Genomic DNA, 86,934 nt, shown 5'->3' with positions numbered 1-86,934 from the left:
GTTCAATCCACGGTCAAAATCAACTAACTAGCTAATTTATTTCCCGTTTTTACTTGTTGTTTGGTTCGTATACAATTACTTGTATTCGTTCTGAATTTCTCATTCAAAGTCATCAAACATGACTTTTTATTAGAATTTTCAGGGTTTTACATACTGTTCAATCTTCTGTTTTCAAAGTGCTTTTTTTACTTTGTTGCTTCAGCAGCAACTCTCATATATTACCAAATTCAGTCTTTTTTGTCAACTGTTTTTTTTGTCTTTTTCAAAACTTTTTCATCGTATCCCAATGTGTTTTTTCGAAAGATGTTTGTTGCCGTTTTCAGCAACGTGTTATATCATACCAAAGCATATTGCAATTGTCAACACTTTTTTTGCTATTTTTTTCGTTTTTTATTTTGTTGCTATCATAGTGATAATTCCCTTATAAAATGGAACTTATGTATTATATTATGACTGTAGTTTGTCGATATAACGTTGTGGTACATTATTAATATAGAAGGGGGTGTGCTTCTTATGTATGGTTTGAACGCTTCAACACCTTCTGGAAACACAACACTCAGTCCATTCACCATGATGAATAACGTCATAAACTTTAGGAGAGCTTATCAATTGCAGCCAATCATTCCTATCACATTTCCTGTATTCATTAAGAAGACATCATAGCAGCTATATAAATCAATCCATTACCTGTAATAAGCAGGGGAGTCAGTTAATCCATAATGTTAGGGGAGAATACCATGAAAGAGAAAAACAGAAAAGGGTTCTTAGGACTTTTTCAAAATGTTAAACATTTCAAAGATTCATTAAAAAATGTGCCATCAGCAGATGATACCAATGAATTGACAGAAAATCAGAAACCAGAAGCAAAAGTGAATACCCCTCCATCAAAACCGGAAGACACAGAGTCGCTTAAACCAGACACAAATCATGAACAGGCAACCCCTCCACCTTCTCTTATATGGGAATCCTGCAACAATGATCCACTTCTTGTAAGAGTGGACGAAGAATTATTAGAAATTGAGTACAAACAGTTTGGAAGTAAAATGAAATCTCTTTCAAACGCAATGAAATCCACAGCAGCATCAACCAAGGCAGGAGAAACTGAACCAGATCAAGGGGAACTAGATCAAGAAGAACCACATCAAGAGCAAGAGCCCGATCCTATAGCAGCACAACCACATCTTTACCTGTCGAATGATCAGATGGCGGCCTGGATTTACGTAATTCCTCCCATTAATAATGGTGCGGATATTAAAGAGGAAGATTTGAAAGCATTATTAGCTCAAGAGCACATAACAGTCGGTATCATGGAAGATGAGCTAAAATCAATTGTTGAAAACAAAACGTATGAAAAGGTAGTCCTGATCGCCAAAGGGATTCTGGCACGGAACGGAATTGATGGAACAATCAAAGATAATTTCAAACGAATTGTCAATCTTGAATTCGAAGAAGACGAAAATGGTTCTGTGGATTATAAACATCTAAATAACATCCAATCCGTTAAAGAGGGCGAAGTAATCAGCGAAATCAGCACTTCCATACCTGGAGAAGACGGTAAAACTGTAACTGGGAAATCCTATCCCTGTGATATTAAGGGAACGAATGTCCCAGTCCCCTCTGGTCGAAACACTACGCTTACTGAGGACAGAACTCTTCTTCTTTCACAGAAAACTGGTCACGTCACCTTTGCAAACGGTAAGTTTCAGGTAGATCCAATTCTAAAAATCAATGGAAATGTAGATAATAATACGGGTAATCTAGACTATGACGGAGATATTTTAATTGCAGGTGATGTTAGAAATGGTTTCTCTGTAAAAGCAACCGGAAGCATTGATATTCGTGGTTCCGTAGAAGGAGCTGAAATTTCAGCACAAGGACCTATTGTTATCGCCAGTGGAGTCTCTGGAAATGGGAAGGGATCGCTTTATTCCGATGCCTATATAAAATGTAGGTATTTAGAGCACTGCAGTGTAACTGCAAAAGGTAATGTATACGCGGAAAGTATCATTAACTCAAAGGTAAAAAGCAGTGAAGATATCATTGTCACAGCTGGAATTGGAGTGATTATAGGCGGTTCCCTTCTTGCAACCAACAATATAAGTGCTAAAATGATTGGTTCTAAAGTACGCCGGCTGGTGACTGAACTTATTATAGCTAATATACCAAAAGACGTAGAGGAGTCCACACGACTTACTCGTGAACTCGAACAACTTCAACACAATTTAGAAGAAATACGAAAGAATATTACTTATCTGGAGACAGTACAACGGCAAGACAAGCAGCAATTACTGGAAAATTTAAAACAGGCTTCCGATATCCTAGCAATCCGGGAGAATGAAATCAATGACCGTCTCACCGTAATCAATGAAAAAGACATGGAACAGACTGGAATAATCCAGAGCCAGCAATTGTTGCCTGTCGTTCGAATTCGTATCGGTTCATCCAGCCTCATGATCCAAGAGGAGCATTCCAGCTGCACTATATACAAAAATAGTGAAGGCGATATAATAATTGGTAGTAAGTAGTTTTAATGGGAGGGATATTATTATGAAAAAGAAGATTATGATTGTTGATGATTCCATATTAATCAGAAAAGAAATAGAACAATTACTAGAAGGAACTGAATACCAGGTAATCTGTCAGTGCAAAAAAGGTGAGGAGGCGCTGGTAAGCTATGAAATTGAAAAGCCTGATCTTGTAACTATGGATATTATAATGCCAGGTATCAATGGTATTGAAACATCCAAACAATTGCTGAATCGTCACCCAGAGGCTGGCATCATTATCATCAGCTCTCTTGCCTACGACAAAACATTGCAGATGGTGGCGGACTTGAATCCTTCTATCCCAGTTGTTTTTAAACCAATTGAAACATCACATTTTATAGAAGCTTTGTCAAAGGTAAGCAAAACACTTCAAACAAACAAGAATTGATTTTATAAACATAAAAAGCCTTATGACAGCTGTTATGCTTGTCATAAGGCTTTTATGATCAAATGATTTTATTCTTGTCGCTAAAATCCATAGGATTTGAAAGCTGGTGGGAAGCAGTCTGCATACGCAGCTTCATCAGCTCAACTAGATAGAGATAGTCTTCTTTTTTTGTACCGATTTCAGAAGACTCACCACTCCCACTCGTGCCCGTCAGATTGTATATGGCATGAATGGCATTTTGTATATCATAACTACCATATGTGTTCTGATATGTGTTCTGATATGTATTCAGCATACCGTACATATTACCAGTCATGCCGTCATCATAAGTACCCTCTTCACTCCCCATATCTTTCATAATCTTTTTTACATATTCCTGGGTCTCTTTAAAAGGTGGAACCCCTCCATACTTTCGTACGTTATTGCTTCCAGCATTATAGGCCGCCAATGTCAGTTTTACATCTCCGTTATAACGCTCCAGATTTTCTTTTAGATATTTTGCACCGCCCATAATATTGCTCCGTGCATCGTAGGGATCCGAAACCCCTAACGCTCTCGCCGTTGCAGGCATTAGCTGCATTATGCCTGCAGCTCCCTTTGGTGATGTAGCTGAAGCATTAAAATTAGACTCTGCTTTTGCTACCGCTTTCAGCAATTTTGTAGAAACCCCATATTTTTTAGAAGCTTCTTGAAACATTGACTCCATATTAGACGGAACATTCAGAGCCGATTGAAATGTTCGTTTAAAACTACCTTTTACTTCATTCGCAGCTTTGTATCCCTTCTCCACTATGCCTGATTTAGCAAGTGCAGATAGTCGTAACTGGTCTATCGTCACCACTTTTTGCTCCTCCTAGTACTTATTTTAAGTTAAGTGCTACTTCGTAAACCATCTTCCAGTTTCATCCACCCAAAATCCGTCTATATTGGTATTACTAGCCATACTTCCATCTTTATAAAAGTAATACCAAACGTTTGGTTGTACCTGTACCCACCCGGTCAGCATCTCCCCACCAGCAGGATTTAAATAATACCATTTTTCATTTATAAACCGCCATCCGGTAAGCAATCTACCATCGGCTGGATTTAAATAATACCATCTTTGGCCAGATAACAACCAGCCAGTTTGACAAATCCCGCTGCCATCAAAATAATACCAATCATTTAATATCTGTTTCCAACTATTTCTCGGTAATCCCCCATCTTCCTGAAGGTAGGTATTGCCCTTCCACTTCCCGGCCGTGTCTCCTTCATATTCCATAAATATATCTTCAGAAGTAACATATTCCCCTTCTTTCAAATATTTTCTGTCACTAGAAGTATTTCCCACCGCACGGACTTCGTAATAATAAATCGCATCTTTCTTCATATACTCGGAAAGATCTACTACGTTAGTTCCCACACGAATTCTCTTTATTAATTTATCATCCGCATAAAGTGCCACTTGATAACCGGTTGCGAATTCTACCTTGTCCCAAACTGCCTTTGTTTTTCTGCTGTCACTCCACCCCGCTCGTGCAGTGGTACCCAACCGTACAACTGGAGTATAATCTACCTTAATCTCCAACGTATGATTATCCGTCGCTTTCGCTGATACAAAATTACCACCCGTGATTTTACACTTAGAACGATTATATGCATCCGCAAAAATCATAGTATCAGAGGTTAAATATACACTCACACGTTCTGGCTTAGCTGCTTTCCATTTACTAACATCATGCTTCCAAAGTGTGTCCTGTACCGTAACTCCTGAAACGGAGGTAGAAACTTCAGGTATAAGAATTTCCTGATCCCCATACTTACTATCGAATTTTAAATTCACACTTCGAATAACAATCGATTCGTCCGCTAATGTTTTAACAGGAAGTACGAATGTAAATCCCATTATGAGTGCAGCTAAGAACAAACCCATCTTCTTCGTCTTTTCCGTCCTCATCATTATTCCCATACTCCATCCTGATTTATTATATATCCATCAATGGCTGCATTCACAACCATGGTTCCATCCTGATTAAAATATCTCCAATATCCATCAAATTTTTGCCAGCCAGTCATCATAATCCCCTCCTGGTTGGTGTAATAGGTCTGTCCATCTCTGGTGATCAAACCTTTTAGCATAACACCTTCCACACCATTGGTTACGGTATTTAAATAATACCATCTCCCTGCCTGATTCAACCAGCCCGTTTGCATAGCACCTTTGTTGTTAAAAAAGAAAGAATGCCCATCAATCACCTGCCAACCAGTGGCTGCTGCCCCATACGGGGCTTCATGTCCCTGATCGGGATAAAAATAGTACCAGGTATTATCTATCTTATTCCAGCCAGTTACCATCGCACCATTTGCTGCCATATAATAAATGTCCCTGTCAGTAAGAAACCAGCCAGTTACCATCTTACCCGTCTGATCAAATCTGTAATAGACATCATCAAGAACCAGCCATGAATTTGCCTGAACCGTTCCGTCTGCATACTGATATTGCCATAAACCTGACTGTTCCAACCAACCTGTTTTCGTACTGTTTGCCACCCCGTCTACAGTATCAGAACTTTTCCCCGTTCCATCAGAAACATCTCTTGCACGAATAACAAGTTCATCGGATTCTACCCAGCCACTCTTTTTCCCATTCTTTAATTCATCTTGTTTAAACGGCACAGATCGGATTTTAAAGGAATAGGTCCCTTCCTCTGTCATATAAGGGTAAAAATTGAAGGTGGTTGCCTTTACTTGCTCTTTTTTTACTATCGCTTTCTTCCCCCGATAAAGCCAAACATCATATGCTCCGGATGTGTTATCTCCTTTTGACCATACAGCGTGGCCTAGTCTGGTATCCTTCCAGCCCACATCCTCTGGCTCCGCATACAGTCCTTTCATCGGTTTGGTTCTAAGCGTCACCACAAGATCACTCCCACTTCTCTTGGCACTGACATAAGAGCCCCCGTTTATTTTTATCTTAGTCGCTTCGTAAGAAGATTTAAAATAAGCATCATATTCATCGGAGGGGGAAAGAGTGACACTCATCCTTGGTTCTTCCCCTATGGTCATATCTTTTGAAGCGGATGTAATCCACTTGGCTTCCCTTACGGTATACCTTTTGTCTCCAGAAGATATGTAACAGTCTCCATCCTTTTGATCAATCTTGATATCTGGTAGCCGATCACCTGCTTCAATCTTCATTCCAACTTTTATGCTGATTGAACTTATTGTTTCGGTTGCCAGCACTCTTTCTGGAGTCAGATATAGGCAAAGCACTGACAAAATACACAAGATCAAAGCTTTCTTTTGTTGTTTCATGCTATCGCTCCTTTTCTTTAAACTAAATAAACCAAACAGCCTATTAATAGGTTGTCGACATTCCCGGAGCGGAAAATAAGGATTTATTGTACTTTTCTGTTTTTCAACTGTTCCTGAAATGTAAACTTCCTCACAAGAGATTCCTGAAAAGAGGTCTGATCGAAAAAGCGACCGCCGTAACGGTAACTTTCCCCCCATAGAATAGACACTTTTAACATGGAACTGCCCGTGGATGTCTTAAATAGAAAGGAGTAGACATCACCTTGTGTTAATTCTGCTTCCGATTCAAAACCAATTCCACCTGCACTGATGTCTTTGATTTTCGCTGGAACGTGAATCGAATTCCCCTCATGGTCCACTCCTTCCAGCTCTACCAGAAGGGATACTCTAACTTTTAAATCTTTGCGCCTTTGTTCCACACAAATGTGTTCCACGATTCTACAAGGGACCTTATAAATCGCCCTGCCTAATTCGCCAACTTCATCTCCCGTCACTTTAAGCCTTCCAGACAGACTGCACTTGCAGGTAACAAGCCCTTGGATTGCATCATAAAAAACAACAATAGACTCGGTATTTACCTTATCCATATCCTCTTCTTGGTCAAAAATCAGTCCCATTTCTTCTTGTTCCCCATCGAGTACTCTTACTTCTGCCAAAAAAACATTATCCAAAGAATAAATACAAGCTTTTTCGCACTCTTTAAACATAGACTTACTCCACCGCTTCCTATTTTAATATTTCCTCTTCTTCTGTTTCTATCAGTTCTTCTTCTACCGTCATAATTTTTTCTTTTTCCGTTCCAGGTGCAAAATCCAGGAAATAAAGATAAATATCTACAATTGCCTGATACAGTTCTTCCGGTACCTGGCTTCCCAGTTCTAATTGCGTCAAAATGGTGGCCAAAGAATTATCTTCATAAACAGGTACCCCATTTTCATTGGCTGCTTCCACAATCTTTTCTGCCATATACCCCATTCCTGACGCAACAATAACTGGAGAGCGGTTTTTCGCATCATCGTATTTTAATGCAACCGCTTTTTTATTTAACGTATTTTTAAATTGTGACATCGACTGAATTTCTCCTTTCCTGGATTTTCGGAAAAACTGTGAGTGGAGAAGTTGGACCTTCTCCCGCATACAAAAATATATTATCACTGCGAAAATGATATTTTTCCATAATACTTTTGATGCCTTTTTGTATATTTGACTCAGATTTTGTAATCTTTTCTGGATAATAAATTTGGAGAACTGAGTTGCTTTCCCCATAAAGCATCAAAAGTTTAAACTGTCCCAAATCTTTGATATCAAACTTGGCGAATATCCGGACTCTCCGCTCCACACCTGCCTGAGTGCTGCTACCCTCTTCATCTGGATCAATCCACATTTCAGAAAATAATTTCTTTCCTCCGATATGAATTGGGAACGCAAGATGGAGCAAAGGCATGTAGACACTCTCGTTGAGAACCATGTTGTGAAGTAAGTTTAAAAACATCTGCTTATTTTCAAGTCCCGTATCACCATTGGCCCCCATACTTACAAAATCTATAAATTTGTCTGCCCATTCATTCTTTCCAGCAGCCTGCTCCATATCCACTTGTTCAAGCAGTTCTCCAAATTCTTCCATGGAGGTGTTCCCAAAATGCTTCCGAAATCCTTGATATCCCGTTAATTTTGAGAAAGCTTGTAACACATCCTCCCGGTTCCCATTCTCATATCTTGAAATCAAGACAGTTAAAAGGGATATCTTATCCCGAAACGTTCCCATTTCGTGATTCTGAGCTACATACTTACCAAGCATTGGCAGAAGTTTCTCCTTTAACAAAACTGCATTGGAAGAAGTATCCCCAGCACTGGCAGACAGATTCAAAGCATTCAGCAGATTCTCAATCTGGTCTGCAGTCTGTTTAAACACATATGCCTTCATACCATCCACATTATTAAATATATCATGAAGTATATGCTTGCCGGAAGACATATCATTAAATTTTCGAATAAAATTCAAAACATCAGTTTTTAAGTCAACAGAATTTGTATCTGACATCACGTGACGGAGCTGTTCGAAAATCCCTCCATTGAATCGAACAGATGACTCTGCCTGATCTTTGATGAAGCCAAGAATTTCTTCATCCTTCATCTGAGCTGCCTGAAAAAAAGAAGCGATCTGTTTTGCAGCTTCTTCTCCCATCACACCTCCTGTAAGCACATCCTCTCCCTGAAAAAATATATCTGTGAAAATCTTGGAAAGATCTGGCATGTTTTTAATTGAATTTAAAAATGTTCCAAAATTAGAACCGTACTGGAATGCCAACTGCTGTTCTTTGCTTCCACCTGAGTCAGTCCGGTTATCCCCTCTTGTGACTTTGCTTGGATCCACAGGGTTTTGTATCTGTACTCCCTGCCCTGCCTGGGGGTTATTTTTGATGCTTGAGTTGTCATAACCGGACATCGGTGTCGTTACTTTTAAAATATCTGCCATATTATGCCTCCATGTATATGGTGTTTCCTTTTATTTTTTCAAAAGGTTCTGTGATTTGCTATTATTTTTTGACCAGCCATACCGATATTTAAATATATACTAAACTAGACAAGGCGGTGTAAATATTATGGATAACGGCATGGATAATATGCTTGATATGTATCTTTTTGAAACCAATTCTCTTCTGGAGCAGTTGGATGAGCTCCTGATAGAAGCCGAAAAAGCAGGAGATTTTACGGTGGACGATGTGAACGAAATTTTTCGTATTATGCACACCATTAAGGGATCCTCTGCCATGATGGAGTTTTCTTCATTGATGCAAATCGCTCACCACATAGAAGATTTATTCTTTTTTATTCGTGAACATGGGCTGGATTCCTTTGACACTTCTCACAAGAGCACTCTTTTTGACTTGATGTTCCGTTCTACGGATCTGCTTCGTGCTGAGGTGGCAAAGGTAGAAAACAACGAGCCGCTTAGTGATAATGTCGACAATCTCACGGAGGAAATTAATACCTTTCTTAAAAAAATAAGCACAGATGGCGTAAAAACAACAAAAGATGAAGGCATCAGCAGCAAACCAGAATCAAAAAAAACGGTACAGCCAGAAGAGACTGTTAATGCAACTTCCAGTCTGGATGAGATCCGGATGGATCTGGCAGGATGTCCAGATGATAACTCTGCATTTTTCTTAAGAATCTTTTTTGACGAGGGATGTGGAATGGAGCACCTTCGTGCATTCATGCTTGTAACCTCATTAAAAGAGTCTGGTCTGGAATTTGGTTTTTATCCCAAAGATGTGGAAACAAACAGTAAAACCATGGGCTCTATCATTGAAAAAGGATTTTTCCTCACCTTTAATTCTAGAGACGATGTAGACTCCGCAATTTCACAAATTAATAATTTAAATAATATAAGATCTTATGAACTCATAGAAAACATTCGATCAAAAGATTCTGTTGAGAAAAAACAAGTAAAATCTGTTTCCCCCTCCTCAGCTGCGCCCGCAGTACGTGAAAAGGCGGCACCCGCTAACGCTCCGGCTGCAAGCTCCGGTCATCAAATGCCAAGTAAGCAGAACTTAATCAACGTTAATCTTGCAAAACTGGACAACTTAGTTGCCATTGTCGGCGAGATTGTTATAACAGAATCCATGGTAACTTCTTCTCCTGAAATCCAGAATTTAAAAAACTTAGACAGTTTTTTAAAGGCAACCAGACAGCTTCGCAAATTGACGGATGATCTTCAGGATATTGTAATGTCTCTGCGCATGGTTCCTATTTCCGGTGTTTTCCAGAAGATGAACCGAATTGTAAGAGACATGAAGCAGAAACTTAAAAAAGACGTTCGCCTGACCATCATAGGTGAGCATACGGAAGTAGATAAATCCATTGTTGATAGCATTGGAGACCCTATCATGCATATTGTTCGAAATTCTATGGACCATGGAATTGAAGAAACAGAAGAAGACCGTATTGCAGCTGGCAAGGATCCACAGGGTGAGATTATTCTTTCCGCCACGCATACAACCAATGAAGTCGTTATTTCCATCAGTGATGACGGAAAAGGGGCAGATCCCGCTGGAATTTTGGCAAAGGCAAAGAGAAACGGTATTTTAACAAAACCGGAGAATGAATACACACAAAAAGAAATTCTTTCTCTTTTACTGGCTCCTGGATTTTCTACCAATGAAGTCGTAACGGAATTTTCTGGCCGGGGTGTTGGCATGGATGTTGTAAAGAAAAACGTGGAAACCATAGGTGGTACCGTAACCGTATCAAGTGAGCTTGGAAAGGGTATGTGTACTACGTTAAAGATTCCTCTTACTATGGCTATTGTTGACGGTATGGAGATTTCAGTTGGAAAATCCGTATTTACGATTCCAATTGCCAATATTCGTCAGTCCTTTAAAGTTAAAAAGGAAGAGGTAATCTATGATACAGAAGGCAATGAAATTATTAAATGCATGAATCAGTTCTATCCGATCGTGAGAATACACAGACTATATAATATTGATACAGACGTTGCCAATATTGAAGACGGAATTCTGGTATGGGTAGAATCTGGGGATAAATCCTATTGTCTCTTTGTTGATGATCTGCTTGGAGAACAGCAAGTGGTTGTAAAACCTCTTCCGGTCTATTTAAACAGCTTTAACATCAAGGATTCCGGTATCAGTGGCTGTACGATCCTGGGCGATGGTAATATCAGTATTATTTTAGACGTGCTGAATCTATTTTCGGCTTCACAACATTAATAAAATAGGAATTGGAGGAATACACATGTCAGCAGAGAATACACGAACCGCTATGGCCGATTCGGAGAAAATCACTTACGGCGACCTTACTTCTGATGTTTTAGAGAATATGGAACGCTATTTAACCTTCCGCTCCGATAATTTGATCTTTGGAGTAAGTACCAACTATATCATTGAAATCATCACCAATCACGTAATCACAACGATGCCCATGATGCCTAATTATGTGAAGGGAATTATTAATTTAAGAGGGCAGATCGTACCAATTATTGATATTCGCCTGAGACTGGGAAAACCAGCCATTGAATATACGAGCACGACTTGTGTCATTGTTTTAAATGTAGATTCTGTTTTTATAGGCATTGTGGTTGATGACGTGGAACAGGTTCTTGATATTGATTACTCAAGAATCTCTTCTGTACCAGCCAATAACCGGGAAGAACTGGTTAGTGGCATGATCTCTATGCCGGATAACAAAGTTGTTCTGCTTCTGGATAGCGAAACACTCGTGAATAACTCGTAAAGGACGGCACTCTATGTTAACACTTTCACAACAAGACTTCCTTCGTCTGGTCCAATTTGTCAAAAAGAATTACGGGATCGACCTTTCGAAAAAAATACAGCTAATTATGGGACGATTATCAAATACAATCCTCTCATTGGGGTATACATCCTTTACGGATTATATTGACCATGTTATTTCTTCAAAAAATCCGGCTGACTTAGAAGTCATGTTGAATAAACTAACCACCAACTATACATATTTTATGAGAGAAGAAGCTCATTTTCAGTTTTTCAAAGATACAATTCTTCCTTATTTATTAAGTACAAAAAAAAATAAAGTTTTGAGTATATGGAGTGCAGGCTGTTCTTCCGGAGAAGAACCATATACCATATCAATGCTTATAAAGGAAACCCTAGGGGCGCAAGCCGCCCTCTGGGATACCCGGGTTCTTGCAACCGACATCTCGCAAAATGCCTTACGTGCAGCAAAAGAAGCGGTCTATGACGAAGATTCCCTGAAAAATTTATCTCCTACATGGAAAAATAAATATTTTGTAAAAACAGGTCAGGAAGGTGTTTATTCTGTGGCTCCTTCCATTAAGTCTAATGTTATATTTCAGACCTTTAATCTAATGGAACCAATTCGGTTTCGATTAAAATTTGATGTTATATTCTGTAGGAATGTGATGATTTATTTTGATCAGAATACAAAAGACGGTTTGATCCAGCGTTTCTATGAAGCAACTGCTCCGGGCGGTTATCTTCTGATTGGCCATTCAGAAACAATTAATAAGGAAAAGACTCCTTATAAATATTTGATGCCGGCTACTTACCGAAAAGAATAATCTGCCTAATATAAAATCTATTTACTTTGGTTCTACCTGGTAAATGGATTTTATATTACACAGATTTTTACAAGCTACCGCATTTATACGGCAACTTATCTATCGAATTTCAGTTACACAGAATGGAGTAAATTATGAATGAAAAAATTAGAGTTTTTATTGTAGATGATTCCCTGCTGTTTCGCAAAGTTTTGATTGATAATCTCTCTCAAAATCCCAATATTGAGGTGATTGGCTATGCGATGGATGCATACGATGCGGAACGTAAAATCCCCCTGCTAAAACCTGACGTAGTAACGGTAGATGTTGAAATGCCTCGTCTCAATGGCATTGATTTCGTCAAAAAGCTACTTCCTAACTATCAGGTGCCAGTCATATTGGTTTCTTCCCTTGACTTAAATGTATTCGATGCACTCTCGGCAGGTGTTGTTGACTTTGTTCGCAAACCTGACATGACCACAGGCAATCACACCAATTTGTTTTTAAAAACTCTTATGAGCAAGATATACATTGCTTCCAGAGCCAAAATAAAGGTCTCATCCGTTCCCCGTCCTCCTATTAATCTACCAGTTACAGGGGGGGTAAAACCATTTGGTCCGTTTGCCTATCAGACTATCATTGCCATCGGAGCATCAACTGGTGGAACCGAAGCAACCCTTCAGGTATTAAAGGATCTTCCAGAGGATACTCCCGGTATTGTAGTAACACAGCATATGCCAGAAGGATTTACTAAAATGTATGCAGACCGATTAAACCGCCTCTGCCATATGAAGGTAAAAGAAGCACAAAGCGGCGATGTGATAGAAAGAGGTCAGGTACTCATAGCACCTGGTGACTTTCAGATGAAGGTAGTGCGCATTGGATCCCGTTATAGTGTAAACTGCTATTCTGGTGAAAAGGTCAGTGGGCACCGACCGTCTGTGGATGTCTTATTTCAATCCATTGCGGATACAGCTGGTTCTTCCTCCGTAGGAATTATTATGACCGGTATGGGAAGAGATGGAGCAGATGGACTTCTCAATATGAAAAAAAAGGGAGCCTTTACCATTGGCCAGGATGCGGAAAGCTGTGTTGTCTACGGTATGCCTATGGTTGCTTTCAACATCGGTGCGGTTACTAAGCAGGTATCCTGTTCAAACATCTCCAATGTACTGCTTAAACATTTATATTCACTTTCGTAAAGAAAATCAACGCAACTACGTTAATATTTAATGCAAACTGACGATATTATACATGTAAAGTAAAAACAAATGTATTTTAAACGCTCTTAGAAAGGAGTAATATAATGCGTATTTTAACGAATTATCTTAGTACGCTGCATAATACATCCATGATGCAAAAAAATCAGGATTTATCCGGAACTACTACTTCAGATAACAAGAAAAACAATTATGATGAAATCACCATACGGTCCGTTTCCCAAGATAAAGTAGAGACCAAGTTTATTTCTGCAGTGAAGAACAAACTTATGAATGAGATCATGAGTCCGACACCGGAAGCAAAACTGGATTTGCTGAAAAAACAAATGGAAAAAGGAACTTATCACGTCGATCCAAATAAGATTGCCGACAAGATTCTTTTAAATAAAGGAGCGGAACTCGATGAATGAATTGATAGCAGTGATTGAAGATCTGATTGCGTTATTTAAGGATATGATCCAGATCGAACAAGTCAAATTAGATGCAGCAAAAAAGAATCGAATTACCTATGTGGAAGATTGTATGAACAAAGAGCAGGCTGCTATTTTAAAGCTTAAGGGTCTCGAAAAGAAACGTGCTTTTACACAAGAAAAAATCGGCTTAAAAGACTTTACTTTTCAACAGATTCTTGAAGAAACAAAAGGTGACGATCACGCAAAGCTTCAGGAATTGTTTCACACCCTCTCTCATCAAGTCTATCTTTTTCAGGACACCAATGATAGTGCCCGGACGATGATAGAGATTAATTTACACAACATTAATAAAGCAATTGATCATTCCAAAGATAGAACGGACACAAACAAGAAGAAATGGGAGGGACTCATATGACACGATCCACATTCTCCGGCTTTACCATTGCTCAATTAGCCATGGCTTCCAGCCAGCGTGCTCTAGACGTCACCGGACAGAATATAGCAAATATCAATACCAAGGGTTATACGAGACAACGAGTGGACCTTGTAAGCCTGAACCTAAGAGGTGCAAGCCCGTACAGCACCAATCCCGGCTCAAAGATCGGTTATGGAGTAGAGATAGCAGGTATTTCACAGATACGTGATCCATTTCTTGACGTGCAGTACCGCAATCAGATTGCCAAAGTAGGGACAGCAGACGGGCATCAGGCAACTCTTGATGAACTTGCCGATATTTTCGATGAGACGGATACCGATGCTTTAAAGAAAGCACTCAGCGACTTAAGCAGCAGTTTGGACAAGTTGTCTTCGAATGCAGGTAACAGCGAATTTGATAGCATTGTCCGTTCCAGATGTCAGGTTCTTTTGAATTATATCCATCAAAAAGCTGCCGATCTAAGTAGTGTACGGGAAGGTACCCTCGAAGGGCTTGAAAAAACCGATATCCCTACAGTTAACGGTTTATTGTCTGATATCGGTGAGCTTAATGATACAATCTGGAAAAGTCAGGTTCTTGGAAATCCCTCTCTTGAACTATTAGACCAAAGAAACAATAAGTTAGATGAATTGGCCAGTTATCTTCCAATTAGCGTGACTTACAAAGAAGTAGAGCTTGGAACAGGAAACAAATTCAACTATCCAGTTGTTACATTTAATGGATCCGATGGTATGACTTTTCCTCTCACAGGAGGAGAACATGGTGAAAACTTTGCATCTCTTTCCATGGACCGAAATGTTGATCACAAGGGGAAACCAGATGGTACCGTAAGCATTCACTTAATCCCAGCCAGCGATTTACCTGCTTATGCAGATACTTCTGAGTTAAAGACGGATATCACAAACTATTTAAAAGAAGGCTCTTTACAGGGCACCGTCGATATGTTGAATAAATCTGGAGAACTTGATAGCCCTGCCACCGATTACCGGGGGATTGGCTACTATGAGAAAGCATTTGATTCTTTTGTACAATCCTTTGCTAATACATTGAACGATTTAAACGGTCACATGCATACTTATACTGGAACAAACGGGATGCCAACAACCGGTAATGCAAAAGAACTAACCAGTACAGGAGCTGAACTGGCAGAGTTTAGTATTGGCTTTTCAAAAACATCTGGAAACTTCTTGGAAAATGAAACAATAACAGTGAATGGAACCACCTTAACATTCGGAGACGGAACAAAAGGAACCATAAAGATTGGCAGCACTCTACAGGAAAGTATGGTTAATTTAGCCGATAAACTAAGCAAAGATCCTGCTACCAAAACTTTAGATGTAGCGGGAACTCCTCAATCCGGCACCTGGTCATACGACGGATCATCGAAAAAGATGACTTGGAAAAGCACCAATCCCGTGCCCTCCGGTACCGAGATTAAAAGTGACAGTATCAAAATGAGCAGCTTTCAATATAAGGCTTATGCTGGCAATGTGCGGAATTTCGATCTGTTCCAGACTACCGATGGAAGTAAGGATTTTTCTGCCAGTAACATTAAAATTGCAGATGACTGGATGAATAACAGCATCCATATTGTTTCCTCTCATGATGAAGATGCAGGTTCTACCGCCAATGATAATATCATTAAGATGTTAAAATCTTTGACGGAGGAACGGGAATTCAAATATAAATACACGTATATGGACAATAGTGGAGTTGAGCAGACAAAAGAGATCAGCTACTACAAAGGTAGTTATTCCCAGTGCTATTCCAACTTAGAAAACACACAGGGGATCGACAGCAAAGCAAATAAAGCAATTTTAATCAATCATATATCTGTTCTAAATCAAACTGCCGATAGCAAGGATAGCGTATCTGGTGTGTCATTGGATGAGGAAGGCATTGATTTGATGCATTATCAAAGATCTTATACTGCCGCCGCACGCCTTATGACGACGCTGGATGAAGCTTTGGACGTTTTGATAAATAAAACCGGAATTGTAGGACGATAGGAGGATACGCTATGAGAATTACAACAAGTGCTATCATTAGAAATTACAAGAGTAACCTGTCAACATCTATCTCAAATTTGAATTTATCCAGAACCCATGTAATGACACAACGGAGTTTTAACAGTGTTGCAGAAGATCCTGGATCAGCAGCCAGAGCTTCTCAGCTTCATCGTAGATATTACAAGAATCAGGATAATTTAGATATGTTAAGTGACGTTCAGTCCCGTCAAGATGGACAGGAAGATGCGTTAAGACAGATTTCTGATGTAGTGAAAACAATCGGTAAAGATTACAATATAAAAGTGATGAATAGCACCAACCAAACTCCGGAAATAAGAAAGACTTATGCAACTGCGATCCGACAGTTTCAAAAGTCTATGGTGTTAAGTCTTAATTCAACTTATGAGGATACTTATCTCTTTGCAGGTACTGATGGAAAAAATCCACCATTTGATTTATCCTCAGATGGAACACTCACTTACCGGGGAGTGAATGTAGACTCTAGTGGTGGAAGCGACTTATCTCAACTTAAAAATTTATCAAACGATAACTTATTTGTAGATCTAGGGATGGGACTTACATTGAATGAATACGATCAAGTGGACCCTTCTAGTGCGTTTAATATATCCTTACCTGGCATAAATGCAGTGGGATTTGGTAAAGATGAAGATGGGATGAGCAATAATGTAATTGTATTAGCAGGACAACTGGCAGATACCCTGGAAGCAGACACGTTTGATTCAGAAGCATATGGGAAACTAATGGGGAAATTTGACAATGTAGCAAGCAGTATTATGAATCAGGTAACCGAACTTGGAGTCAAGACAGAATTCTTAACAACTACAAAAGATCGACTCGATAACAATACTATATCCTTACAGGAACAGATGCAAAAAGTAGAGGGTGTCGATATGGCGAAAGCGCTTACCGATTACTCGTGGGATCAATACGCTTATAACGCTGCATTAAAAATTGGCACCAGCATTTTATCCCCATCTTTTATAGACTTTATGAAATAGAATTATTTCACAGGAGGGTTATGAAATGAAACCATTATTGCAAATTAAAACCATTCCATTAAAGTATGAATTGAAGATTCAACGGGCTGAATTAAAGTATAATAGTTCGAAAAGTGATGTACTTGCCAAAAATCAGAAGGGCAGTCTAGAGATACAAAACAGACCTTCAAAGCTAAGCTTAGATACTTTTAACGCACGTAACTCAGTTTGTCCTACTACAATGACAAGCGTACGCCAGGCAGCTGACAGCGGATTAGAGGCTGCTATGGAGGCGACTGCAAATTATGCAAAGGAGGGAGCCATTTTGTTAGATCCCAATATATCAAATCCGCTAGATGTGATTAACCAACAACGTGCTCAGATGCCTACCGGTGAGTTTGGTATGAGATTTCTCCCTACGACTGGTCCTGATATCGAATGGTCAGAACCCGACATGGATATGAAATACCAGACAGATAAGTTAAGCTTTGACATTAAGGTTGCGAAAGGTGATTATGAATTCATTCCAGGCAATGTAGAAGTTTCTATTACGCAGATGCCAGATGTGGAGATTGAATATATTGGTGAGCCACTTTATGTTCCCCCAAGTGCACGAGATTTTTTTGAGCACGCCCCTATTGACATACTCGCATAACAATCACTTTGGAGGTTCAGATGGAAATTAAAACACAATACTTCGGTACCGTCTCTTATTCAGAAAATGAGATGATCTATTTTCCCGAAGGATTATATGGATTTGCGAATCTAAAAAAATATGTTCCTCTAACATTCCAGGAAAACAGTGATGGACTGATTTCACTACAGTCTATAGAGAATGAAAAAATATCTTTTATTATTATGAATCCATTCCATTTATATTCTGATTACAATCCTGTATTGTCAGAGGAAGATAAAGTTCATCTAAATGCCTCAACCTGCGAAGATAATGTCTCCTATTATGTGATCTGTGTGATTCAGGATTCCATGGAAAACAGCACGGTTAATTTAAAGTCACCAATTGCAGTCAATACAGAAAGCCGGGAGGCAAGACAAGTGATACTAGAGAATCCCCTCTATCAATTCCGCCATCCGTTAAGAGACTTTATCAAAAGGGAGAAATAATATGCTTATTCTTCAAAGAAAAAAAGAGCAGGCACTGGTCATCGGCGATAATATCTCGATCAAAGTACTCGACATCGGAAACGATTGGGTTAAGTTAGCAATTGACGCTCCCAGAGATGTTACTATTTTACGATCCGAGTTGATAGAAGCCGCTTCTGCCAATCAAGAAGCTGTTTCTATCTCTGTGAATGCTGGTTCTATATCCAAAATCAATAAGTTATTTTACGATCAAAAAGACAGTGGAGATACCTGATATTACTTCAGTATCTCCACTGTCTTATCTTATTCAAGTTCATTTTTCATCTTCCATTTTTTCATTATCCAACTTATTAAGAGACTCTGAATCTAGGTAGTTTATCTCTGAATTCAAATGGGGTTGATCTTTGTTATTACGTCTCTCTCTCTTAGCCATAAACCACACTCTCAAATCTGAAAACTTAACCTTCGGTATGATTCTTCCCATATAGCGTAACAATCGTATCCCCCAAAAAACAGGTAATAAAAATCCGAATTTCTCTAAAATCGGATAGATTGTTTCCATATATCTCCGATCCGGAAAAAACCATGTAATTAATTTTTTAATGTGTTCCATTCTACGATTCCGGGCATAGCAATCTGCCACCGTTTTGATTAATGGCAAAAACTTTGAACTAATCTCACGGCCTTCGGTTCCCTTGGAAAGAATATAAGACTCCATTGCATCATAGATTTCCATGTTCTCAATTTCTACGCCTGTACCAAACCACCTGAGTATTAAGTATTCCAACCGTTCTGCGAATTCTGCTATCTTTAACTTCTTTAACTTTCCATAAATATAGGACCATTTAAAACTTTCCGCATATTTTTTGTAAAATACCCAAAAATCCAGAATCTGGCTTAGACTAATATTTCCTTTGGCATAGCCGTCCGTCAAACGGCACATAAGAAATAGATATTGGTCATCTGGTGATAATTCCCGGATACAACGACTCTCCTCTTTCAAAGGAAGAGTAAGAAGAAGTTGCTTGAAAAATCTACGCATCGATATGCTAAAAAAAACGGTGTTGCAATAGCTTAAAACTCTTATTCCCGGAATCCGATAATAGCATCGTACGGAATCGTCTGTTTGTTTTTCTTCAAAATCGACTTCGTGCAGCATATGAAATACGGAATACATTCCCTTTCTACTTACACCAATCTCAATGGAATCCCTACAACACATTTCCTCAATGGGATAACATTGTACGAGCTTCGTATAACTGATAGAAAAACATGGGATCTTTCTTTTTTCCATCAGTGTCAATATTTGTCCTTCACTTTTTTGAAGCCGATCCGTCCGATGCACTGCTTCCAGATATTTATGAAAAAAACGCTCTCGAATGGTCTCTGGTATGGCTTCCTCCAATCCCATAATCCCATAATAAACCACATGAGCTACATGATGATAATCAGCTAACCGGTACATTTTCTCCCAGTCCAACGACCGAATTGGTTCTTGGGATTGTTTTTGATTCATCACCGCGGAAAGCAATGTCATTAAATATCGTTCTTCATATCCTTTACTCATTCCAATTCCATCCTTTATTGATTCCATATCGACTCTCCCGTTGATTGAATCCTTATAAATATCTTAATTTTTTTCAGGTTCAGTCGATAGATATGATATACATGTTATTAATATTTTATCGAAAAGGTGAGTTGAGTGAACAAATTATTCCAAATTTCAATAAAAATCCTATTCGTTACTGCTGTTCTTTTGGTTGTGACTGCCTCTTATTCTTCAAAGATTGATGGAGAAGCTGCCGCTCTTTTAGAGATCACCATACCAACACCAGTAAAGGAAGAATTCATAGTTGCTGATATTCCTCAAGAGGGAAAGTACGATGTTATGCTTGACAGCGTGATTGGACCACTTACTTATTACAATCAGTCTGATTCCAGGTGGGGCGATTACCTGTATGGGGGAAAAGATCCTCTCTCTGTCTATGGGTGTGGCCCCACGGTTATGGCTATGGTGGTAACCAGCTTAACTGGTAACCAGGTACTTCCTGCTAATCTTGCTGATTGGGCTGCTTCTAATAAAAGCTGGTGCCCTGGACAAGGATCCTACCACCGTCTGATCGCAGACAGTTCTAGGGCCTATGGCCTACAAGCTGCCTCGATTCGGAATTACTCCTTAGAAGGGATTAAACATGCATTGGATTCCAACCAATTAGTCATTGCATTGATGAAAAAAGGGCACTTCACCAAGCAGGGGCATTTTATCATAATTACCCAATATACCAAAGATGGGAAACTTCGGATCGCTGACTCCAATAACTATGAAAATACCAAAGTGGAATGGGATCCAGAACTAATTCTTCACGAACTAAATCATCATGCTTCCAGCGGCGGGCCACTTTGGTCCGTCGGTATTGCTACACCGTAAAATCAGGAATAAAAAGAATTATTGCCTGCCATTCGTTTATTAATCTGACGATCCATTAAAACGGTACGCTCTAATATAGTAAGAATGCTACTTCCCCTCTCTACAATCTTTTGAGCAAGTGGACCTTCGATCTCCCATTCCGTTAATCCCTTCATCCAGCTCCTTATCTTATCATTCTCCAATGTACTCAGCGCAGAGATAAGACATTCAATGTTTAGGTCACAAAGATCAGCCTGATCCATCTCCTCTTTGCGCATTCCCAAAAGGATTTGGATGGAGGTCCTGTCATTTCTTGATATACTATCTAAAAGATCACGAGTAATTCGCTCAATCTCTGTGATGCACTGATACTTTTTTTGCATTTTTTTTAATATCTCCATTAACATTGAATCTTCCATCGTAACGCTCCTCCTCTCATATAATAGTTTGAAATAGCTGAAGGGTTATATCCCCTCCAGCCTGTTCATTATTAGCCGCTTAAACGCTGAGCTTCACCAAACGCATCTCTTAATTCAATAATCAGTGATCTTAATTCCTGAATCACTTCTATATTTCTTCCTGCATGAATTCGACTTAAATCGTAAAGAAAGAAATCATACATGCGACTTAATTCACTGCTAATTTCATAATTAAAATTAAGTGTATTCTTTAAATATCTAACAATCTCTGTAGAACGTTCTATGGACTGATTAAATAAATCATAATCGTCCTTTTCCAATGCCATCTCTGATCTGGTCAGACGTTTTAACAATTCATCAAAGAGAAGTCCTAACATCTCTCCAGAAGTCATCGTATTAACTGCCTGATCCTTATAATTTTGATATCCTCTTACAGCCATAACCTGCACCGCCTATCTTTATGAACTTACTTGTGAACTTAACCAGCTGCTTTGGGAATTCATCTGTGAAATTACTGTTTCTAACGTAGTAAACTGTTTAATATAACGGTCCGTTTCTGTATCTAATCTACTTTGAAGTTCCTTTACATATTTATCAATGCTATCCATAGATTTCTGCAATGAATTCGACAAGATACTGGTAGGCGCGGAAACCGAACCTGCTTTTTCAATAAGGATTCCTTTTACGGCCCCTGTGGTAGACGCATACTTTTGGGTTATCGTAGACAACCGGCCCATAAAACCACCCTGTTCATTCGAATTCGGATCAGCCACCTTCGTAAATAGATCCTTTACTTCTTCGGGTTTTGATTCCAAGGCTGCTTTGAATTTTGTCTTATCAAATACTAGCTTCCCATTGTCGCTATAATTACTACTTGTACTAATTCCAAAGGACTCCAGCTTTGCTTTTTCCGAAGATCCGCTGTCAAAGATAAAACGCAAACTATCTGCTAAGCCACGTAAATCGCTGTCATTAAATAGCATACCTTCTTTGGCTTTCTTTTCCCATTTTTCTATTTGGTCTTCCTTCATATCTGCTTTTTGCTCATCCGTAAGAGGGGCATACTTCCGGTTCGGTTTCGTTGATGCCTCTTTGTTTACTAACTCCAGCATCTCATTAAAATCATCCACCATGTCAGAAACTGCAGATACGATACTCTCAGAATCCGATTTGGCATCAAACGTTACAGGGGCTCCATTTTCCACCAATTTCCCATCCTGATAATTAAAGGTATCATTTACCGTTATATTTAACCCATCTAAATTAAAAGAATTATTTCCACGTACCAAAGTAACCGGTTCTTCTGAATCTGAATATTTCACACTGATAATTGCATCCTTGCCTTCGGTATAAGTGGAGTTCCCAAATAACAGGTTTGTATCATCTGTCGTGCCTAATTCAATTTTACCAGCTGCCCCCTCTTCTTTTGATACAATCGTAAACTTATCTGCATTGTGCAGATAACTCACGGTCACACCTGCTTCTGAAGAATTAATTTTGTTCATAATATCACTTATCGAACTCCCATAAGTAAGTCCTTCTATGGGTTTCCCATTAATCGAAATTTTTAATTCCTGATCCGCAGTTACCCCAGTGGGAATTCCCTTTAATCCGGATTTAAGCAGTGGGGAGGAAAGATTGAGACGATTGGATTCTCCATATTCTACATTTAATACTCCTGTACTTCCAATGACTCCTTTATCTGCTGACGAAATGGATAAGATTGAAGAAGTGTCTACTGCTCCTGTCCCTGGTATTGTCGTTTGAAAATTCAACTTTCCATCCACGGATGTTACATCAATTCTCCCCGTACCAAAGGCTTTATTAAGTTCACTTTTCATATATGTAGCTAACTGGTCGGAATTCGTAATGTTGGTATTAATCTCTGCTTCCGTTCCAAAGGAGATTGATTTTGTCGTTCCATTATAGGTAAAGCTGACACTCTTCCCTGCCAAACGCTGAGCAAAGGTCTTTTCATCGAAAAACTCTTGCTCTAAGTCTTTTATCTTATCTGAAAAACCAGTTTTTCCAATGGTCCTGTCTTGTTCGCTTAAGCTATCAATATCCGTTATCCCCAATGCCTTTAATGCATTTTTCGTTCCAGTTAACAGTTGTACTGTATTCCCAGCTTCGTCTTTGGAGATAAAATTGAGTTTAGACAACGTATTATCTGCCCCGGTGCCTTCTGTCTCCACACCAATTTCATCAGCCAGTGTTTTTCCATCGCCAATCTTAACATTGGACAACGCTTTGGTTATTGACTCCTTTGCTTTCTCTGCGGTACTATAATCGTAAGTAAATCCATCGTCAGTCGTTCCACTTGGAAGACTAACCCCATACGTTTTATTCCCGACTTTAAAATAAAGTGCCTCCCCTTCTAAATTACTCACAGCTTCTGTTCCAAAATTTATAGCATCTGTAGAAAGCAGACGATCGGAAACGGTGCCATCGGAAGTCATGGAAGCCTTCTTTGCCAGCTGCTTCACTCCCACAATGGACATGCCGTCCACGTTAGAAGAACTTCCCGTTACACTAACATACTTGCTATATTCACCTTTGGCCGTAATATTACTTCTGGACCAGAAACTTGGACTCGAGAGGTTGGTCTCCTGACTGGTATAGGACATATATTTTTTAGAAAATGCCACAAGTTTATCACTAACAGAGCGATATGCTTCCTGTTGCCATGAATAAGTCTGTTTTTTCTGCCCTTGTTTCGCAATTTTTGCCCGAGTCGCCGCCGTCATATTTTCAATTAGGCTATCTCGATCTAAACCACTAGCAAGACCGCCATAACCACGAATGGAGGATGCGCCGCCTATAAGGCTTGATACATTATTTGACATAGTAATACCCCTTTCTTTCTCTCTATCAACTGTTTTTCGTCAAAAATCGGTTTTTTTCGTGTTTTTGCTATACTTATTTATCGACATATTGTATACTAAAGATAATAGTATTATCTTAATTTACGATTGGAGGAATTGAACTTGTCAACTGTAATTGCTATTACAAATCAAAAAGGCGGCGTAGGCAAAACCACCACATCCTGTTCTCTTGCCTGCGGTCTTGCCATGAACAATAAAAGGGTCCTTGCCGTTGATTTGGATCCACAGGGGAATTTAGGCTTTAGCCTTGGCCTAGAGATCGAAACCAGTGCAACCATATATGAAGTATTCAAAGGAACTGCCACTTTGCAGGAAGCAATACGCCCAGCAAAGTACTGCGATGTGATCTCTTCCAATATACTTTTAAGCGGTGCGGAACTGGAGTTTACTGGGAAACAGCGGGAAAGTATGCTAAAACAGATATTATCTACGGTTGCAGGCTATTATGATTACATTATCATTGATACTCCTCCTGCTTTAAATGTATTAACAGTCAATGCCTATGCAGCTGCAGATTATCTGATCATACCCATGGTTCCAGAAATTTTAAGCCTTCTGGGCGTTTCCCAAATTAAAGATACCATTAATACAGTCCGTTCTACCGTTAATCCAAAATTAGTGGTATTGGGCATTCTTCTTAACAAATACAATCCAAGAACCCTTCTCTCAAAAGAGGTGAAGGAGATGGCACAACAGATTGCTTCTCAAATTGACTCCCGTGTGTTTGAGACCCACATCCGTTCCAGTGTCAGCGTAGCAGAAGCTCCTGCCCAGGGAGAAAGTCTTTTAGACTATGCCCCAAGATCAAAGCCTGCACAGGATTATAAGGCTCTGGTTTCAGAAGTCCTTGCTTTAATGAATACTTGAAATTAATTTCCCTTGAGAGGAGAAAGCTATCATGGCTAGAAAAAGTAGTAAAACAGCCCATGTGATGAATCTGTTGTCCGGCGATGACTCTGAAGGTTCAAAATCTGAAGCAGCGCAAGAGAACCTTGCTGCCAGTCAGGCGGGAAACCAAAAAGAGACAGTCAAGGAACTTACCGTTGTCGCTCAACAAGCTTCCATACAAACATCGGAAGGCTCCTTATCTCCATCCCCCATATCAATCATTGATATGACCTCATCTGTCCCAGATCCCGTTGCAGAATTAATCAAAGCACAATTGGAAGAAGAGGAAGAAACAGAAGAATCCGTTCCAATGACTTCAGAAGTTGAACCCATAGCGGAGCCAGAAGCCGTAACAGCAATTGACGTACCAGTGACTCCAATTGATTCAACCGAAAATTTTCCTGACAATCCATCGTATCAATTCTTAAACATTATGGAGCAGGCAGTAAAAACAAAAGCAGAAGACTATATGAACCGTTTGGGCATGTGTACCTGCAAACGATGCATCGCAGATGTAACAGCGCTGACGCTGACCAATCTTCCTTCCAAATATATTGTGGTGGATTACCTATCTTCCACTCCACTCTTAAACTATTATATCAACCGGTATTCACAAATGGTAATTGTGGAGATGACAAAAGCTTGTATAACCGTAAAAGAAAGCCCACACCATTAGGTGTGGGCTTTTTCTGTACCATTCGCATCAGACTCCATCTCTGCACTACTGGTTAGTCCTTTCCAAATTTCATTGACTGTTTCTACACAATCCATATAGGTCTGTGAAAGCTGACCAGAAGGAACTCCCAATTGCTGAGACAAAATTTTCACGTTTTTCCAATCTGCATTCTCGTAACTGGTAACAAGACAGAAGAGTAATCCACAAATCCCTTCTTTTTTAATAAGGGCATCCTTGATCTCTTGAGCGACTGGTATTTCCTCTAGAATCTCTTCTAAGGGAGCATCAATAATGTGTTCAAGAGTGGAAAACATTCCCATCATATAGACTTCAGATCTTATAATTGGAAGATCCTTAATATGATCTGAAATTGCCATCGCAAAGTTGGCTCTTAAGAAAGACATCTTCATCATAGCTTCCAGTGTTTCATTGTTCTCAAAATCACTCTTAAAACTCAGTAGGTAAACCCACTGCTTCAACTGACTGATTCCCATGGTTACCAAAGCCTGACGTATGGAAGAAACTCTTCTCCTTAAAGCAAAATAAGCAGAATTTACGATTTTAAGCAATGCGTAGGTTAGTGCTGCATCATGGCTAATAATCTCTTCAATTCGATCCACATCCGGTTCATCATTGGATACTTCTACAACTAATTGGAAGAAATTTCCTTCCAAAAACTCCATACGATTTACTTTTTTTGCCATGGATTCTGCAACGTAACTTCCTTCGGCATAATCTGCACCGATTAAAAGAGCCAGTTCGTAATCTTCCTTTGTATTGACACCAGTTACAATACATTTTTTATCAAAGCCTTGCATGGTATTAATCAGATTATCTAAGGAAGTCCTAGATTGTCCGTCACGCTTATTTCTAATATCAATCTTTATGTAAGTAACAAAGTCCAGCATAGAAAAATATTTTGGAGAAAACTGAAAATCATTAATTGCAAACACATAACCTTCCGATCGGTATCTTCTAATAATCGTAGGAGAAAGAGGATGGATCATAACATGATCCTCAATCTGTATTACCATCTTTTTTTTATCAAAGATTTTAGGTGTATTCCGAAATAACAAAGAAGGAGTAAACGTAACAAAGGTTAATTTATCATGAAATATGTTTTCCGTATTCTGCATAAGAAACCCTGCAATGGTATCGGCAGCTGCCACATCAGAACTACTGTAAATAGAATCATAATCTTTCTCAAACAATACTTCATAGCCGATAATCCTGTCCTCCTTCAATGCCTTTATAGGCTGTCGGGTGACATACTTATCCATTATTTTTCCTCCTTTGAAGCAGGTGATCTATTACTTCAACCAAATGACGGATTTCCGGCTTGCTTAGCTGTTCATCTGCGCCTAATTTTTTCCCTTTAATCATCAATTCCTGATTAATCATGGATGAAAAAATAATAAGTGGAATATGCTTTAGTTTGTCATTTCCCTTCACCAATTTTGTAAGTCTGTGCCCATCCATAACTGGCATCTCGATATCTGTAATGATCAGGCTGACTTTATCATCCAAATCAGAATCATCTTTTATCTGACTTAGATAGTCCCACGCTTCCTGTCCGTTGTTTTTAAAGGTTAGGTTTTCATACCCTGCTTTAATCAGTGCAGCTTCAATCATCTTTGTTAAAAGAATGGAATCTTCTGCAATAAGAATCGGGCAATTCACACTTGTCCTTTTTCCCATCTTGCTTATTTCATCAATCTGTATCCCCGTTTCCGGTGCTATATCGGCTACAATCTTCTCAAAATCAAGAATAGTTACCAGATCACCTCCACACTGGGCGATTCCAGTTGCTACCCCTTCATCTCCACGGCTGATGGTATCATCTGGTTTCTGAATATCATTCCATGAAATCCGGCTGATCCCCACGACACTGTGCACACGGAAAGCAATGTGTAATTTATTAAAGTTCGTTATAATAAATAAATCTTTGTCCTGCTTATCACTTTTGCTGCCTGTCAGATAATTGGGAAGATCGATCACCGTAAGAAGAAGATCCCTCGGTTTAAATATTCCCTCTACAGATGCATGGGCATGAGGAATTGGTTTTACCTTATCGGACATCATAATCTCACGTACTTTTGCAACATTAATTCCGTATAATTCACCATATATAGTGAATTCCATTATCTCAATTTCATTTGTCCCTGATTCTAACAAAATTTCTGTTTCTGCCATAATTTTTCTCCTTTGTCCCAATATGATCCAGCAAAAACAACTGCCTTATGTTTTTATCGACATTATTTAGCCAGTTCATAATATCTACATTACAATTTCATCTCTTCCATAAGTCCTGATTTTCACCAATCCCGTACTTACATCCACGGACATGGTTCGAGCATAGTTCTCCCCCACGTCAAAACCTGCCAGTCGAATTCCTTCTGATTGAAGAATCTTCTTGACACTTACAATATTACGTGCACCTATATTTCCAAGTGTGCTGTTCCCCTGTAATTCGAACATTTTGGCTCCCCCGGCTATTTTAGCAATCAGCCGTGCTTTCCTTGCTCCCATGATTTCGATTTTACGAAAGGTTTCAGCTAATCCAGTATCTGCATATTTAAAAACATTGCTGCCCCCTGTTCCTGTCCCATATACCTCAGGCAGCATAATATGTACAAGTGCTCCCAGCTTAATCATAGGATCATATAAACTGATTCCTATACAGGATCCAAGGGCATAGGTAATCAGTACCCCCTCCTGTCTGGCAAATTTCATCTCTGCAATCCCTACCGTTACCTGTTTAACCATTTACGATCCCCAATTTTTCCATCAAAAAGTTCAATGACATGATGTCTGGCATCATAAGCAGATCACTGTTAAGGACATTTCCTCCTATTACAAATTGTCCACTGATCATCATCATCTTATCTGTCTGATAACCGAACTCAACCATAGGTACACTTAATATTCCGCCCAACATATTGACTGCTATGTCTGGGACAGAAAGATTGATCGTTACCTCACTCAGTGTAGACATGGCATTTACATAGGAAGAGATAATAATGTTTCCGATTTCTTCCAATGCCGATGTTTCCAACACATTGAGCTGATAATAATCTTCTATTTCCTCCTGCATTACACATGAGAGAACTTCATTAATAAAATCCATTTTTAAGATAAACAGCATCAAACCATTAATTTCACCTGTCATCTTAACCAGTACCGCAGCTACGATTTCCTCCGGATCCCCTAGAAATTTAATCGCCTCATTGTAACCAAGAATCTGCACGTCTGGCAGTGTCATTCGAACTGTCTTACCAAGCATAGACGACAATGCAGTAGCAGAATTCCCGGTTCCAATACTTCCAATTTCTCGTATCAGATCCAGACCTAGTCCATTCATCTCGTCATAACGTGTAATTTTCATGTAATCGCCCTCTTTCCTTTACAACTGCAACCTTATCGCAGTGAATTTATCGTAGTCTCAACCTCGTCGGAAGTTTGTACCATCTTAAGCGCATAGGAATAAGCCCGTTGAGCTTCCATCATTTTAGTCATCTCAAGGGCAAAATCTGTCCCTGACTCTTCCAATGATCCTTTTACCACTTTTGCCTTCTCTAAAAGAACTGGATCTCCATTTTTTGCAGTTGCAGCAAATCCATTATCGCCTACACCTTCAAGTCCGTTGAGTCTTGAAAATGTATAAACTCCTATGGAATGAGGGTCATGTTCCCCTTCCCCATACTCTACCTGTTCCTCTTCCTCTTCTTCCTCTTCCCCATCTTCAGAGGGATAGGAAGCTGGTTTTACATCATAGGAAATCTCCTCTTGATCCATGTTTAATACTCTTTTCCCATCTCCATTAACCAAATAATATTTATCATCGGTTTTTGCCAGTTGGAAGCAGCCATCTCTAGAATAAGTAATCTGCTCCGTTGTTGGATCTTTTAACATAAAAAAGCCCTCTCCTGCAATTGCATGATCACTCTCAACTCCAGTCGTACGGTAGGGCATATTTGTCATATTCATTTTTACTTCACTGATCTTTGTTCCACTTCCTGTCTTACCCCCGTCTTCTCCCTTCGTATTTCTTGTCTGCGCATAAATCAAGTCAGAAAACGCACCATATTGTGATTTATATCCTACGGTGTTTACATTGGCAATATTACCGGATACTATATTGAGTTTTGCCTGTTGATTTAAGGCCCCCAAAGCACCTGTATAAAACGATTGATTCATCTGCTGCCCCTCCTTTATACTCTTCCAATATCTGTAACAATTTTGCTCATAAGCTGATCATACATTTTTAGTACCTGCGCTGCACTCTGTGAGGCTCTTTGACTGCTCATCATGGATGTCATCTCTTCAATTGTATCAATGTTAGATCGTTCAACGGATTTCCACTGAACTCCTCCGTCAATGCCATTCCCTTCCGCCTGAGTGGTGAACGTTCCATTATCTCCTTTTACGAGCTGGGTATAATCATCAAAATTGGTCACTCCGATTTTCCCGATTAAATTAGGTTCCTGGTCTTCACTATCAGCTCCATCTTCTGTTCCAAGACCTTTTAACGGAACTTCATAAATATTACCAGATTTATCCACTGATATATGATCCGATGTAATCTCAATAGGATTACCACTGTCGTCCAGCACTCTCCCCATAGAAGGAAGACATAGATATCCTTCCTGGTCGATATCAAACGATCCGTTTCTGGTGTAGAGACGGTTACCATCGGTATCTTCTAATGCAAAGAAACCTGGTTCGGTCAATGCAAAATCCAAATTACCTCCAGTTTCTTCCACAGTTCCCTGATCGTAACTAGTTTTCGTACCAGCAGCTGTCTTCATCATTGATATAGCACCGATCTGCGTGGAATTGTTATTATTGATGCTTTCCGTTCGGTAAAGCATTGCATCTTTAAAGGTTGTGCTGATTAACCGGTCAGATTTAAACCCTGGTGTACTAGAATTTACCATATTATTACTGATTGTATTTAAGTTCCGGTTTTGATAAAGCATACTGGAAGCTAGATTATAAAAGCCCTGAAACATTCCTTTATCCCCTTTCTTATTTCCCATTGATAAAATTATTTAAATATACTTTCATTTTTTGAATTGCATTCGAATGAATCTGGGAGATTCTAGGTTCACTGACATTCATGACCCTGGCAATCTCCTTCATATTTAATTCGTCCAAATAGTACAAAGAAATAACCTTTTGTTCATTTTCCTTTAAATGATCAATGGCAGAAACCAATACCTGCCGAAATTCCTGCTGGAGGTAATGAGATTCTGGTTGATCCTCGTCATTGATGGACGGAAGCTGAAGTGTTTTTTTGGTATCATTTCCTGTTTCTAACACCATGTCCAGTGACAAAACACTGTAGACATTTGTCTTACCCAAAGCCTCCTGATACTTTTCCAAGCTCACATTCATATGATCAGCAGTTTCTTTTGGGGTAGGAAAACGGCCAAGACGATTGCATAATTCCATGACAGCATGATCCAGTTCTTTTGCATTCTTCCTTACGCTCCTGGGAATCCAATCCTGTTTTCGTGCCATATCAATAATCATGCCACGGATCCGCTTGGATATATATGTTTCAAACTTTACATTCATCTCAGGATCGAACTTTTCAAGCCCGTTCATAATCGTTAAAACACCTTCATTCACGATATCCTCTACTTGTGCAAAGCTTAGATATATATCCCGCATCTGAATAGAAATGCTTTTGACCATATAAAGGTAACGCATAACCAGTTCATGCTTCATCTTGATATCTTTCGTCCGCTTATATTTAATTAATAAATCTTCATTGGTATATTGGCTTAAATCCTGCTCCATTCCGACTAACACTGCCTTTCTGACACAACTCTTTGTCAAATGGTAATATTTCCAACTGCCTGAATCTGAATATTGTTGGCAATCTCATGAAAGGAAAGGACATACACATTGGGATAAAACTGCTCGATCAGACGGTAAAAATACAGTCTAACAACCTGACTTGTAAGAATCACAGGTTTTTGATCCAGATCACTAAATTTCTTAATCTGTTCTCCCAGCTGTCCAATCACAGATTGCATCACATCCGGGCTGAGAGCTAGATAGACTCCCTGCTCTCCTTTTGCCATGCTGCTGATTATTGTTTTCTCCAGATCTGCCTCCAAAGTCATGACTTTCATCTGACCTCCTTCGCAGAACATTCTGGTAATCGTCCTCTTTAATGCAATCCTGATATTCTCAGTAATCACATCTACATCTCTGGTCGTAGGTAACGCATCTACAATGGTTTCTAAAATTGTCTCCATATCTCTAATTGGAACCCCTTCTTTTAAAAGGTTGTTTAAAATCTTTTGGAAGTTTCCATATGTAAACTGTCCAGGGAACAGTTCTTCCACTAATTCAGGAGAATGTTTTTTCACATTATCCAATAACTGCATTACTTCCTGTCGCCCAAGCATTTCATAGGCATGCTGGCGAATGGTTTCCGATAGATGAGTCAGCATGACTGACAGAGGATCAATAACCGTGTAACCATAAATCTCTGCCATCTCTTTGTTTTCAGGACGAATCCATTTACTTGGGATTCCATAGGCCGGTTCCACCGTTTCGATTCCATCCACCTCTCCGGATAGAATAGGCGGTTCGAGAGCCAGATAGTAATCCACTAGAATTTCTCCTTTTGATACCTCTTCTCCCCTGATCTTAATCACATATTGATTGGTGTTTAAGCTGGAACTGTCCCGAAGTCTGACAGAAGGAATCACAAATCCCATATCCTGGGCATACTGCCTCCGGAAAATAACGATTCGATTGATCATTTTCCCTCCGCTGCTTTCATCAATCAGAGGGATCAGACTGTATCCAAATTCCATCTCAATGGGTTCCACATTAATGAGAGAATAGACATTATTCACATCCCGGTAATATGATTCCTCGTCGGTTCCTTGCTCCTGCGATTCCTCCAAGGTCCCGGACTGAGTTGTAACAATCTCTTTGATTGCCGCCTGCTTTACTTTTTCTCCCAAATTGTATCCTGAGGCAATTAAAATGACCGCCATAATTCCAAGCTGTAATTTGGGCATTCCAGGAACCACCATTAGAACAATCATAACGAAACCAGTTAACATAATTGCTTTTGGTTGTGCCAAAAACTGTTCCGATACATCTTCGTTTAACGTTCCTTCTGATACGGCTCTTGTTACAATCATACCAGTAGCCGTTGCAATCAAAAGAGAGGGAATCTGAGAAACCAACCCATCACCGACCGTTGCGATACTATAGATGGATAAAACTTCTGAAAACGGCATATTGGACTGTATCATACCTATAATCGCACCACCGATAAAGTTAATGGCTGTGATGATCATAGAAATAATGGAATCTCCCTTAACAAACTTGGTCGCACCATCCATAGCACCGTAGAAATCTGCTTCTTTTTGTATCTTGTAACGTCTTATTTTGGCTTCCTGCTCATTGATTAGACCTGAACTTAAATCTGCATCAATGGCCATCTGCTTTCCTGGCATAGCATCCAAGGTAAATCGTGCCGCAACCTCTGACACACGCTCGGTTCCTTTTGTAATAACCAAAAAGTTTACCAATACAATAATAAGGAATATAATAAAACCGACTATAACGTTCCCCTGCAATACGAAGTCACCAAACGCTTTGATCACCATACCGGAGGATCCTTGCTTGGATAAGATATTACGTGTTGAGGATACATTCAGCCCAAGTCTTAACAAAGTTGTAATTAAGAGCAGGGATGGGAAAATTGAAAACTCCAGCGGCTCTTTAATATTCATGGTTATCAGTAAGATAATCATGGAAAGGGTAATATTTATGATAATCATTACGTCCATAAAAAATGGAGGCAATGGAATAATCAACAGCAGTACTATCGTTATGACAAATACTACTATGGAATTTTTCATTAATCTCTTCATTCTCTCTACACCATTTCTTTCAAGTATCTATGCCGGATTCATCATTCTATGATTTTATTGTTCATACGGTATACGAACACCAGAATATCAGCAACCATACCATAATATTCCGGCGGAATCTCTGCTCCGACCTTCGTACTGGCAAAAATCCCTCTCGCAAGAGGCTTGTTTTCCAGTACATAGACTCCATTTTCTTCTCCTACGGATACAATCCTTAATGCAAGTTCATCCTGCCCTTTCGCCAGCAAGACGGGAGCATTGTCTTTGTCAAGATCATATCGAAGTGCCACTGCATAATGCGTCGGATTACGTATGATGACGTCTGCAGAGGGAACAGACTGCATCATTCTGCTTTTCGCTCTCTCTCTTTGTAAGTTCCGAATCCGTCCCTTAATCTCCGGATTCCCTTCCGTCTGTTTATACTCTTCTTTGATATCATGCTTCGACATCTTTAATTGGCGTTCATGATCCCACCATTGATAAAAATAGTCAAAGACTGCGATTGCCAGAAACACAATGGATACTTTAAACACCATATCCATAATGGAATCTAAAACATAAACAATGGAATCATTTATGCTCATATTGATGCTCCTTGCAATGGAATTTAAGTCCCCTTTTATGATCTGAAATAAGATAACTGCAAGGATTACGATTTTAATTATATTTTTAATTAACTCCACCAAACTCTTTAATGAAACTATATTCTTGATCCCAGTGATGGGATTGAGTTTGTTGAATTTAGGCTTCATACTTTCTTTTGAAAACAAAAATCCGGTTTGTACCCCTGTACTTAGCACTGCAAGAATTGTGGAAGTTATAAGAATGGGGAATGCCGCTTTTAAAATCGCTTTCAGAGTGTCCCAAAAAGCCCCTACGGTATAATCAGACAGTGTTTCTGCTGTCACTGCAATGCCTATGTACTTTATCATATAATCCCGCATGGTCCGGTACATAAATGGAAATAAAAGTTTTAGCATAATGAATGTGCCAAGCAGGCTGGAAATCATAATTATATCCTTACTAATTGCAACACGTCCTTTTTTTCGTTCATCCCGCCGCTTTTTCGGGGTGGCTTTTTCTGTTTTTGAATCTTCAGCCATTGCAGTTTTTCACATCCTTTGCCATTATAAAATTCCAATTATATTCTGGATTGTTGTAAGCATCTGGTTAATTATTTCCCTCACATATTCTGACATGGGAGAAAAAAAGAAAACAAGCATTAACAAACCAATGAAAACCTTAGCTTGAATATTAACTACAAACACATTAATCTGCGGGATAACTTTCATCAAAATACCAACAGCTATTTCTGTTATAAACTCAATGGCCAAAATAGGAAATGAAAAACGAATCGCCATGTTAAAACACTGTACAAATATATCAGCTATGGCCCATGCCACATTGGTTCCGATCACCACTTGCCCATATGGGACGATCTGAGACGATTGAATCAAAAGTTTCATCAGAACCAGATGTCCATCAACTGCAAAGAATAGTAACATGAAGTAGGCATGATAGATTCCTCCAGTCAGTGCAATCTGTGCATTGCTTTGGGGATCAAAAACCGTTGCCATAGAAAGACCCATCTGAAAATCCATGACCGTTCCGGCGCTGGTGATTACCATGATAAATAAATCCATGACAAAACCAATGATATAACCCATTGCAAATTCCTTTATAAGCAAAACGGAATACTCAATGGAATTTACTGGTTCTACTACTTGAGCGGCTGAAAACGAATAAAGGAGAAGGGTGAATACCATGATCATTGCGCCCTTGACATATCCCGGAATGTTTTTTCTTCCGAATACCGGATTTAGCATGATAAATCCTGACATTCGCATAAAGATCAGAGATAGCAGCATCATCTGTCCTGTATCTGGCATATTACTCTTCCTTTCTCTGTCTTCTTCCGGCTATCCCAGCATGTTGTTAAAAATACGTATGGTAAAGTCGCTAAGTGTTTCCATCATATTACTTCCCATCATCAAAAGCATCAGCCCAATTACTAAAAGTTTAGGAACAAATGTAATTGTCTGCTCATGGATCTGTGTTGCAGCCTGTATAATGGAGATTAAAACACCGATAACCATACTGACTACCAGGATAGGACCAGCTAGTTTAATGGCCGCCCCAAACATTTCATACATGAGGCCGCCGAGTGCAACATCTGTCATCTTGACACCTCCCGTCACTAGTGAAAGCTCTTAACCAAATTTGTAAATAGCAGTTCCCAGCCATTTACTGTAACAAACAAAAGCAGTTTAAAGGGGAGCGATATCATGGCCGGCGGCAACATGACCATACCCATTGACATCAGTGTACTAGACACAATGATATCCACTAACATAAAGGGCAAAAATATCATAAAGCCTGCTGTAAACGCCCGTTTTAATTCTGATGTCATAAATGAGGATATTACGACCGTCATCGGCAGATCTTCAATTTGTTCTGGCATTTTTGTATTCGACAACTCTGCAAACAGATTCAAAGTCTCTTTCTCTGTCTGCTTCAGCATAAATTGCTTCATAGGAACTTGTGCCCGTTTTAGCGCTTCTGTCTGAGTAATCTCTTCTTTTATGTAGGGTTGGTACGCATTGGTATTGATATCATTTATGACCGGGTCCATAATAAACAACGTTAAAAATAACGCAATCCCAACCAAAACCATATTGGGTGGTGTTTGTTGTACCCCCAGTGCATTTCTAGTAAAAGATAAGATAATGACAATCCTGGTAAAGGATGTCATCATCACTAAAATGGAGGGCATCAAAGAAATGATAGTCATTATGAGGAAAAGTTCCAATGTCGGCACTCGGCCGCCATTAATATTAATTAAAGCATCTGCATTCATTCAATCCCTCCTTACTCATCTTTTCTGTGATGACTGGTATATTTCATCCATATATTTTTAAAATTGTCATAGCCTGCCAATGGAACCTGGGGATTATTTTGTATATCTTCTTCAGAAAGTTCTGCAAGTAACGAAATTTGAGAAGAAGCAATTCCAATCAGAAAATAGTGATTCCCTGTACGAACAATTGCAATTGCTTTATCCTGCCCAAGCGGAAGCCTGTCCAGCATCTGCATACTACTGCCCCCCTGCTTCTTCATACCAATCCCTTTGCCTAAACTCTTTGTGAAAACATAGCTTAAATATAAGATCAAGATGGTAATAAGCAGCACCGATGCCAGACTAATCAAACTGTTCAATACAGTCACTTCCTCTCTATTCGATATTCTTTTTAATGATTTCTGTAATACGAATACCAAAATTATCGTCTACTACTACCACATCACCTTTGGCAATGCATTGTCCGTTTACATATAAATCTACCTGTTCTCCAGCCAGCTTATCTAGGATTACGAGGGAACCTTTGGTAAATTCTAAAATCTCTTTTACCAGCTTTCTGGTTCTGCCGATCTCCACAGAAACTTCAAGGGGGACTCCCATAATCAGTTCCCGGTTTTCCTCTTGCTCTTCGTAACTTAACTCACCCTCGTTTAATGTATTTTGAGGAATTGGTTTTACATGAATGGTCTTTGGCTGAGGTGCTTCTTTTTTAGCGGCTCCCTGCTGGGAATTCTGCATCTGCATCTGGCTCATCATCTGCTGCATCTGATTGATCATCTGCTGCTGCATCTGCATCTGACTCATCATCTGCTGCATATTCATGTTTGAAGCATCCAGAACTGGTGGTGCAGACGCAAACGAACCTAGATCTGGCTGATTTATAACCGGCGGTTCTGCCTTTTCCGGTTCTACGGCTGAGCTGCCACCTAAAAGCTTTTCGATTTCCTCTTGTGATAAAACTCCACCTGTAGATTCCTGCATTGGAGTCGTTTGCTCATTTTTTGTCTCAGGCTCTGGTTCTGCACTTCCAGCTAGAAGTTTTTCAATCTCTTCTTGTGAAAGCATACCGCTGCCCGAAGTTGTTTTTTCCGGTTCTTTTTCCGGAGACAATACTGAATCTTGTTCTTTTGTTGATTCCATTTCGTCGCTCTCCTGTGGAAAGAATCCTGCTACCAATTCTTTTGCTAGACTAGGGGGCATCACATTAATAAATTCACTTTCCAACTGATCCGCAATTTTTAATGTGAATCCAATCACAACCATTATATCTTCATCGTAATAATATTTCTCTTTAAAATCTGAACTGTCTCCGATCTCAAAAGAATTCGGTGTTGAAATATTAACTGTTTTGCTCAAAAATTCAGATAAGGCAGTGGCTGACGATCCCATCATCTGGTTCATGACTTCACAAATTGCACTGATGTTTAGTTCATTTAACTCAAACTCCTCTTCTGGAGTTTCCATCCCCATCAGCATATCTACTATCACTTTTACATCATGTTTCTTTAATAGCATAATATTGCTACCACTAAGTCCCGCAATATATGTAATCTCCACTCCGACTGCTGGTTCCAGATTTGCTATATCAAATTCATCCTTTGTTAAAACCCTGACCACCGGTGTGGTTATGTCAACTCTGGCATTGAGCATGGTGGATACTGCAGTGGCCGAGGCACCCAGGCTTATATTTAGTATTTCACCTATGGCATCTATCTCAAATGCGCTAAAATTCTTCGAATCCATACATATTTTCTCCCTTTATACTCATTTAGCCCTCTATGCCTTATTCCCGATTACTTCCCGATTTCCAATGCTTTTCCTGCCATCATTTTAATCGCATTGAATGCGGTTATGTTGGCTTCATAAGACCTGGTTGCAGACATACTGTCTACGGTTTCCTTGATGAGATCTACATTGGGCATCTGTACATACCCATTCTCATCCGCATCTGGATGTTCTGGTTTATATACGGATTTAAATGGGCTGGTATCCTCTGCAATCTGAGATACCCGAACACCACCGCCTCTCTGCTGACGGTTTATTCCAGCTGCATTGATAAACGCTTTGCGAAAACCAGTTTCATTCCTAGCTTCAAGCACTACCATCTTTCTCCGGTATGGCCCACCCGCTTCCGTTCTGGTCGTATCAATATTCGCTATATTCTGCGATGCAATATCTAGCCGAAGACGCTGCGCAGTCATCGCCGACGCACTAATGTTCATAGAACTTAAAAACGACATATGTACCCTCCTAAATGTAAGGTTTAACCAATAATTCCTGTAACGGTCTTTAAAATTCTGTCCGGCTTAAATGGCTTTACGATAAAGTCCTTTGCACCAGATTTAATTGCCTCAATTACCATGCTCTCTTGTCCCATCGCAGAACACATAACAACTGCCGCATTGGGGTTTTTTGCTTTAATTGTTTTTAACGCTTCCAGACCATCCATATTAGGCATCGTGATGTCCATAATAACAAGGTCAGGGTTGATTTCTGAAAACATCTGTACTGCCTGTGCTCCATCCGAAGCTTCGTACAAATCGGTATACCCGTTCTTAGACAACGTATCCTTAATCATCATTCTCATAAATGCAGCATCATCTACCAATAATATTTTTGCCATCTCTTTACATCTCCTTTATTGTCCTATCATACTTTATATAATCCCTGACTCAGTTTTCACCGGCCTGGTAATTTCCTTTATCAACCATATCTTCAATCTTAACTGCCACATTTCTTTTATGAACTCCCAGTTGTCCCTTAAACCATGGCTGTCCTTCTACATACAGCTGAACATCGGAATCTTTTGGCGCATTTAGATTGACTACATCTCCAACATGAAGATTATATACATCATCAAGCGTAATCACGGATTCCCCTACTTTCGCACGAACCATCAAGTCAGATGCCTTAATGCTGTTCATGATTTCAAGTTTATTATCCAGACTATTTGCTTCATCTCCCATTGCACTGTGTTTGCGCTTGTCCATAATTTCAAATATATTCATAAGCAGAGAGCCAGGAATACAGATATTGAGCCTTCCGGTACACTCACTCATCTCTACATCTAGAACTACAATCACAATGGTTTCATCTACTCCAATTTCCTGAAACATACTTGGGTTTTCTTCCAGTCTGCTCAGTTCAAACTCCAGATTGATATAACTAGACCAGGAATCTTTGAGTGCCCCAATGATATATTGAATCACCCTACGATAGAGAGCCATCTCAATCTCTGTATAGGTGTAGGATTCACTAACATTGTTGTCATCTCCCATACCTCCCAGCATACGGTCTATCAGGCTTAACATCAATGTCATACTTGCATTGATTAACAGCGGTGGGTTTTTTGAGTGATTGGGCAAAGTTACATTTACAACGGTTAATATATCATTATCAACCAATGCATTGCCAAACTCATAATATCTTTGTTCCTCTACTGTAATAACGGACAATTCGCTGGAGGTCCGGAATAAACTGCTAATCTGGGAGCCTGCAATTCTGGAATAATTGTCAAATATACTCTTTAATATTTTCAGTTTATCTTTTGTGAATTTTTTAGGACTATAAAAATCATACTTCCGGTATTTCGTTTCATTTTCCTTTTTTTCAATCTCCTCAATTTGCTCTTCTGTTCCCTGTAGGGAATTGAGCAGTGCATCGATTTGACTTTGGGATAATACTTCAGCCATTTGTTTCACTCCCGCTTTTTATTTAATTGCCCGCTTCTTCCTGGCTAATATGATACACCTGGTTATAATACTCTTCCAGTGATTTTTCAACCGTATCGTTCTTTGTTATCAGGATTTCAACGCGGCGGTTTTTGGCGCGCCCATCTTCGGTATCAAACGGTGCGATAGGCCGAAATTGTCCAAAACTCATGCCTACCAGTTTTTCCGGTGAAACAGCACTTTTGCTTTGCAGATAGATAATCACTTCTGCCGAACGCTGTGCAGACAACATACGGTCATTGCGAATATTATTTGGTCTTCTAGGATCTCCCTGAGAAGTGTGTCCCAATACCTGCACTTCCTTTATGCTTTTATTCGCCTGTGACATAACAGCAGCAAATTCCTCTAGAACTTCTTTCCCTTCCTGTCTAAGAACGGAACTGTCCCCGTCAAAAAATACTTTATCACGAAAAGAGATAAATGTGAAGCCGTCGCCGCGACTTATTTCGACGGTATCTTGCATATTTCTGTCTTCAACAATCTTTTTTAACATGAGATACATTTCATCGAAGTCAGTAGAATCTCCAGCTTCTAACGGTGGATTGCCCTTTAAATCTCCATTATCATCTGTAACATTGGCATCGAGCACCACTTGATCTTCTGTTTCCACTGCACTTGGATTAAAACTTTGCACCAATAGCTTCCATTTGCTCTGGTCAACGGAGGACATAGAATACAGAAGGACAAAAAAGCACAGCAGCAACGTAACCATGTCTCCGTATGTATCCATCCAATTTCCAAGTTCTTCTGGCTTTTTATCTTTCTTTACCATACAACCACCTGTTTCCCTTTTTCATTAATCAATATGGAAGTGAATCTTAGGAAACATTCCCGCTTCCATCACCCGAAGATTTCTTTTTCATTAATTTATTCTGCTGTTTCTGAGACAGATAAGACAAAAGTTTTTCTTCCAGATATTTGGGGTTGTCCCCTGCCTGGATGGACAAAACTCCTTCAATGATGATCTGCTTATATAAAACCTCTTCGTCATTACGGATTCTAAGTTTTTTCGCCATAGGTCCGAAAATCAGATTTGATAATACACTTCCGTAAAAGGTTGTAATCAAGGCAACTGACATATCGGCACCAATGTTTGATGCTCCTCCGCTGTCCAGAGTCATGCCTTTTAGCATGTTTACCAACCCAACCAAGGTTCCAATCATTCCAAATGCCGGTGCGATGGAAGTTCCTTTTTCATATAAACTGACATCTTGATCATGCCGTTCTGTCATGGCTGCAACTTCACTTTCTAACATCTCTCTGATTTTTTCTGCATCCATTGCATCGACAATCAGCATAATACTCTGCTTCAGGAAAGGATCTTTTAATCCATTGGCTTGCTCTTCCAGAACCAGAAGGCCTTTTTTTCTAGCTGTCTTTGCCATATCCACCAATGTGTCAATGACCATTTCTGCGTTATATCTCTTAGGATTGAGCATAATTCCAATGTGTTTTGGTACCTGGGATAAAATCTTGAACGGAAAGCTTGCGACCAGCGCTGCCAGTGTACCGCCAATAACAATGACCATACTGTCTATGTCAATAAAATTCCCCAGCTTATTCAAACCAATTCCGTTAATGATCAATGCAAATCCCAGTACCCATCCTATAATCAACGTTATGTCCATGAATAACCTCCAATAGTCCAGGCAACTCCCGGATTAATCTTTCTTTTTCTGCGCACATGCATAAATTCGGGCATTGTATTCAATCACTCGGTTTATAATTTCATCTACGCTTTCTTTCACCACGTAATGCTTCCCACTGACTAATATGATATTTGATTCCGGTATGGACTCAACCCGCTCTATTTGTCTGCAGTTAATTACAAATTTTTCATCATTCAGTCTTGTCAGATGAATCATAGTTTCCTCTCTCCCTGAATCTGGAGGGGCGGACATGGCCCCTCCCATTCATTGAATTACACTATCGCTTCATATTAACCAGTTCTTCCAACATTTGATCCGTTACTGTAATTATTTTTGAGTTTGCCTGGAACCCTCTTTGTGTGGTAATCATATCCGTCATTTCAACTGCCAGATCCACTTTTGCCATCTCTAAGTAGTTTCCTAGAATACGGCCTTCCGAGCCACCAGCTTCAAACACACTTACATTCCCGGCACTGGCACCTACGTTATAGTAGTAACCAGTGTCCTTTTCCAGACCGCCCACATTCTGTACACTTCCTAGCGCAATCTTACCAATCGTCATGGTAACTCCACTACTGGAAGTCCCTACTACCGTACCATCTTGCTGAATCTTGTAATTAGAAAATTCCGCTATTCCATCATCCGCATCTTTATTCTTATCCTCTGTCTTAGAAGCCGAAGATTGAGCTGTGCTTAAGGCAGCCTTCGCTTTCGTAACAGCACCTTCTGCCGCTTTAAACTTGGCATCTTCAGCCTGTGCTTTAAGTTTTGCAGCATCTCGAACCGCTTCCGGAGACGTCTTTTCCAAAACATTTAAATCGGTTTCAATTTTTGTTATATCAGCTTTGGCAGTCTCATAAGCAGTTTTCTTTGTCGCATAGAGTGGATCTGTAGCTTCATCCGAAGTGATAAAATTATCAAAAGCATCACTATATTTTTGGAATTCATTAGCAAAATCCGTACTAGCATCCGTATAAACTTTTTTTGCATCCGGTGCACTCAACTCAGACTTGGCTACGATTAGATCATAATTTGCTTTTTCATACTCCATATTGGCATCATAATAAAGAGTTTTTAAACTAGTGTCAGAGGTATCTGCCTGCCAGGCTTTAAACGCTTCCTCTTTTAGTGTCTTTTTCGATTTCAAATCTGCATCCAGATTCTTTATATCCTTAGCATCATAAATAGTATCATACTTTGACTGTGCCGTGATATAGTCCTGGTTTGCTCCTGCAAGCGCGGCACTTTGATTATTCAGCGCTGCCATGGCTTCATTTAGTTTTTTTGTCGCTGCTTCCACCTGACTACTTGATTGTCTCGTGGCTTGATTTGCCATCTCTGCCTTCGTGGGAAGTTTTAACGGGGAAAGAGTTGCCGTTCCAAACTCTTTTTCATCCTGACTATAAGAGAACCCGTAAACATAATTACCACTGTCATCCGTTAAATAACCATTGGGATCCACTTTAAATTTACCAACCCTTGACAGATATAGGCCACTTTCCTTGACCGCATCCTCTCCATCTAAGGATACACCTTCGCTTTTCATCGGTCCAACGATAAAGAATCCAGTTCCATCTATCATACAGTCCAGACCACTGGCAGACGGTGACATCCCTCCCGTTGCAAAATCGTAGGTAATGGCTCCTGTGGTCACTCCATATCCCACCTGGTTTGCATTCACTGCACCATTCCCTCCTTCACCGGTATTCCCTCCGGATCCGGAAGATGTATTCTGATACATGGTGTCTTTAAAAGACATACTACCTGCTTTAAACCCCCAGGTATTTACATTTGCAATATTATTACCAATAACATCCATCCTTGCCTGATGTGCTCTTAATCCGGCTACACCAGCGAACATTGATTTGACCATATTCTTATTTTCCTTTCTCTACATTCCATTGCCGCTTCCTCTGGTCAATCGGACCAGGGGATATGCCTCCATAAATGGTCCAGCTATATTAATACGGCACTGTCAATATTTGTAAAAATGTTCTCTTTCATCTCGCTGCCTGACATGGTTGTAACGACTGTATTATTCGGTACATTTACAATGAATGCACCCCGATTACTTATAATTACAACGTCTTTTGCTCCTTTTACCCTTGCTTTGTCCACGGCTGACTGTAAATCATTAAGAAACGAATCAGACATCTGTATTCCACGTTGATTTACCCGTTCTGCCGCATGTTTGGAAAATTGGAGTTTCTCTGCATCCCCTATCCGTTCTTGCAAGACGGTAAGAAAACGATTGCCAGGCTCTGTCGCCCCTGCACTCCGCAGCTTTAGCTGCCGAATATCTTCATATTGATTTATCTTTCCTATCATTTTCTATCACCAACCGTTCAACCTATGCGCTTACTCTTATACCACGGTTTTATCCTCTTTACCGGGATCTCCTTTACCGGGATCTGCTTTACCGGGATCTCCTTTACCGGGATCTCCTTTACTGGGATCTGCTTTACTGGGATCATCGCTAGCACCTGGGTCGTCTGGGTCTTCCGATGGTTTATGTCCTTTCTCAAATACAGACATAATGTTGGATACTGGATATCCTTTTTCTGTATCATCATCAAGATATAGTGTAGGTACTCCATTAAAAATATCCACACGAGTCACGGTTCCGCTTTCTTTTTTTAACTGACCGGTTTTATCCATGTCTGCTACCAAAACTTCTTTTCCCATCATAGATGTTCCGTAATTAATGGTGTTTACCTGTGAAAAATCATCCATTGCTGTGGAGAAATTGTCCATTGCCTGCATCATGGCGATCTGCGTCATCTGCGTCATCATCTCCGAATTATCCATGGGATTTGACATATCCTGATTCTGCAACTGAGAAGCCAGAAGTTTAAAAAACGATTCCGTTGACATATCACTATTTTTTTTGCTTATCTCTGTGTTGTCATTGACATTTGTTTTATAAGCAGCATTTGTAGAACTTGTAACAGCATTTGTAGAACTTGACATCCTTTGTCTCCTTATCTGTAAATGGTTTCGTTTCTCTCATCTAAGTCTGCATCAAACAGTCCAAGTCTTAACTTTTGAAAAAAATCATCCCGCTTGTCCTGTGTCTGGCTATGAGATTCTTGCTGGGACTGACCATGACTATTCCCTTGATTCTCTGACTGTTGTTTCAGATAATCATTGGTAGATTCATCTACAATGATATGAACCGGACGTTCCAGATTGTGTTCTAGAATCGCTCCTAACTCACTGGCGGAATGGGTCAGCATCTTTAAAGTTCTGGTTTCAGTACATACCACGGAAACATTCACCTGGTTGTCTTCGTACGTAACCTTGAGTTGTATCTTTCCCAAATTATGAGGCTCTAACTGAAGTTCCAAATTTTTATTACCTTTATGGATCTGTTTTAACATCTGGTCAGTGAGCTTCTCCTTTAAATCTTCTGAATCCTCTACCTGCATAGGAGTAAGAGCGATCACTTCTTTCTCTTTTTGGATATGAGGCATGGACTCCGCAGAGTAAGACTTATTCTCAAGCACATTCATAATTTGATCTTTCTCATCTTCCTTCGAAGAATTGTTTCCCATTTCTTCATGACTCCCGGGGCCTTTGTTTTTTAGAGCCGTTTCATCCGTCTGATCTCCAACCAGTAACGCTTTCATCTGGGAGCTCATTTCCTTGATTCCCACCTGCTTTCCTGGTCCTACAAGTTCTTCCGGATTCTTGGCATTCACTTTCGTTTTTCCTTCCGGCTTCTCCCCTTGTTCCAGTAGTGAAACATGGTTAGGACCCGCCGTTTCTACCATATTAGGTGTGTCCTTTGGACTAACCTTCAATTCCTCACCAGTCTGCTTTATCCCCTGTTCTCCTGCAGTCCAATTCTTTAACCGCATTTCCTTCAGAAATTGAATGGAATCCATGGCATCTGACTGCCCCCAATCGGCTGACTCTTCGTTTAAATTCTTAGCGGAATTGACTGTCTCCAAAGCTAAAACTGCTTTCTTAATAGAAGTATCTTTTGGATCGACCACAGAAGGTTCTTTTCCCTGATTTGCAGCTACTGTAGAGGCGGCCGCCTCCTGAGCAGATAATTCGGGATTTTGCTTTTTGTCCTTTTTCTCAGGGCCATTGTCTTTTTTTATTTCTTTTTGCTTCATCATTTTCTTAAATTCGGAAATGTCATCTCCCGTTTTGTCCTTTTGAGTCTTTGGATCCGGCATCTGCCTCAGGCTGATATCCAATCGATTCATGTTTAACTCCACCTTTTTCCCTCCTTTCTTTTTCTGCCATTGGCATATTATTTATGGCAACTGTCCAAATATCTTTGACAGGATTACCTGTTGTTATGAACTGACATGGTGTTTGATACAAATTCATCAATGAACAATTCATCGTTTCGCATTGATTCTTTGTTGTACTGTAGAAGTTTTTTCTCTTTCAACTTATCGATCGAAGCCTTTTCTTTTCTGGCTTCTACCACTTCTTCTCTCTTTTTTTCTTCCCTGGCTTTCAGTTTTTGCAATATACCTTGTTCTGCCAGTATTTTTTGCTGCATAAAGGTGATATAACTTTCATATTCCCTCATCATATTGATGCCGACCCCATGTTTCATGTCTTCACCAAAACAAAGTACCGTCTGTTTTCTCTTCTCAATCAGATCCTGAATCTTTTTCTCCTGCAGCTCCACTTTTTTTATCATCTGCGCGTGTTCGCTTTTGAGACTGTCTAATACCTGTTCTTTATAATTTAAAACTGTATGGAGAGGAAAGTTAAACTTTTTCATCTTCTGCCTTCTTTCTCTGGCTTACGCTAAGATCGCTTTCATCTTTATTAGTATCTCTTCATAATTGTCATTCTCTTGAATTCCCTGACACAAAAACGCATTGATCTTGTCTATCTTCGATATTGCCACATCAAGTTTGGGATTGGTCCCTGCTTTATAAGCACCGATTGAGATCAAGTCCTCATTCTTTTCGTAAAGACTTAACATGTCCCTGATCCGGGAAACCAAGGAAAGATGCTCTTCTGATACGATGTTATTCATCAGACGAGAAATACTGGCACTGATATCAATGGCGGGGAAATGATTGGCATTGGCAAGCTTTCGGCTTAGAACAATATGACCATCTACAATTCCTCTTACGGTATCTGCAATCGGCTCGTTGGTATCGTCCCCTTCCACCAATACAGTATAAATCCCTGTAATGGAACCTTCGGGAAAATTACCGCTGCGCTCTAGCAGTTTTGGAAACTCCGCATAGATGGATGGTGTATAGCCTCTTGCCACTGGCGGTTCTCCAATGGCAAGTCCAATCTCCCTTTGAGCCATCGCAAAGCGGGTAAGAGAATCCATCATAAGCAGGACATCTTTCCCCTGATTCTTGAAATACTCTGCAATGGTAGTTGCCACAAGGGGACACTTCATGCGAAGCATAGCCGGCTGATCGGAGGTTGCGACCACCAATACCGTACGTTTCATTCCTTCTGGTCCTAAATCCTTCTCTATAAACTCACGAACCTCACGGCCTCGCTCCCCAACTAGTGCAACCACGTTGATATCTGCCTTAACATTTCTAGCAATCATTCCTAGAAGCGTACTTTTTCCCACACCACTTCCAGCAAAGATCCCAATACGCTGCCCTTTTCCAATGGTGTTCACCCCATCAATCGCTTTTACTCCAAATTCCAGCTTCTCGGTAATGGGCGGACGGGTAAGCGGATTGATGTATGGATTTTCCACATAATAGTAGCGTGGTGATTCAAAGGGACCTTTCCCATCTATGGGTTCTCCCTTGGCATCAATAATCCGTCCTCGTAAGAAATCACCCACTGGTATTTTCAGCCTTCTTCTGGTATTTCTCACAAAACTCCCTGCCGCAATCCCATTCATATTTTCATAGGCCATAAGCTGGATCTTGTCATTCTTAAACCCTACGACTTCGACTGGTATCTGTTCTTGCTTATCTTCATTATATATGTAGGCAATATCTCCAATGCTTGCTTTGCCTCCAGATGCCTCCATAGACATCCCTACAATATTCTCAATCTTCCCGATATGGTCGATCGTCTCCGTCTTCATAATAAGATCAGATAACTCTTTAAACATGTGGGTCCTCCCCATTACAGTCTTGCGTTGTTTAGTATTCCCTTGATATTTTCAATCTGAGTATTCACACTAACGTCTATGATTTCTTCTGGAAGTTCGATGATGCAGGTACCATCTTCTGCATTCTCCATGGCTATTATCTTGATATTTCCTGAAATGTGAGACAGTTCTTTTAAAAGCCCCACATCTCCCTGAATCATCAAACCAGCGTCTTTTTGAGAAACATAAATTTTAACCCACTGGGTCTTTTTTAACTTCCCTGCAGCCGTGACAATCATCCGTTTAATAATTTCACCACTGGATCTTAGACTCGTTTGAATTACTTTCTCAGCGATGGTTAATGTGATCTTCTTTAAATCATCTATGTATTGATCTAGTATGTGGTTCTTTTCCTCTGCCACGCTTTCAATGGTTTCTTTTATGGAATTCTGAAACGCTTCTAGCTGCCGATCTAACTCTTGTTTGTGTTCCTCAAACGCTTTTTCTTTTCCTTCTTGAAACCCAGTTTCATATCCCTCTTGATGCCCATCTTCCCTGGCATCGGTTCGAATCCGTTTGGCTTCTTCTTTTGCCTGACTTACGATCTCTTGCGCTTCTTTTAAAGCTTCCTCGTACACCTCGTCTGTCTGTTGATGCCGGCTCTCTTCTGATTCTGTTAACAACTGCTCCCCCGAAAGAGATTCGCAGTCACTTCCAGTCATGATATCCTCTAAATCTTTTAATCCATAATCCAGAACCTCTCCCGTAATCTGGGATCTTTTCATAATATTAGGCAATGATATCATCCTTTCCGCCCTTGCTGATGATCAATTCGCCTTCTTCCTCCAGACGTCTGATAATACCAACAATTCTCTGCTGCGCTTCTTCTACATCTCGTAAGCGGACGTTTACAGTCACTTCCATATCGGACTCAATGCTTTCCTTCATACGGGCTGACATATTAGAGAAGATAATCTCAGTAATCTGCTTATTGGCATTCTTAAGCGCATATACCATATCTTTCATATCGCATTCGCGGATAAAACGCTGAATGGAACGATCGTCCATGGTAATGATATCCTCGAATACAAACATCTTCTTTCGGATGGTATCCGCAAGTTCTGCATCTTTTCTTCCCAATTCGTCGAAGATAAGTTTTTCGTTTCCTCGGTCCATATGGTTCATTACATTTGCTATGTAATCGATACCTCCAACCGTTGTATAATCGGTCGTTAAGATACCGGAGAACTTTTTCTTAATTTCACTTTCAACAATCTTAATTGCCTCAGGAGAAGCGCTTTCCATTCTAGCTATGGATTCCACTACTTGAAGACGTTTTTCTGGCTGCAGTTCTGCTATCAGCTGCGCAGTCATCTCCTCATTCGTATAGGAAAGAACCAGCGCTATGGTCTGAGCGCGCTCGTGCTGTAAAACGGAAAACAGATTTTTGGAATCACTTTTTCTGATAAAGCCAAACGATCTTGATTTCAGGGAATGGGTTACTTTCTGGAGGAGGCTGTTTGCTGTACTTTCACCAAATGCCTTTTCCAGTACTGTTCTGGCATATTCCAGCCCTCCGTCTGTAACTACTTTCTGAGTGAGACATGTCTTATAAAACTCATCCAAGATCGATTCGGTGGTTTCTGCTTCCACATGTCCAAGCTTTGCCACCTCTACGGTTACTTTTTCAATATCTTCCTCACTTAAATACTTATAGATCTTTGAAGCTTTATCCACACCAAGTGAAACAATAACCGTTGCCGCTTTTTGCTCCGGCGTTAAATTATTCGTCATTATTGTTTCCTCCATTCAACCATGTCTTCAACAACTGAGCGGATATCTCAGGGTTCTGCTCTGCAAAATCACGAACATTGTTACGCAGTTCTGCGCCTCTGTCTTCCTCTGGCGACAAGATTTCTGACAGACTATTTTTATCCAAGGGATCAAGAGTTGGAACATCTTCCTGACTCTCTTCCATCTCATCCAGAAGAGCTCTTTTCCTTCTTCTGTTCCTTATCACAAGGATAATGATCAGAATCAGTAACAGTACACCAGCCATGGCACCAATTAAGATCCACTGATTGATCAGGATTCCTTTAACCGCTGTCTCTGCAGGTGTCTCTGGTTCTTTGGGAACATCAATGGTATAAAACGGAGCTGCTACTACCGTAATCTTCTCCGGACGGTCTGCCTGAACGATTCCGGCTGCATTCCCTGCCAAATCACGAATATCATCAATGCTTATCGTCCCGAATCCGGTCCCATTCACCACAACAGAAATGGTCAGATTCTCAAGACTGCCTGGGTTAATCTGACCCTGCTCTTTGATTTGATTTAACAGATATTTTCTGGTTAAGCTGCTGGAACCATATACACTATTTGTCCCGCCTTCCCCTGCATTGTATTGGGGAATGTCTGCGTTTGCCTCGGAACCAGCAACTCCAGAAGCGGTTTTTCCATCTCCTGAATACTCTTTGTTTATGGACTCTTCGGATGTCAATCCGGTTTTATCCTTCTCATCAATCTTCTCCGGTGTATTATAAACGATGCTTTCCCGGATAAGTTTTTCCATATTGACGGTGCCCTTTACAGAAACACGTACATTACCGTTTCCATAAACAGGTCCCAGTACATTCATGACTTTTGCAGAGATCTGATCTTCGATTAATTTAGAGATCTCTTCTCCTGCTTTGCCTGAGTTAATATCTTCATCTTCGGAATCTATCGATACTTCCAGTCCATTCCCATCAAAAACAGATACATTATCAATCACCATACCCGGTATACTTCTGGATATTAAAAGCTGTATAGACTTTGCCTGTTCTTTTGTGGGGGATCCGCCGTCTTCCATCACGACAACAGCCTGGGCACTTGCTTCTTTTGCGTTATCTTCTGACAGCGCATATTTAGAAGTTTCTCCCAGGGCTATCGTAACATATGCTTCCTTTACACCTTCAAATATCTGGATTGTAGAACCGATTCTAGTCTCCAGATCATATAGCTTAAAGGTCTTACGATCAGAATCAGTCGTCATAAGGCTCACGTTGTTTTTAAAAACATCATATGTAAAACCGCTTTTGGGATATCCCGCCGATACAAGCATGGCTTTTGTTGTATCCATCTTTTCTGTGGGTACCATAATATCGCCATCTTTGTATTGATAGTCGATCTCATCTTCCTGCAGTTTTCCTATGATTTGTTTTGCTTCTTCACTCCCTACCCCAGTAAACATAACTTCATACGGTTTTTGTCTCATGGACAATGCCGCTATCACCGCTCCTGTGATAACAAGTACTCCAATAACCCCGGCAATTACTAATTTTTTCGTTCTATCATTTATATTACTTAAAAAATCTTTAATTTTATTCATCGCGTCCGTCCGCCCCGTTATCTGTCTTAAATGCTGATTCGAATCATTTCAGTATAAGCTTCCAGCGCTTTATTCCGAAGTGTTGATAAAAGTTCTACCGATAACTGAGCCTTCGCTGCTGCTGCCGGTACCGTATGTGCATCATCAATCTGTCCCGTAGACAACAAATATTCCTGTTTGGACAAATCTGCCTCTGAGCTTTGTACGTTCTGAACCGCTTCTTTGAAAATGTCCTGAAACATAGCACTGCCGTCCTGACCGGATGCTACTTTCTTATCATTGCCCATATCAGCAATGGTGCTATAAGGATTCATGGGTGTTATAAACATCTGTTCCATCTTTTTTCGTGCCTCCTGTTTTAACCTTTTATCATTGTACGCAATCTGCTTATCTCACTGTTAAATGCATTTAGTTCATATTGATATTGCAGAGTCGTTCTTGCCAGTTCTACATTTTCTACATCCATGTTGACGTTATTCCCATCCACTCTTGCAGATTCCTGATCCGTGCTATGGACAAAATACCTAGACCGGTTGATGATATTCCCAATATCAGACGATGTACTGCCTTTCCCTGACATCAAACGCTTGCGGAACTCATTTTCAAACGTTACATTCTTCGCTTTGTACCCTGGCGTATCTCCATTGGCTATATTGGTAAGCGTTGTTTTCTGCTTTGTCCATAGATAATCCAGAGATTTCTCTGCCATGGAAATGTTGTTTCCAAATATTGCGTTCATCGGATTTTCCTCACTTTCATCTCTTCCGGCAAAATGCCTGTAAAACGGATTCAGGCTGCGTAAGTATGTAAAATTTAGTTAAATTTTTACAGCCTATCCCAAAAACTTTTGTTTTTTGTAATTTTTCTTACTTTATTTTACATTTTATTACAAATAATGTCAAGAATCTTCTCTCTTGTCGAATGAGAATTCTGCATATTAGCCGGGACTACTTTACAGCAGTGTTGATTCTATGGGCATTTATTCAATTTAAATAGTAAAACTTTTCCATTTTTGCCATAAAATTCTGATTTTAATTGGCAAAAGCCTGTCATTAAACTGATTATAACTGAATTATTCCCCCGCTATATACTTCTAAAAAAATTAGCCATTTACTAAAATTTAAAATATTTTTTTATGCGTAATTTTTATTTTCTCATTTATTTTGGTTATATTTTTACTTTTTTTAAACATTCCACTACATATATCGAAACTTTTTTAGAAATATTAAGGGGATAATGTCGATAAAAGTAATATTTATTAATTTTTTATAACAAATAGTTTCGATTTTCTTTCTGCCGCTATGAAATTGCAGGTCAACCACCAAAAGAGAGAGAGACGGCATATAGTATTCCTAACAGGCTTAAAAAGCCTCTTAGATAGAAATATAGAAAAGAAGGTGTTTGAACCATGATTTATACGAACAAAAGCAGAGTCTTTGCTCAATCAAATGACACGCCCCATGAGTCATACCGGGCAGCTCTAAGGTCCCAGGAGTTCCTAATCCATATTGCAGACTCGTTACTCTCCGCTTTATTCAAACAGGAAGCAAACAGCTGCATCGGTCATTTGAAAAACTTTGCCAGGATCCATTCTAACTTAAAACCACTTTGCAGGAATCCAAAGTTTAAATCTCTGCCAATTTCTTATGATGCTATGTATGAAAATATAGCCTGGACCATTGACCGGCTCTTTTACTTACTGGCAGAAAAACAAGTGGAAAAAGCAAAGGATTTAGTTGAATTTCAATTAATTCCATTTTTAAAGGAATGGAAAGAAGATACCTATTTTTGGCTTTTTGTCTATCCGGACAAAGAAAAAATGAATCAATATTACAAAAATGAATTTATCGAGCATCATAAAAACACGTATACAAAGAGAGGGGAGAACTATTTAATTTCAATTTTCATCCCAGTTTATAATAAAGTGGATTATACAAAAAAGTGTTTGGAAAGTCTGTTTCGAACGACAGATTTAGAAAAATATCCATGTGAATTAATTCTATTAAACGATGGTTCCACTGACGGAACGCAGGAATATTTTGATCAATTACCGATTCGTAAAGTGATCACCTTAAAAGAAAACGTCAAGACAATGATTTTTTCTCTTATGTACCGGATCTGCGAGGGAAAATACGTTGCCTTTGTAAACAATGATACCATTCTTACCAGTCACTGGCTTGATAATCTCCTCGCTTGTGTCCGTTCCGACCCCAAGATTATCATGGCTTCGCCAAGCACTCCAAACACCAGTAACCGGCAAAGTATGATTGAAGATTTCACCCCAGAGAATGCAGAAGAGAAAGCCAAACTCCACAATTTACCCTGTCCCTATCTATGGGAAGAGCGTTGCCGTCTTATGCCGGTAATTGCACTTTATGACATGGATCTTGTAGACACCATTGGGTTTGCGGACCGGTATTTCTACACCATGGAATTTTGGGATGATGATTTCAGCCTACGGGCAAGACGGGCTGGGTTTAAACAGGTTCTGTGCAAAGATACCTGGTGTTATCACTTTGGAAGTGTATCGGGAAAGGCAGACCAATTAAAATCCAATACACTTCTAAACGGAAGGGCTTTATTTCTTAAAAAACACGGATTAGATCCATGGGATCATCACTTTGTCTATGACTCCTACCAGTTGACTCATATAGAAGGAACCATTCCCGCACAGCCAAAGGAGCTGTCTGTCCTTGAGATTGACCCCGGTTATGGAGCCGATGCACTGCAGTTGCAGACGCAGGTTCGAAGAGATGGAAAAAAGGCTTTGTTCTCGTTTCTACTTACGGATTCGCAATTTGCTCCTGACTTATGTCCCTTTCAATCTTCCATCGCCCTCTCCCCTTCTGCCATGGAAACCCACAAGTATATTCCCGAAGGAACCTTCCACTTCATTCGCTTTGGGAAGGATCTATCCCTTTATCCAGACTATAAGGAGCTCCTTACCGCCTGTACGGCTCAACTAGCAGATACCGGTTCTCTCACCTTCTACGTGAAAAACCCCTATTCTCTTGACGTAAAAAAAGGGCTAAAGGAAGAAACTCTCTTAAACGCCAATTCTTCCATGACCCTCATTCCGATCTCTGGGCTTTTATTGTTACTAAACCAATTAGGCGTAACCGCAGAAGTAAGAGGCATTCTGGGAAGTAATCTGCCAAAGGAATTAAATAGCAAACAAACAGAGCATCTGGACCGGTACTTTGTTCTCTGTACAAAAAAAGCAAAACCAATTTCATGAAAAGCTTCTCTCTCCATAAGATAAAAGCGCATAAAAAGGGACGGCTGCAATACGCAGCCACCCCTTTTTTATCTTATGTAAGATTTTAATTACTTTAATAACTGAAGAACACCCTGTGGAACCTGATTTGCCTGAGCAAGCATTGCCTGAGATGCCTGTACAAGAATGTTGTTCTTTGTATAATCCATCATCTCTTTTGCCATATCTACGTCACGAATGCGGCTTTCAGCAGCAGTCATGTTCTCAGAAGTTACGCTCAAGTTGTTGATGGTATGCTCTAAACGGTTCTGAAGCGCACCAAGGTCACCACGAGTGGAAGATACGGTATTGATAGCATCTTTAATCGATGCGATGGAAGCCTTTGCACCAGACTGTGTGGAAATATCAAGAGCACCAATTCCAAGAGAAGCTGAGCTCATGTTTCCAACTTTTACATTTAACTGATTGAAGGAATCAGCAGTATCACCAATCTGAAGACTTAAGCCATCTTTTGTTGCTACATCTGTTTTCTTGAAAGTCACTCCAGTAGTTCCCTTTGCAGTACTTTCAATTCCATTGTCCTTCAGCTGTGCAATTACAGCTTCAACCTGCTCAGCTGAATCTACTTTAGCGTCATCTGTATAGATTGCGATGTGGCCATCTGCAATGGTATCGCCCTGTTTTGCGATCTGGAAATTCTTACCATCAACAGTGAATTTTTGACCAACTTTGGCATTATCAAATACTAAATCAACGGTAGCATCAGTACCAGGAGTTAATGCACCACTCATAGCTACAGGAGCTCCAGCAACTTTGAAATCTGTGATTTGGAATCCGTTATCACCAGCCTCTCCAGCCGTGAATGTTAATTCGCCTGAAGCATTAGATGCCGCACTAAAAGCCCCGTTAGATGCCTTATTTAATGCAGCTGCAGCAGCAGCACCGTTGGTAGCGGCAGAACCTGCTGTGGCATCATTTGCAGTCACCGTAAGGGTCTGATTCTTTCCATTCTTATCCAAATAACTTACTGAAACTTCATAATCACCTGTAGCAGTACCAGCTACTGCTGCCGCTACATGTGTTGCAGGTGTACCTGCAATAGTATTCACACTATTACCATCAAGTTTAACTTCACTTACACCTTTGCCACTAGCAAGAGAACCATCTAATAAGTTAATTCCATTAAAGTTTGTGCTTTCAGAAATACGATCTACTTCAGATTTTAAAGAAGTGATTTCCTTCTGAAGATTGTCACGATCCACTTGATCCTGATAGGTACCATTGGCAGACTGATCAGCCAATTCTACCATACGATTTAACATGGAATGAACTTCTGTTAATGCACCTTCAGCGGTCTGTACCAGAGAGATACCATCATTGGCATTCTTCTGAGCAGTCTCAAGACCTGTAATCTGTGCTCTCATCTTCTCGGAAATAGCAAGACCTGCAGCGTCATCACCTGCGCGGTTGATTCTGTAACCAGAAGATAATTTCTCCAAGTTTTTCGCTACGGTGCCGTTGTTGCTTCCTAACTGTCTGTTTGAGTTTATTGCTGCGATATTGTGTTGAATTCTCATATGTTCTTCCTCCTTGAATTTGCATTAGGGAAATCCTTTTCCCTATATGATATGTCGTTTTCTGCTTTGCACAAAACGTTTGTACTTTGGAAATCAGAGCGGGGTACCAGCCGCATGTCTGATTTCATAAAACAGGACACTTGTGTCTATGGAAAGCGAGAAGTGAAACAATTCTCTACTTACCTTTCAATCATATTATCGAACCATCTGGATGGAAAGTTAAGTCCTATTTTCAAATATTTTTTATTTTTCTAAATTGATTTTTTTTCTGATCAGGCTCTTAAATCGACGATCTGTCCCAATCCGTCTGCAGGAACCTGTGCCGGTCTGGCTGTACTGATCATATTCATCAAGCCTGCTGCCGCCACTTCCTGACTATCCATTGCTTTCTTTGTTACCCCGATACTGACGCTTTGTTGCAATCTGGCTGAACTAAGTCCCATACTCAATGCTGCAATATCCATGGCTTTCTCCTTTCTAACTGATCTCATGCGTTGTTTTTATGCTTCTATTCTTTCTATCGACAATTTTCTTTCCCCTCATAAGGTTTCATTCATTCTTTCTGCAGATCCAGAGTAAACCAAAACTCCACGCCGCCCTCTACATTGCGGACGCCGCATTCCTTCCCATGAGAATCCATGATCGCCTTTACAATGGAAAGACCGATCCCACTTCCCCCATATTCTCTGGTGTGTGCCTTGTCCACTTTGAAAAATTTGCTCCAAAGCTTTGGCAAATCCTCTTCTGGAATCTTCTGACCGGTATTAAAGACAGTAACAAGCGCTTCTGTCCCATTGTCTTCCGCTGTGATTACAATCTCTCTATCTCCGGACAGATGATTGAGAGCATTATTTAAATAATTGGTGATCACTTCTTCTATCTTAAACTCATCGGCAGATACAAGGATGGAACCACAATCTTTCAATTTTACGTTGGCATTCTTCTGCTGTATGAGAATCCCCGCCGAGTTGATGACTCCTCGAATCAGCTCGGTCAAATCAAACCGGTCTTGGTTTAAGCGGTCATTGCCAAATTCAAGTTCCGTCAGATTTAGAAGCTGCCGTACCATGGTATTCATCTTACCAGCCTCATCCACAATCACTTCGCAGTAATAATCCCTGCTTTCCGGATCTTCTGCCATCCCCTCCGTCAACCCTTCTGCATACCCTTGTATGAGTGCGATGGGTGTCTTAAGCTCATGGGAGACATTGGCTATAAAATCTTTCCTCATCTCATCAATCTTCACCTTTTCATCGATGTCTTTTTGTAGCTTCTCGTTGGCTGCCCGTAACTGACCGATGGTATCCTTTAACGTGTCTGATAACTGATTCATGCTGTTTCCTAATACCCCGACCTCATCTTCCTCTGTTCCGGTGTATTTGGCATCAAAATCCAGAGCAGACATCTTTTCCGATAGATTGGCAAGCTGCAAGATGGGAGACGTGATTCTCCTGGTGGTCACATATATAAAGAGACTTCCGATCAAAAGTGCGACAAATCCCACATAAGCGAGAAATCGGTTAGCTAGCATTACACTCTCTCTTACGCTGGCTAGGGGAATGGAGATTAAAAATATGGTTTTATTGTCCGAGAAGTATCCCCAACTATCTAGATAATAGGAATCGGATCGGCTGTCGTATGTCTTTTGCACAATGTAATTGTCATGTTTCTTTAAGACATTCGCTTTGGGTGGATTTTTTCCAAAAATATAGGCATCCACTCTGTTTTTCAAAAATTGCTGATCCCCGGTGGTGGATATCAGTGCCTCATCGGTGGTGCTGTCAATGAGTACCATCATTAAGTTGTACTTCTCCCCCATAACCCGAAACATCTTCTGAACCGGACTCTCCTGATTATAATCCGGATCGTAGGAATCCCGATAGTAGTGGATGATGCTTTTCCCCTCTTTATTCGCTTCTGCTACTACCTGATCAATCTGTGCATAAGCATTCTCTAGGATGTAAACTTTATCTCTGGTATAAAAGCCCTCTAAGAACCAGTTGTTTACACACCAGGTAGAAATAAGAACAAACGCCATCAAACCGACAAAGATCATGGCAATGCGTAACTGAATGGAATGTTTCATTGACTCACCTCAAATGGATTCTTTCCTTACACTTCAAACTTATACCCCATTCCCCATATGGTCCGGATGTAATCCCCTTTTTCCCCCATCTTACTCCGTAACTTCTTTACGTGGGTATCTATGGTTCTGGCATCGCCAAAATAATCGTAGTTCCAGACATTATTTAAGATCTTTTCCCTGGACAGTGCGATTCCCTGATTCTCCAGAAAATAAGCCAATAGTTCAAATTCTTTGTAGCTTAACTCAATATCCGTTCCGTCTATGGTCACTTGATGGGCGGCTTTATCCATATAGATCCCGCCTACTTCTACTGCATCGGTCACGCCTCCGCTGCTTCTTCTTACAATGGCTTCTACACGGGCAACCAAAATCTTGGGGCTAAATGGCTTTGAAATGTATTCATCGACTCCCAGATCAAATCCCTGAAGTTCATCCCGTTCTTCCCCTCTTGCCGTCAACATAATAATCGGCACCTTGGAATACTCTCGAATTGTCCGTAACGTTTCCCAGCCATCCATCTTCGGCATCATCACATCTAGGATAACAAGTGCAATGTCTTTTTGGTCAAAGAACACTTCAAGCGCCTCCTCCCCATTGGAAGCCTCCACCACGAAAAATCCTTTCACACTTAAAAAGTCTTTCACCAGTTTTCTCATTCTCGCTTCATCATCTACCATTAATATTTTTAACTGTTCCATAAATGCCTCCAAAAAATCTTGTATGCTTCATACTCTTTCAGATTATTGTAACAAATCGTCAAGATTTTATCTACCTGTTCACAGAGATTTCACACGATCCCATCAGACTCTTAAGCGGCATGGTAATATCCTATGAAACAAAAAACAGGCAGATGCTTCCTTCGAACCATCTGCCTGTCTGATTTCTAAAACTATCTTAATTCTGTAGTAGGAATGGCATCCATATCATCAAATGCCTGATTCTCTCCACCCATTGCCCAAATAAATGTATAATTGCTGGTTCCGGCTCCGGAATGAATGCTCCAAGAAGGACTGATCACTGCCTGCTCATTCTGCATCACGATATGTCTTGTCTCCTTACCTTCTCCCATCATATGGAATACTACATTGTTCTCTGGTACTTCAAAATACATGTAAACTTCCATACGTCTCTCGTGCGTATGGGATGGCATGGTATTCCATATGCTGCCCGGTTCTAAAACTGTCAATCCCATAGACAACTGGCAAGTCTCTAGTACTTCTGGATGAATAAACTGGTTGATCACTCGTTTGTTTGATGTCTCCATCGCCCCAAGTGGTTTTTTCGCTGCTTTTTCAATGGGAATAAAAGTAGTCTTGCATGCTTTATGAGCGGGTGCACTTACCATGTAAAACTTCGCTGGTTTCGCTGCGTCTTCACTGGTAAAGGTAACTTCCTTTGTTCCTTTGGAGATGTAGAGACAGTCCTTATAACCCATCTTAAATTCCTCTCCATCGGCTTTGATGGTTCCAGCTCCGCCGATGTTAAAGATTCCTACCTCACGTCTCTCCAGAAAATAGCTTGTCCCAAAATTTTTCCAGATATCGATGCCTTTATCAATGGAAACCTCTTCCGTGGTTGGCATACATCCCAATGTAACCATACGGTCTACATGGGAATAAACGGCTGTCACTTCATTGGCTGCATATAAATTCTCAATTAAGAATTCATTTCTTGTTTCTTCTGTTGTGTAACGTTTGAAATCCTTCTGATTTGCTGAATAACGAATGTCCATTTATAAAAACCCTCCTTAATTTATAATTGAATAAGTAAATCACTGACCAATCTCATGGTAACACAAGGAAGTTTTTAATTCAACCAGTTCTTGTCTTATTCTATCTTAAATTTGCCTACTTCTTGCCGTAGAAGACCTGCTTGATTGGATAATTCTTCGCTGGACGCCGAACTCTCTTCTGCCGTTGCTGCGTTGCTTTGCACGACTGCTGAAATCTGATTTACCCCATATTCGATTTGGGTCATGGCTCTGGTCTGTTCACCAGAAGCTTTTTCTACTTTTTCCATCAGATCCATTCCCTTTTTTATCTGATCCTTTACATCTATTAGAAGTTCTGCACTTTCTCTTGCCGTCCCCATGCCTTCTTGAACGGCAAGGTGTGAATTCTCAACCAGGATTGCTGTCCTTTTTGCCGCTTGGACTGATTGAGCCGCCAGGCTTCGCACTTCCTCTGCAACAATGGCAAATCCTTTTCCTGCTTCTCCTGCCCTGGCCGCCTCTACCGCTGCATTAAGTGCCAATAAATTCGTTTGAGATGCGATTCCATCCATATCCTTTATAATCTTTCCAATCTCATCTGAGGTTGTCTTAATTTCATCCATGGCGTTCAACATCTGCCCCATCTTCTCATTGCTTTCACCCACGCGCACTACGGTCTGTTCCATAAATCCAGTTGCTTTTTCTATATGAGCGTAGCTATCTTCCACCTGTCCTGAAACTTCTGTAATGGAAGCGGACAAAAGATCAATGGTCCCAGCTTGTTCTGTCGCCCCAGCAGCCAGTGCCTGCGCCGCATCCGCCACTTGATTTGACCCTGCTTCCACTTGATCTGCCGATTCCTTCATTGCTTTTAGGGTATGATTTAACTGCCGGTAGATGAGAGAAAGGGACTCCTCAATGGGAGAAAAGTCACCCACGTATGTGTTTTTTACTGGGAGTGTCATATCTCCCTTTGCCATATGTTTTAGATGATTGGTGATGTCATAAACAACTTCCTTCATCTGCTGAATCAAATCTTCTGTTGCCTGAGACAAAACTTCCATCTCATCCTTCGTTTTAAGGACTGGAACCGGCGGCGTATGTACATCTCCTGCTGCCAATTGGTTCAACCTCTCAGCTATGGGACTAAGAGGTGCCGTAATCTTATGGATCAAAGTTCCCAGAACCACATATCCGGCTGCATAGATGGTAACGGACAAAACCAATACAAGAATAATCTGATTTCTTTTCTGCTTTCGATACCCATCCACCAACTGGTCAATGTCATCAATATAGTTTCCAGTGCTAATATACCAGTCATAAGGTTCAAACTTCATGGTATAAGCCCGTTTGGCAAAGATACCGTCCTGACCGGGTTTTGTAAAATAAAAATCGGTAAAACCACCGTCCGGTTGAGACCCATGAGCAATTATATCGCGGGTGTAATAGTTTCCTACCATATCCTGCTCCTGAAGTCGATCTTTGCCTTCATATTCTGGGTTCCTATGGACTGCGCAGATCCCTTTTGAAGTGTCTGCCCAAAAATATCCCTCTTCCCCACGAAACCTTGCATTTCGAACTATATTTTCTGCATTTTTAAGTGCCTCTTCTTTCGTAATTTCTCCATCTTCGTATCGTTTTTGATTGGCATTTAGAACACTGACCAAACTTTCCACAGCTGTTTTAATATTTGTATCAAAAGCCGTATAACTAATCTGAATGGATTCCTGATAGGCTTTGTCCAAACTGAAATAAAAAATAGTTGTTAATACAAAAATAATGATGAATACCAATGCACTTGCAAATAAAATCAGTTTCCCTTTTACCTGCAATCCATGCTTCTTATGTTTTTTCATGTTAAGCCCCTCTCGTGTCTTTGCATAATAATATTCCTAATCATACCTGTAATTTATCCGTTCTGCAACGCAAGTTTTTCCATTTTTTGTAAAATTTTAATAAACAATTAAAAAATTCCTGGAATTTTTCACAAATTAAGCAAATTGTAACCAGTGAATTTTCCAGGAATCTTTTTCCATTACGACTTTTCAGCCGCAGAAATCAGTTTTAAGTTATTAATAAGTCGAGCATCTTCCGGTTTGTAGGTAAGTGCAGCTTTTCCATGGACCAGTGATTCCTGCAATAATCCCATTCGGTAAGAGGCGATGGCACAAAGATCATCGGGCGTATAATCCCAAGAATACCCCATATTAACAAAGCTTCTTGATTTCTCTTTGATCTTTAGAGCCTCTAAGGTCAAAAAGTATACCATGGACCAGTCTTTTAAATCATAACACATTTTTGCAAATTCGATATAAGGGTCCCGCATGGTTGAGACTTCCGCAATCGCCTTATAATACCAGTTATATGCGTCCTTATTCTTCCCCATCCGGTAATAGGACTTTGCAATCCAGCGCATAGCCGCACAGCGTTCATCGCACCACCGGGCTTGAGGCATGAGAAGGTAGCCGTTTAAGGTTTCAATGCTTTTCTGCCACTGCCCTTTATACATATATTCTCTGCCTAAATAATAGCGCATTCGTTCATTTTTTGAATCTTCTTTCACTGCCAGTTCCAAAAGTGGAAGATATGACCCTCTGGATTTTTTCGGATCTGGATGGTGATTTAGCACCATGCCATCAATATATACAGTTTCCAAAGGAATCTCCCCAACATACTGGAGAAATTCATGCACAGGACATTTCCAGCGGAAATTTTTTCGATCATGCACTTTAAAGTAATAAAACTGGATATCAGGGGTTCCATCTGCTTTTAAACTCCAGTTGTAAAGATAGCGTCCTGTTTTTGCAATGGGTCCCTTGCTACTTTTATGACTCTTCCAAGCCTTCTCAAGACAAGCTCTCCACCCTGGCTCAAATCTCTCATCCAAATCGGTACAGACGCAGATATCCACATCCTCCGGTACATGATCCAGAGAGATGTTTCTTGCCTTATCAAACCTCCAGGGCTTTACAATGTCTACATAGACAATCGCTCCTCGCTCACGCAGCCGTTTTACGGTATCATCCTCTGACCCGGTATCCGTCACGACCACCAGATCGGCTTCCTTCATGGAATCCATCCATTGATCGACAAAGGATTCCTCATTTTTACAGATCGCATAAACACAGATTTTGAGTCCATTCATAAAGATGCACCTCCAGACTCTTTTTTCAATTTTTCTTCAATTAGAGTTAAATTGTTAATTAATCTTTGATTCTCCGGTGCCTTCTCCAATGCTTTTTGTGCATATTCTTTGGCTTTTTCATAGAGTCCAAGCCGGTAAGCACTGATAGCACCTAGATCATAGAGTGCGTAGTTCCAGCATAGCGGATCAACCAGGTAGCTTCCTGTCGTTTCTGTGATTGAAAGTCCTTTTTCTACCATGGCATAGGTTAGGGACCAGTTTGCTTCCATATAGCCAAGTCTTGCCAGTGCATGGTAGGGTTCTCTTACATCCGGGCATTCTGCAAGTGCACGATACAGCCATGCCTTTTCTTCTTTCTGATTCTTCAGTTCCCGATAACAGTGTGCAATAAAACGCATGGAGGCACTTCTTTCCTCCAACCATCTCGCAGTGGGCAAAGAAAGATGTCTTTTTAAGGTTTCTAGTGCCTTTTCATACTGCCCATGATAGACATATTCTCTCCCCAGCCAGAAAACAGCCCTGTCATCTAGAGGATTTTCCTGTACGGATAACTCCAAAAGAGGCAGGTACTGACTTCTTGGTTTTGTTAAATCCGGATAATGATTCAGTAAAAGTCCATTAATCCAAACTGTTTTTTCTGCATCCGATCCGGTATATTCCAAAATTTCATGCACAGGATGAACCCAACGGTAACCATGTCTTTTATGAATCTTCTCCATGGGAAACTGCTTTTTGGGGGTTCCATCTTCATGACTGGAAAAGGCAAACAGATACCGGGCACGGGTTTGATCCGGTCTCCAGGCATTTTCTAGGATTTTTCTCCATCCATGCAAAAAAACCTCATCCAGATCATTGGATACGCAGATATCCGCATCTTCGGGTACATAAGATAGTGCTGCATTGCGTGCAGTGTCAAATCTCCATGGGGAAATTATTTCTTCATAAACAACCGCCCCTCTTGCCCTGAGCTTTTCCACCGTATGATCGGTAGATCCCGTATCCATTACAATTACTTCATCGGCTTCTGAAACTGCATCCATCCATCGATCTACAAACTGTTCTTCATTTTTGCTGATTGCATAAACACATATTTTATATCGGCCCACTTACTCCAACTCCTTTGGGAATATTTTGCTTGCTAGATATAATATATGTACTCCTTTCCTATTTCGTGAAGATATAAATCGCCTTTAATTCCGTATACATTCTCATAAATCTGCTTCTTAAAAGGCCGAAATGTTTCCTCATTTATCGGCTGTTTATAGCTTGCAATCCACAAGGGAATTGGTCTGTCCCCTTGCTTTAAGGGCATCTGCAGATAAGGAAAACGATTGACTATAAATCCCATGTTTTTATAAAAATCTGCACGTTTCTCAGTTATGGGGTCTTTGGGGGTTACTGGTTCGATTTCAAGAAATACCGGCTTATTTAGCCCATCTAATCCTCTTTTCAACAGTTCTTTCCCATATCCTTTCCCTCTGGATTTCTTTGCAGTTGCCAGATGTTCAAAAAAAACACAGTCAGGCAATATCCAGTATCCCAGAAATGCCTGAATCTCTCCTTCCTCCTCGATCGCTAGAAGCCGGTATAAGGGATGGGTCAGTAAGTCTCTCTGCTTTTCTTTGGTTCTGCGTTCAATCTCTGGAAAGGCTTCTTCATAAATACGATTGATTTCTTCAAATCGAGCCGCTGGGTTTTTTAATAACTTCATACGAATCTCCTGATTTTTTCCTTTTTTCATTCTTTTCCTTCTATTGTACCATATTTGTACCATAATTTCCTATGAGACAAAAAAGGGATTCTCCTGCCATTGGTTTTATGGCAGTAGAATCCCTATTAACTATTCTTCTATGATTCTTCTTGGCTGATTTCAATTCCCAGCTCATCTAGCTGCTTATGATCCACAGCCGTCGGTGCTTCTGACATCAGGCAAGAAGCATCTTTTACTTTAGGGAATGCAATTACGTCACGGATGCTATCTGCTCCTACCATCAACATGATTACACGATCCAGACCATAAGCAAGACCTGCATGTGGAGGCACACCAAATTTGAATGCATCCAGCAGGAAGCCAAACTGTTCTTGTGCCTGTTCCTTTGTAAATCCAAGAACTTCTAACATCTTTGACTGAATATCGGACTGATGAATTCGGACAGAACCACCTCCAAGTTCGGTTCCATTTAATACAATATCGTAAGCTTTCGCCCGAACTGCACCTGGATCCGTATCAATTAAGTGCCAGTCTTCTTCCATTGGCATGGTAAATGGATGATGCATGGCAGTAAAGCGTCCTTGTTCCTCTGAGTACTCTAAAAGTGGGAATTCTGTGACCCATAAGAACTTAAAATCATCCTTTTTCAAAAGATCCAGCTGTCTTGCCAGTTCTAATCTTAAATTACCAAGTACATCAAATACCACCTTATTCCGGTCTGCTGCAAACAAAAGAAGATCTCCTGGTTTTGCATCCATGGCTTTTGTTAATGCCTTTAATTCTTCTTCTGTCATAAACTTTGCAAAAGAAGATTTAAAAGTTCCATCCTCATTAACCGCTAAGTAAGCAAGACCTTTGGCACCAAATCCTTTGGCATATTCCACCAGTGCATCGATTTTTTTCCGTGGCATGGTGCCCTGTCCCACTGCATTGATTCCGCGGACTGTACCACCGTTTGAAAGTGCCCCTTTGAATACAGCAAATTCTGAATCTTTTACTACTTCTGAAACGTCTTTTAATTCCATGCCAAAACGCAAGTCTGGTTTATCGGAACCAAAACGGTCCATGGCTTCTCTCCAAGTCATTCTCGTAATTGGAAGCGGAAGATCGAAATTACAAATCTCTTTAAATAATTTCTTGAGCAGTTTTTCATTCACATTTAAAACATCATCTACATCCACAAAAGAAAGTTCCATGTCGATCTGAGTAAATTCTGGCTGCCTGTCCGCTCGAAGATCCTCATCCCGGTAACATCTGGCTAGTTGGAAATAACGATCATATCCAGAGCACATAAGAAGCTGTTTAAACAACTGAGGAGACTGAGGAAGCGCATAAAAAGCACCTTTGTGAACACGGCTTGGAACCAGATAATCACGAGCTCCTTCCGGAGTACTTTTAATCAGAGTTGGGGTTTCAATCTCTAAAAATCCTTCTTCTGCCAGAAACGCACGTGTCAAAGTCGCAACTTTGCTTCTAATTTTTATATTCTTTTGGATATCTGGTCTTCTTAAATCCAGATAACGGTATTTTAATCTAAGTTCTTCCTTCGTTTTGCTGTTTTCCTCAATAGGGAATGGAGGAGTTTCGGATTCAGAAAGAATTCTTATGCTTTTTGCTCTCACCTCGATGCTGCCAGTCGCCAGATTCTCATTGACTCCTCCGGAACGGTTTTCTACCACACCAGTTACTGCAATAACAAACTCACTTCTTAATTTTTCCGCTTTGTGAAAATTCTCTTCTCCACAATTGCTTTCTTCAAAAATGATCTGCAAAAGACCCGATCGGTCTCTTAAATCGACAAAGATAATTCCGCCCTTGTTTCGGCTTTTCTGGACCCAACCCATGACTGTTACTTCACTTCCCTCATTGGCTGTGGTAACTTCTGTACATCTATGGGATCTTTTTAACCCCAACATTGACTCTGCCATAACTTCCTCCTGCTGTTTTCACTTATTTCAAAGCATCTTTATAATATTCTTTAAATTGATTGTAGCCTTCTTTTTCCAGATTTTCTTTTTGGAACTTTTTATTCTTATTCATCTGGGCAACTAAGACAACGGAACCTTTTTCTCTCTTGTTCATGGCTTCCGTCACCGCATGGTTCATCACCTCATCGCTGACGCCCTTTTCAATCAGGATTGCCAGTTTCTCTTCTTTTCCTGGAACGGTAAATCCTTCGTCCATCAAGATGGTGATGATGCGTTCAAATCCGATGGAAAATCCGCATGCCGGAGTGTCCATCCCAGTAAATTTCCCGATCATCTTATCATAACGGCCACCACCGCCTACGGAACCTGGGAATCCTTCCACCTGGATCTCAAATATGGTTCCTGTGTAATAAGACATTCCTCTCACCAGAGTCGGATCAAATACTATATGGAACTGGCTTTTGGAAATCTGGCTTACGCTGTCTATCATTGCCGCCAGATTCTCTGCCTGTTCCGGATCCATAGATCCATCTAAAAGCGTTTTCAAACTGCGGACTCCTTTTGCATCTGGAGTAACCTGTTCAAAAAGTGCAAGGTATTTTTTCACATTATCTTCATCATAACCGGCTTCTACCAGTTCTTTTGCCACTCCGTCCATTCCGATCTTGTCCATCTTATCTAGAATGATAAACACCTGATCATAGGATTCTTCCGAAAATCCACAGGAAGCTGCCATGCCCTTTAAAATATTTCGGTCATTGATCCTTACGGTATACCCTTTAAATCCAATCTTTCCAAGCAACGTCGTGGTCGCTAAAATCAGTTCAATCTCTGCCAATCGGGACGGATCTCCCAGTATATCAATATCACACTGAACAAACTGTCTAAATCTTCCTTTTTGGGGACGGTCTGCTCTCCATACACTTCCCATCTGCAGGGATTTAAAGGGGGTTGGTAATTCCGCTGCATGATTGGAATAATATCTGGATAAGGGAACGGTCAGATCATACCGAAGTCCGCTGTCAACCAAGTCATTTTCTGTCTGTGCCGCATCAAGATTTAATTTATCTCCACGCTTCATCACTTTAAAAATCAGCTTTTCATTGTCTCCGCCCTGTTTGCTTGTCAGGTTTTCGATATGTTCCACACAAGGTGTTTCAATGGACTGAAACCCAAATCCATCGTAAGTTTCCCGAATCTGCTTCATCACATAGTCACGAACCTGCATCTCAGCCGGAAGAATGTCTTTCATCCCAGTTACCGGTTTCTTTTTTAATGCCATATTATTCACTCCATTTTTATATTCTACAGAAATAAATCCTGTTTCTATTGTAAGTTACATTTCCAATTTTGCAAGCATTTTTTCTTTTCTTTCAATCATTTCATCGATTCTAGACATATATTGTTCCACATCTTTTACATTCTCCACTCGTTCCAGACGGTTTTCTTTCGGAAACAGTATCTTTGACGAGGTTCCTGCCCCACATGCAACAATGGTTTGCTTTTCTTCCATGATTAGAATGTTATAGATACATGCTTTAGACGGTCTGGAATAGCCCACATTTTCAAAATTTCCAGCCATGTTTTTTTGGCGGTAGAGGTAATACGGCTCCTGTCCCATCTCCCTTGCATAGGAAGCGGTTAAGTCAATCATCTCCTGGGTGTTTGTAATTTTGATGTCTTCGTATTGTTCCCGGAACATACGAAGGCGGGCTGCTCGCTTGATTGCCAGAGAATGAACGGTAATTCCATCTGGATTTAAACGTTTGATCTCTTCCATCGTTCTTTTAATATCTGACAGCTCTTCATCTGGAAGTCCGATGATCAAATCCATATTGATGTTATCAAATCCCATATCCCTTGCCCGGTAAAATTGTTCCTTTACCATGTCAACTGTATGATGCCGTCCAATGATGTTAAGAGTCTCCTGTTTCATGGTCTGGGGATTAATGGAAATTCTAGTAACTCCATAATCCTTTAAAACCCTTAATTTTTCTTCTGTAATGCTGTCAGGTCTCCCTGCCTCTACGGTAAATTCCAAAACTTCAGAAAAATCAAACGTTTCTCTTATATGGGTAATGAGTCTTTCCAGATGCATCGCACTTAACGAAGTGGGGGTGCCCCCTCCGATATAGACCGTATGCAAAGGGGTTCCTTCCATTCTACGAGACACATAGGAAAGTTCTTTTTCCAAAGCATCTAAATACTCCGACATCCGGCTTTCCCAACGACGGATGGGGTAAGAAGTGAAGGAACAATACAGACATGTCGTAGGACAAAATGGGATTCCCACATACAGGCTGTACCCTTTTTTATAATCAAATTTCGATATCAGGTCAAGTTCCCGCCCTGCGATTTCCAAACTCAAATCCACTTTTTGATCACTGGTCAGATATGTCTCTTTTATATCCCGTTTCACTTCTTTTAGGCTTTCCCCATTTATAAGCTTCGTCATGGCTATCTTCGTGGGACGGATTCCGGTTAGCGTCCCCCAGGGAAGGGAGTTTCCGGTGAGTTCCTTTGCCATACCGTAAATAAGCCGCTTAATCTGATTCTTGGTTTCCAGACGATTCTTATTCGTAAGTAAGACGGAGGATGTCTTTGATTTTCCCTGTAACCGATCCTCTATGGTACAAATGAACGTATTGTCTTTCGTTTTCCCATAGAAAAGGAGCCGGTATTCCATCTCTTTATCCTCTTCATGGTCAAACAGTTCCCCAGGGAAAAAAGCCATAAGCAATTCTCTGATGTCTTGTTCAAACGATGGGTCCTCTAATCTTAATCCTATCATATTTTTAGTCCTATCATATTCTTTATTCTCTATATAACGCAACCGGGTTATATACTTTCTCATGAGCAATCGTCGTAATTTCTCCATGCCCTGGGTATACCATGGTATCTTCTGGCAGTGTGTAAAGCTTCTCTTTGATGGAGTTTATTATTTTACGCTGATCTCCAGTGGGGAGATCCGTTCGGCCTAAAGATTGATAAAAAAGCGTATCCCCGCTTATTAAAACCCCTTCTTCCTCTACCAGATAGCAGACAGAGCCACCAGTATGACCAGGCGTAAACAAAACCCGGAAGGAGATACCAGCAAGGGAAAGTATCTCCTGATCATTCATGTATAAATCAGGTTTTATCTGCAATGCTTTTCCAAAATTAGCGGATAAATTAATAGCCGGATCTTCTAATAAATCTTTTTCCAACTTTCCCGCGTAAATTTTACATTCTGGGTATGCATCCTTGATGGTACGAACTGCCATAATGTGATCGAAATGACCGTGTGTTAACAATATCGCTTCCGGAGTCACAGATAATTTATTCAGGCGATCCAGGAGAAATGCACCTTCATCTCCCGGATCAATTATTACTGCCTTTTGTAATGATTCCCGGTATATTACATAACAGTTGGTATCCATTTGCCCCACTGGATAGGCTTTGATTCTAAAATCGCTCATATGTTTTCTCCTATCTTTTGTTTCTTTTTTCGTTTCTATCTTAATCCGCAAATATGGGAATATCGGTTCCATACAGTAATTTCGTATCATAATGATTGGCATACTCTGTCCACAAGATATTATCTTCTTTTCTTGTGGTAATAAAATACTGGCAGCCTGCAAAAAGCCCCCGAAGCGCTTCTTTGCTTCCCGTTTTAAATACCACATTTGCTTGATTCGATGGGGGGGTATGTTTGGACGCAGATAGATCCTCTTCTGCATAGACAATCAATCTGGATTCTTTTTCCCCCTTGTTTATAAACTCAGTTACGATCCGTTCCCATAAAGAAAAAGGCTCTTTATCATCAGCAATCAATAGAATATTCTTTGGGAGATCGGTAAGATCAATGGGTTCTGCCTGATTCCATTCTTCCTCAGCGGCTTTGTCATATTTCTCTGTAAATGCCTCCACTGGCAGCAGAAAGTCTGCCTGTCTGTCACGAAGAAGTTCTTCTGACCAGTTCCACCAACCGATGGCATTGAGCTTGTTTCTTTGCTCTTCTGTAAACCGATACCCTACAATTTTTGCTGGGTTACCAGCAGCTATGGCATAGGGAGGAATGGATTTTGTTACTACACTCTCTGCGCCAACCACAGCTCCATTGTGAATGGTAACTCCACTCATAATCGTGACCCCTCTGCCAATCCATACGTCATTTTGAAGGATCACCGTTCCTTTTTTTCTGGTTTTGGGAACAGGCGAAAGGTTGAAAAATCCTGGACTCCCCTGAAAGATAGAACGATAATCGTGATTTAGATCCACCAGAAAGGTGATATTATCTGCAAGTGCACAGTACTTTCCAATTTGTATACAGTGAACTCCTAATGAAAGATTAAAATTAATTCCTGATTGTATCTCAGCTCCTACAATATAGCTGTCCCGATCGATCTGCATAAAGGGAAATCGTTCTCCCTCTACTGGCATCGTCAGCTTTGTCAGGCTTTTCACTGTCTGTGGATTATACTTTACCGGATAAACCATAGTCCATCATCCCTTCCACGCTACAAAAAGAGAAAACTGCGTTAGCCCGCAGTCCTCTCTATGTCAATTACACCTTCGATTTGTCTCAATTTATCCACCAGTTTCCCAAGCTCCTCAACCCCATGGATATCAAATGTCATGGTGACGGTGGCTTTTCCCTGTTTATTGGTTCTGGAATTCATTGATGTGATATCAATCTGTCGTTCTGTAAATACCTTGGAGATATCTACAAACATTCCGATCCGGTTATTGGCATAAATCTTTATTTCCGATGAATATCGTTCTTTGGTGTCCTCACCTTCGTTCTCTTGCCACTCTGCATCAATCAACCGGTTTCTCTCATCCTCCGGTAAATTAAACACATTGACACAATCCGTTCTATGAATGGAAATCCCTCTTCCTCTGGTTACAAACCCAATGATCTCATCTCCTGGTACCGGGCTGCAGCACTTGGAGAAGCGGACCGCCAAATCATGAATTCCCTTAACGACAATTCCACTGCCAGACCTTCTTTTAAGAGGCATCTTATTGCCCATGTCTTCTATATCATTTAAGATGGTGCTGTCCGTAACCTGTTTCTTTAATTTCTTATCCCGTTCATCTACCATCTTATTGATGACCTGGCCCTCTTTTAAACCACCGTGACCGATGGAAGCAAGAACCGAATCCCAATCTCGAAACGCATAGCGTTTCATCACCTTTTCCTGATATTCTGGCTTGTTGACTTCAGGATAGTTGATGCCCTTTGTCTTACAGTAGCGATCCACCATCTCCTTGCCTTTGAGGATATTGTCTTCTTTTAATTCTGTCTTAAACCACTGGTTGATCTTATTCTTCGCCTGTGTACTTTTCACCAGGTTCAGCCAATCTCTGCTTGGTCCCTTGCTGTTTTGAGAGGTGATGACTTCCACCTGATCCCCATTTTGAATCACATAATCAATGTTTACCAGTTTTCCATTGACTCTTGAACCAACCATCTTATTGCCCACTGCACTGTGGATGGAATAAGCAAAATCAATGGGGGTGGAACCACTTGGAAGATTCTTTACATCTCCAGAAGGTGTAAAGCAATAAACACTGTCTGAAAACAGATCCAAATCGCCCTTTACCATGTTTAGGAATTCCTTGTTATCGGACATATCCTTCTGCCATTCCAGAATCTGACGAAGCCAGCTTAATTTCTCTTCTTCTTTTCCTGCTGCCACCTGGCCACTTCCGATTTCTTTGTATTTCCAATGAGCAGCGATTCCAAACTCTGCCGTCCGGTGCATCTCAAATGTCCGAATCTGAATCTCAAAGGGCTGACCATTGTTCCCAATTAACGTGGTATGAAGAGACTGATACATATTGGGTTTTGGCATAGCAATGTAATCTTTAAAACGACCAGGTATTGGCTTATAGAGTTCATGAATCACACCAAGGGCTGCATAGCAATCTTTCACATTGTCTACAATGATGCGAACTGCAAACAGATCGTAGATCTGATCCAGCATCTTATTCTGGTTCACCATCTTTTTGTAGATACTAAAGAAGTGCTTTACCCGTCCGTCGATACTTGCTTCGATCCCAGAGCTATTTAAGTGATCTCTCACCTCATCTACAATGCTCTTTACAAAGTATTCTCTGGCATCCTTTTTTAATGATATTTTTTCTGCCAATTCATAATAAACATCTGGATGCAGATATTTTAACGACAGATCATCCAGTTCGATCTTGATCTTAGAAATACCAAGACGATGGGCAAGGGGAGCATAGATCTCCATGGTCTCTTTTGCCTTATCCTTCTGTTTTTCTGGTTTCATGTATTTTAGCGTACGCATATTATGAAGCCGGTCTGCAAGTTTGATGATAATTACACGGATATCCTTTGCCATGGCAAGGAACATCTTTCTTAAGTTCTCTGCTTGAATCTCCATCTTATCCATGGACCAGGAGATTTGGGTCAGCTTCGTAACTCCATCTACCAAGAGAGCCACTTCTTCCCCAAATTCAGCTTTCAGCTCATCTAAGGACATAACGGTGTCTTCTACCACATCATGAAGAATTCCTGCGACAATGGTTTCCTTGTCCATCTCTAGATCAGCCAAAATAATGGCAACACAGAGGGGGTGTATGATATATGGTTCTCCAGACTTACGCAGCTGTTCCTTATGCGCATCATCTGCAATGTGATAGGCTCTCTCGATCATGGAGATGTCATCCGATGGATGATACCTCTTTATGCTTGCCACCAGCTCTTTATAGAGCACATTTGGACTGGTAAAATCAGCCGGAGCCTCCAGGTCTGCATCCAGCTTTTGAATTTCTTTCTGCTCGTTTTGTAAAGCTGCCAAATTCTTGTTTTCCATCTTTGGATTATCTGCCATATGCCATCACCTTCTTGTAACACTCCTATTTTTACTGATTTTAAACGTAGTTAACATTCATTATAATTATTCTTGTCGAAAATTGCAATTATTTTTTCTTTCTCCGCTTCCTCTAAAAATGAGGCCTCCAATGCATACCGGTTCATCTTCTGTAAATCCGCATCTGTAAAGCCCATATGTTTTTTGATTAGTTCCGCTTCTTTTGACAGCGTCGTATTGGAGACAGTCATATTATCTGTATTATAGGTTACATGGATTCCCCGATCATAAAAGGCTTTTAGTGGATGCGCGTCAATGGATGGAACTGCTTTTGTCTGTAGATTACTGACCACACACATCTCTAACGTGATTTTTTCCTTTTTTAGCAGTTCCATACAAGATTCTGATTGAATGGCTGCACAGCCATGACCAATTCTTTTCGCTCCATAGGATACCGCCTTTTTAATATTTTCATTATCCCCACATTCCCCTGCATGTATGGTAAAGGGAATGTTCTTTTGATATACCTTATGAAAAAGTGGTTTAAAATGAGACATGGGAATCATTCCTTCTGGTCCAGCAATATCGACCCCCACGACCCCTTTCTGAAGATAAGCGGCAGCAAGTTCAAACGTTTCCTCGTTGTCTTTGTCCGATCCGTTTACCATGGAACATAACAAAATCTCTAATTTTATGGATCTGTTTTCCATTCCCTTTTGGAGTCCTTTTCTGACCGCTTCAATCGTCTGTTCTTTCGTAAGACCTTTCCGCGTGTGAAGCTGAGGCGCAAATCGGATCTCGCCATATATCACTCCCTGATCAGAAAGCCGTCTGGCTAAATCCTCGCTGGCAAGTTCCAATCCTTCTCTTGTCTGCAACAGTTTTCCTGGAAGTTCAAAACACTTCAAATAATCCACAAGACTGTTACAGGTATCGGGAATCGTTAGATATTTATTTATCTCCTGTCCGGCAAAATCATAACCAATCTGCATGGCAAGCTTTTTAACTACATCAACCGATAGGGAACCATCTAAATGTAGGTGTAGGTCTGTTTCGAATCGACTCATTAAAATCCCTCCTTTTCTTCTTTGAAAACATTTTACCACATTTGATTTGTTTTGTGTTACAAAACCATACACCACAGTGGAATGGTAAACAACGACAATAGGGTCGTGACTACCACACATTTGGTGGCAAATATGTAATCGCCATCATATTTGGCCGCCAATATCGCCGTAGTACTACCGGCCGGCATTCCAGTTAAGAGAACCGATACTCCAGATAGGAGGGGGGGAACCGGAAACATCCGGCAGAAGATAAACACCAACAGTGGGATGAAGAAAAGCCGAATCAGGGTATATTTTATAATTCCACGGTCTAATAAGGTCTTTGGTTTTACTTCTGCCAGGATGGTGCCAATCAAGATCATAGAAATCGCAGTGGTACAGTTTCCAACGGTTTTTATGGTATTGGTCACAAAAAACGGAAGGGAGATCTGGGTAACCATAAAAAATAGCCCAATATAAACCGCAACAATACAAGGGTGAGTTGCCACTTTTTTAAATACAGTCTTCCGATCCGGACTTTCTGTAAAATAAGAAACTCCGGCAGACCACATAACAATTCTTTGTGGTACCAGGAAAATAGAGGCATACATCAGTCCTTCGGCCCCATAGATTCCTTCGGCAATGGGATTTCCCATAAAACCAGCATTGGAACATACGGTTCCATACTGTAGTACCTTCTTACGCCCTTCTTTTTCTTTGTTATAAAGCGTATTGGCAAAAATCAAGCACCCCACTTGGATCAGGGCGGCAATCAGAAGGATTACAGCAAATCCTTTCAGGATCTCCATATTAAATTCAATCAGAAAGGAATTGATGATATTACAGGGTAAAATCACATCAATAACCAGATCTGTCAATACCGGTTTCGCACTTTCCGGCAATATGTTTAACTTTCTAAGTAGAACGCCAGTTGCGGCTAATAAAAACAACATGCCTTGGAGGTTTATAAGATTACTATCTATCATCGGATCACTCTTCTTTTCATGTCGGTATGGTCGGTTCTTTTGTTGCACATTGTATACATTTATAGTTACTTCATCCTATCATATTTAATTCAGTAAAATCAATAGGAAGAAAGAATAAAAAAAGAAAAGAGAACCTAAAAATTACAGTGGCCGACAAGTCACCTCATTTCAGATTCTCTGATTCTTGTTTATTTTCCTTCGTAAGTAATTAAGGACTCGACATCATATCCGGAAAGTTTCTCTCTTCCTTTTAATCCTGCCAGTTCCATGATAAAACAGATTTTTACCACTTCTCCGCCAAGTTCTTCAATCAGCTTAATAATCGCTTCAATAGTACCGCCTGTAGCGATAAGATCATCAATGATCACGACTTTCTGACCCGGTCGGATAGAATCTTTGTGGATCTCTACTGTAGCTTTCCCATACTCCAGAGCATAATCTGCGGAAAGTACTTCTCTTGGTAGTTTCCCCTTCTTACGAACTGGTATAAACCCTTTATGCTCTGCATAGGCTACGGGAACACCAAAAATAAAGCCCCTGGATTCTGGTCCAATCACCGAATCGTATTCCACTCCCTCTAACATCTGACGAACTCCGTCAACAGCTATGGTAAGCCCATCCGGATCTTCCAGAATTGTAGTCACATCACGGAAAATAATCCCCTCTTCCGGAAAATCCAGAATACTTGTGACATAATCCTCAAGTTTTTTCATTTTTTATACCTCTTAGATTTAATATTAATGCTGCCAAAATAACCAACTTACCCATTATAACGCAAAGATCGAGTCCAGGCAAACACTGTTTTTAATTTATAATATGATTGCCTTCTGTCAGATACACAAAAAAACATAAAAATAACCAGTAATTACCCTCTGGGATGTGCTTCCGAGTAAATACTACGTACCGTCTCTTTTCTGGTATAATTCATATACATCTGCGTGGTTGCCATGTCCGAATGTCCCAGCATCGCCTGTACCGCATGTATATCTGCTCCATTCCGAAGCAGGTGAGCTGCAAAAGAATGACGAAGCGTATGAGGGGTAATGTCTGCATCAATCCCAGCCTTCGCTCCGTAAAATTTAATGATCTTCCAAAACCCCTGACGGCTCATGGGTTTGCCGTTACAATTCGTAAACAGCCATTCCTGTTCCTGATTTTTAAGAAGAACTTCTCTTCCTCGTTCCAGATAAGCAGACAAAGAAAGCTTGGCCACTTTGCCAAAGGGAATCATCCGTTCTTTGTGTTCATCCCGACAGGTGATGTATCCCACACTAAGGTTTAAATCTTCTTTTTTTAAATGAATCAGCTCTGAAACCCGGATTCCGGTCCCGTATAATAATTCTAGCATGGCACGGTCTCTAAGCTCTTTTGCAGAATCCCCATCTGGCTGACTAAGCAGACAATTCACTTCATCTACGGTCAATATAGTAGGGGCTTTTTTCTCTACTTTAGGAGCTTTTAAAAGTTCCGCAGGATCTTTACGGATCTTTCCTTCCGAGCATACATAATGAAAAAACGCTTTCATCGATGCCAAACAACGTGATATAGTCGTGGTTGCCCTTCCTTCCTTTTCCAGATACAGGATATAAGAATTTAAACTTGTCCTTGTTACCTTGTCCACTTCCATAATCCCCTGCTGTCCCAAATAGGAAGCCAGCTGCATCAAATCTCTATGATAAGACACCTCCGTATTTTTTGAGGTTTTTTTTACCTCCCTCAAATAAATGATAAAACAATCAATCTCTGCAACCATATCTATATCCCCTAACCTTCCGGTATCAAAAATGCCCTTAAAATAAGGCTTCTTCCTAACATTATATAGACTCTTTTCGATAAAATCAAACACATTTTTCCTGCCAATTTAATCCGTTCCAGCTACTTTACATAAAATATACCATATCTTGGTTGAATGTAGCGTTGTTTCGCAAGATATGGTAAAGTGGGGCAATAATTTTTTCTGTTTATTTTTTTGATTCTTTACATTTTAAAAGACAATTTTCAAAAAATATGGATTCATCCATGCCTCAGCCATGCTCCCTGCGACGGTCAAGACCACAAGAATAAAGAATGGTAAAACCGGAAACCGTTTCTCTTTTTGCGTTCCCCAGAACAATAAAAGGACCAAAGCAGGCAGGTAACAAAGGCATTGTGGAAAGACTGTTAGAATAAAAACAGGGAGTCCCATCAGCCCTTTTTGGACTGTAATTAAAGAGAGCACAAACCCCATAGAAAATCCAATGGAGGCCGTAAGGATGCAAAAAAGAGGAACCGCATATGCCGTCAAACCAATCAGCCATGCAACAAAAACTTGAATCCCTCTCTGCCTTAAAACCTGACCAAAAAGTCTTCCTTTTTGTTCCTGACTAAGTGTAGCATTTTGATCTAACAATCCAAGATAATAGGTAGCTTGATTTATAAAAGATGGATACCAGAAATTTGCCAGAACCGTACCAACTGCCAAACCTGCAAAAAAGAAGAAAAGATACCTGTCCTGAACGTTCCCTTTTCCCGTTTGCCACTGAAATCCTTTCAACCCTTGACTTCGAATACTGGCCATTAAAAATCCCCTTCCTGGTCTTGTCACAATTTATGCCAGAAAAGGGGTTTTTATTCGGTTCCAATCCGAGTTTTAATCTCGGTTTAATTTTCTTGCGTATGCAAAAATCGCTGCAATGGTTTTCCCGTCCGTAATTTTCCCTTGATAAATGTAATCTTCCAAATCCGAAAGGGTCCACGCTTCTACTTCAATGAATTCATCTTCATCTAAATTTTGTTTGGAAGGTTTTAGATCTCTTGCCACGTATATATCAATCTTTTCATCGCAAAATGCCACCGTAGTATTGACACAGATCAAAAATTCCATCTTTGATTGTTCCGTTTTAAATCCGGTTTCTTCTTCCAATTCTCTCTGCGCACAGTCGATGGTTGATTCTTCCAGTGAATCCAGTCCCCCTGCAGGGATTTCAAGGGTATACCGGTCCATTGCGTTCCGGTATTGACGTACCATAAGGATTTTTCCTTCTTCCGTTACTGGTACTACGGCCGCAGCCCCATTATGATGAATAAAATCCCAATGAGCCAGATGTCCGTTTGCATCTACGGTATCCTGATATATCTTTAAAATACTGCCCTCATACTGTAACGTTCTATTTAATCGTTTCACCGGCTGGTTTTTCATCTGTTTTCCTCCATTCTTATAGGTTCTCACATTTTTGATAACAGGCATCCGCTGCTTTCATTATGGCATTGCGAAATCCATATTCTTCAAGTGCGGCAACGCCAGCGATGGTCGTTCCCCCCGGGGAACAGACCTTGTCCTTTAATGCTCCCGGGTGCTCCCCTGTCTCCATCACCATCTTAGCACTTCCATATACCGCCTGGGCCGCCATCTCATAAGCAGTCTCTCTTGGCAGTCCGTATTTCACTCCGCTATCCGCCAGTGCTTCAATAAAAAGATAGACAAAAGCGGGGGAACTTCCACTGACACAAACCACCCCATTCATCAACCGTTCTTCCACCAGTTTCATCTTTCCAAGAGAGGTAAAAATCTGTTCAATGATCCTTCCCTCATCTGGAGTGAATGAGGTTTCGTCATAGCAAACCCCTGTCATTCCTTCTCCCAAAAGAGCCGGGGTGTTTGGCATTGCACGTACCACCCGAACTTCTTTCCCAAACTTATCCTTTAACTGTGTGGTTGTAATTCCTGGTGCGATTGAAATGAGGACATGATCTTTTGTTACCACCTCTTTTATCTCCGAAATTACCGAATCCAAGTACTGCGGTTTAACTGCTAAAACGATGTATTTGGCCTGTTTGGTACATTCCTGATTGCTCTCAACAAACGGCAGCCCAGTCTCTATATGAACCTTTTTGCACAAGTCTTTTGATTTATCTGTAAAAACAATGTCTTCTTTTTTATAAGATTTTAATAAACCTTTCCCGATTGCAAGTCCCATATTCCCGATTCCAATCAATCCTATCGCAGCCATATAATGTCCTCCTTCTATTCTTCAAAAAAACAATTAGCATCATTCTAACACCATTTTAACAAATGTCAATGCAAAGAATCCACAGATTTTTAAATTTAGTATGTCAACCGTTTTTGAAAATGTCCCGAAAAAGTTTTAACATAAGCACCAGTTTTCTGGTGCTTGATTTAACCAGGTACTATTAGTTTTTGGGTAACTTTAATAAAACTACAGTTACCTGCTTGTAAATTAGGCTATTTCTTTTCTGTGTCGTTGTCCTTTTGCATATTTTTCAAATGATGCCTGCCTCCATGGATGGTTCATAGGAGGTATGTATTTCTTTTTTGGGACTGCCGGAATGGTCGCTAAATCAAATGCCTTTGAAGATGGCTTGTGTTCCGGAAGTAACTCAAGTGCATAAACCTGCTCACCAATACAACTGAAGAGTTCACCGTTGAATGATCTAATTACCATTGCTGTGGTGCCCTGTAGGGACGCATCCATTTGAAGCATTTCACCGAAATACGTACATCTGGGGTGCCTTGGATGGGAATCCTCAAGATCCATGATGGAACTTTGAATAATAGCTGCTTTCTTTTTGGACTTAGTCCTTGATTGGATAGCCTTTAATGCTTTCTTTACCGCTTTCTTTGATGAGCGGTTTGCTTTAGGAGAAAGGATATATTCCTTTCTAAGAATAGAAGTAATGGCACTGACAGATACACTGATATGTTCTCTTTCTTTGAGAAGTTCAGAGTAATGGGTCAGATTGCAGTCACTGTACTTGGTACGATATAAGTCCAGGATTAACTGTTTGGTATCTGTAGGAAGGGTAATGGCCGGCTGTCGCCCGCGGTTACCATGAATAAAGAAAGACTTACCTTGTTCTTGATAGCCCTTTATTAAGCGATTGATGTGTCGATCTGAACAACCTATTTTAAGCGCAGCTGTTTTTTTATTGCCATTTGTGTCTACGAGTTTTTTAATGACCTCGTACTTTTGGTTTTCATCCATTGTTAGTAATACCTTTCTGATTGTGTCCACCTCATTTCTAAGTCATGAGGTTCTATTATAATATATGAACTACTAATTGGGACATAATCATTTGTGATACACTAGGACATTATCATAAATGAATCATAAGAATCCACAGATTTTTAAATTTAGTATTGACATTTTAAATTTAATCTCATATACTGTAGCAAAGCAAAGTGTAAAACTGTTGAGCAGGAGTAAGTAAGAACACACGATCATGCACAGAGAGTTTCCGGTTGGTGAGAGGAAACGTTGATATCTGATCTGAATGGATCTGCGAGGGCGGCTTGAAACCAGTATGGATACTGGAAGTAGATGTCGACGGGTTTCCTATCCGTTATCAAGGGGAGGCACATGTTCGTGTGCTAAAAGTGGGAGAAGTCTATCTTCTCTAATCAGGGTGGTACCGCGGAGCGTGTAACGATAAGCTTCCGTCCCTTATTCCAGGAAAACTGGGTAAGGGGCGGGAGCTTTTTTTATTCATAAAAGAAAGGAGTCTATGGCTATGAGTTTAATTCCGGAATGCAAAGAGATAGAAGCACTGGCTGCTTCCTACTCCGTAATCCCGATCTGCAAACAGATATTTGCAGACAATGTTACCCCTATTACTCTGCTTCGTAGAATCGGAGCATTGAGCAAACAGTATTATCTGCTAGAAAGCATTGAGGGCGGAGAAACCTGGGGACGCTATTCCTTCCTGGGCTTTGATCCCATTCTTAAAGTCAGCGCAAACAATCACAAGGTAACGGTTAAAAATTTTGAAACAACTGACAACGTCCAAACAGAAACGATCTTAAAAACGGATTCTCCCTATGATGTGCTGCGGGATATCCTAACGGATTATAAGTCTCCCAAACTTCCTGGTCTTCCCCCTTTTACCGGAGGGTTCGTGGGGTATTTTGCCTATCGTATGATTGGTTATGCAGAGCCGAAACTGTCGATTAAAAAAGGGGCATTAAACGATTTTGACCTCATGCTTTTTGATACCGTGATTGCCTATGACCACTTAAAACAAAGCATCAGCATCGTAGTAAATATGAAAACAGATCAAGTGATGGAAAATTATGGGGCTGCATGCGCCAAACTAGAACAAATCTCCCGTATGATCCACGAGGAAACACCTCTTGCCCCATCAAACGTCAAAAGCCGGACCGATTTTCAATGCAGTTTGTCCAAGGATGAATATTGCCAGATGGTAAAAAAAGCGAAAGAATACATCGGTAATGGTGATATTTTTCAGGCTGTCTTATCCAGAACCTTTACCACTCCCTGGACCGATAGTCTCTTAAATCCCTACCGGGTACTGCGGACCACCAACCCATCCCCTTACATGGTTTACCTTCATATGGATTCTCTGGAGATTATTAGTACCTCTCCAGAAACCCTGGTCCGGTTGGTTGACGGCAGACTGACTACGTTCCCGGTGGCCGGTTCCAGACCCAGAGGCAAAGATGCACAAGAGGACAAAAAACTGGAAGAAGAACTTCTATCTGACGAAAAGGAGCTTGCAGAGCACAATATGCTGGTGGATCTAGGAAGAAATGACTTAGGTAAAATATCAAACTTTTCCACCGTAGAAGTAACCGAATACAAGATGATCCACAAGTATTCCCGTATTATGCACATTTGCTCTCAAGTGGAAGGAAACATAAAACCGGACTGCGATGCCTTTTCTGCCATAGAAGCAGTCCTTCCAGCTGGTACGCTTTCTGGCGCCCCTAAAATCCGTGCATGTGAAATCATTGAAGAACTGGAACAAGAACCCAGAGGGATCTATGGTGGGGCCCTTGGATATATCGATTTTACTGGAAATATGGACACTTGCATTGCCATACGAATGGCGGTCAAATATGGGGAAGAGGTAACCGTACAGGCCGGTGGTGGTATTGTAGCTGACAGCGTACCCGACTTAGAATACGAGGAATCGGGACATAAGGCAAAGGCAGTAATTAAAGCCTTAGAGTCTGCCTGGGAGGTGAATGACTGATGATTTTATTCATTGACAATTATGACAGCTTTACCTACAACCTGGTTCAGTATTTTGGTTCCATTGAACCAGATATTTATGTAATTCGAAACGACGCCAAGACTTTGGAGGAAGTAAAAGCTCTTCAGCCTGATCAGATCATCCTCTCTCCTGGTCCTGGCTATCCAAAAGATGCTGGTATTTGTGAAGAAATAATTAAAACCCTTTCTCAAACCATTCCCACTCTGGGGGTATGCCTGGGACACCAGGGAATTTGTGAAGTGTTTGGGGCCAAAATTGTTCCAGCAAAAAAACGGATGCATGGGAAACAAAGCCAGATCACCATTGATCCAACCGATCCTATCTTTAATGGGCTTTTGCCAAACATTCTAGCTGCCAGATATCACTCCCTTGTAGCCGAGAAGGATTCCATTCCTGACTGTCTAACGATCATCGGAACAGACGACACCGGAGAAATCATGGCAGTCAGACATAAAGACTTTCCCATCTATGGGCTTCAGTTTCACCCTGAATCCATTCTGACACCGGATGGCATGACCATATTGACCAATTTTTTATCCATTAAGTAAAGGAGGAACAGCTATGATTCAAAAGGCAATCCATGAAGTTATCACAGGGCAGAATCTAAGTTATGACGCAGCCAAGGAAGTCATGAATGAAATCATGAATGGAGAAACGACGCCTGCCCAGATGGCGGCTTTTTTAACCGGACTCCGTATGAAAGGAGAATCCATTGATGAAATCACCGCATGTGCATCTGTGATGAGAGAAAAAGCTATGAAACTGAAACCTGACTTTCCTGTCATTGACATCGTAGGAACCGGTGGGGATGAAGCAGGCACCTTTAATATCTCCACCACCAGTGCCTTTGTAGTCGCTTCCGGCAAAGTACCTGTCGCCAAGCATGGAAACCGAAGCGTTTCCAGCAAAAGTGGGGCAGCCGATGTATTAGAGCATCTGGGAGTGAAGTTAGATTTAACGGCAGAACAATCTGGGATTGTATTAAAAGAAACCGGCATGTGTTTCCTTTTTGCCCAGGCATACCATAGTTCTATGAAATACGCCGCTCCTGTCCGAAAAGAGCTGGGCATACGGACTATTTTTAATATTCTAGGTCCCCTTTCTAACCCAGCCGGTGCTACCATGCAGTTATTAGGAGTCTACGACCGAAAGCTGGTGGAACCTCTTGCTCAGGTACTAAGTAACCTTGGTGTAACGCGAGGACTGGTGGTGTGCGGAGCCGACGGACTAGACGAAGCAACCGTTACCGGTCCCACCCATGTGTGTGAAATCCGCTTTGGAACGCTCACCCTATATGACATTACCCCAGAAGAGTTTGGTCTAAGCAGGTGCTCCCTGTCTGATCTAAAAGGGGGCACTCCAGAGGAAAATGCAACAATCACCAGAGACATCCTCACAGGAACCCTTCATGGACCAAAACGGGATATTGTTCTTTTAAATTCCGCACTGAGCCTATATCTTGGAATGGATAACTGCAGCATATTCGATTGTATCAAAAGGGCAGAAGATCTGATTGATTCTGGGAAAGCTTCTGCAAAATTAGATGAATTTGTTGCCGCAGTGAATGAGGTGGCTCTATGATCCTTGATACCCTTGCAGATGCTGCAAAAAAGCGAGTGGAAGTTTTAAAATCCAGAGTATCCTTTGAAGATATGGAAGCAATGGCTTACAAGACTTATGAGCTGTCAAGTAAGGGGGAAAAAGAGTTCCTCTTCGAGCAAACCATGGCATCTCCCTCTCTCTCCTTTCTCTGCGAGGTCAAACGGGCATCTCCATCAAAGGGACTCATTGCCGAAGACTTTCCTTACGTTGCCATTGGGAAAGAATACGAAGAAGCTGGTGCCGATGCCATCTCCGTATTGACGGAACCAGATTATTTTCTGGGAAAGGACGAATATCTAACGGAAATCAGCCAGTTTGTCAGCCTCCCTCTGCTTCGAAAAGATTTTACCGTAGATCCTTACCAGATCTATGAAGCAAAGGTCCTTGGAGCCTCTGCCGTACTACTAATCTGTGCCCTTTTAGATACCAACGAGATCCGAGAATGCATAAAGATCTGCGACCGCCTTTCCATGAGCGCTCTCGTGGAAGCTCACGACGAACAAGAGATTGACTCTGCGCTAGAAGCAGGAGCCAGGCTCATTGGCGTTAACAATCGCAATTTAAAGACATTTACCGTGGATCTGCAAAATTCCATCCGGCTACGTAACCGAGTTCCCCGGAATATTCCTTTTATAGCCGAAAGCGGAATTAAGACTCCAGATGATATTCGGCTCTTGTCTCAAGCCGGAGTAAACGGTGTCTTAATCGGGGAAAGCCTGATGCGTTCTCCAGACAAAAAACGGATCATTCGTTCCTTTCAGGAGGCTTTATGAGAATTAATAAAACAAAACGAATCAAAATCTGTGGTCTGACTTGTAAAGAAGACATTGAGGCAGTAAATCTATGGAAACCGGATTACGCAGGATTTGTATTTGCCCCAGGGAAACGACAGGTAAACGCTGAACAAGCAATGGAATTAAGTCAGCTTATCCATGGAGGCATTCCAGTTGTAGGTGTCTTTGTTCATAACCCGATTCCGGAGATTGTATCTTTGGTTGACAAAAAGATCATAACAATGATCCAGCTCCACGGGGACGAAGATCGCACTTATATAGAAAATTTAAGACAACGTCTTCCCTCTTATATCCCTGTGATAAAAGCTATACGGGTAAGAAAAAAAGAAGACATCTTACAGAGTGAAACCCTTCCTGTGGATTATCTTTTATTTGATTCTTATGTAAAGGATGTCAAGGGAGGGACTGGAATCTCCTTTGACTGGGATTTCATCCCTCTCGTTCAAAAACCCTGGTTCTTAGCAGGAGGCATCAACCAGGCAAATCTTTTAAAAGCCATGAAAACAGATGCGTTCTGTCTGGATGTGAGCAGTTCTGTGGAAACAAATGGAAAAAAAGACTCGGAAAAGATCAAAGAAATCATACGAAGAATAAGGAGTGAATCAATATGTCAAAAGGAAGATTTGGACAACACGGAGGACAATTTATCCCCGAAACCCTGATGAATGCAGTCAACGAACTGGAACTGGCATATGAAACGTACCGCCAGGACGAAACATTTCAAAAAGAACTTATGACCCTCCATGAAACGTATACCGGAAGACCTTCTCTGCTTTATTATGCCAAACAGATGACGGAGGACTTAAATGGTGCCAAAATTTATTTAAAGCGAGAAGATTTAAACCACACTGGATCTCATAAGATTAACAATGCACTGGGTCAGGTTCTTCTTGCCAAACGCATGGGGAAAACAAGAGTAATTGCAGAAACCGGAGCAGGCCAGCACGGAGTCGCAACTGCCACTGCCGCTGCTCTTATGAATATGGAGTGTGAAATCTATATGGGGAAGGAAGACACAGAGCGTCAGGCTCTAAATGTCTTTCGAATGGAACTATTAGGTGCTAAAGTTCATCCGGTAACCAGTGGAACGCAGACGTTAAAAGATGCGGTAAACGAAACCATGCGGGAATGGACCAACCGGGTTAAAGACACCCATTATGTCCTTGGATCCGTTATGGGGCCTCACCCCTTCCCTACGATTGTCCGTGATTTTCAGAGTATCATTGGCAAAGAAGTTCGTACACAGATCCAGAAAGTGGAAGGAAAGCTGCCAGATCTTCTCCTCGCCTGTGTGGGAGGTGGAAGCAATGCCATGGGTTTGTTTTATGAATTTATACATGATACGTCTGTGAAACTAGTGGGATGCGAAGCAGCCGGACACGGAATTCACACAGACAAAAATGCCGCCACTATATCCAATGGAACGCTTGGAATTTTTCATGGAATGAAATCTTATTTCTGTCAGGATGAATACGGTCAGATCGCACCGGTATACTCCATCTCTGCCGGACTTGACTATCCTGGAATCGGACCGGAACACGCGGCGCTTTTTGATTCCAAACGGGCGGACTATGTACCAGTAACCGATCAAGAAGCGGTGGAAGGGTTTGAGTATTTGTCCCGCATGGAAGGAATCATTCCTGCCATTGAAAGCGCTCATGCAATTGCGTATGCAATGAAAGCGGCAAAAGAGATGAGTAAAGATCAAATCATTGTCATTAATTTATCCGGGCGGGGAGACAAAGACGTGGCAGCAATTGCACGATATAAGGGGGTTGACATCTATGAATAGAATCAGTCAAGTATTTGCAAACGGGAAGGCGTTTATCCCATTTATTACGGCTGGGGATCCTGATCTTTCCATTACAGAACAGCTGGTTCCTGCCATGGCAGAAGCGGGTGCAGATATCATTGAGATCGGGATTCCATTTTCCGATCCAGTGGCAGAAGGTTCTGTCATTCAAGAGGCGGATCAACGGGCACTTC

Annotated in this window: 88 protein-coding genes and 1 other annotated feature (1 of these 89 cut by a window edge); of the genes, 24 read left to right on the top strand and 64 right to left on the bottom strand. The window is 40.6% G+C overall.

The window, feature by feature from the left end:
* Positions 1 to 737: 737 nt before the first annotated feature.
* Together EFT72_RS10945 and EFT72_RS10940 are read left to right on the top strand one after the other, a co-directional pair.
* On the top strand, positions 738 to 2,525 hold the full coding sequence (locus EFT72_RS10945) for a FapA family protein (protein ID WP_164473135.1): 1,788 nt from the start codon (positions 738 to 740) through the stop codon (positions 2,523 to 2,525).
* A gap of 22 nt (positions 2,526 to 2,547) precedes the next feature.
* Positions 2,548 to 2,934, top strand: a complete 387-nt coding sequence (locus EFT72_RS10940; RefSeq protein WP_124066945.1) for a response regulator — start codon at positions 2,548 to 2,550, stop codon at positions 2,932 to 2,934.
* A gap of 58 nt (positions 2,935 to 2,992) precedes the next feature.
* Here the strand turns inward: EFT72_RS10940 and EFT72_RS10935 are convergent, their stop codons facing one another.
* The 6 genes from EFT72_RS10935 to EFT72_RS10910 form a co-directional block, all read right to left on the bottom strand.
* On the bottom strand, positions 2,993 to 3,775 hold the full coding sequence (locus EFT72_RS10935; protein WP_243109996.1) for a lytic transglycosylase domain-containing protein: 783 nt from the start codon (positions 3,773 to 3,775) through the stop codon (positions 2,993 to 2,995).
* Between the two features lie 36 nt (positions 3,776 to 3,811).
* A complete protein-coding gene (locus tag EFT72_RS10930) occupies positions 3,812 to 4,873 on the bottom strand; it encodes an N-acetylmuramoyl-L-alanine amidase family protein (RefSeq protein ID WP_164473134.1) in 1,062 nt (353 codons plus the stop codon).
* A complete protein-coding gene (locus EFT72_RS10925) occupies positions 4,873 to 6,228 on the bottom strand; it encodes an N-acetylmuramoyl-L-alanine amidase family protein (protein ID WP_164473133.1) in 1,356 nt (451 codons plus the stop codon). The genes EFT72_RS10930 and EFT72_RS10925 overlap by 1 nt, the downstream gene beginning before the upstream one ends.
* An 83-nt stretch (positions 6,229 to 6,311) precedes the next feature.
* Positions 6,312 to 6,935: a PilZ domain-containing protein gene (locus tag EFT72_RS10920; RefSeq protein ID WP_124066942.1), complete on the bottom strand. Its 624-nt coding sequence runs from the start codon at positions 6,933 to 6,935 to the stop codon at positions 6,312 to 6,314.
* Between the two features lie 19 nt (positions 6,936 to 6,954).
* The gene (locus EFT72_RS10915) at positions 6,955 to 7,296 is read right to left on the bottom strand and encodes an EscU/YscU/HrcU family type III secretion system export apparatus switch protein (protein WP_124066941.1); all 342 of its coding nucleotides are present in this window, start codon (positions 7,294 to 7,296) and stop codon (positions 6,955 to 6,957) included.
* The gene (locus EFT72_RS10910; RefSeq protein WP_124066940.1) at positions 7,283 to 8,704 is read right to left on the bottom strand and encodes a hypothetical protein; all 1,422 of its coding nucleotides are present in this window, start codon (positions 8,702 to 8,704) and stop codon (positions 7,283 to 7,285) included. The genes EFT72_RS10915 and EFT72_RS10910 overlap by 14 nt, the downstream gene beginning before the upstream one ends.
* Positions 8,705 to 8,831: 127 nt before the next feature.
* Between EFT72_RS10910 and EFT72_RS10905 the strand changes: the two genes are divergently transcribed.
* The 11 genes from EFT72_RS10905 (at position 8,832) to EFT72_RS10855 (ending at position 18,740) form a co-directional block, all read left to right on the top strand.
* Positions 8,832 to 10,961 carry a chemotaxis protein CheA gene (locus EFT72_RS10905; protein ID WP_206426640.1) on the top strand — a complete coding sequence of 710 codons (2,130 nt, stop codon included), beginning with the start codon at positions 8,832 to 8,834 and terminating at the stop codon, positions 10,959 to 10,961.
* Between the two features lie 25 nt (positions 10,962 to 10,986).
* Entirely contained in the window at positions 10,987 to 11,484 is a 498-nt protein-coding gene (locus EFT72_RS10900; protein WP_124066939.1) for a chemotaxis protein CheW, read from the top strand.
* Between the two features lie 13 nt (positions 11,485 to 11,497).
* Complete coding sequence (locus EFT72_RS10895) at positions 11,498 to 12,310, top strand: protein-glutamate O-methyltransferase CheR (RefSeq protein ID WP_124066938.1); 813 nt, start codon at positions 11,498 to 11,500, stop codon at positions 12,308 to 12,310.
* Positions 12,311 to 12,444: 134 nt separating this feature from the next.
* The gene (locus EFT72_RS10890) at positions 12,445 to 13,491 is read left to right on the top strand and encodes a chemotaxis response regulator protein-glutamate methylesterase (RefSeq protein ID WP_124066937.1); all 1,047 of its coding nucleotides are present in this window, start codon (positions 12,445 to 12,447) and stop codon (positions 13,489 to 13,491) included.
* A 104-nt stretch (positions 13,492 to 13,595) separates the two neighbouring features.
* A complete protein-coding gene (locus tag EFT72_RS10885) occupies positions 13,596 to 13,919 on the top strand; it encodes a flagellar biosynthesis anti-sigma factor FlgM (protein ID WP_124066936.1) in 324 nt (107 codons plus the stop codon).
* Complete coding sequence (gene flgN / locus EFT72_RS10880) at positions 13,912 to 14,337, top strand: flagellar export chaperone FlgN (protein WP_124066935.1); 426 nt, start codon at positions 13,912 to 13,914, stop codon at positions 14,335 to 14,337. Before EFT72_RS10885 ends, flgN begins: the two co-directional genes overlap by 8 nt.
* Positions 14,334 to 16,367, top strand: coding sequence for a flagellar basal body rod C-terminal domain-containing protein (locus tag EFT72_RS10875; RefSeq protein WP_164473132.1), 2,034 nt, complete (start codon positions 14,334 to 14,336; stop codon positions 16,365 to 16,367). The genes flgN and EFT72_RS10875 overlap by 4 nt, the downstream gene beginning before the upstream one ends.
* A gap of 11 nt (positions 16,368 to 16,378) precedes the next feature.
* Positions 16,379 to 17,386 (top strand): hypothetical protein, encoded by a 1,008-nt coding sequence (locus EFT72_RS10870; RefSeq protein WP_124066933.1) that lies wholly within the window; start codon positions 16,379 to 16,381, stop codon positions 17,384 to 17,386.
* A 25-nt stretch (positions 17,387 to 17,411) separates the two neighbouring features.
* A complete protein-coding gene (locus EFT72_RS10865; protein ID WP_124066932.1) occupies positions 17,412 to 18,020 on the top strand; it encodes a DUF6470 family protein in 609 nt (202 codons plus the stop codon).
* A 20-nt stretch (positions 18,021 to 18,040) separates the two neighbouring features.
* Positions 18,041 to 18,487 (top strand): flagellar assembly protein FliW, encoded by a 447-nt coding sequence (locus EFT72_RS10860; RefSeq protein WP_124066931.1) that lies wholly within the window; start codon positions 18,041 to 18,043, stop codon positions 18,485 to 18,487.
* A gap of 1 nt (position 18,488) precedes the next feature.
* Positions 18,489 to 18,740 (top strand): carbon storage regulator, encoded by a 252-nt coding sequence (locus EFT72_RS10855; protein WP_124066930.1) that lies wholly within the window; start codon positions 18,489 to 18,491, stop codon positions 18,738 to 18,740.
* A gap of 39 nt (positions 18,741 to 18,779) precedes the next feature.
* Here the strand turns inward: EFT72_RS10855 and EFT72_RS10850 are convergent, their stop codons facing one another.
* Entirely contained in the window at positions 18,780 to 20,060 is a 1,281-nt protein-coding gene (locus tag EFT72_RS10850) for a nucleotidyltransferase family protein (RefSeq protein ID WP_124066929.1), read from the bottom strand.
* Between the two features lie 108 nt (positions 20,061 to 20,168).
* Here EFT72_RS10850 and EFT72_RS10845 point away from each other — a divergent pair, with 108 nt between their 5' ends.
* Positions 20,169 to 20,894: a C39 family peptidase gene (locus tag EFT72_RS10845; protein WP_124066928.1), complete on the top strand. Its 726-nt coding sequence runs from the start codon at positions 20,169 to 20,171 to the stop codon at positions 20,892 to 20,894.
* Between the two features lie 2 nt (positions 20,895 to 20,896).
* Here the strand turns inward: EFT72_RS10845 and EFT72_RS10840 are convergent, their stop codons facing one another.
* The 3 genes from EFT72_RS10840 to fliD form a co-directional block, all read right to left on the bottom strand.
* Complete coding sequence (locus EFT72_RS10840; protein WP_124066927.1) at positions 20,897 to 21,292, bottom strand: hypothetical protein; 396 nt, start codon at positions 21,290 to 21,292, stop codon at positions 20,897 to 20,899.
* Between the two features lie 71 nt (positions 21,293 to 21,363).
* On the bottom strand, positions 21,364 to 21,732 hold the full coding sequence (gene fliS, locus EFT72_RS10835) for a flagellar export chaperone FliS (protein WP_124066926.1): 369 nt from the start codon (positions 21,730 to 21,732) through the stop codon (positions 21,364 to 21,366).
* Positions 21,733 to 21,750: 18 nt separating this feature from the next.
* Positions 21,751 to 24,138, bottom strand: coding sequence for a flagellar filament capping protein FliD (gene fliD / locus EFT72_RS10830; protein WP_124066925.1), 2,388 nt, complete (start codon positions 24,136 to 24,138; stop codon positions 21,751 to 21,753).
* A gap of 141 nt (positions 24,139 to 24,279) precedes the next feature.
* On the opposite strand from fliD, the gene EFT72_RS10825 reads away from it, so the two are divergent.
* The gene (locus EFT72_RS10825; RefSeq protein ID WP_124066924.1) at positions 24,280 to 25,044 is read left to right on the top strand and encodes a ParA family protein; all 765 of its coding nucleotides are present in this window, start codon (positions 24,280 to 24,282) and stop codon (positions 25,042 to 25,044) included.
* Between the two features lie 31 nt (positions 25,045 to 25,075).
* Complete coding sequence (locus EFT72_RS10820) at positions 25,076 to 25,741, top strand: late competence development ComFB family protein (protein WP_124066923.1); 666 nt, start codon at positions 25,076 to 25,078, stop codon at positions 25,739 to 25,741.
* Here the strand turns inward: EFT72_RS10820 and EFT72_RS10815 are convergent.
* From EFT72_RS10815 to flgB, 31 genes are all read right to left on the bottom strand, one after another.
* Positions 25,738 to 27,021 (bottom strand): HDOD domain-containing protein, encoded by a 1,284-nt coding sequence (locus tag EFT72_RS10815; protein WP_124066922.1) that lies wholly within the window; start codon positions 27,019 to 27,021, stop codon positions 25,738 to 25,740. The genes EFT72_RS10820 and EFT72_RS10815 overlap by 4 nt on opposite strands.
* Positions 27,014 to 27,934 carry a chemotaxis protein gene (locus EFT72_RS10810; RefSeq protein ID WP_124066921.1) on the bottom strand — a complete coding sequence of 307 codons (921 nt, stop codon included), beginning with the start codon at positions 27,932 to 27,934 and terminating at the stop codon, positions 27,014 to 27,016. Before EFT72_RS10810 ends, EFT72_RS10815 begins: the two co-directional genes overlap by 8 nt.
* A gap of 84 nt (positions 27,935 to 28,018) precedes the next feature.
* Positions 28,019 to 28,507, bottom strand: coding sequence for a chemotaxis protein CheD (locus EFT72_RS10805; protein ID WP_124066920.1), 489 nt, complete (start codon positions 28,505 to 28,507; stop codon positions 28,019 to 28,021).
* Positions 28,500 to 29,126, bottom strand: a complete 627-nt coding sequence (locus tag EFT72_RS10800; protein WP_124066919.1) for a chemotaxis protein CheC — start codon at positions 29,124 to 29,126, stop codon at positions 28,500 to 28,502. Before EFT72_RS10800 ends, EFT72_RS10805 begins: the two co-directional genes overlap by 8 nt.
* Before the next feature lie 32 nt (positions 29,127 to 29,158).
* Positions 29,159 to 29,938 carry a flagellar hook-basal body protein gene (locus tag EFT72_RS10795; RefSeq protein WP_124066918.1) on the bottom strand — a complete coding sequence of 260 codons (780 nt, stop codon included), beginning with the start codon at positions 29,936 to 29,938 and terminating at the stop codon, positions 29,159 to 29,161.
* A gap of 14 nt (positions 29,939 to 29,952) precedes the next feature.
* Positions 29,953 to 30,753, bottom strand: coding sequence for a flagellar hook-basal body protein (locus EFT72_RS10790; protein ID WP_124066917.1), 801 nt, complete (start codon positions 30,751 to 30,753; stop codon positions 29,953 to 29,955).
* Positions 30,754 to 30,769: 16 nt separating this feature from the next.
* Complete coding sequence (locus EFT72_RS10785; protein WP_347561876.1) at positions 30,770 to 31,585, bottom strand: FliA/WhiG family RNA polymerase sigma factor; 816 nt, start codon at positions 31,583 to 31,585, stop codon at positions 30,770 to 30,772.
* Positions 31,582 to 33,651, bottom strand: a complete 2,070-nt coding sequence (gene flhA, locus EFT72_RS10780) for a flagellar biosynthesis protein FlhA (RefSeq protein WP_124066916.1) — start codon at positions 33,649 to 33,651, stop codon at positions 31,582 to 31,584. Before flhA ends, EFT72_RS10785 begins: the two co-directional genes overlap by 4 nt.
* Positions 33,652 to 33,692: 41 nt before the next feature.
* Entirely contained in the window at positions 33,693 to 34,754 is a 1,062-nt protein-coding gene (gene flhB, locus EFT72_RS10775) for a flagellar biosynthesis protein FlhB (RefSeq protein WP_124066915.1), read from the bottom strand.
* 24 nt (positions 34,755 to 34,778) lie between these two features.
* Entirely contained in the window at positions 34,779 to 35,540 is a 762-nt protein-coding gene (gene fliR / locus EFT72_RS10770; RefSeq protein ID WP_124066914.1) for a flagellar biosynthetic protein FliR, read from the bottom strand.
* Between the two features lie 30 nt (positions 35,541 to 35,570).
* Complete coding sequence (locus EFT72_RS10765) at positions 35,571 to 35,831, bottom strand: flagellar biosynthetic protein FliQ (protein WP_124066913.1); 261 nt, start codon at positions 35,829 to 35,831, stop codon at positions 35,571 to 35,573.
* Between the two features lie 17 nt (positions 35,832 to 35,848).
* Positions 35,849 to 36,508 (bottom strand): flagellar type III secretion system pore protein FliP, encoded by a 660-nt coding sequence (gene fliP / locus EFT72_RS10760; protein WP_124066912.1) that lies wholly within the window; start codon positions 36,506 to 36,508, stop codon positions 35,849 to 35,851.
* Between the two features lie 11 nt (positions 36,509 to 36,519).
* Complete coding sequence (locus EFT72_RS10755; RefSeq protein WP_124066911.1) at positions 36,520 to 36,867, bottom strand: flagellar biosynthetic protein FliO; 348 nt, start codon at positions 36,865 to 36,867, stop codon at positions 36,520 to 36,522.
* A gap of 16 nt (positions 36,868 to 36,883) precedes the next feature.
* Entirely contained in the window at positions 36,884 to 38,251 is a 1,368-nt protein-coding gene (gene fliN / locus EFT72_RS10750) for a flagellar motor switch protein FliN (protein ID WP_124066910.1), read from the bottom strand.
* A 50-nt stretch (positions 38,252 to 38,301) separates the two neighbouring features.
* A complete protein-coding gene (gene flgC, locus EFT72_RS10745; RefSeq protein WP_124066909.1) occupies positions 38,302 to 38,748 on the bottom strand; it encodes a flagellar basal body rod protein FlgC in 447 nt (148 codons plus the stop codon).
* Positions 38,749 to 38,771: 23 nt separating this feature from the next.
* On the bottom strand, positions 38,772 to 39,131 hold the full coding sequence (locus tag EFT72_RS10740) for a response regulator (protein WP_124066908.1): 360 nt from the start codon (positions 39,129 to 39,131) through the stop codon (positions 38,772 to 38,774).
* Between the two features lie 49 nt (positions 39,132 to 39,180).
* A complete protein-coding gene (locus tag EFT72_RS10735) occupies positions 39,181 to 40,200 on the bottom strand; it encodes a FliM/FliN family flagellar motor switch protein (protein ID WP_124066907.1) in 1,020 nt (339 codons plus the stop codon).
* Positions 40,201 to 40,222: 22 nt separating this feature from the next.
* The gene (locus EFT72_RS10730) at positions 40,223 to 41,011 is read right to left on the bottom strand and encodes a flagellar motor protein MotB (protein ID WP_124066906.1); all 789 of its coding nucleotides are present in this window, start codon (positions 41,009 to 41,011) and stop codon (positions 40,223 to 40,225) included.
* Between the two features lie 46 nt (positions 41,012 to 41,057).
* The gene (locus EFT72_RS10725; protein WP_124066905.1) at positions 41,058 to 41,867 is read right to left on the bottom strand and encodes a motility protein A; all 810 of its coding nucleotides are present in this window, start codon (positions 41,865 to 41,867) and stop codon (positions 41,058 to 41,060) included.
* Between the two features lie 33 nt (positions 41,868 to 41,900).
* Positions 41,901 to 42,104, bottom strand: a complete 204-nt coding sequence (locus EFT72_RS10720; RefSeq protein ID WP_124066904.1) for a flagellar FlbD family protein — start codon at positions 42,102 to 42,104, stop codon at positions 41,901 to 41,903.
* Positions 42,105 to 42,165: 61 nt separating this feature from the next.
* On the bottom strand, positions 42,166 to 43,761 hold the full coding sequence (locus EFT72_RS10715; protein ID WP_124066903.1) for a flagellar hook-basal body complex protein: 1,596 nt from the start codon (positions 43,759 to 43,761) through the stop codon (positions 42,166 to 42,168).
* An 83-nt stretch (positions 43,762 to 43,844) separates the two neighbouring features.
* Complete coding sequence (locus EFT72_RS10710) at positions 43,845 to 44,216, bottom strand: TIGR02530 family flagellar biosynthesis protein (protein WP_124066902.1); 372 nt, start codon at positions 44,214 to 44,216, stop codon at positions 43,845 to 43,847.
* Positions 44,217 to 44,252: 36 nt separating this feature from the next.
* Entirely contained in the window at positions 44,253 to 44,858 is a 606-nt protein-coding gene (locus tag EFT72_RS19475; protein ID WP_206426639.1) for a flagellar hook capping FlgD N-terminal domain-containing protein, read from the bottom strand.
* Positions 44,859 to 44,869: 11 nt separating this feature from the next.
* The gene (locus EFT72_RS10700; RefSeq protein ID WP_124066901.1) at positions 44,870 to 46,117 is read right to left on the bottom strand and encodes a flagellar hook-length control protein FliK; all 1,248 of its coding nucleotides are present in this window, start codon (positions 46,115 to 46,117) and stop codon (positions 44,870 to 44,872) included.
* A gap of 71 nt (positions 46,118 to 46,188) precedes the next feature.
* Positions 46,189 to 46,638, bottom strand: a complete 450-nt coding sequence (gene fliJ / locus EFT72_RS10695) for a flagellar export protein FliJ (RefSeq protein WP_124066900.1) — start codon at positions 46,636 to 46,638, stop codon at positions 46,189 to 46,191.
* A 21-nt stretch (positions 46,639 to 46,659) separates the two neighbouring features.
* Entirely contained in the window at positions 46,660 to 47,961 is a 1,302-nt protein-coding gene (locus EFT72_RS10690) for a FliI/YscN family ATPase (protein ID WP_124066899.1), read from the bottom strand.
* Positions 47,962 to 47,975: 14 nt separating this feature from the next.
* Positions 47,976 to 48,746 carry a FliH/SctL family protein gene (locus EFT72_RS10685; RefSeq protein ID WP_124066898.1) on the bottom strand — a complete coding sequence of 257 codons (771 nt, stop codon included), beginning with the start codon at positions 48,744 to 48,746 and terminating at the stop codon, positions 47,976 to 47,978.
* Positions 48,730 to 49,734, bottom strand: a complete 1,005-nt coding sequence (gene fliG / locus EFT72_RS10680; protein WP_124066897.1) for a flagellar motor switch protein FliG — start codon at positions 49,732 to 49,734, stop codon at positions 48,730 to 48,732. Before fliG ends, EFT72_RS10685 begins: the two co-directional genes overlap by 17 nt.
* Complete coding sequence (fliF, locus tag EFT72_RS10675) at positions 49,724 to 51,310, bottom strand: flagellar basal-body MS-ring/collar protein FliF (protein WP_124066896.1); 1,587 nt, start codon at positions 51,308 to 51,310, stop codon at positions 49,724 to 49,726. The genes fliG and fliF overlap by 11 nt, the downstream gene beginning before the upstream one ends.
* 26 nt (positions 51,311 to 51,336) lie before the next feature.
* Positions 51,337 to 51,648: a flagellar hook-basal body complex protein FliE gene (locus EFT72_RS10670; RefSeq protein WP_124066895.1), complete on the bottom strand. Its 312-nt coding sequence runs from the start codon at positions 51,646 to 51,648 to the stop codon at positions 51,337 to 51,339.
* 20 nt (positions 51,649 to 51,668) lie between these two features.
* Positions 51,669 to 52,049 carry a flagellar basal body rod protein FlgB gene (flgB, locus tag EFT72_RS10665; protein ID WP_124066894.1) on the bottom strand — a complete coding sequence of 127 codons (381 nt, stop codon included), beginning with the start codon at positions 52,047 to 52,049 and terminating at the stop codon, positions 51,669 to 51,671.
* A 669-nt stretch (positions 52,050 to 52,718) separates the two neighbouring features.
* On the opposite strand from flgB, the gene EFT72_RS10660 reads away from it, so the two are divergent.
* The gene (locus tag EFT72_RS10660) at positions 52,719 to 54,548 is read left to right on the top strand and encodes a glycosyltransferase family 2 protein (RefSeq protein ID WP_124066893.1); all 1,830 of its coding nucleotides are present in this window, start codon (positions 52,719 to 52,721) and stop codon (positions 54,546 to 54,548) included.
* An 89-nt stretch (positions 54,549 to 54,637) separates the two neighbouring features.
* On the opposite strand, the gene EFT72_RS10655 is transcribed toward EFT72_RS10660, so the two are convergent.
* From EFT72_RS10655 to EFT72_RS10545, 23 genes are all read right to left on the bottom strand, one after another.
* On the bottom strand, positions 54,638 to 56,104 hold the full coding sequence (locus tag EFT72_RS10655; protein ID WP_124066892.1) for a flagellin: 1,467 nt from the start codon (positions 56,102 to 56,104) through the stop codon (positions 54,638 to 54,640).
* Between the two features lie 272 nt (positions 56,105 to 56,376).
* Positions 56,377 to 56,568: a YjfB family protein gene (locus tag EFT72_RS10650; RefSeq protein WP_124066891.1), complete on the bottom strand. Its 192-nt coding sequence runs from the start codon at positions 56,566 to 56,568 to the stop codon at positions 56,377 to 56,379.
* An 89-nt stretch (positions 56,569 to 56,657) separates the two neighbouring features.
* Positions 56,658 to 58,190, bottom strand: a complete 1,533-nt coding sequence (locus EFT72_RS10645; protein WP_124066890.1) for a sensor histidine kinase — start codon at positions 58,188 to 58,190, stop codon at positions 56,658 to 56,660.
* A gap of 26 nt (positions 58,191 to 58,216) precedes the next feature.
* A complete protein-coding gene (locus EFT72_RS10640; protein WP_124066889.1) occupies positions 58,217 to 58,888 on the bottom strand; it encodes a response regulator transcription factor in 672 nt (223 codons plus the stop codon).
* 191 nt (positions 58,889 to 59,079) lie between these two features.
* Positions 59,080 to 59,922, bottom strand: coding sequence for a 5-dehydro-4-deoxy-D-glucuronate isomerase (kduI, locus tag EFT72_RS10635; protein WP_124066888.1), 843 nt, complete (start codon positions 59,920 to 59,922; stop codon positions 59,080 to 59,082).
* Positions 59,923 to 60,017: 95 nt separating this feature from the next.
* On the bottom strand, positions 60,018 to 61,757 hold the full coding sequence (locus EFT72_RS10630; protein WP_124066887.1) for a cache domain-containing protein: 1,740 nt from the start codon (positions 61,755 to 61,757) through the stop codon (positions 60,018 to 60,020).
* 179 nt (positions 61,758 to 61,936) lie between these two features.
* Positions 61,937 to 63,046: a glycosyltransferase gene (locus EFT72_RS10625; RefSeq protein ID WP_124066886.1), complete on the bottom strand. Its 1,110-nt coding sequence runs from the start codon at positions 63,044 to 63,046 to the stop codon at positions 61,937 to 61,939.
* Complete coding sequence (locus EFT72_RS10620; protein ID WP_124066885.1) at positions 63,043 to 64,152, bottom strand: glycosyltransferase; 1,110 nt, start codon at positions 64,150 to 64,152, stop codon at positions 63,043 to 63,045. Before EFT72_RS10620 ends, EFT72_RS10625 begins: the two co-directional genes overlap by 4 nt.
* A gap of 32 nt (positions 64,153 to 64,184) precedes the next feature.
* The gene (locus EFT72_RS10615; protein WP_243109995.1) at positions 64,185 to 64,787 is read right to left on the bottom strand and encodes a GNAT family N-acetyltransferase; all 603 of its coding nucleotides are present in this window, start codon (positions 64,785 to 64,787) and stop codon (positions 64,185 to 64,187) included.
* A 107-nt stretch (positions 64,788 to 64,894) separates the two neighbouring features.
* A complete protein-coding gene (gene aspS / locus EFT72_RS10610) occupies positions 64,895 to 66,685 on the bottom strand; it encodes an aspartate--tRNA ligase (protein ID WP_124066884.1) in 1,791 nt (596 codons plus the stop codon).
* Between the two features lie 22 nt (positions 66,686 to 66,707).
* Entirely contained in the window at positions 66,708 to 67,967 is a 1,260-nt protein-coding gene (gene hisS / locus EFT72_RS10605; protein WP_124066883.1) for a histidine--tRNA ligase, read from the bottom strand.
* Between the two features lie 54 nt (positions 67,968 to 68,021).
* Positions 68,022 to 69,476, bottom strand: coding sequence for a coproporphyrinogen dehydrogenase HemZ (hemZ, locus tag EFT72_RS10600; RefSeq protein ID WP_124066882.1), 1,455 nt, complete (start codon positions 69,474 to 69,476; stop codon positions 68,022 to 68,024).
* A gap of 22 nt (positions 69,477 to 69,498) precedes the next feature.
* Complete coding sequence (locus EFT72_RS10595) at positions 69,499 to 70,143, bottom strand: MBL fold metallo-hydrolase (protein WP_124066881.1); 645 nt, start codon at positions 70,141 to 70,143, stop codon at positions 69,499 to 69,501.
* A gap of 40 nt (positions 70,144 to 70,183) precedes the next feature.
* Entirely contained in the window at positions 70,184 to 71,164 is a 981-nt protein-coding gene (locus EFT72_RS19780) for a CatB-related O-acetyltransferase (protein WP_124066880.1), read from the bottom strand.
* A 41-nt stretch (positions 71,165 to 71,205) separates the two neighbouring features.
* On the bottom strand, positions 71,206 to 73,530 hold the full coding sequence (locus tag EFT72_RS10585) for a bifunctional (p)ppGpp synthetase/guanosine-3',5'-bis(diphosphate) 3'-pyrophosphohydrolase (RefSeq protein ID WP_124066879.1): 2,325 nt from the start codon (positions 73,528 to 73,530) through the stop codon (positions 71,206 to 71,208).
* 50 nt (positions 73,531 to 73,580) lie between these two features.
* Positions 73,581 to 74,576 (bottom strand): adenosine deaminase, encoded by a 996-nt coding sequence (gene add, locus EFT72_RS10580; RefSeq protein WP_124066878.1) that lies wholly within the window; start codon positions 74,574 to 74,576, stop codon positions 73,581 to 73,583.
* Positions 74,577 to 74,632: 56 nt separating this feature from the next.
* Positions 74,633 to 75,541, bottom strand: coding sequence for an AEC family transporter (locus tag EFT72_RS10575; protein ID WP_124066877.1), 909 nt, complete (start codon positions 75,539 to 75,541; stop codon positions 74,633 to 74,635).
* 188 nt (positions 75,542 to 75,729) lie between these two features.
* Positions 75,730 to 76,254 carry an adenine phosphoribosyltransferase gene (locus EFT72_RS10570; protein ID WP_124066876.1) on the bottom strand — a complete coding sequence of 175 codons (525 nt, stop codon included), beginning with the start codon at positions 76,252 to 76,254 and terminating at the stop codon, positions 75,730 to 75,732.
* Positions 76,255 to 76,406: 152 nt separating this feature from the next.
* Positions 76,407 to 77,294 (bottom strand): site-specific tyrosine recombinase, encoded by an 888-nt coding sequence (locus tag EFT72_RS10565; RefSeq protein ID WP_124066875.1) that lies wholly within the window; start codon positions 77,292 to 77,294, stop codon positions 76,407 to 76,409.
* A 231-nt stretch (positions 77,295 to 77,525) separates the two neighbouring features.
* Positions 77,526 to 78,098, bottom strand: coding sequence for a stage II sporulation protein M (locus EFT72_RS10560; protein WP_124066874.1), 573 nt, complete (start codon positions 78,096 to 78,098; stop codon positions 77,526 to 77,528).
* A 72-nt stretch (positions 78,099 to 78,170) separates the two neighbouring features.
* Positions 78,171 to 78,719, bottom strand: coding sequence for an NUDIX hydrolase (locus EFT72_RS10555; protein ID WP_124066873.1), 549 nt, complete (start codon positions 78,717 to 78,719; stop codon positions 78,171 to 78,173).
* A gap of 16 nt (positions 78,720 to 78,735) precedes the next feature.
* A complete protein-coding gene (proC, locus tag EFT72_RS10550; protein ID WP_124066872.1) occupies positions 78,736 to 79,530 on the bottom strand; it encodes a pyrroline-5-carboxylate reductase in 795 nt (264 codons plus the stop codon).
* Between the two features lie 228 nt (positions 79,531 to 79,758).
* Entirely contained in the window at positions 79,759 to 80,523 is a 765-nt protein-coding gene (locus EFT72_RS10545; protein WP_124066871.1) for a hypothetical protein, read from the bottom strand.
* A 199-nt stretch (positions 80,524 to 80,722) separates the two neighbouring features.
* Positions 80,723 to 80,986: a binding site (T-box leader), on the top strand.
* A gap of 63 nt (positions 80,987 to 81,049) precedes the next feature.
* On the opposite strand from EFT72_RS10545, the gene EFT72_RS10540 reads away from it, so the two are divergent.
* The 7 genes in view from EFT72_RS10540 to trpA are tightly spaced (at most 13 nt apart) and all read left to right on the top strand, a layout consistent with a single transcriptional unit that may run on beyond the window.
* Positions 81,050 to 82,531, top strand: a complete 1,482-nt coding sequence (locus tag EFT72_RS10540) for an anthranilate synthase component I family protein (RefSeq protein WP_124066870.1) — start codon at positions 81,050 to 81,052, stop codon at positions 82,529 to 82,531.
* Positions 82,531 to 83,100: an aminodeoxychorismate/anthranilate synthase component II gene (locus EFT72_RS10535; protein WP_124066869.1), complete on the top strand. Its 570-nt coding sequence runs from the start codon at positions 82,531 to 82,533 to the stop codon at positions 83,098 to 83,100. Before EFT72_RS10540 ends, EFT72_RS10535 begins: the two co-directional genes overlap by 1 nt.
* Positions 83,101 to 83,113: 13 nt before the next feature.
* Positions 83,114 to 84,133, top strand: coding sequence for an anthranilate phosphoribosyltransferase (gene trpD / locus EFT72_RS10530; RefSeq protein WP_124066868.1), 1,020 nt, complete (start codon positions 83,114 to 83,116; stop codon positions 84,131 to 84,133).
* The gene (gene trpC, locus EFT72_RS10525) at positions 84,130 to 84,927 is read left to right on the top strand and encodes an indole-3-glycerol phosphate synthase TrpC (protein WP_124066867.1); all 798 of its coding nucleotides are present in this window, start codon (positions 84,130 to 84,132) and stop codon (positions 84,925 to 84,927) included. Before trpD ends, trpC begins: the two co-directional genes overlap by 4 nt.
* Complete coding sequence (locus EFT72_RS10520) at positions 84,924 to 85,610, top strand: phosphoribosylanthranilate isomerase (RefSeq protein ID WP_164473131.1); 687 nt, start codon at positions 84,924 to 84,926, stop codon at positions 85,608 to 85,610. Before trpC ends, EFT72_RS10520 begins: the two co-directional genes overlap by 4 nt.
* Positions 85,556 to 86,740 carry a tryptophan synthase subunit beta gene (gene trpB, locus EFT72_RS10515; protein WP_124066866.1) on the top strand — a complete coding sequence of 395 codons (1,185 nt, stop codon included), beginning with the start codon at positions 85,556 to 85,558 and terminating at the stop codon, positions 86,738 to 86,740. The genes EFT72_RS10520 and trpB overlap by 55 nt, the downstream gene beginning before the upstream one ends.
* Positions 86,733 to 86,934, top strand: the 5' end (the start) of a protein-coding gene (gene trpA / locus EFT72_RS10510; protein WP_124066865.1) for a tryptophan synthase subunit alpha. It continues 572 nt past the right edge of the window; 202 of the gene's 774 nt are visible here — the first part of the coding sequence; the start codon lies at positions 86,733 to 86,735; the stop codon falls past the right edge of the window. The genes trpB and trpA overlap by 8 nt, the downstream gene beginning before the upstream one ends.

Source organism: Clostridium sp. E02 (genome assembly GCF_003833015.1).
Classification (GTDB): domain Bacteria; phylum Bacillota; class Clostridia; order Lachnospirales; family Lachnospiraceae; genus Lacrimispora.
The sequence above is the reverse complement of the archived record's forward strand: the minus strand, read 5'-3'. Positions and strand labels throughout refer to the sequence as shown.

What these genes read in the sequence shown, in the direction of transcription:
- EFT72_RS10810 (WP_124066921.1), bottom strand. Translation starts at nt 27,934, where the DNA reads ATGGCAGAAACAGAAATTTTGTTAGAATCAGGGACAAATGAAATTGAG.
- EFT72_RS10585 (WP_124066879.1), bottom strand. Translation starts at nt 73,530, where the DNA reads ATGGCAGATAATCCAAAGATGGAAAACAAGAATTTGGCAGCTTTACAA.
- EFT72_RS10565 (WP_124066875.1), bottom strand. Translation starts at nt 77,294, where the DNA reads ATGGTTGCAGAGATTGATTGTTTTATCATTTATTTGAGGGAGGTAAAA.
- fliN (WP_124066910.1), bottom strand. Translation starts at nt 38,251, where the DNA reads ATGGATTCGAAGAATTTTAGCGCATTTGAGATAGATGCCATAGGTGAA.
- EFT72_RS10650 (WP_124066891.1), bottom strand. Translation starts at nt 56,568, where the DNA reads ATGGATATTGCAGCATTGAGTATGGGACTTAGTTCAGCCAGATTGCAA.
- EFT72_RS10925 (WP_164473133.1), bottom strand. Translation starts at nt 6,228, where the DNA reads ATGAAACAACAAAAGAAAGCTTTGATCTTGTGTATTTTGTCAGTGCTT.
- proC (WP_124066872.1), bottom strand. Translation starts at nt 79,530, where the DNA reads ATGGCTGCGATAGGATTGATTGGAATCGGGAATATGGGACTTGCAATC.
- flhA (WP_124066916.1), bottom strand. Translation starts at nt 33,651, where the DNA reads ATGAAGAGATTAATGAAAAATTCCATAGTAGTATTTGTCATAACGATA.
- EFT72_RS10725 (WP_124066905.1), bottom strand. Translation starts at nt 41,867, where the DNA reads ATGGACATAACGTTGATTATAGGATGGGTACTGGGATTTGCATTGATC.
- EFT72_RS10900 (WP_124066939.1), top strand. Translation starts at nt 10,987, where the DNA reads ATGTCAGCAGAGAATACACGAACCGCTATGGCCGATTCGGAGAAAATC.
- EFT72_RS10540 (WP_124066870.1), top strand. Translation starts at nt 81,050, where the DNA reads ATGAGTTTAATTCCGGAATGCAAAGAGATAGAAGCACTGGCTGCTTCC.
- EFT72_RS10915 (WP_124066941.1), bottom strand. Translation starts at nt 7,296, where the DNA reads ATGTCACAATTTAAAAATACGTTAAATAAAAAAGCGGTTGCATTAAAA.
- EFT72_RS10685 (WP_124066898.1), bottom strand. Translation starts at nt 48,746, where the DNA reads ATGATATCATTGCCTAATATTATGAAAAGATCCCAGATTACGGGAGAG.
- EFT72_RS10940 (WP_124066945.1), top strand. Translation starts at nt 2,548, where the DNA reads ATGAAAAAGAAGATTATGATTGTTGATGATTCCATATTAATCAGAAAA.
- EFT72_RS10815 (WP_124066922.1), bottom strand. Translation starts at nt 27,021, where the DNA reads ATGGATAAGTATGTCACCCGACAGCCTATAAAGGCATTGAAGGAGGAC.
- EFT72_RS10730 (WP_124066906.1), bottom strand. Translation starts at nt 41,011, where the DNA reads ATGGTAAAGAAAGATAAAAAGCCAGAAGAACTTGGAAATTGGATGGAT.
- EFT72_RS10535 (WP_124066869.1), top strand. Translation starts at nt 82,531, where the DNA reads ATGATTTTATTCATTGACAATTATGACAGCTTTACCTACAACCTGGTT.
- EFT72_RS10800 (WP_124066919.1), bottom strand. Translation starts at nt 29,126, where the DNA reads ATGAAAATTACACGTTATGACGAGATGAATGGACTAGGTCTGGATCTG.
- EFT72_RS10855 (WP_124066930.1), top strand. Translation starts at nt 18,489, where the DNA reads ATGCTTATTCTTCAAAGAAAAAAAGAGCAGGCACTGGTCATCGGCGAT.
- fliP (WP_124066912.1), bottom strand. Translation starts at nt 36,508, where the DNA reads ATGAATGCAGATGCTTTAATTAATATTAATGGCGGCCGAGTGCCGACA.
- EFT72_RS10615 (WP_243109995.1), bottom strand. Translation starts at nt 64,787, where the DNA reads ATGAAAAAAGGAAAAAATCAGGAGATTCGTATGAAGTTATTAAAAAAC.
- EFT72_RS10875 (WP_164473132.1), top strand. Translation starts at nt 14,334, where the DNA reads ATGACACGATCCACATTCTCCGGCTTTACCATTGCTCAATTAGCCATG.
- EFT72_RS10560 (WP_124066874.1), bottom strand. Translation starts at nt 78,098, where the DNA reads ATGGCCAGTATTCGAAGTCAAGGGTTGAAAGGATTTCAGTGGCAAACG.
- flgN (WP_124066935.1), top strand. Translation starts at nt 13,912, where the DNA reads ATGAATGAATTGATAGCAGTGATTGAAGATCTGATTGCGTTATTTAAG.
- EFT72_RS10690 (WP_124066899.1), bottom strand. Translation starts at nt 47,961, where the DNA reads ATGTTTAAAGAGTTATCTGATCTTATTATGAAGACGGAGACGATCGAC.
- fliR (WP_124066914.1), bottom strand. Translation starts at nt 35,540, where the DNA reads ATGCCAGATACAGGACAGATGATGCTGCTATCTCTGATCTTTATGCGA.
- EFT72_RS10555 (WP_124066873.1), bottom strand. Translation starts at nt 78,719, where the DNA reads ATGAAAAACCAGCCGGTGAAACGATTAAATAGAACGTTACAGTATGAG.
- EFT72_RS10670 (WP_124066895.1), bottom strand. Translation starts at nt 51,648, where the DNA reads ATGGAACAGATGTTTATAACACCCATGAATCCTTATAGCACCATTGCT.
- EFT72_RS10735 (WP_124066907.1), bottom strand. Translation starts at nt 40,200, where the DNA reads ATGGCTGAAGTATTATCCCAAAGTCAAATCGATGCACTGCTCAATTCC.
- add (WP_124066878.1), bottom strand. Translation starts at nt 74,576, where the DNA reads ATGAGTCGATTCGAAACAGACCTACACCTACATTTAGATGGTTCCCTA.
- EFT72_RS10795 (WP_124066918.1), bottom strand. Translation starts at nt 29,938, where the DNA reads ATGAATCAATCGTTTTATACAGGTGCTTTGGGGGCCTTAAATCAACAG.
- EFT72_RS10790 (WP_124066917.1), bottom strand. Translation starts at nt 30,753, where the DNA reads ATGTTTCAGGGCTTTTATAATCTAGCTTCCAGTATGCTTTATCAAAAC.
- EFT72_RS10710 (WP_124066902.1), bottom strand. Translation starts at nt 44,216, where the DNA reads ATGATAGGAAAGATAAATCAATATGAAGATATTCGGCAGCTAAAGCTG.
- fliS (WP_124066926.1), bottom strand. Translation starts at nt 21,732, where the DNA reads ATGGCTGTAAGAGGATATCAAAATTATAAGGATCAGGCAGTTAATACG.
- trpC (WP_124066867.1), top strand. Translation starts at nt 84,130, where the DNA reads ATGATCCTTGATACCCTTGCAGATGCTGCAAAAAAGCGAGTGGAAGTT.
- EFT72_RS10895 (WP_124066938.1), top strand. Translation starts at nt 11,498, where the DNA reads ATGTTAACACTTTCACAACAAGACTTCCTTCGTCTGGTCCAATTTGTC.
- EFT72_RS10805 (WP_124066920.1), bottom strand. Translation starts at nt 28,507, where the DNA reads ATGGTTAAACAGGTAACGGTAGGGATTGCAGAGATGAAATTTGCCAGA.
- EFT72_RS10740 (WP_124066908.1), bottom strand. Translation starts at nt 39,131, where the DNA reads ATGGCAAAAATATTATTGGTAGATGATGCTGCATTTATGAGAATGATG.
- EFT72_RS10645 (WP_124066890.1), bottom strand. Translation starts at nt 58,190, where the DNA reads ATGAAACATTCCATTCAGTTACGCATTGCCATGATCTTTGTCGGTTTG.
- EFT72_RS10860 (WP_124066931.1), top strand. Translation starts at nt 18,041, where the DNA reads ATGGAAATTAAAACACAATACTTCGGTACCGTCTCTTATTCAGAAAAT.
- EFT72_RS10575 (WP_124066877.1), bottom strand. Translation starts at nt 75,541, where the DNA reads ATGATAGATAGTAATCTTATAAACCTCCAAGGCATGTTGTTTTTATTA.
- EFT72_RS10630 (WP_124066887.1), bottom strand. Translation starts at nt 61,757, where the DNA reads ATGAAAAAACATAAGAAGCATGGATTGCAGGTAAAAGGGAAACTGATT.
- EFT72_RS10865 (WP_124066932.1), top strand. Translation starts at nt 17,412, where the DNA reads ATGAAACCATTATTGCAAATTAAAACCATTCCATTAAAGTATGAATTG.
- hisS (WP_124066883.1), bottom strand. Translation starts at nt 67,967, where the DNA reads ATGGCATTAAAAAAGAAACCGGTAACTGGGATGAAAGACATTCTTCCG.
- flgB (WP_124066894.1), bottom strand. Translation starts at nt 52,049, where the DNA reads ATGAACGCAATATTTGGAAACAACATTTCCATGGCAGAGAAATCTCTG.
- EFT72_RS10720 (WP_124066904.1), bottom strand. Translation starts at nt 42,104, where the DNA reads ATGATTCATCTGACAAGACTGAATGATGAAAAATTTGTAATTAACTGC.
- aspS (WP_124066884.1), bottom strand. Translation starts at nt 66,685, where the DNA reads ATGGCAGAGTCAATGTTGGGGTTAAAAAGATCCCATAGATGTACAGAA.
- EFT72_RS10850 (WP_124066929.1), bottom strand. Translation starts at nt 20,060, where the DNA reads ATGGAATCAATAAAGGATGGAATTGGAATGAGTAAAGGATATGAAGAA.
- kduI (WP_124066888.1), bottom strand. Translation starts at nt 59,922, where the DNA reads ATGGACATTCGTTATTCAGCAAATCAGAAGGATTTCAAACGTTACACA.
- EFT72_RS10570 (WP_124066876.1), bottom strand. Translation starts at nt 76,254, where the DNA reads ATGAAAAAACTTGAGGATTATGTCACAAGTATTCTGGATTTTCCGGAA.
- fliG (WP_124066897.1), bottom strand. Translation starts at nt 49,734, where the DNA reads ATGACGAATAATTTAACGCCGGAGCAAAAAGCGGCAACGGTTATTGTT.
- EFT72_RS10545 (WP_124066871.1), bottom strand. Translation starts at nt 80,523, where the DNA reads ATGGATGAAAACCAAAAGTACGAGGTCATTAAAAAACTCGTAGACACA.
- EFT72_RS10660 (WP_124066893.1), top strand. Translation starts at nt 52,719, where the DNA reads ATGATTTATACGAACAAAAGCAGAGTCTTTGCTCAATCAAATGACACG.
- EFT72_RS10910 (WP_124066940.1), bottom strand. Translation starts at nt 8,704, where the DNA reads ATGGCAGATATTTTAAAAGTAACGACACCGATGTCCGGTTATGACAAC.
- fliD (WP_124066925.1), bottom strand. Translation starts at nt 24,138, where the DNA reads ATGTCAAATAATGTATCAAGCCTTATAGGCGGCGCATCCTCCATTCGT.
- EFT72_RS10625 (WP_124066886.1), bottom strand. Translation starts at nt 63,046, where the DNA reads ATGAATGGACTCAAAATCTGTGTTTATGCGATCTGTAAAAATGAGGAA.
- flgC (WP_124066909.1), bottom strand. Translation starts at nt 38,748, where the DNA reads ATGTCGTTTTTAAGTTCTATGAACATTAGTGCGTCGGCGATGACTGCG.
- EFT72_RS10715 (WP_124066903.1), bottom strand. Translation starts at nt 43,761, where the DNA reads ATGGTCAAATCAATGTTCGCTGGTGTAGCCGGATTAAGAGCACATCAG.
- fliF (WP_124066896.1), bottom strand. Translation starts at nt 51,310, where the DNA reads ATGAATAAAATTAAAGATTTTTTAAGTAATATAAATGATAGAACGAAA.
- trpD (WP_124066868.1), top strand. Translation starts at nt 83,114, where the DNA reads ATGATTCAAAAGGCAATCCATGAAGTTATCACAGGGCAGAATCTAAGT.
- EFT72_RS10920 (WP_124066942.1), bottom strand. Translation starts at nt 6,935, where the DNA reads ATGTTTAAAGAGTGCGAAAAAGCTTGTATTTATTCTTTGGATAATGTT.
- EFT72_RS19475 (WP_206426639.1), bottom strand. Translation starts at nt 44,858, where the DNA reads ATGTCAAGTTCTACAAATGCTGTTACAAGTTCTACAAATGCTGCTTAT.
- EFT72_RS10905 (WP_206426640.1), top strand. Translation starts at nt 8,832, where the DNA reads ATGGATAACGGCATGGATAATATGCTTGATATGTATCTTTTTGAAACC.
- hemZ (WP_124066882.1), bottom strand. Translation starts at nt 69,476, where the DNA reads ATGATAGGATTAAGATTAGAGGACCCATCGTTTGAACAAGACATCAGA.
- EFT72_RS10870 (WP_124066933.1), top strand. Translation starts at nt 16,379, where the DNA reads ATGAGAATTACAACAAGTGCTATCATTAGAAATTACAAGAGTAACCTG.
- EFT72_RS10840 (WP_124066927.1), bottom strand. Translation starts at nt 21,292, where the DNA reads ATGGAAGATTCAATGTTAATGGAGATATTAAAAAAAATGCAAAAAAAG.
- EFT72_RS10945 (WP_164473135.1), top strand. Translation starts at nt 738, where the DNA reads ATGAAAGAGAAAAACAGAAAAGGGTTCTTAGGACTTTTTCAAAATGTT.
- fliJ (WP_124066900.1), bottom strand. Translation starts at nt 46,638, where the DNA reads ATGAAAAAGTTTAACTTTCCTCTCCATACAGTTTTAAATTATAAAGAA.
- flhB (WP_124066915.1), bottom strand. Translation starts at nt 34,754, where the DNA reads ATGGCTGAAGATTCAAAAACAGAAAAAGCCACCCCGAAAAAGCGGCGG.
- EFT72_RS10890 (WP_124066937.1), top strand. Translation starts at nt 12,445, where the DNA reads ATGAATGAAAAAATTAGAGTTTTTATTGTAGATGATTCCCTGCTGTTT.
- EFT72_RS10655 (WP_124066892.1), bottom strand. Translation starts at nt 56,104, where the DNA reads ATGAGAATTCAACACAATATCGCAGCAATAAACTCAAACAGACAGTTA.
- EFT72_RS10520 (WP_164473131.1), top strand. Translation starts at nt 84,924, where the DNA reads ATGAGAATTAATAAAACAAAACGAATCAAAATCTGTGGTCTGACTTGT.
- EFT72_RS10640 (WP_124066889.1), bottom strand. Translation starts at nt 58,888, where the DNA reads ATGGAACAGTTAAAAATATTAATGGTAGATGATGAAGCGAGAATGAGA.
- EFT72_RS10765 (WP_124066913.1), bottom strand. Translation starts at nt 35,831, where the DNA reads ATGACAGATGTTGCACTCGGCGGCCTCATGTATGAAATGTTTGGGGCG.
- EFT72_RS10820 (WP_124066923.1), top strand. Translation starts at nt 25,076, where the DNA reads ATGGCTAGAAAAAGTAGTAAAACAGCCCATGTGATGAATCTGTTGTCC.
- EFT72_RS10885 (WP_124066936.1), top strand. Translation starts at nt 13,596, where the DNA reads ATGCGTATTTTAACGAATTATCTTAGTACGCTGCATAATACATCCATG.
- EFT72_RS10930 (WP_164473134.1), bottom strand. Translation starts at nt 4,873, where the DNA reads ATGATGAGGACGGAAAAGACGAAGAAGATGGGTTTGTTCTTAGCTGCA.
- EFT72_RS19780 (WP_124066880.1), bottom strand. Translation starts at nt 71,164, where the DNA reads ATGGTTTATCCGGTAAAGTATAATCCACAGACAGTGAAAAGCCTGACA.
- trpB (WP_124066866.1), top strand. Translation starts at nt 85,556, where the DNA reads ATGTCAAAAGGAAGATTTGGACAACACGGAGGACAATTTATCCCCGAA.
- EFT72_RS10595 (WP_124066881.1), bottom strand. Translation starts at nt 70,143, where the DNA reads ATGAGCGATTTTAGAATCAAAGCCTATCCAGTGGGGCAAATGGATACC.